General features: G+C 56.7%; 94 protein-coding genes, 7 tRNA genes, 6 rRNA genes and 1 riboswitch (2 of these 108 running past the window's edge). Of the genes, 62 read left to right on the top strand and 45 right to left on the bottom strand.

The genetic code is table 11. The features are described from left to right. Together rarD and yigI are read right to left on the bottom strand one after the other, a co-directional pair. Window positions 1-234: the beginning of an EamA family transporter RarD gene (rarD, locus tag AC1M2H_RS26470; protein ID WP_480149674.1), read on the bottom strand. 660 nt of this gene lie to the left of the window's left edge; the window shows 234 of its 894 coding nt (coding positions 1-234); it begins with the start codon at window positions 232-234; the stop codon falls past the left edge of the window. A 49-nt stretch (window positions 235-283) separates the two neighbouring features. After that, a complete protein-coding gene (gene yigI / locus AC1M2H_RS26465) occupies window positions 284-748 on the bottom strand; it encodes an acyl-CoA thioesterase YigI (protein WP_095105177.1) in 465 nt (154 codons plus the stop codon). A 156-nt stretch (window positions 749-904) separates the two neighbouring features. On the opposite strand from yigI, the gene pldA reads away from it, so the two are divergent. The 3 genes from pldA to rhtC all read left to right on the top strand — a co-directional run bounded on the left by pldA (window position 905) and on the right by rhtC (window position 4,453). After that, window positions 905-1,777 (top strand): phospholipase A, encoded by an 873-nt coding sequence (pldA, locus tag AC1M2H_RS26460; protein WP_480149673.1) that lies wholly within the window; start codon window positions 905-907, stop codon window positions 1,775-1,777. A gap of 68 nt (window positions 1,778-1,845) precedes the next feature. Continuing rightward, entirely contained in the window at window positions 1,846-3,672 is a 1,827-nt protein-coding gene (recQ, locus tag AC1M2H_RS26455; protein WP_480149672.1) for an ATP-dependent DNA helicase RecQ, read from the top strand. Between the two features lie 160 nt (window positions 3,673-3,832). Then, window positions 3,833-4,453: a threonine export protein RhtC gene (rhtC, locus tag AC1M2H_RS26450; protein WP_045853598.1), complete on the top strand. Its 621-nt coding sequence runs from the start codon at window positions 3,833-3,835 to the stop codon at window positions 4,451-4,453. Between the two features lie 20 nt (window positions 4,454-4,473). Here the strand turns inward: rhtC and rhtB are convergent, their stop codons facing one another. Beyond that, entirely contained in the window at window positions 4,474-5,094 is a 621-nt protein-coding gene (rhtB, locus tag AC1M2H_RS26445; RefSeq protein ID WP_480149671.1) for a homoserine/homoserine lactone efflux protein, read from the bottom strand. Window positions 5,095-5,203: 109 nt separating this feature from the next. Between rhtB and pldB the strand changes: the two genes are divergently transcribed. The 3 genes from pldB to AC1M2H_RS26430 all read left to right on the top strand — a co-directional run bounded on the left by pldB (window position 5,204) and on the right by AC1M2H_RS26430 (window position 8,052). Continuing rightward, on the top strand, window positions 5,204-6,196 hold the full coding sequence (pldB, locus tag AC1M2H_RS26440) for a lysophospholipase L2 (protein ID WP_480149670.1): 993 nt from the start codon (window positions 5,204-5,206) through the stop codon (window positions 6,194-6,196). A gap of 67 nt (window positions 6,197-6,263) precedes the next feature. Beyond that, on the top strand, window positions 6,264-7,064 hold the full coding sequence (gene yigL, locus AC1M2H_RS26435) for a sugar/pyridoxal phosphate phosphatase YigL (RefSeq protein WP_480149669.1): 801 nt from the start codon (window positions 6,264-6,266) through the stop codon (window positions 7,062-7,064). Window positions 7,065-7,152: 88 nt separating this feature from the next. After that, the gene (locus AC1M2H_RS26430) at window positions 7,153-8,052 is read left to right on the top strand and encodes a carboxylate/amino acid/amine transporter (RefSeq protein WP_426813538.1); all 900 of its coding nucleotides are present in this window, start codon (window positions 7,153-7,155) and stop codon (window positions 8,050-8,052) included. Here the strand turns inward: AC1M2H_RS26430 and metR are convergent. Continuing rightward, window positions 7,940-8,893: an HTH-type transcriptional regulator MetR gene (metR, locus tag AC1M2H_RS26425; protein ID WP_480149668.1), complete on the bottom strand. Its 954-nt coding sequence runs from the start codon at window positions 8,891-8,893 to the stop codon at window positions 7,940-7,942. The genes AC1M2H_RS26430 and metR overlap by 113 nt on opposite strands. Before the next feature lie 232 nt (window positions 8,894-9,125). On the opposite strand from metR, the gene metE reads away from it, so the two are divergent. Further along, window positions 9,126-11,390 carry a 5-methyltetrahydropteroyltriglutamate--homocysteine S-methyltransferase gene (gene metE, locus AC1M2H_RS26420; protein ID WP_480149667.1) on the top strand — a complete coding sequence of 755 codons (2,265 nt, stop codon included), beginning with the start codon at window positions 9,126-9,128 and terminating at the stop codon, window positions 11,388-11,390. 74 nt (window positions 11,391-11,464) lie between these two features. Here the strand turns inward: metE and AC1M2H_RS26415 are convergent, their stop codons facing one another. Next, entirely contained in the window at window positions 11,465-12,280 is an 816-nt protein-coding gene (locus tag AC1M2H_RS26415) for a dienelactone hydrolase family protein (RefSeq protein WP_480149666.1), read from the bottom strand. A gap of 267 nt (window positions 12,281-12,547) precedes the next feature. Here AC1M2H_RS26415 and udp point away from each other — a divergent pair, with 267 nt between their 5' ends. The 9 genes from udp (at window position 12,548) to tatD (ending at window position 20,501) form a co-directional block, all read left to right on the top strand. Next, window positions 12,548-13,309 (top strand): uridine phosphorylase, encoded by a 762-nt coding sequence (udp, locus tag AC1M2H_RS26410; RefSeq protein ID WP_041143515.1) that lies wholly within the window; start codon window positions 12,548-12,550, stop codon window positions 13,307-13,309. 141 nt (window positions 13,310-13,450) lie between these two features. Then, entirely contained in the window at window positions 13,451-14,899 is a 1,449-nt protein-coding gene (rmuC, locus tag AC1M2H_RS26405; RefSeq protein WP_480149665.1) for a DNA recombination protein RmuC, read from the top strand. Between the two features lie 70 nt (window positions 14,900-14,969). Next, window positions 14,970-15,725: a bifunctional demethylmenaquinone methyltransferase/2-methoxy-6-polyprenyl-1,4-benzoquinol methylase UbiE gene (ubiE, locus tag AC1M2H_RS26400; RefSeq protein ID WP_480149664.1), complete on the top strand. Its 756-nt coding sequence runs from the start codon at window positions 14,970-14,972 to the stop codon at window positions 15,723-15,725. A gap of 12 nt (window positions 15,726-15,737) precedes the next feature. Next, window positions 15,738-16,343: a ubiquinone biosynthesis protein UbiJ gene (ubiJ, locus tag AC1M2H_RS26395; RefSeq protein ID WP_480149663.1), complete on the top strand. Its 606-nt coding sequence runs from the start codon at window positions 15,738-15,740 to the stop codon at window positions 16,341-16,343. Beyond that, window positions 16,340-17,980: a ubiquinone biosynthesis regulatory protein kinase UbiB gene (gene ubiB, locus AC1M2H_RS26390; RefSeq protein ID WP_480149662.1), complete on the top strand. Its 1,641-nt coding sequence runs from the start codon at window positions 16,340-16,342 to the stop codon at window positions 17,978-17,980. Before ubiJ ends, ubiB begins: the two co-directional genes overlap by 4 nt. Before the next feature lie 131 nt (window positions 17,981-18,111). Continuing rightward, window positions 18,112-18,363, top strand: a complete 252-nt coding sequence (gene tatA, locus AC1M2H_RS26385) for a Sec-independent protein translocase subunit TatA (RefSeq protein ID WP_480149661.1) — start codon at window positions 18,112-18,114, stop codon at window positions 18,361-18,363. A 3-nt stretch (window positions 18,364-18,366) separates the two neighbouring features. Beyond that, the gene (gene tatB, locus AC1M2H_RS26380; protein WP_480149660.1) at window positions 18,367-18,903 is read left to right on the top strand and encodes a Sec-independent protein translocase protein TatB; all 537 of its coding nucleotides are present in this window, start codon (window positions 18,367-18,369) and stop codon (window positions 18,901-18,903) included. Between the two features lie 2 nt (window positions 18,904-18,905). Next, window positions 18,906-19,679: a Sec-independent protein translocase subunit TatC gene (tatC, locus tag AC1M2H_RS26375; protein ID WP_464415006.1), complete on the top strand. Its 774-nt coding sequence runs from the start codon at window positions 18,906-18,908 to the stop codon at window positions 19,677-19,679. Window positions 19,680-19,706: 27 nt separating this feature from the next. Next, complete coding sequence (tatD, locus tag AC1M2H_RS26370; protein ID WP_480149659.1) at window positions 19,707-20,501, top strand: 3'-5' ssDNA/RNA exonuclease TatD; 795 nt, start codon at window positions 19,707-19,709, stop codon at window positions 20,499-20,501. An 8-nt stretch (window positions 20,502-20,509) separates the two neighbouring features. Here tatD and rfaH read toward each other — a convergent pair whose 3' ends face one another. After that, window positions 20,510-20,998 (bottom strand): transcription/translation regulatory transformer protein RfaH, encoded by a 489-nt coding sequence (gene rfaH / locus AC1M2H_RS26365; protein WP_426813530.1) that lies wholly within the window; start codon window positions 20,996-20,998, stop codon window positions 20,510-20,512. A 177-nt stretch (window positions 20,999-21,175) separates the two neighbouring features. Here rfaH and ubiD point away from each other — a divergent pair, with 177 nt between their 5' ends. Continuing rightward, window positions 21,176-22,645, top strand: coding sequence for a 4-hydroxy-3-polyprenylbenzoate decarboxylase (gene ubiD, locus AC1M2H_RS26360; RefSeq protein ID WP_426813529.1), 1,470 nt, complete (start codon window positions 21,176-21,178; stop codon window positions 22,643-22,645). Window positions 22,646-22,700: 55 nt separating this feature from the next. Further along, window positions 22,701-23,402 carry an NAD(P)H-flavin reductase gene (gene fre, locus AC1M2H_RS26355; protein WP_095105211.1) on the top strand — a complete coding sequence of 234 codons (702 nt, stop codon included), beginning with the start codon at window positions 22,701-22,703 and terminating at the stop codon, window positions 23,400-23,402. A gap of 257 nt (window positions 23,403-23,659) precedes the next feature. On the opposite strand, the gene fadA is transcribed toward fre, so the two are convergent. Both fadA and fadB read right to left on the bottom strand, forming a co-directional pair. Next, window positions 23,660-24,823 carry an acetyl-CoA C-acyltransferase FadA gene (gene fadA / locus AC1M2H_RS26350; protein ID WP_480149658.1) on the bottom strand — a complete coding sequence of 388 codons (1,164 nt, stop codon included), beginning with the start codon at window positions 24,821-24,823 and terminating at the stop codon, window positions 23,660-23,662. 9 nt (window positions 24,824-24,832) lie between these two features. Next, complete coding sequence (fadB, locus tag AC1M2H_RS26345) at window positions 24,833-27,022, bottom strand: fatty acid oxidation complex subunit alpha FadB (protein WP_480149657.1); 2,190 nt, start codon at window positions 27,020-27,022, stop codon at window positions 24,833-24,835. Between the two features lie 192 nt (window positions 27,023-27,214). Between fadB and pepQ the strand changes: the two genes are divergently transcribed. The 11 genes from pepQ to birA all read left to right on the top strand — a co-directional run bounded on the left by pepQ (window position 27,215) and on the right by birA (window position 39,173). Next, window positions 27,215-28,546, top strand: a complete 1,332-nt coding sequence (gene pepQ / locus AC1M2H_RS26340) for a Xaa-Pro dipeptidase (protein WP_480149656.1) — start codon at window positions 27,215-27,217, stop codon at window positions 28,544-28,546. Next, window positions 28,546-29,160, top strand: coding sequence for an IMPACT family protein (locus AC1M2H_RS26335; protein ID WP_480149655.1), 615 nt, complete (start codon window positions 28,546-28,548; stop codon window positions 29,158-29,160). The genes pepQ and AC1M2H_RS26335 overlap by 1 nt, the downstream gene beginning before the upstream one ends. 40 nt (window positions 29,161-29,200) lie before the next feature. Continuing rightward, entirely contained in the window at window positions 29,201-30,652 is a 1,452-nt protein-coding gene (gene trkH, locus AC1M2H_RS26330; RefSeq protein ID WP_480149654.1) for a Trk system potassium transporter TrkH, read from the top strand. Between the two features lie 11 nt (window positions 30,653-30,663). Continuing rightward, complete coding sequence (gene hemG / locus AC1M2H_RS26325; protein ID WP_480149653.1) at window positions 30,664-31,197, top strand: menaquinone-dependent protoporphyrinogen IX dehydrogenase; 534 nt, start codon at window positions 30,664-30,666, stop codon at window positions 31,195-31,197. A 403-nt stretch (window positions 31,198-31,600) separates the two neighbouring features. After that, window positions 31,601-33,140: ribosomal RNA gene (locus AC1M2H_RS26320) — 16S ribosomal RNA — on the top strand. A gap of 71 nt (window positions 33,141-33,211) precedes the next feature. Next, window positions 33,212-33,288 (top strand) — tRNA-Ile (locus AC1M2H_RS26315). Between the two features lie 111 nt (window positions 33,289-33,399). Continuing rightward, window positions 33,400-33,475, top strand: a tRNA-Ala gene (locus AC1M2H_RS26310). 175 nt (window positions 33,476-33,650) lie between these two features. Beyond that, window positions 33,651-36,556, top strand: a 23S ribosomal RNA gene (locus AC1M2H_RS26305). A 196-nt stretch (window positions 36,557-36,752) separates the two neighbouring features. Then, window positions 36,753-36,868: ribosomal RNA gene (gene rrf, locus AC1M2H_RS26300) — 5S ribosomal RNA — on the top strand. The 16S, 23S and 5S rRNA genes sit together here with 2 tRNA genes alongside, the layout of an rRNA operon. Before the next feature lie 317 nt (window positions 36,869-37,185). Continuing rightward, window positions 37,186-38,214 carry a UDP-N-acetylmuramate dehydrogenase gene (gene murB / locus AC1M2H_RS26295; protein WP_480149652.1) on the top strand — a complete coding sequence of 343 codons (1,029 nt, stop codon included), beginning with the start codon at window positions 37,186-37,188 and terminating at the stop codon, window positions 38,212-38,214. After that, window positions 38,211-39,173: a bifunctional biotin--[acetyl-CoA-carboxylase] ligase/biotin operon repressor BirA gene (birA, locus tag AC1M2H_RS26290; protein ID WP_480149651.1), complete on the top strand. Its 963-nt coding sequence runs from the start codon at window positions 38,211-38,213 to the stop codon at window positions 39,171-39,173. Before murB ends, birA begins: the two co-directional genes overlap by 4 nt. 26 nt (window positions 39,174-39,199) lie before the next feature. Here the strand turns inward: birA and coaA are convergent, their stop codons facing one another. Beyond that, window positions 39,200-40,150, bottom strand: a complete 951-nt coding sequence (gene coaA, locus AC1M2H_RS26285) for a type I pantothenate kinase (RefSeq protein WP_426813520.1) — start codon at window positions 40,148-40,150, stop codon at window positions 39,200-39,202. A gap of 518 nt (window positions 40,151-40,668) precedes the next feature. Here coaA and AC1M2H_RS26280 point away from each other — a divergent pair. From AC1M2H_RS26280 to dcuB, 14 genes are all read left to right on the top strand, one after another. After that, window positions 40,669-40,744: transfer RNA gene (locus AC1M2H_RS26280), tRNA-Thr, on the top strand. A gap of 10 nt (window positions 40,745-40,754) precedes the next feature. Then, a tRNA-Tyr gene (locus AC1M2H_RS26275) sits at window positions 40,755-40,839 on the top strand. Between the two features lie 119 nt (window positions 40,840-40,958). After that, window positions 40,959-41,033, top strand: a tRNA-Gly gene (locus AC1M2H_RS26270). Window positions 41,034-41,038: 5 nt separating this feature from the next. Beyond that, window positions 41,039-41,114 (top strand) — tRNA-Thr (locus AC1M2H_RS26265). 115 nt (window positions 41,115-41,229) lie between these two features. Beyond that, window positions 41,230-42,414: an elongation factor Tu gene (gene tuf, locus AC1M2H_RS26260; protein ID WP_047663733.1), complete on the top strand. Its 1,185-nt coding sequence runs from the start codon at window positions 41,230-41,232 to the stop codon at window positions 42,412-42,414. Between the two features lie 229 nt (window positions 42,415-42,643). After that, window positions 42,644-43,027, top strand: a complete 384-nt coding sequence (secE, locus tag AC1M2H_RS26255) for a preprotein translocase subunit SecE (protein ID WP_041143536.1) — start codon at window positions 42,644-42,646, stop codon at window positions 43,025-43,027. A 1-nt stretch (window position 43,028) separates the two neighbouring features. After that, window positions 43,029-43,574, top strand: a complete 546-nt coding sequence (nusG, locus tag AC1M2H_RS26250; RefSeq protein WP_002438628.1) for a transcription termination/antitermination protein NusG — start codon at window positions 43,029-43,031, stop codon at window positions 43,572-43,574. Between the two features lie 156 nt (window positions 43,575-43,730). After that, window positions 43,731-44,159 (top strand): 50S ribosomal protein L11, encoded by a 429-nt coding sequence (gene rplK, locus AC1M2H_RS26245; RefSeq protein WP_041143538.1) that lies wholly within the window; start codon window positions 43,731-43,733, stop codon window positions 44,157-44,159. Between the two features lie 3 nt (window positions 44,160-44,162). Beyond that, the gene (gene rplA / locus AC1M2H_RS26240) at window positions 44,163-44,867 is read left to right on the top strand and encodes a 50S ribosomal protein L1 (protein ID WP_426813519.1); all 705 of its coding nucleotides are present in this window, start codon (window positions 44,163-44,165) and stop codon (window positions 44,865-44,867) included. Between the two features lie 419 nt (window positions 44,868-45,286). Then, window positions 45,287-45,784 carry a 50S ribosomal protein L10 gene (rplJ, locus tag AC1M2H_RS26235; protein ID WP_001207203.1) on the top strand — a complete coding sequence of 166 codons (498 nt, stop codon included), beginning with the start codon at window positions 45,287-45,289 and terminating at the stop codon, window positions 45,782-45,784. 66 nt (window positions 45,785-45,850) lie between these two features. Continuing rightward, window positions 45,851-46,216: a 50S ribosomal protein L7/L12 gene (gene rplL, locus AC1M2H_RS26230; protein WP_004118416.1), complete on the top strand. Its 366-nt coding sequence runs from the start codon at window positions 45,851-45,853 to the stop codon at window positions 46,214-46,216. Window positions 46,217-46,536: 320 nt separating this feature from the next. Continuing rightward, window positions 46,537-50,565 (top strand): DNA-directed RNA polymerase subunit beta, encoded by a 4,029-nt coding sequence (gene rpoB / locus AC1M2H_RS26225; RefSeq protein WP_480149650.1) that lies wholly within the window; start codon window positions 46,537-46,539, stop codon window positions 50,563-50,565. A gap of 76 nt (window positions 50,566-50,641) precedes the next feature. Continuing rightward, window positions 50,642-54,865 carry a DNA-directed RNA polymerase subunit beta' gene (rpoC, locus tag AC1M2H_RS26220; protein WP_426813518.1) on the top strand — a complete coding sequence of 1,408 codons (4,224 nt, stop codon included), beginning with the start codon at window positions 50,642-50,644 and terminating at the stop codon, window positions 54,863-54,865. A gap of 408 nt (window positions 54,866-55,273) precedes the next feature. After that, window positions 55,274-56,614: an anaerobic C4-dicarboxylate transporter DcuB gene (dcuB, locus tag AC1M2H_RS26215; protein WP_480149649.1), complete on the top strand. Its 1,341-nt coding sequence runs from the start codon at window positions 55,274-55,276 to the stop codon at window positions 56,612-56,614. Window positions 56,615-56,663: 49 nt separating this feature from the next. Here dcuB and AC1M2H_RS26210 read toward each other — a convergent pair whose 3' ends face one another. The 10 genes from AC1M2H_RS26210 to rsd all read right to left on the bottom strand — a co-directional run bounded on the left by AC1M2H_RS26210 (window position 56,664) and on the right by rsd (window position 63,982). Continuing rightward, window positions 56,664-56,975, bottom strand: coding sequence for a PTS lactose/cellobiose transporter subunit IIA (locus AC1M2H_RS26210; RefSeq protein ID WP_480149648.1), 312 nt, complete (start codon window positions 56,973-56,975; stop codon window positions 56,664-56,666). A gap of 3 nt (window positions 56,976-56,978) precedes the next feature. After that, window positions 56,979-57,239, bottom strand: coding sequence for a PTS sugar transporter subunit IIB (locus AC1M2H_RS26205; RefSeq protein ID WP_235891583.1), 261 nt, complete (start codon window positions 57,237-57,239; stop codon window positions 56,979-56,981). 134 nt (window positions 57,240-57,373) lie between these two features. After that, window positions 57,374-57,547 (bottom strand): hypothetical protein, encoded by a 174-nt coding sequence (locus AC1M2H_RS26200; protein WP_480149647.1) that lies wholly within the window; start codon window positions 57,545-57,547, stop codon window positions 57,374-57,376. Window positions 57,548-57,755: 208 nt separating this feature from the next. Further along, on the bottom strand, window positions 57,756-58,889 hold the full coding sequence (gene thiH, locus AC1M2H_RS26195; RefSeq protein WP_480149646.1) for a 2-iminoacetate synthase ThiH: 1,134 nt from the start codon (window positions 58,887-58,889) through the stop codon (window positions 57,756-57,758). Then, window positions 58,886-59,656: a thiazole synthase gene (gene thiG / locus AC1M2H_RS26190; protein WP_480149645.1), complete on the bottom strand. Its 771-nt coding sequence runs from the start codon at window positions 59,654-59,656 to the stop codon at window positions 58,886-58,888. The genes thiH and thiG overlap by 4 nt, the downstream gene beginning before the upstream one ends. Before the next feature lies 1 nt (window position 59,657). After that, window positions 59,658-59,858, bottom strand: coding sequence for a sulfur carrier protein ThiS (gene thiS / locus AC1M2H_RS26185; RefSeq protein WP_480149644.1), 201 nt, complete (start codon window positions 59,856-59,858; stop codon window positions 59,658-59,660). Beyond that, window positions 59,842-60,597, bottom strand: coding sequence for a HesA/MoeB/ThiF family protein (locus AC1M2H_RS26180; protein WP_480149643.1), 756 nt, complete (start codon window positions 60,595-60,597; stop codon window positions 59,842-59,844). The genes thiS and AC1M2H_RS26180 overlap by 17 nt, the downstream gene beginning before the upstream one ends. After that, the gene (thiE, locus tag AC1M2H_RS26175) at window positions 60,587-61,225 is read right to left on the bottom strand and encodes a thiamine phosphate synthase (protein WP_480149642.1); all 639 of its coding nucleotides are present in this window, start codon (window positions 61,223-61,225) and stop codon (window positions 60,587-60,589) included. The genes AC1M2H_RS26180 and thiE overlap by 11 nt, the downstream gene beginning before the upstream one ends. Further along, window positions 61,225-63,120, bottom strand: a complete 1,896-nt coding sequence (thiC, locus tag AC1M2H_RS26170) for a phosphomethylpyrimidine synthase ThiC (RefSeq protein ID WP_480149641.1) — start codon at window positions 63,118-63,120, stop codon at window positions 61,225-61,227. The genes thiE and thiC overlap by 1 nt, the downstream gene beginning before the upstream one ends. Before the next feature lie 364 nt (window positions 63,121-63,484). Beyond that, window positions 63,485-63,982, bottom strand: a complete 498-nt coding sequence (gene rsd / locus AC1M2H_RS26165) for a sigma D regulator (RefSeq protein ID WP_480149640.1) — start codon at window positions 63,980-63,982, stop codon at window positions 63,485-63,487. 94 nt (window positions 63,983-64,076) lie between these two features. On the opposite strand from rsd, the gene nudC reads away from it, so the two are divergent. The 6 genes from nudC (at window position 64,077) to AC1M2H_RS26135 (ending at window position 68,432) form a co-directional block, all read left to right on the top strand. Then, a complete protein-coding gene (gene nudC / locus AC1M2H_RS26160; protein ID WP_480149639.1) occupies window positions 64,077-64,850 on the top strand; it encodes an NAD(+) diphosphatase in 774 nt (257 codons plus the stop codon). Window positions 64,851-64,890: 40 nt separating this feature from the next. Continuing rightward, entirely contained in the window at window positions 64,891-65,955 is a 1,065-nt protein-coding gene (hemE, locus tag AC1M2H_RS26155) for a uroporphyrinogen decarboxylase (RefSeq protein WP_480149638.1), read from the top strand. Between the two features lie 9 nt (window positions 65,956-65,964). Then, window positions 65,965-66,636: a deoxyribonuclease V gene (nfi, locus tag AC1M2H_RS26150; protein ID WP_480149637.1), complete on the top strand. Its 672-nt coding sequence runs from the start codon at window positions 65,965-65,967 to the stop codon at window positions 66,634-66,636. A 42-nt stretch (window positions 66,637-66,678) separates the two neighbouring features. Then, a complete protein-coding gene (locus tag AC1M2H_RS26145) occupies window positions 66,679-67,269 on the top strand; it encodes a YjaG family protein (protein ID WP_480149636.1) in 591 nt (196 codons plus the stop codon). 185 nt (window positions 67,270-67,454) lie between these two features. Next, the gene (hupA, locus tag AC1M2H_RS26140) at window positions 67,455-67,727 is read left to right on the top strand and encodes a nucleoid-associated protein HU-alpha (protein WP_004097675.1); all 273 of its coding nucleotides are present in this window, start codon (window positions 67,455-67,457) and stop codon (window positions 67,725-67,727) included. A gap of 12 nt (window positions 67,728-67,739) precedes the next feature. Next, window positions 67,740-68,432, top strand: a complete 693-nt coding sequence (locus AC1M2H_RS26135; RefSeq protein WP_480152039.1) for a DUF1481 domain-containing protein — start codon at window positions 67,740-67,742, stop codon at window positions 68,430-68,432. A gap of 148 nt (window positions 68,433-68,580) precedes the next feature. Here the strand turns inward: AC1M2H_RS26135 and purD are convergent, their stop codons facing one another. Together purD and purH are read right to left on the bottom strand one after the other, a co-directional pair. Continuing rightward, the gene (purD, locus tag AC1M2H_RS26130) at window positions 68,581-69,870 is read right to left on the bottom strand and encodes a phosphoribosylamine--glycine ligase (protein ID WP_480149635.1); all 1,290 of its coding nucleotides are present in this window, start codon (window positions 69,868-69,870) and stop codon (window positions 68,581-68,583) included. A gap of 15 nt (window positions 69,871-69,885) precedes the next feature. Continuing rightward, the gene (gene purH, locus AC1M2H_RS26125) at window positions 69,886-71,475 is read right to left on the bottom strand and encodes a bifunctional phosphoribosylaminoimidazolecarboxamide formyltransferase/IMP cyclohydrolase (RefSeq protein WP_480149634.1); all 1,590 of its coding nucleotides are present in this window, start codon (window positions 71,473-71,475) and stop codon (window positions 69,886-69,888) included. Between the two features lie 627 nt (window positions 71,476-72,102). Here purH and AC1M2H_RS26120 point away from each other — a divergent pair. The 4 genes from AC1M2H_RS26120 (at window position 72,103) to rrf (AC1M2H_RS26105) (ending at window position 77,253) form a co-directional block, all read left to right on the top strand. Beyond that, window positions 72,103-73,642, top strand: a 16S ribosomal RNA gene (locus tag AC1M2H_RS26120). 87 nt (window positions 73,643-73,729) lie between these two features. Then, window positions 73,730-73,804: transfer RNA gene (locus tag AC1M2H_RS26115), tRNA-Glu, on the top strand. 230 nt (window positions 73,805-74,034) lie between these two features. Next, window positions 74,035-76,941: ribosomal RNA gene (locus AC1M2H_RS26110) — 23S ribosomal RNA — on the top strand. Between the two features lie 196 nt (window positions 76,942-77,137). Then, window positions 77,138-77,253 (top strand): 5S ribosomal RNA (gene rrf / locus AC1M2H_RS26105). A gap of 219 nt (window positions 77,254-77,472) precedes the next feature. Here the strand turns inward: rrf (AC1M2H_RS26105) and AC1M2H_RS26100 are convergent. Genes AC1M2H_RS26100 through AC1M2H_RS26090 form a run of 3 tightly spaced genes read right to left on the bottom strand, consistent with a single transcriptional unit; the run spans window position 77,473 to window position 80,813 of the window. Continuing rightward, window positions 77,473-78,219, bottom strand: a complete 747-nt coding sequence (locus tag AC1M2H_RS26100; RefSeq protein ID WP_480149633.1) for a Crp/Fnr family transcriptional regulator — start codon at window positions 78,217-78,219, stop codon at window positions 77,473-77,475. A gap of 52 nt (window positions 78,220-78,271) precedes the next feature. Next, window positions 78,272-79,642, bottom strand: a complete 1,371-nt coding sequence (locus AC1M2H_RS26095; protein WP_480149632.1) for an MFS transporter — start codon at window positions 79,640-79,642, stop codon at window positions 78,272-78,274. 58 nt (window positions 79,643-79,700) lie between these two features. After that, window positions 79,701-80,813, bottom strand: a complete 1,113-nt coding sequence (locus AC1M2H_RS26090; RefSeq protein ID WP_480149631.1) for a mandelate racemase/muconate lactonizing enzyme family protein — start codon at window positions 80,811-80,813, stop codon at window positions 79,701-79,703. Window positions 80,814-81,175: 362 nt separating this feature from the next. On the opposite strand from AC1M2H_RS26090, the gene metA reads away from it, so the two are divergent. The 4 genes from metA to aceK all read left to right on the top strand — a co-directional run bounded on the left by metA (window position 81,176) and on the right by aceK (window position 87,100). Then, window positions 81,176-82,105: a homoserine O-succinyltransferase MetA gene (gene metA, locus AC1M2H_RS26085; RefSeq protein WP_480149630.1), complete on the top strand. Its 930-nt coding sequence runs from the start codon at window positions 81,176-81,178 to the stop codon at window positions 82,103-82,105. A gap of 260 nt (window positions 82,106-82,365) precedes the next feature. After that, window positions 82,366-83,967, top strand: coding sequence for a malate synthase A (gene aceB / locus AC1M2H_RS26080; protein ID WP_480149629.1), 1,602 nt, complete (start codon window positions 82,366-82,368; stop codon window positions 83,965-83,967). Window positions 83,968-84,001: 34 nt separating this feature from the next. Next, window positions 84,002-85,306 carry an isocitrate lyase gene (gene aceA, locus AC1M2H_RS26075; RefSeq protein ID WP_480149628.1) on the top strand — a complete coding sequence of 435 codons (1,305 nt, stop codon included), beginning with the start codon at window positions 84,002-84,004 and terminating at the stop codon, window positions 85,304-85,306. 51 nt (window positions 85,307-85,357) lie between these two features. Continuing rightward, window positions 85,358-87,100, top strand: coding sequence for a bifunctional isocitrate dehydrogenase kinase/phosphatase (gene aceK / locus AC1M2H_RS26070; protein WP_480149627.1), 1,743 nt, complete (start codon window positions 85,358-85,360; stop codon window positions 87,098-87,100). 1 nt (window position 87,101) lies between these two features. Here the strand turns inward: aceK and AC1M2H_RS26065 are convergent, their stop codons facing one another. The 5 genes from AC1M2H_RS26065 to iclR form a co-directional block, all read right to left on the bottom strand. Further along, window positions 87,102-88,034 carry a phosphatidate cytidylyltransferase gene (locus tag AC1M2H_RS26065; protein ID WP_480149626.1) on the bottom strand — a complete coding sequence of 311 codons (933 nt, stop codon included), beginning with the start codon at window positions 88,032-88,034 and terminating at the stop codon, window positions 87,102-87,104. Next, window positions 88,027-88,668 carry a lysophospholipid acyltransferase family protein gene (locus AC1M2H_RS26060; RefSeq protein WP_480149625.1) on the bottom strand — a complete coding sequence of 214 codons (642 nt, stop codon included), beginning with the start codon at window positions 88,666-88,668 and terminating at the stop codon, window positions 88,027-88,029. The genes AC1M2H_RS26065 and AC1M2H_RS26060 overlap by 8 nt, the downstream gene beginning before the upstream one ends. After that, complete coding sequence (locus AC1M2H_RS26055; RefSeq protein WP_480149624.1) at window positions 88,665-89,327, bottom strand: CDP-alcohol phosphatidyltransferase family protein; 663 nt, start codon at window positions 89,325-89,327, stop codon at window positions 88,665-88,667. Before AC1M2H_RS26055 ends, AC1M2H_RS26060 begins: the two co-directional genes overlap by 4 nt. Window positions 89,328-89,425: 98 nt before the next feature. Beyond that, the gene (locus AC1M2H_RS26050; protein ID WP_480149623.1) at window positions 89,426-89,854 is read right to left on the bottom strand and encodes an ASCH domain-containing protein; all 429 of its coding nucleotides are present in this window, start codon (window positions 89,852-89,854) and stop codon (window positions 89,426-89,428) included. Between the two features lies 1 nt (window position 89,855). Beyond that, on the bottom strand, window positions 89,856-90,683 hold the full coding sequence (gene iclR, locus AC1M2H_RS26045; RefSeq protein ID WP_480149622.1) for a glyoxylate bypass operon transcriptional repressor IclR: 828 nt from the start codon (window positions 90,681-90,683) through the stop codon (window positions 89,856-89,858). 194 nt (window positions 90,684-90,877) lie between these two features. Here iclR and metH point away from each other — a divergent pair, with 194 nt between their 5' ends. Continuing rightward, entirely contained in the window at window positions 90,878-94,561 is a 3,684-nt protein-coding gene (metH, locus tag AC1M2H_RS26040; protein WP_480149621.1) for a methionine synthase, read from the top strand. Window positions 94,562-94,771: 210 nt separating this feature from the next. Beyond that, window positions 94,772-96,403, top strand: coding sequence for a Na/Pi cotransporter family protein (locus tag AC1M2H_RS26035; protein WP_480149620.1), 1,632 nt, complete (start codon window positions 94,772-94,774; stop codon window positions 96,401-96,403). Window positions 96,404-96,479: 76 nt separating this feature from the next. Here the strand turns inward: AC1M2H_RS26035 and pepE are convergent, their stop codons facing one another. From pepE to AC1M2H_RS25995, 8 genes are all read right to left on the bottom strand, one after another. After that, window positions 96,480-97,169, bottom strand: a complete 690-nt coding sequence (gene pepE / locus AC1M2H_RS26030; protein WP_480149619.1) for a dipeptidase PepE — start codon at window positions 97,167-97,169, stop codon at window positions 96,480-96,482. 206 nt (window positions 97,170-97,375) lie between these two features. Beyond that, window positions 97,376-98,605, bottom strand: a complete 1,230-nt coding sequence (gene sorE, locus AC1M2H_RS26025; protein ID WP_480149618.1) for an L-sorbose 1-phosphate reductase — start codon at window positions 98,603-98,605, stop codon at window positions 97,376-97,378. Between the two features lie 74 nt (window positions 98,606-98,679). Further along, window positions 98,680-99,504, bottom strand: a complete 825-nt coding sequence (locus AC1M2H_RS26020; protein ID WP_480149617.1) for a PTS system mannose/fructose/sorbose family transporter subunit IID — start codon at window positions 99,502-99,504, stop codon at window positions 98,680-98,682. 11 nt (window positions 99,505-99,515) lie between these two features. Then, the gene (locus AC1M2H_RS26015) at window positions 99,516-100,313 is read right to left on the bottom strand and encodes a PTS mannose/fructose/sorbose transporter subunit IIC (protein WP_480149616.1); all 798 of its coding nucleotides are present in this window, start codon (window positions 100,311-100,313) and stop codon (window positions 99,516-99,518) included. 92 nt (window positions 100,314-100,405) lie between these two features. Next, on the bottom strand, window positions 100,406-100,900 hold the full coding sequence (locus AC1M2H_RS26010; protein WP_480149615.1) for a PTS sugar transporter subunit IIB: 495 nt from the start codon (window positions 100,898-100,900) through the stop codon (window positions 100,406-100,408). Continuing rightward, on the bottom strand, window positions 100,900-101,307 hold the full coding sequence (locus AC1M2H_RS26005) for a mannose/fructose/sorbose PTS transporter subunit IIA (protein WP_480149614.1): 408 nt from the start codon (window positions 101,305-101,307) through the stop codon (window positions 100,900-100,902). Before AC1M2H_RS26005 ends, AC1M2H_RS26010 begins: the two co-directional genes overlap by 1 nt. A gap of 9 nt (window positions 101,308-101,316) precedes the next feature. After that, window positions 101,317-102,120 (bottom strand): SDR family oxidoreductase, encoded by an 804-nt coding sequence (locus tag AC1M2H_RS26000; protein ID WP_480149613.1) that lies wholly within the window; start codon window positions 102,118-102,120, stop codon window positions 101,317-101,319. 69 nt (window positions 102,121-102,189) lie between these two features. Continuing rightward, window positions 102,190-103,143: a sugar-binding transcriptional regulator gene (locus AC1M2H_RS25995; RefSeq protein WP_426813489.1), complete on the bottom strand. Its 954-nt coding sequence runs from the start codon at window positions 103,141-103,143 to the stop codon at window positions 102,190-102,192. 458 nt (window positions 103,144-103,601) lie between these two features. Between AC1M2H_RS25995 and rluF the strand changes: the two genes are divergently transcribed. Then, entirely contained in the window at window positions 103,602-104,471 is an 870-nt protein-coding gene (rluF, locus tag AC1M2H_RS25990) for a 23S rRNA pseudouridine(2604) synthase RluF (protein WP_480149612.1), read from the top strand. Here the strand turns inward: rluF and AC1M2H_RS25985 are convergent. The 3 genes from AC1M2H_RS25985 to lysC all read right to left on the bottom strand — a co-directional run bounded on the left by AC1M2H_RS25985 (window position 104,468) and on the right by lysC (window position 107,302). Continuing rightward, entirely contained in the window at window positions 104,468-104,740 is a 273-nt protein-coding gene (locus AC1M2H_RS25985) for a YjbD family protein (protein ID WP_123757723.1), read from the bottom strand. The two genes, rluF and AC1M2H_RS25985, sit on opposite strands and share 4 nt — an antisense overlap. 144 nt (window positions 104,741-104,884) lie before the next feature. Further along, complete coding sequence (gene panS / locus AC1M2H_RS25980) at window positions 104,885-105,808, bottom strand: ketopantoate/pantoate/pantothenate transporter PanS (protein ID WP_480149611.1); 924 nt, start codon at window positions 105,806-105,808, stop codon at window positions 104,885-104,887. 144 nt (window positions 105,809-105,952) lie between these two features. After that, window positions 105,953-107,302 (bottom strand): lysine-sensitive aspartokinase 3, encoded by a 1,350-nt coding sequence (gene lysC, locus AC1M2H_RS25975; RefSeq protein ID WP_480149610.1) that lies wholly within the window; start codon window positions 107,300-107,302, stop codon window positions 105,953-105,955. Between the two features lie 173 nt (window positions 107,303-107,475). Beyond that, a riboswitch (Lysine riboswitch) is annotated at window positions 107,476-107,709 on the bottom strand. A 464-nt stretch (window positions 107,710-108,173) separates the two neighbouring features. Here lysC and pgi point away from each other — a divergent pair. Beyond that, window positions 108,174-109,823, top strand: coding sequence for a glucose-6-phosphate isomerase (pgi, locus tag AC1M2H_RS25970; RefSeq protein WP_480149609.1), 1,650 nt, complete (start codon window positions 108,174-108,176; stop codon window positions 109,821-109,823). Between the two features lie 44 nt (window positions 109,824-109,867). Here pgi and AC1M2H_RS25965 read toward each other — a convergent pair whose 3' ends face one another. Together AC1M2H_RS25965 and AC1M2H_RS25960 are read right to left on the bottom strand one after the other, a co-directional pair. Next, the gene (locus tag AC1M2H_RS25965) at window positions 109,868-110,326 is read right to left on the bottom strand and encodes an acyltransferase (RefSeq protein WP_480152038.1); all 459 of its coding nucleotides are present in this window, start codon (window positions 110,324-110,326) and stop codon (window positions 109,868-109,870) included. Further along, a complete protein-coding gene (locus tag AC1M2H_RS25960) occupies window positions 110,326-110,844 on the bottom strand; it encodes an N-acetyltransferase family protein (protein ID WP_480149608.1) in 519 nt (172 codons plus the stop codon). The genes AC1M2H_RS25965 and AC1M2H_RS25960 overlap by 1 nt, the downstream gene beginning before the upstream one ends. 146 nt (window positions 110,845-110,990) lie before the next feature. Between AC1M2H_RS25960 and psiE the strand changes: the two genes are divergently transcribed. Then, entirely contained in the window at window positions 110,991-111,401 is a 411-nt protein-coding gene (gene psiE / locus AC1M2H_RS25955; RefSeq protein WP_426815571.1) for a phosphate-starvation-inducible protein PsiE, read from the top strand. A 193-nt stretch (window positions 111,402-111,594) separates the two neighbouring features. Here psiE and malG read toward each other — a convergent pair whose 3' ends face one another. The 3 genes from malG to malE form a co-directional block, all read right to left on the bottom strand. Next, window positions 111,595-112,485 carry a maltose ABC transporter permease MalG gene (gene malG, locus AC1M2H_RS25950; protein WP_045853513.1) on the bottom strand — a complete coding sequence of 297 codons (891 nt, stop codon included), beginning with the start codon at window positions 112,483-112,485 and terminating at the stop codon, window positions 111,595-111,597. 14 nt (window positions 112,486-112,499) lie between these two features. Beyond that, window positions 112,500-114,044 (bottom strand): maltose ABC transporter permease MalF, encoded by a 1,545-nt coding sequence (gene malF, locus AC1M2H_RS25945; protein WP_480149607.1) that lies wholly within the window; start codon window positions 114,042-114,044, stop codon window positions 112,500-112,502. A gap of 120 nt (window positions 114,045-114,164) precedes the next feature. Then, on the bottom strand, window positions 114,165-115,343 hold the 3' portion of the coding sequence (malE, locus tag AC1M2H_RS25940) for a maltose/maltodextrin ABC transporter substrate-binding protein MalE (protein ID WP_480149606.1). 12 nt of this gene lie beyond the right edge of the window; only the last 1,179 of its 1,191 coding nucleotides appear in the window; its start codon lies beyond the right edge, outside the window — the gene reads right to left on this strand; its stop codon occupies window positions 114,165-114,167.

Here is a 115,343-nt window from a genome sequence, read left to right as displayed (position 1 = left end):
CAGCGCCAGCAGGAACACCTTTTTCGGCGTCTGCAGCAGCTTTTTCACCTGCGGCCACTGGCGGCTAAAGCTAATCAGCGCCAGCATAAAGAAGAAGGACCAGATCACGCGGTGAGTCAGAATTTCGTCAGCGGGAACGTAGTAGATAAGCTTGAAATATGCGGGTGCAATACCCCAGATAAAATAGGCGGCAAGCGCCAGAATAATCCCCAGCCGCGTTTGTTTTGCATCCATCGGTAAAATCCGTTACGCCAAAACAGCGATGTTACTCGATTTACACCGATCAACCCACCATATACGTCGCCGTGGCGCTGGCGATATAAACCTGATCTTCGTTATGTAACTCTACCCGGGCGACCGCCACTTTATTGCCGGCGCGCAGCAGGCTGCTGGTGGCGGTGAAGTGCTCTCCGCGGCCCGGCCGCAGATAGTCGACGCGCAGATCGATGGTGCCCATCCGCGACAGGCGCTGGCGCAGCTCTTCTTCGTTGATAGTGCCGTGGCGGGTCAGCGTACTGCCCACGCACACCAGGCCGGCGGCTACGTCCAGCGCCGAGGCGATCACCCCGCCGTGCAGAATGCTTTGCGCCCAGTTGCCGACCATCATCGGCTGGTTTTTAAAGCTCAGCTGGGCGAACTCCTTTTCGTAGCGTTCCAGCTTCAGGCCCAGGGCGCGGTTAAACGGCATATGGTTGACAAAAATTTCTCCCACCAGCTTAAGGGCGGCTTCGGAAGTGAGTTCAGACATGGCAGGCGTATCCATTCGTTAATGAGATGTTGATTTTATGCTTCTAAAGTATTGATTTCCACTTTCGGAACGGATAACCGGGCAGGGATGTGATAAACAGGTAAAATGAGGTCCGGGTAAAATAGAAATAAAAATCACTCTTTCAGGAGAACAGCAATGCGTATCTCTTTAGCCTGGCTGCTGGCGCTGGCTGCGCTTCCGGCCGGCGTTTTGGCGCAGGACGCGCCGGTTGCTCATCAGGTTCACGATACGCCGGCGGTGCGCGGCAGCATTATCGCTAACCTGCTGCAGGATCATGATAATCCTTTCCTGCTCTATCCCTATGAGAGCAACTACCTGCTCTATACGTGGAGCAGCGATATCAACAAGGAAGCTATCTCCAGCTATGACTGGGCCGAAAATGCCCGTAAGGATGAGGTGAAATTCCAGCTCAGCCTGGCCTTCCCGCTGTGGCGGGGGATCCTCGGCGATAATTCGCTGCTCGGCGCCTCCTACACGCAGAAATCCTGGTGGCAGCTGTCAAACAGCAAGGAGTCCGCGCCGTTTCGAGAAACGAACTATGAGCCGCAGCTGTTCCTCGGCTTTGCGACGGATTATCGGCTTGCCGGCTGGACGCTGCGCGATATCGAGGTAGGCTATAACCACGACTCCAACGGCCGCTCCGATCCCACCTCCCGCAGCTGGAATCGCCTCTATACCCGCCTGATGGCGCAGAACGGCAGCTGGCTGGTGGAGGTGAAGCCCTGGTACGTGATCGGCAGCACCGATGATAATCCGGATATCACCAAATATATGGGCTACTACCGGCTGAAAGTTGGCTATAAGCTGGGCGATGCCATACTCAGTGCGCAGGGGCAATATAACTGGAATACCGGCTACGGCGGCGCAGAGGTTGGCGTCAGCTACCCGATTACCCGCCACGTGCGTTTTTATACTCAAGTCTACAGCGGCTACGGCGAGTCGCTTATCGACTATAACTTTAACCAGACGCGCGTCGGTGTCGGCGTGACGCTCAACGATCTGTTTTAATCGTTGCACTCTGGCTCACGGGCGCTGAAAATAGCGCCTGTTTTTCTTTTCAGGCAGACGGGGTCAACGTGGCACAGGCGGAAGTATTGAATCAAACATTGCTGGCAAAGCAGGTTTTACAGGAAACCTTCGGCTACCAGCAGTTCCGCCCGGGTCAGGAAACCATTATCGACACCGCGCTGCAGGGGCGCGATTGCCTGGTGGTGATGCCAACCGGCGGCGGCAAATCGCTGTGCTATCAGGTCCCGGCGCTGGTGCTGAGTGGCCTGACGGTGGTGGTGTCGCCGCTGATCTCGCTGATGAAAGATCAGGTCGATCAGCTGCTGGCGAACGGTGTGTCGGCGGGCTGTCTGAACTCAACCCAGAGCCGCGAGCAGCAGCAGGAGGTGATGGCCGGCTGCCGCAGCGGACAGATTCGCCTGCTCTATATCGCCCCCGAACGCCTGATGCTGGATAATTTCCTCGAGCATCTCAGCCACTGGAATTTGTCGATGCTGGCGGTGGACGAGGCGCACTGTATTTCCCAGTGGGGGCATGATTTCCGTCCGGAATACGCCGCGCTGGGGCAACTGCGCCAGCGGATGCCGCAAATCCCGTTTATGGCGCTGACCGCCACCGCCGATGACACCACCCGTCGCGATATCGTGCGCCTGCTGGGGCTGAACGACCCGCTGATTCAGGTCAGCAGCTTCGACCGCCCCAACATCCGCTATATGCTGATGGAAAAGTTTAAGCCCCTGGACCAGCTAATGCGCTATGTGCAGGATCAGCGGGGCAAGTCGGGCATTATTTACTGCAACAGCCGCTCGAAAGTCGAGGATACCGCCGCTCGTCTGCAAAGCCGCGGCATCAGCGCGGCGGCATACCATGCCGGGCTGGAGCATGAGGTCCGCGCCGACGTGCAGGAAAAATTCCAGCGCGACGATCTGCAAATCGTGGTGGCGACGGTGGCCTTCGGCATGGGCATCAATAAGCCGAACGTTCGCTTCGTGGTGCACTTCGATATTCCGCGCAATATTGAATCCTACTATCAGGAAACCGGCCGCGCCGGCCGCGATGGCCTGCCCGCGGAGGCGATGCTGTTTTACGATCCGGCCGATATGGCGTGGCTGCGCCGCTGCCTCGAGGAGAAGCCTGCCGGGCCGCTACAGGACATTGAACGCCATAAGCTGAACGCCATGGGCGCGTTTGCCGAGGCACAGACCTGCCGCCGCCTGGTGCTGCTCAACTATTTTGGCGAAGGGCGTCAGGAGCCGTGCGGCAACTGCGATATCTGCCTTGATCCGCCAAAGCAGTACGATGCCTTAATGGACGCGCGTAAGGCGCTGTCGACGATTTATCGCGTCAACCAGCGGTTCGGGATGGGCTACGTGGTGGAGGTGCTGCGCGGTGCCAACAATCAGCGTATTCGCGAGATGGCGCACGATAAGCTGCCGGTGTACGGCATCGGTCGCGATCGGAGCCACGAGCATTGGGTGAGCGTGATTCGCCAGCTGATTCACCTCGGCCTGGTGACGCAGAATATCGCCCAGCATTCGGCGCTACAGCTCACCGAAGCGGCGCGTCCGGTACTGCGCGGCGAGGTCCCGCTGCAGCTGGCGGTACCGCGCATCGTGGCGCTCAAGCCGAAAGCGATGCAAAAATCCTTCGGCGGCAACTACGATCGCAAGCTGTTTGCCAAGCTGCGCAAATTGCGTAAAGCGATTGCCGACGAAGAGAATATCCCGCCCTACGTCGTGTTTAACGATGCGACGCTGATCGAGATGGCCGAGCAATCGCCGCTCACCGCCGGCGAGATGCTCAGCGTCAACGGCGTCGGTACGCGCAAGCTGGAGCGCTTCGGCAAAGAGTTTATGGCGCTGATCCGCGCGCATATTGATGGCGAAGAGGAGTAGTCAGGCGGGCGAAAAGGTGTCAGGATATCCTCTTCATCCTTCAAGCTGCTCTGCGTTGACTGCGCTCACTCACCCTCGTCGTCGGCTGTTTTTCGCGCCTGGGAATGTCCTCATTTGTCACCCTGGCGCATCTTGATCACTTAATTCCAGTGGGTTAACTATGCTGATGCTTTTCCTTACCGTCGCGCTGGTGCACATTATCGCGCTGATGAGTCCGGGCCCGGACTTCTTCTTCGTTTCGCAAACCGCCGTCAGCCGCTCGCGCAAAGAGGCGATGATGGGCGTACTCGGGATTACCTGTGGGGTGATGGTCTGGGCGGGGGTGGCGCTGCTCGGCCTGCATCTGATCATTGAAAAAATGGCCTGGCTGCACACCATTATTATGGTCGGCGGTGGGCTCTATCTCTGCTGGATGGGCTATCAGATGCTGCGCGGCGCCCTGAAGAAGAGCGAGGCGCCCGCCGCGGAGCCGCAGGTTGAGCTGGCCCGCAGCGGCCGCAGCTTCCTCAAAGGGCTGCTCACCAACCTGGCTAACCCGAAGGCGATTATCTACTTCGGCTCGGTTTTCTCGCTGTTCGTTGGCGATAACGTCGGCGCAGGCGAGCGCTGGGGTATTTTCCTGCTGATCGTCCTCGAAACGCTGGCGTGGTTTGCGGTGGTGGCCAGCCTGTTTGCCCTGCCGGCCATGCGCCGCGGCTACCAGCGGATGGCGAAGTGGATTGACGGCGTCGCCGGCGCGCTGTTCACCGGATTCGGCATTCATCTGATTATTTCACGTTAAGCCCGGTCAGGCTGTTCGCCTCAGGCGTGGCGCGCTGAAGCCAGCAGCGCGCCAACCAGCATAAACAGCGATCCAAAGACCTTGTTCAGCGCCGTCATCTGCTTCGGCCCCTTAATCCATACCGCAATGCGCTGCGCCAGCGTGGCGTAGCCAATCATCACGATGATATCGACCACGATGGTGGTGACGCCCAGAACCAGATACTGCATCACCTGGGGCTGATGCGGCACGATAAACTGCGGGAACAGGGCGGCCAGAAACACGATGCTCTTCGGGTTGGTTAAATTAACGAAAACCGCCCGCTGGTATAATTTCCCCTGGGTCTGCACCCTGGCCAGAGTCGTCAGGTTGATAGCTCCCGCTGCCCGCCACTGCTGAATGCCCAGCCAGATAAGATAGGCCGCGCCCGCCCATTTCAGCACTTCAAAGGCCAGTACCGAACGCGAAAACAGCGTTCCCAGACCAATACCTACCAGCACGATGTGAATCGCCAGGCCGGTCTGCAGGCCGGCAATCGAGGCCGTCGCCCCGCGGTAGCCGTGGTTGATTGAGGTGGTCATGGTATTAATCGCCCCTGAGCCCGGAGACAGGCTGAGAATAATCGATGTCAGCAGATAGGCGAACCACCACTCGAACGTCATGAGAAACTCCCTGATTGTCTGTTTTTATGCCACAATACGCTATTGTGTAAGCCTTGTGTGATACACGATAAAAAAACGATTTCTGGCGGTTAACAGGGGTGTAAACCCGATGTTTGGGCAGCAAAAGGACTGGGACACACGAGAAAACGAGTTTGCGGCTTTTACTATGGGGCCGCTGACCGATTTCTGGCAACAGCGGGAAGAAGCGGAATTTACGGGCGTGGACAGCATCCCGGTCCGCTTCGTGCGCTTCTGCGCTAAAAAACACGACCGGGTGGTGGTCATCTGCCCGGGGCGTATCGAAAGCTACGTGAAGTACGCCGAGCTGGCCTACGATCTGTTCCACAGCGGCTTTGACGTGATGATTATCGATCATCGCGGACAGGGGCGATCGGGGCGCTTATTAACCGACAGCCACCGCGGCCACGTCGTCAACTTCAGCGATTATGTTGACGATCTCGCCGCGCTTTGGCAGCAGGAAGTGGCGCCCGGCCACTGGCGAAAACGCTTTATACTGGCCCACTCAATGGGCGGGGCCATCGCGACGCTATTTTTGCAACGCCACCAGCAGCACTGTGACGCCATCGCGCTATGCGCGCCGATGTTCGGGATCGTTATGCGCCTCCCGGACTGGATGGTGCGCCATATTCTCGACTGGGCTGAGGGCTATCAGCGCATTCGTGAAGAGTACGCCATCGGCACCGGCCGCTGGCGGGCGCTGCCCTTCTCGGTTAACGTCCTGACGCATAGCCGCCAGCGCTACCGGCGTAACCTGCGTTTTTATGCGGACGAACCCCAGCTGAGGGTCGGCGGGCCGACGTACCACTGGGTGCGCGAGGGGATCCTCGCGGGCGAAGAGGCGCTGGCTGGCGTAGAAAAAGATATTACCCCCACGCTGCTGCTGCAGGCTGAAGAAGAACGCGTGGTCGACAACCGCATGCACGAACGCTACTGCGAGCTTCGCGCTGCGGCGGGCCACCCCTGCGAAGGTAATAAGCCGCTTGTCATAGAAGGGGCATACCATGAGATCCTTTTTGAAAAGGACGCCATGCGCTCAGTCGCGCTCAATGCCATTGTCGATTTTTTCACTCGACACAATTAGAGCCTGATGGGATAGGCTCTTAAACCGACGAAAACGCTCGTCGCCCTGCTTAGAGGTTAACATTTTTATGTACCAGGTTGTTGCGTCTGACTTAGATGGCACGCTGCTTTCCCCCGATCACTACTTAACCCCCTACGCGAAAGAGACGCTGCAGCTGCTGACCGCTCGCGGCATCAATTTTGTGTTTGCTACCGGCCGTCATTACATCGATGTCGGGCAGATTCGCGATAATCTCGGCATTAAGTCCTACATGATCACCTCTAACGGCGCGCGCGTGCACGATAGCGAGGGGAATCAGATATTTGCCCATAACCTCGATCGCGATATTGCCGTCGATCTGTTTGAGATGATGCGCAGCGATCCGCGGGTCGTTACCAACGTCTATCGCGACGACGAATGGTACATGAACCGCCACCGCCCGGAAGAGATGCGTTTCTTCAAAGAGGCGGTGTTTAACTACAAGCTGTACGAAGCCGGCGAGCTTGATCCTCAGGGGATCAGCAAGGTGTTTTTCACCTGCGAGGATCATCAGCATCTGCTGCCGCTGGAGCAGGCGATCAACGCCCGCTGGGGCGATCGCGTAAACGTCAGCTTTTCAACCCTGACCTGTCTGGAAGTGATGGCGGGCGGCGTATCGAAAGGTCATGCCCTCGAAGCGGTGGCCAAAATGCTGGGCTACGGCCTGAAGGACTGTATCGCCTTTGGCGACGGCATGAATGATGCGGAGATGCTGTCGATGGCGGGCAAAGGCTGCATTATGCTGAACGCGCACCAGCGCCTGAAAGATCTTCACCCCGAGCTGGAGGTGATTGGTAGCAACGCTGACGACGCAGTGCCGCACTATCTACGCAGGCTCTATCTCTCCTGATAAAGATTGACGACTGGCGATTTATTGTCCAGTTGTCAACCTGACTCTTCGCTACAATGAGTGCACTTCCTCCTGAGAGACATTCATTGTGGCGCTACTGATTATTACCACCATCCTGTGGGCCTTCTCCTTTAGCCTGATCGGCGAATACCTGGCGGGCAGCGTTGACAGCTACTTTTCGGCGCTGATGCGCGTTGGGCTGGCGGCGCTGGTGTTCCTGCCGTTTTTGCGCACCCGCGGGCAGTCGCCGCGGACTATCGTGCTGTATATGCTGGTAGGGGCCATGCAGCTTGGCATTATGTATCTGCTATCGTTCCGCGCCTACCTCTACCTGACGGTCTCTGAATTTCTGCTGTTCACGGTATTTACGCCGCTCTATATCACCCTGATTTATGACCTGATCAGCGGGCGTAAGCTGCGCTGGGGCTATCTGCTTAGCGCCGGGCTGGCGGTGCTGGGAGCGGCCATTATCCGCTACGATAAGGTGAGCGATCATTTCTGGACCGGGCTGCTGCTGGTGCAGCTGGCGAATATCTGTTTTGCCATCGGCATGGTAGGCTACAAACGCCTAATGGAGCTGCGGCCGATGCCCCAGCACAACGCTTTTGCGTGGTTCTATATGGGGGCGCTGCTGGTGGCGGCTGCGGCCTGGCTGATGCTGGGCAACCCGCAGCGGCTGCCGACGACCACCCTCCAGTGGGGTATTCTGGTATGGCTCGGCGTGGCGGCGTCAGGCCTGGGCTACTTTATGTGGAACTACGGGGCGACGCAGGTGGATGCCGGAACGCTGGGCATCATGAACAACGTCCATGTTCCAGCCGGGCTGCTGGTTAATCTTGCCATCTGGCAGGAGCAGCCCCACTGGCCGAGCTTTATTATCGGGGCTCTGGTGATCCTGGCCTCGCTGTGGGTCCATCGCCGCTGGGTCGCTCCGCACTCCGGACGAACGGCAGATGATCGCAGGCGTGGTTCCGCGCTGAGCGAATAAACGCTTCGGTAACCGGCTGGCGCTGCTCGCCGTCGCGCACCGCGGCGTACAGCCGGCTCCACAGGCCCTCGCCCAGGGTTTTGGTCACCACCAGACCCTGGCGTTCAAAATTCTCCACTACCCAGTGCGGCAGCGCCGCGATGCCCATGCGCGCGGCAACCATCTGAATTAGCAGCAGCGTGTTATCGACGCTCTTCAGCTGAGGGCTGATGCCCGCCGGCTGCAGGAAGTGGCGCCAGATATCCAGGCGGCTGCGTTGCACCGGGTAAATCAACAGCAGCTCCGCGGCCAGGTCCTCCGGCGCAATCCGCGTTTTCACAGCCAGCGGATGATCCGGCGCCAGCACCAGACGCACTTCAAAATCAAACATCGGCGAATAGTGCAGCCCGCTGCGCGGCAGAATATCGGACGTCATCACCAGATCCAGCTCGCCCTGCTGGAGAGCGGGCTGCGGGTCAAAGGTGACCCCGGACTGGAAATCAACCTCAACGTGCGGCCAGCTGGCGCGGAAGCTCTCCAGCGCCGGCGTCAGCCACTGGATGCAGCTGTGGCACTCAATGGCGATACGCAGCCGGGTTTGCTGCGGCTCGTTACAGTCCTGCAGGGCGCGGGTGATTTGCGGCAGCACCTGGTTTGCTAACTGCAGCAAAATCTCCCCCTGGGCGGTGAAGCGCAAGGGCTGACTTTTACGCACAAACAGGCGGAAGCCAAGGCGCTGTTCCAGATCGCTGAACTGGTGGGACAGGGCGGATTGGGTCTGGTGCAGGGCCGCCGCAGCGCCCGCCAGTGAACCGCTATTCCGCAACGCCTGCAGCGTTTTCAGGTGTTTAATTTCGATCATGAAAGTCCTTCACTTCGGCATGAATAATTTGCGCTTGAGGAATATACAGTAACCGCCAATTATGGATGTGTAAACATCTGGACGTCTAAATCCTGTATCTTTCGAATTTATGGTGCGTTGGCCGCACTTCCTCACCTGGTCACTTACTTCAGTAAGCTCCCGGGGATGAGCAAGTTTGCCGCCTTCTCTGAATTTAAAATCCTTAGGATTTGCAAATCATGAGGCTCAAAAAATGACAATTATTAATCACACCCTCGGTTTCCCCCGCGTTGGCCTACGCCGCGAGCTGAAAAAAGCGCAAGAGAGCTATTGGGCGGGTAATACGACCCGTGAAGAGCTGCTGGCGGTGGGGCGCGAACTGCGTGCCCGCCATTGGGAGCAGCAAAAGCAGGCGGGTATCGATCTGCTGCCGGTGGGCGATTTTGCCTGGTACGACCATGTTCTGACCACCAGCCTGCTTCTGGGCAACGTGCCGGCTCGTCATCAGAACAAAGACGGCTCCGTCGATATCGATACGCTGTTCCGCATTGGCCGCGGCCGCGCGCCGACCGGAGAGCCAGCGGCAGCGGCGGAAATGACCAAATGGTTTAACACCAACTATCACTACATGGTGCCGGAGTTTGTCAAAGGTCAGACGTTCAAGCTGACCTGGACCCAGCTGCTGGACGAAGTGGACGAAGCTCTGGCGCTGGGCCATAAGGTGAAGCCCGTGCTGCTGGGCCCGGTCACTTATCTGTGGTTGGGTAAAGTGAAGGGCGAGCAGTTCGATCGCCTGGAGCTGCTGAACGACATTCTACCGGTCTATCGGCAGGTGCTGGCGGAGCTGGCAAAACGCGGCGTTGAGTGGGTGCAAATTGATGAACCGGCGCTGGTGCTGGAGCTGCCGCAGGCGTGGCTGGACGCCTTCAGGCCGGCATACGACGCGCTCCAGGGCGAGGTTAAGCTGTTGCTGACCACCTATTTCGAAGGGGTCAGCGCTAACCTCAATACCATCACCGCGCTGCCGGTGCAGGGTCTGCACGTTGACCTGGTTCACGGTAAAGATGATGTTGCCGAGCTCAACAAGCGCCTGCCGTCAGGCTGGCTGCTCTCCGCCGGCCTGGTCAACGGGCGTAACGTCTGGCGCGCCGATCTCACGGAGAAATATAGCCAAATTAAAGCGATCGTCGGCAAACGTCCGCTGTGGGTGGCCTCCTCCTGCTCCCTGCTGCACAGCCCGATCGATCTGAGCGTGGAAACCCGCCTGGATGCGGAAGTGAAAAGCTGGTTTGCCTTCGCCCTGCAAAAATGCGCCGAGCTGGCGCTGCTGCGCGATGCGCTGAACAGCGGCGATACCGCCGCGCTTGCGGAGTGGAGCGCGCCGATTCAGGCCCGTCGCCACTCGACCCGCGTACACAACGCCGCGGTGGAAAAACGTCTGGCGGCCATTACCGCCCGGGACAGCCAGCGCCACAGCCCGTACGCAGAGCGTGCCCGGGCGCAGCGCGCCCGCTTTAACCTGCCGGCGTGGCCGACCACGACCATCGGCTCTTTCCCGCAGACCACCGAGATTCGCGGCCTGCGCCTGGACTTCAAGAAGGGCAATCTCGACGCCAGCAGCTACCGTACCGGCATTGCGGAACATATTAAGCAGGCGATCGTTGAGCAGGAGCGTTTAGGCCTCGACGTGCTGGTCCACGGTGAAGCCGAGCGTAACGACATGGTGGAGTATTTCGGCGAGCATCTCGACGGCTTTATCTTTACGCAAAACGGCTGGGTGCAGAGCTACGGTTCGCGCTGCGTGAAGCCGCCGGTGGTTATCGGCGACGTCAGCCGCCCGGAGGCCATCACCGTTGAGTGGGCGAAATATGCGCAGTCTCTCACCGACAAACCGGTGAAAGGCATGCTGACCGGCCCGGTGACGATTCTGTGCTGGTCCTTCCCGCGGGAAGACGTCAGCCGCGAAACCATCGCTAAGCAGATTGCGCTGGCGCTGCGTGACGAAGTGGCGGATCTGGAAGCGGCCGGTATCGGTATTATCCAGATTGATGAACCGGCGCTGCGCGAAGGTCTGCCCCTCAAGCGTAGCGACTGGGATGCATACCTGCGGTGGGGCGTGGAAGCCTTCCGCATCAACGCCGCCGTGGCGCAGGATGACACCCAGATCCACACCCATATGTGCTACTGCGAGTTCAACGACATCATGGATTCTATCGCGGCGCTGGACGCGGACGTGATTACCATTGAGACCTCGCGTTCCGACATGGAGCTGCTGGAGTCGTTTGAGGAGTTCGAATACCCGAACGAAATCGGCCCGGGCGTATATGATATCCACTCGCCTAACGTCCCGAGCGTGGAGTGGATTGAAGCCCTGCTGGAGAAAGCCGCCCAGCGCATCCCGGCGGAGCGGTTGTGGGTGAACCCGGACTGCGGCCTGAAGACTCGCGGCTGGCCGGAAACCCGCGCCGCGCTGGCTAACATGGTGAAAGCCGCGCAGAACCTGCGCGAATCCGCCTGAAGCGCCGCTGCGCTAATAAGGCAATAAAAGAGGAGGCTAAGGCCTCCTCTTTTTTATGCACCGAAAGCGTAAGCTTAAGCCTTCTTGCTGCCGCCGTACTGGGCAAACCACGCCAGCATGCGCTGCCAGCCGTCCTGCGCCGACTCCTCATGGTAGCTGGCGCGATAGTCGGCATTAAACGCGTGGCCGGCCTGTGGATAGACCACGATCTCCGCCGTCGCGTTGGCGGCGCGCAGCGCCTGGCGCATGGTCTCTACCGTATCCTGCGGGATGCTGTCATCTTTCGCGCCATAGAGTCCCAGCACCGGCGCGTTAAGATCGACGGCAACATCCACCGGATGCTTCGCGGAGTTCAGCGTTTTCTGCCCGACCAGCTTGCCGTACCAGGCGACGGCGGCCTTCAGCTGCGGATTATGCGCGGCGTAGAGCCAGGTAATACGCCCGCCCCAGCAGAAGCCGGTGATCAGCAGACGATGGGCATCGCCCCCATGACGCGCCGCCCAGCTGGCGACGTGGTCAAGGTCTGCCAGCACCTGCGAGTCCGGGACTTTGCTGACCAGCTCCTGGAACAGCGTTGGGATATCGGTGTACTCGTTCGGATCGCCCTGGCGGAAGTACAGCTCTGGGGCGATCGCCAGATAGCCTTCCAGCGCCAGGCGGCGGCAAACGTCGCGGATATGCTCATGGACGCCGAAAATTTCCTGTACCACGATAACCACCGGCAGCGGTCCATCGCTATTTTTCGGCCGGGCATGGTACGCCGGCATATTCTCTCCCTGGGAAGGGATCGAGGTTTCTCCGGCGGTAATGCTCTCTTCCGGCGTATGAACGGCGGTAGATGCATGCGGGATGGCTGCAGGTGCAAAGCCGGGTTGCTTGGTTGTGGTCATGGTATTCTCCGTACCCTTAATTTATTAGCGCATCGATAACTATAGACTCTTAAGACCAGTCGTTAACAAATCACAGTGCCCGAAACAGGCTATCTTTTGTTCAGGCGCAGCGAATATAACTTGTTAATGTGACGAATCTCACTATTTAGTGGAATAGAGTTGCAATGATTTTCATTCATGGTGATTGTCGTCACAAAATTAAGCGGGTGGCTTCTATAAAGTACCGTTTTGCTTCTGCTGATAATTCGACCCACAGAGGAGTTTTTTATGTCTAAGTCTGATGTTTTTCATCTCGGCCTCACCAAAAACGATTTACAAGGGGCTACGCTGGCTATCGTCCCTGGCGATCCGGAGCGTGTGGAAAAGATCGCCGCGCTGATGGATAAGCCGGTCAAGCTGGCATCCCACCGCGAATTTACCTCCTGGCGCGCCGAGCTTGACGGCAAGCCGGTGATCGTATGCTCTACCGGTATCGGCGGCCCATCAACGTCGATTGCCGTGGAAGAGCTGGCCCAGCTGGGAATCAATACCTTCCTGCGTATCGGCACCACCGGCGCCATCCAGCCGAATATCAACGTTGGCGACGTTCTGGTGACCACCGCATCCGTGCGTCTCGACGGCGCGAGCCTGCACTTCGCGCCAATGGAGTATCCGGCCGTCGCTGACTTTGCCTGCACCACCGCGCTGGTGGAAGCGGCCAAATCTATCGGCGCAACGACCCATATCGGCGTGACCGCCTCTTCCGACACCTTCTATCCGGGCCAGGAGCGCTATGACACCGTCTCCGGCCGCGTGGTGAGCCGCTTTAAAGGCTCGATGGCAGAGTGGCAGGCGATGGGCGTGATGAACTACGAAATGGAATCGGCCACGCTGCTGACCATGTGCTCCAGCCAGGGCCTGCGCGCCGGGATGGTTGCCGGGGTGATCGTCAACCGCACCCAGCAGGAAATCCCTAACGCTGAAACCATGAAGCAAACTGAAAGCCATGCGGTGAAAATTGTCGTTGAAGCGGCTCGCCGTCTGCTGTAGTTCCTCCCCTTGTTGCAAAGGCCGGCTCGTCCGGCCTCTCTTTTTTGCGCTGCGCCTCGCAGGAAATTCCTTTTAAACTGGACGTTTGTACAGCACAATCCTATTTTTGTGCCGTAAGCGGCTGCAGTAGCAGGGGGCGTTGTGGATATCTCAATGATTATAAGTGCCATCGCGGCGCTGGTCGCAGGGCTGGTCGTCGGCTGGCTGGCGACGAAGGCCGCCGCCGATCGGACGCGTGCCGACCTTATCGAAGAGCGGCGCGAGCTGGATATTGAGCTGAGCTCGGCCCGCCAGCAACTGGTGCAGGCGGCCCACTGGCGCGATGAGTGCGAGCTGCTGAATAATGAGCTGCGCAGCCTGCGCGAGATCAACAGCTCGCTGGAGGCCGATCTCCGCGAAGTCACCACCCGCCTTGACTCCACCCGGCTACATGCGGAAGAGAAAATTCGCCAGATGGTCAACAGCGAGCAGCGCCTTAGCGAGCAGTTTGAAAATCTGGCTAACCGTATTTTCGAGCACAGCAACCGACGGGTTGACGAGCAGAACCGGCAAAGCCTGCATGGCCTGCTGACGCCGCTGCGTGAGCAGCTGGACGGCTTTCGTCGTCAGGTGCAGGAGAGCTTCGGCCAGGAGGCGCGGGAGCGCCACACGCTGGCCCATGAAATTCGCAATCTGCAGCAGCTCAATACCCGGATGGCCCAGGAGGCCCTCAACCTGACCCGCGCCCTTAAGGGCGATAACAAAACCCAGGGTAACTGGGGGGAAGTGGTTCTAACCCGCGTGCTGGAGGCTTCCGGGCTGCGGGAAGGCCACGAATATCAGACCCAGGTCAGCATTGAAACGGAAAACCGCTCGCGAATGCAGCCGGACGTGATCGTCCGTTTGCCGCAGGGAAAAGACGTGGTCATCGATGCCAAAATGACGCTGGTGGCCTATGAGCGCTACTTCAACGCCGAAGATGATGACGCCCGCGAGGCGGCGCTGCAGGAGCACATTGCGTCGGTGCGCGGCCATATCCGCCTGCTTGGCAGGAAAGATTATCAACAGCTGCCGGGGCTGCGATCCCTCGACTACGTCCTGATGTTTATCCCCGTTGAGCCCGCATTTCTGCTGGCGATAGACCGCCAGCCCGAACTGATCAGCGAAGCGCTGCAGCACAATATTATGCTGGTCAGCCCCACCACGCTGCTGGTGGCGTTGCGTACTATTGCCAATCTCTGGCGCTATGAGCACCAGAGCCGCAATGCGCAGAAAATTGCCGAACGTGCGGGCCGCCTGTACGACAAGATGCGGCTGTTCGTCGATGATATGTCCGCAATAGGCCAGAGCCTCGACAAAGCGCAGGATAATTACCGCCAGGCGATGAAAAAGCTGGCCTCCGGCCGCGGTAACCTGCTGATGCAGGCTGAAGCTTTTCGCGGCCTCGGGGTGGAGGTTAAGCGCGGGATTAATCCTGACTTAGTCGAACAGGCAACCGCCCGGGACGATGAATACCGGCCGGATGATGAAGATAACTCATCGGAAAATAACGATTTTTCGTCAGAATCTTTCGCTGCATCGCTGTCGGGTGAGGGTTCTCAGCCGCGTTGAACCGTATGGGAAATGCGCTAAATCTGTTACACTCGACGAACATTTTCTTGATAAGCAAGCAGGCATTGAGATGGTTGAGGATTCACAAGAAACGACGCACTTTGGCTTTCAGACGGTTGCCAAAGAGCAGAAGGCGGACATGGTGGCGCATGTATTCCATTCTGTGGCCGCAAAATATGATGTGATGAATGATTTGATGTCGTTCGGTATTCATCGTTTGTGGAAGCGTTTCACCATCGATTGCAGCGGCGTGCGTCGCGGGCAAACCGTGCTGGATCTGGCCGGCGGCACCGGCGACCTGACGGCAAAATTCTCCCGCCTGGTCGGCGAGACTGGCCGCGTCATGCTGGCAGATATTAACGATTCAATGCTGAAAATGGGCCGCGAAAAGCTGCGCAACGTCGGCATTATCGGCAACGTTGAATACGTTCAGGCCAATGCGGAAGCGCTGCCGTTCGCCGATAACACCTTTGACTGCATCACTATTTCATTCGGCCTGCGTAACGTCACCGATAAAGAAAAAGCGCTGCGCTCCATGTACCGGGTGCTGAAGCCGGGCGGACGTCTGCTGGTGCTGGAGTTTTCAAAACCGATTATTGAGCCGCTGAGCAAAGCGTACGACGCCTACTCCTTCCATATCCTGCCGCGCGTGGGAGAGCTGGTGGCCAACGATGGCGAAAGCTATCGCTACCTTGCGGAATCTATTCGCATGCACCCCGATCAGAAAACCCTGAAGGGTATGATGCAGGATGCGGGCTTTGAAAGCGTCGACTACTACAACCTGACGGCAGGTATCGTGGCGTTACACCGCGGTTATAAGTTCTGACAGGGGGACGCTATGCCTTTCAAACCACTGGTCACCGCCGGTATTGAGACGGTCCTGAATACCTTTCTCTGGCGTGATAAAGCCTTAAAACCGGCGCGTCAGCGTTTGTCAGGGAAAGTGCTGCGCGTGGAGCTGCAGGAGCTGGCGACGCCGGTGGTTCTGGCCTTTAGCGACCGCCAGGTCGATGTACTCGGCGCGTGGGAAGGCGTAGCGGATTGTACCGTCATCACCCGCCTGAGCGTCCTGTCGCAGCTGCGCAATCGTCAGCAGCTTACCGCGCTTATCCGCAGCGGCGACCTGCAGGTGCAGGGCGATTTGCAGGTGGTGCAGAATATGGTGACGCTGTGCGATCTGGCGGAGTTCGATCCCGCAGAGCTGCTGGCCCCGTATACCGGCGATATCGTCGCCGAGGGCGTCAGCAAAGTATTCCGCACCGGCGCCCGCTTCCTGCTGCACGGCGCGCAGCGCCAGCAGCGGTATATCGCTGAGGCGCTCACCGAAGAGTGGCGTCTGACGCCGGGGCCGCTGGAAATGGCCTGGTTTGGCGAAGAGACCGCCGCTGCGGAACGCGCCCTGGCTGCGCTTGAAAAACGGCTGGACATGCTGGAGGGCAAATGACGCCAGGAGAATTACGGCGCCTGTATCTTATTATCCGCACCTTTTTGAGTTACGGGCTTGATGAGCTGATCCCCAAAATGCGCATCACGCTGCCGCTGCGTATCTGGCGACGGATGCTGTTCTGGATGCCGAATCGCCATAAAGACAAACAGCTCGGCGAGCGCTTACGCCTTGCGTTACAGGAGCTGGGGCCGGTCTGGATCAAATTTGGCCAGATGCTGTCAACCCGCCGCGATCTCTTTCCTCCGCAAATTGCCGATCAGCTTGCGCTCCTGCAGGATCGCGTGGCGCCGTTTGATGGCCAACTGGCCAAAAAACAGATCGAGCAGGCGATGGGCGGCCTTCCGGTTGAGGCATGGTTTGATGATTTCTCGATTGAGCCGCTGGCTTCCGCTTCGATTGCCCAGGTGCATACCGCGCGTCTGAAAGAGAACGGCAAAGAGGTCGTGATTAAGGTTATCCGCCCGGATATCGTGCCGGTTATTAAGGCGGATATGAAGCTTATCTATCGCCTGGCGCGCTGGGTACCTCGCCTGTTGCCCGACGGCCGCCGCCTGCGCCCGCAGGAAGTGGTGCGCGAATATGAAAAAACGCTGCTCGATGAGCTTAACCTGCTGCGCGAATCGGCAAACGCTATCCAGCTGCGGCGGAATTTTGAAGATAGCCCGATGCTCTACGTGCCGGAGGTTTACTCCGATTACTGCAGCGAAGGCATGATGGTGATGGAGCGGATTTACGGCATCCCGGTTTCCGATGTCGAGGCGCTGGAGGCTCAGGGCACCAATATGAAGCTGCTCGCCGAGCGGGGTGTGCAGGTCTTTTTCACCCAGGTATTCCGCGACAGCTTCTTCCACGCCGACATGCACCCGGGGAATATTTTTGTCAGCTATGAGCATCCGGAGAACCCGAAATATATCGGTATTGACTGCGGTATTGTGGGTTCGCTGAATAAAGAGGATAAGCGCTATCTGGCGGAAAACTTTATTGCCTTCTTCAACCGCGATTACCGCAAAGTTGCCGAGCTGCACGTTGATTCCGGCTGGGTGCCGGCGGATACAAACGTTGAAGAGTTCGAATTTGCCATCCGCACCGTCTGCGAACCCATCTTCGAAAAGCCGCTGGCTGAAATCTCCTTTGGCCATGTGCTGCTGAACCTGTTCAACACCGCCCGGCGCTTTAATATGGAAGTTCAGCCGCAGCTGGTATTGTTACAGAAGACATTACTTTACGTAGAAGGGGTAGGCCGCCAGCTCTATCCTCAGTTAGACTTGTGGAAAACGGCGAAGCCTTTCCTTGAGTCGTGGATTAAAGATCAGGTCGGCATTCCGGCGCTGGTACGCGCGTTCAAGGAAAAAGCGCCGTTCTGGATCGAAAGAATGCCGGAGATACCGGAGCTGGTGTACCAAAGCCTGCAGCAAAGCAAACAGCTGCAGAACAGCGTTGATACGATTGTCCGCGATATCCAGGTGCGGCACGTTCGTCAGGGACAGTCCCGTTATCTGTTTGGTATAGGCGCCGTTTTATTACTTAGCGGTACCCTGTTGTTCATCCACCGGCCGGAGTGGGGCCTGATGCCCGGCTGGCTAATGGCCGGTGGCGTTGTGACCTGGCTGATTGGCTGGCGCAAAACGGGCTAAGCGATATTGCCTTCATCACGGCGCATTGGCTGTTGCGCGAAGTCATGCGTGCGTCCTGACGAAGAGGCGGCCCGCGAGATGACGTGTATAATGCGTCCCATTAATTCATCATCTGTCATAGGGGAATGTGTATGGGTGGTATCAGTATCTGGCAGTTATTAATTGTTGTCGTCATCGTCGTTCTGCTTTTTGGGACAAAAAAGCTGAGCTCGCTGGGGTCGGATTTAGGCGCATCAATCAAGGGCTTTAAAAAGGCCATGAATGATGATGAAAAGCCTGAAAATGGGGCTCCGGACGCGGATTTCGCGGCGAAATCCATCGCTGATAAGCAGGATGATGCGAAAAAAGACGAGACAAAACGCCACGACAAAGAGCAGGTGTAATTCGTGTTCGATATCGGTTTTAGTGAACTACTGTTGGTGTTTGTGATTGGCCTCATCGTGCTGGGGCCGCAGCGGCTGCCCGTAGCGGTAAAAACGGTGGCGAGCTGGATCCGTACGCTGCGCTCGCTGGCGGCCACCGTACAAAATGAGATTACTCAGGAACTAAAACTGCAGGAGTTTCAGGAAAGCCTGAAGAAGGTCGAAAAGGCGAGCCTGGACAACCTGACGCCTGAGCTGAAGGCCTCCATGGACGAACTGCGTGAAGCGGCCGAATCCATGAAGCGATCTTATTCCGCTCACGATCCTGAGAAAGCCAGTGACGAAGCGAACACTATCCATAACCCGGTTGTGAAGGGCAGCGAAGAACAGCGCCAGGACATCACGCCGGCGACGGCCGAGCATCAGGCCAGCGCGCCGGTTCATGCGCCAGCCAGCGCTGTCGATGAGCCGCTGTCGCCGTCGGCCGAGCTTCCTGAAGCCAAAGAAAACGCCGCCGTAAAAGCGACCGATTCCTCCCCCGCATCGAGTGATAAACCGTAAAAATGGGCGTAGACGATACTCAACCGCTAATTTCGCATCTGATTGAGCTGCGTAAGCGTCTGATCAACAGCATTCTCGCGATTCTGGTGATTTTTCTGGCGCTGGTTTACTTTGCCAACGACATCTATCAGCTGGTTTCGGCTCCGCTTATCCGACAGATGCCGGTTGGCGCGACGATGATCGCCACGGACGTAGCCTCTCCTTTCTTTACGCCGATCAAGCTGACGTTTATGGTCTCGATCATATTGTCGGTGCCGGTCATTCTTTATCAGGTCTGGGCGTTTGTGGCGCCGGCGCTGTATAAGCATGAACGCCGGCTGGTGATGCCGCTGCTGGTCTCCAGCACGCTGCTGTTCTACACCGGTATGGCCTTCGCCTACTTTGTGGTATTCCCGCTAGCGTTTGGCTTCCTGACGCACGCGGCGCCGGAAGGCGTGCAGGTCTCCACCGATATCCGCAGCTATCTCGACTTCGTTATGGCGCTATTTATCGCTTTCGGCGTCTCGTTTGAAGTGCCGGTGGCCATCGTGCTGCTGTGCTGGATGGGCGTTACCACGCCGGACGATCTGCGTAAGAAGCGGCCCTATGTGCTGGTCGGCGCCTTCGTTGTGGGTATGCTGCTGACGCCGCCGGACGTATTCTCGCAAACGCTGCTGGCGATTCCGATGTACTGCCTGTTTGAAGTTGGCGTCTTCTTCGCCCGCTTCTACACCGGAAAACGACTGACGCGTGATGAAGATGCCGCCGCCGAAGAGGCGGGCAGTAAAGAAGAGTAACTAACCGCCCGTCAGGGCGGTTGTCATATGGGAGTGGCGATGTTTGATATTGGCGTAAATCTGACCAGTTCACAGTTTTCCCGCGATCGCGATGAGGTCGTTATCCGCGCTCAGGCCGCCGGAGTGACCGGTATGCTGCTGACCGGCACCAATCTCCATGAAAGCGAACAGGCGCAGCAGATGGCGCGACGCTATTCCCGCTGCTGGTCAACCGCAGGGGTACACCCGCATGACGGCAGCAGCTGGACGGAGTCGGTCGCGGCGGCGATCGGCGAGCTGGCGCGCAGGCCGGAAGTGGTCGCTATTGGTGAATGCGGCCTCGATTTCAACCGCAACTTTTCGACGCCGGCGGAGCAGGAAGCGGCGTTTAGCGCGCAGCTGGCGCTGGCGGCCGAGCTTTCGCTGCCGGTCTTTTTGCACTGCCGCGACGCCCACGAGCGCTTTCTGACGCTGCTCGCGCCGTGGCTGGATAAGCTGCCCGGCGCGGTGCTGCACTGCTTCACCGGCAGTCGTGATGAGGTGCGCGAGTGTCTGGAAAGAGGTTTGTATATCGGGATCACCGGCTGGGTATGCGACGAGCGCCGCGGCCTTGAGCTGCGCAATCTGCTGACGGAGATCCCGGCCGATCGCCTGCTGATTGAGACCGATGCGCCCTATTTACTGCCGCGGGACCTGAGCCCTAAACCCAACTCCCGGCGTAATGAGCCCATGCATCTGCCGCATATTCTGGCGCGCGTTGCCGGCTGGCGCGGCGAGGAGGCTCAGAGGCTGGAAGAGGTTACGGACGCGAACGCCAGAACGCTGTTTGGCGTTCGCTTTTAACCGTGCCGTCAGATTTTATGGAAGTCGGTATTTTTGACGCTTTGCAGCACCTGCTTGTTAAGCAGGTTTAGCAGCAGAATCGAGCGGGTTTCGCCATCCGGCTCGCTGAAGATCGCCTGCAGGCCTTCGAACGCGCCGTCGGTAATCAGCACGCTATCGCCCCCGTGCGGCGTTTCCGGGTCCGTAATGCCTTCCGGTTTATAGATCGAGAGCTGATGAATAACCGCCGAGGGTACGGTCGCCGGCTGGGCGCCAAAACGCACGAAGCTGTTCACGCCGCGCGTAGCGCTAATGGTTGTGGTATGGATAACTTCCGGATCGAATTCGATAAACAGATAGTTAGGGAACAGGGGTTCGCTGACCGTAGTGCGTTTACCGCGGACAATTTTTTCCAGTGCGATCGTCGGCATCAGGCAATTGACCGCCTGCCGTTCGAGATGTTCCTGGGCGCGCTGAAGCTGCCCACGCTTGCAATACAGTAAATACCAGGCTTGCATAATAACTCTTTCCACTCGATTAGTAGCAAGCATAACAAAAGCCTGGAGCGATCGCGAAAGCCATTATAAGTGAAAACTAAAATTCTATATTCTTTCACGCTAATTTAACAAAAGTACAGCATGGCGCCGGCGAACACCGTATAATCAGCCGCCTGTATAGAGGTCAATAACAACTCCATGAAATACCACGATCTACGCGACTTTCTGACATTACTGGAGCAGCAGGGGGAGCTGAAAAGGATATCCCTGCCGGTCGATCCGCATCTGGAAATCACCGAAATTGCCGATCGCACTTTACGTGCCGGCGGCCCGGCTCTGCTATTCGAAAATCCTAAAGGTTACACCATGCCGGTGCTCTGTAATCTGTTTGGCACGCCGAAGCGCGTGGCGATGGGCATGGGGCAGGAAGACGTTAGCGCGCTGCGGGAAGTGGGCAAGCTGTTAGCTTTCCTCAAAGAGCCCGAGCCGCCAAAAGGCTTTCGCGATCTCTTCGATAAGCTGCCGCAGTTCAAGCAGGTACTGAACATGCCGACTAAGCGCCTGCGCGGCGCTCCCTGCCAGCAGAAAATTATCGAAGGCGAGAGCGTTGACCTGACGCAGATCCCGATTATGACCTGCTGGCCGGATGATGCCGCGCCGCTGATTACCTGGGGGCTGACGGTAACCCGCGGCCCGCATAAGGAGCGGCAGAACCTGGGCATCTATCGCCAGCAGCTGATTGGCAAAAATAAGCTGATTATGCGCTGGCTGTCCCATCGCGGCGGCGCGCTGGATTTCCAGGAGTGGTGCGCGGCGCATCCGGGGGAGCGTTTCCCGGTCTCCGTGGCGCTCGGCGCCGACCCGGCGACAATTCTTGCGGCAGTGACGCCGGTTCCCGATACTCTTTCAGAGTACGCTTTTGCCGGCCTGCTGCGCGGAACGAAAACGGAAGTCGTGAAGTGTATTTCTAACGATCTGGAAGTGCCCGCCAGCGCTGAAATCGTGCTGGAAGGGTATATTGAGCCGGGAGAAATGGCGCCGGAAGGGCCGTACGGCGATCACACCGGCTATTACAACGAAGTGGATAGCTTCCCGGTATTTACGGTGACCCATATCACCCGGCGCGAAGATGCCATTTACCATTCGACCTACACCGGCAGGCCGCCCGATGAGCCCGCCGTATTAGGCGTGGCGCTAAACGAAGTCTTCGTGCCGATTCTGCAAAAGCAGTTCCCGGAAATTGTCGATTTCTATCTGCCGCCGGAAGGGTGCTCTTACCGCCTGGCGGTGGTCACCATGAAGAAACAGTACGCCGGACATGCCAAGCGCGTGATGATGGGCGTATGGTCGTTCCTGCGCCAGTTTATGTACACCAAGTTCGTTATTGTCTGCGATGATGACGTTAACGCGCGCGACTGGAACGATGTGATCTGGGCGATTACTACCCGGATGGACCCGGCTCGTGATACGGTACTGGTAGAAAATACGCCAATTGATTATCTGGATTTTGCCTCGCCGGTTTCCGGCCTGGGTTCAAAAATGGGGCTGGATGCCACCAACAAATGGCCAGGCGAAACCCAGCGAGAATGGGGCCGCCCAATTAAAAAAGATCCTGAGGTGACGGCGCGCGTCGACGCCATCTGGGACGAGCTGGCTATCTTTAAATAACAGTAAGCGGGGCTAACGCCGCTGTTTTGCTCTATTGACCCGACAGAGGGGACGCATGACAACCTTAAGCTGTAAAGTGACCTCGGTGGAGGCGATTACCGATACCGTGTATCGCGTTCGATTAGTGCCTGAAGCGGCGTTCTCTTTCCGCGCTGGCCAGTATCTGATGGTGGTAATGGACGAGCGCGACAAGCGTCCGTTCTCTATGGCCTCTACCCCCGCAGAGCAGGAGTTTATTGAACTGCATATCGGCGCTTCTGAACTAAATCTGTATGCGATGGCGGTAATGGATCGCATCCTGAAAGAGCGTGAGATTGAGGTTGATATCCCGCATGGCGAAGCCTGGCTGCGTGAAGATGAGGATCGTCCGCTTATTCTCATTGCCGGGGGAACCGGTTTTTCATACGTGCGTTCCATTTTGTTAACGGCTTTGGCCCGCAATCCGAATCGCGATATTGCCATCTACTGGGGAGGTCGCGAGGCGAAGCACCTCTACGATCTGTCTGAGCTGGAAGCGCTGAGCATCGAGCATCCTGGCCTGCGCATCGAGCCGGTTGTTGAACAGCCGGAAGAAGACTGGCGCGGACGTTCCGGGACCGTGCTGACCGCGGTGCTGCAGGATTACGGCACCCTGGCGGAGCATGATATCTACATCGCCGGTCGCTTCGAGATGGCTAAAATTGCCCGCGATCTGTTCTGCAACGAGCGTCATGCCCGTGAAGATCGCCTGTTCGGCGACGCCTTCGCGTTTATCTGACTCCCGGCGCCCCGTTCTTGCGGGACGGGGCGGCTGATAGCAGATTGCGGAAATAAAAAACCCGCCCCTGACAGGCGGGAAGAACGGCAACTAAACCTTCTCTCTTCGACATTGCCACCATCACTGCGTTGGCTACGCTCATTCACCCGCATTACTCACTTGCGTCAGCTCAGCGGGATGAATAAGGGACTTCTGTGTCCCTCACCGAATGCGGCCTTCGGCTGTTCTGGCGTCAGTGGCGTTGAGAACCCCCTCAATTAAACCCGCTCAAATACCGTCGCGATCCCCTGACCTAAACCGATGCACATGGTGGCCAGCCCAAACTGCGCGTCTTTGCGTTCCATCTGATTAATTAACGTAGTGCTGATGCGCGCGCCGGAGCAGCCCAGCGGGTGGCCCAGGGCGATCGCCCCGCCGTTAAGGTTGATCTTTTCATCAATCTGCTCCATCAGGCCCAGATCTTTGATGCACGGCAGGATCTGCGCGGCAAACGCCTCGTTCATTTCAAAAACGTCGATATCGCTGGCGCTCAGTCCGGCCTTTTTCAGCGCCAGCTTTGATGCCGGAACCGGTCCGTAGCCCATGATGGACGGATCGCAGCCAACTACGGCCATTGAGCGTACGCGGGCGCGGGGCTTCAGCCCCAGCTCCCGGGCGCGGCTCTCGCTCATTAGCAGCATGGCGGCAGCGCCGTCGGAGAGGGCGGAAGAGGTTCCCGCCGTGACGGTGCCGGTGACCGGGTCAAAGGCGGGCCGCAGCGCGGCCAGCGCTTCGACGGTGGTTCCCGGGCGAATGACTTCGTCATAGTTAAATGATTTCAGTACCCCGTCGGCATCGTGACCGCCCGTGGCGACAATCTCATTTTTAAAGGCCCCGGACTGCGTGGCTGCCCATGCCCGCGCGTGGGAGCGTGCGGCAAACTGGTCCTGCATTTCGCGGCTGATGCCGTGAAGACGCGCCAGCATTTCGGCGGTCAGGCCCATCATGCCGGCGGCTTTAGCGACGTTACGGCTAAGGCCCGGGTGGAAATCGATGCCGTGGCTCATCGGGACGTGGCCCATATGCTCCACGCCGCCGATCAGGCAGACGCTGGCGTCGCCGGTCATGATCATGCGCGCCGCATCGTGCAGCGCCTGCATCGATGAACCGCACAGGCGGTTAACCGTCGTCGCGGGCACCGAGTGCGGGATCTCCGCCAGCAGCGCGGCGTTACGGGCGATGTTAAAACCCTGCTCCAGCGTTTGCTGTACGCAGCCCCAGTAGATATCGTCGATCGCGGTCGCATCGAGCGCCGGATTACGCGATAGCAGGCTACGCATCAGGTGCGCGGAGAGGTCTTCCGCCCGCACGTGGCGAAACGCGCCGCCTTTTGAACGGCCCATCGGGGTACGAATTGCATCGACAATGACAACTTGTTCCATTGTGACTCCTTAAGCCGTTTTCAGCTCGCCTACCGGGCGGGCAGGCTCAACCGGGGGGTAATAGGGTTCGTTATGGCGCGCTTTGTTGCGCAGACCTTCCGGCACCTCATATAGCGGGCCGAGGTGCTGGTACTGCTGCGCCATATCGAGATATTTTGCGCTACCCAGGGTGTCCAGCCAGCGGAAGGCGCCGCCGTGGAACGGAGGGAAGCCGAGGCCATAAACCAGCGCCATATCCGCTTCCGCCGGGCTGGCGATAATGCTCTCTTCCAGGCAACGCACCACTTCGTTGACCATCGGGATCATCATGCGGGCGATAATTTCTTCATCGCTGAAGTCGCGCGTCGGCTGGCTGACGTCGGCCAGCAGGCCGTCAACAGCCGGGTCCTCTTCTTTCTTCGGTTTGCCTTTGCTGTCCTGGGTATAGCGCCAGAAGCCAAGGCCGTTTTTCTGGCCGAAGCGGCCAGCGTCGAACAGGGCGTCAATCGCATCGCGATAATCTTTCTGCATGCGCTGCGGGAAGCCGGCGGCCATCACCGCCTGGGCGTGGTGGGCGGTATCGATACCGACCACGTCGAGCAGGTACGCCGGGCCCATCGGCCAGCCGAACAGCTTCTCCATGACCTTATCGACCTTGCGGAAGTCCGCACCGTCGCGCAGCAGCTGGCTGAAGCCGGCGAAGTAGGGGAACAGCACGCGGTTGACGAAGAAGCCGGGGCAGTCGTTAACCACGATCGGCGTTTTGCCCATCTTGCTGGCCCAGGCCACCACTTTGGCAATCGTCTCGTCCGAGGTTTTTTCACCGCGAATCACTTCAACTAGCGGCATACGGTGTACCGGGTTAAAGAAGTGCATGCCGCAGAAGTTCTCCGGACGCTGCAGCACGCTTGCCAGTTCGCCGATCGGGATCGTTGAGGTATTAGAGGCCAGCACCGTGTCCGGGCGCACTTTACCTTCGGTCTCCGCCAGCACCGCTTTCTTCACTTTCGGGTTTTCGACAACGGCTTCCACGACCACGTCAACGCGCTCAAAGCCGGAGTAGTCCAGGGTTGGGTGAATGGTGCCGATGACGCCTGCCAGCTTCAGACCGTCGATCTTACCGCGTTCCAGCTGCTTGTTGAGCAGCTTGGCGGCTTCGTTGATGCCGAGCGTCAGCGATTTGTCGTTAATATCTTTCATAATCACCGGCACGCCTTTCCAGGCAGACTGATAGGCGATGCCGCCGCCCATAATCCCGGCGCCCAGCACAGCGGCCTGTTTCGGCGTTTCAACGTTTTTGGTCAGCTTCTTCGCTTTACCTTTGACGTACTGATCGTTGAGGAAGATGCCGACCAGCGCGCGGGCTTCTTTGGTGTGCGCCAGCGGGACGAAACTTTGGTTTTCCAGCTTCAGCGCCTCATCGCGGCCGAGTCGCGCGGCGGCTTCAATGGTTTTGACGGCGGTCATCGGCGCCGGATAGTGTTTCCCGGCGGTCTGGGCGACCATGCCTTTCGCAATGGTGAAGCTCATGGCCGATTCGATTTTGCTGAGCTTCAGCGGCTCCAGCTTCGGTTGACGCTTCGCCTGCCAGTCGAGATCGCCGCTAATGGCCTGGCGTAAAATGCTGAGGGCGCCGTCGCGCAGCTTCTCCGGCCTGACGATGCCGTCGACGAGGCCGATTTTCAGCGCCTGATCCGCGCCGACGTCTTTGCCGGCGGCGATAATTTCCAGCGCGCTATCGGCGCCGAGCAGGCGCGGCATGCGAACTGAACCGCCGAAGCCCGGCATAATGCCCAGCTTAGTTTCCGGCAGACCGATGCGCAGATCCGGCGTGGCCAGACGATAATCCGTTGCCAGTACGCACTCGCAGCCGCCGCCCAGCGCATAGCCGTTGATAGCTGAAACGGTGGGGACCGGTAAATCTTCGAGGCGGTTGAAAACGTTATTGGCGAAATGCAGCCATTGGCTTAGCTGCTCCTGCGGCACCAGGAACAGGGAGAGAAATTCGGTAATGTCGGCGCCGACGATAAAGGCCGCTTTGTCAGAGCGCAGCAGCAGCCCTTTAAGATCTTTTTGCTTTTCGAGCACGTCCAGCGCATCGCCGAGGCTGGCTACGGTTGCGGTATCGAGCTTGTTAACCGAGCCGGGAGCATCGAACACCAGTTCGGCAATGCCATCTTCCAGCCAGTCGAGGTACAGGTTGTCGCCTTTGTAGAGCATGTCAGTCTCCTGAATCCAGCAATATGATCTGGTCGTACCAGATGAAGCGGAGTGTGGTATTTATGTTAAAGAATTGCAAACGAGTCTTTAAATAAATGCTGGTCGGATCACATCCGCTGGAAATCGCCCTGCCGGAAGCCGATGTGCTAAGATGCGGAGAGTCACGATCTAATAAAATCAAAGGATAAAAAGATGGAATCACTAGCTGCGCTCTATAAAAACCACATTGCTACCCTACAAGAACGTACCCGTGATGTTTTATCTCGTTTCAAGCTCGATGCCTTATTGATCCACTCCGGCGAGCTGGTTAACGTCTTCCTTGACGATCATCCGTACCCGTTCAAGGTCAATCCGCAGTTTAAAGCGTGGGTGCCCGTCACGCAGGTTCCGAACTGCTGGCTGCTGGTGGATGGCGTCAATAAGCCCAAGCTGTGGTTCTACCTGCCGGTTGATTACTGGCATAACGTTGAGCCGCTGCCGACTTCCTTCTGGACCGAAGAGGTGGAGGTGATTGCTCTGCCGAAGGCGGACGCTATCGGCAGCCAGCTCCCGGCGGCTCGCGGCAACATTGGCTATATCGGACCGGTCCCCGAGCGCGCGCTGGGGTTAGAGATCGCCGCGGATAAAATCAACCCGCAAGGGGTTATCGACTATCTGCATTTCTACCGCTCCTATAAAACGGATTACGAGCTGGCCTGCATGCGCGAAGCGCAGAAATCAGCGATCAACGGCCATCGGGCGGCGTATGAGTCCTTCCTTTCCGGGATGAGCGAGTTCGATATCAACCAGGCCTATCTAACCGCGACCGGCCACCGCGATACCGATGTACCGTACAGCAACATCGTTGCCATCAATGAGCACGCCTCGGTGCTGCACTACACCAAACTGGATCACCGTGCGCCGGCGGAAGCGCGCAGCTTCCTGCTCGATGCCGGGGCGGAATATAACGGCTATGCGGCGGATCTCACGCGTACCTGGGCCGCGCACGGCGATAACGACTTTGCCCAGTTGATTAAGGACGTTAATGACGAGCAGCTGGCGCTGATTAGCACGCTACAAGTCGGAATCAGCTACGTGGATTATCATATCCAGTTCCATCAGCGCATTGCTAAGCTGCTGCGCAAACATCAGATCGTCACCAACATGAGCGAAGAGGAGATGGTCGAAAACGACCTCACCGGGCCGTTTATGCCTCACGGCATTGGCCACCCGCTGGGTCTGCAGGTGCATGATGTTGCCGGCTTTATGCAGGATGATTCCGGTACCCATCTGGCGGCGCCATCTAAATATCCGTACCTGCGCTGCACGCGTGTGATTCAGCCGCGGATGGTGCTGACCATTGAGCCGGGTATCTACTTTATTGAATCTCTGCTGGCTCCGTGGCGTGAAGGGCAGTTCAGCAAGCACTTCAACTGGCAGAAAATTGAAGCGCTGAAGCCGTTTGGCGGCATTCGTATTGAAGATAACGTCGTTATCCATGAGAACAGTGTCGAAAATATGACGCGTGACCTGAAACTGGCCTGATGGACAGCTGGTTGATCCCGGCCTCGCCGGTGAGCTTTGTCGAAGAGGTTAAAAAGAGCCGTTTTATTACGCTACTGGCGCATACCGATGGCGTAATGGCGGCAAAGGCGTTTGTTGAATCAGTGAGAGCGGATCACCCGGACGCTCGCCACCACTGCGTGGCGTGGGTGGCCGGGCCGCCGAATGATTCACAGCAGCTGGGTTTCTCCGACGATGGCGAACCGGCGGGAACGGCGGGTAAACCGATGCTGGCGCAGCTTATGGGCAGCTGCGTCGGTGAGATAACCGCCGTCGTAGTGCGCTACTACGGCGGTATTCTGCTGGGCACCGGTGGCCTGGTGAAGGCCTACGGCGGTGGGGTACACCAGGCGCTTGCCCACCTAACAACGCAGCGCAAGACGCCGCTGACCGCATATACTTTGCAGTGTGAATACGGGCAATTAGCCGGTGTTGAAGCGCTGTTGACCCAGTTCGCAGGGCACATTGTCGAAAGCGAATATCAGGCGTTCGTCCAGCTGCGTGTTGCGCTTCCTCAAGCTGAAGTAGCGTCATTTTCAGCAAAACTGGCTGATTTTAGCCGTGGCTCGTTGCAATTACTGAAGATTGACGAATAATCCCCACCTGATTTTTTGCATATCAAAGGAAGCGCCAGAGATGCATTTTCGCGCGATTACCCGAATCGTTGGACTGCTGGTCATTTTATTTTCGGGGACCATGATCCTTCCGGGATTAGTGGCCCTGATATACCGTGATGGTGCCGGGCGGGCGTTTACCCAGACCTTTTTTGTCGCGCTAGCGATTGGCTCTCTATTATGGTGGCCGAATCGCCGGGAAAAGGGTGAGCTGAAATCCCGTGAGGGCTTCCTGATCGTTGTCCTCTTTTGGACCGTGCTGGGCAGCGTCGGTGCGCTGCCGTTTATCTTCGCCGAACAGCCAAACCTGACGGTCACCGATGCGTTTTTTGAATCCTTCTCTGGCCTTACCACCACGGGCGCGACCACGCTGGTCGGCCTCGACTCGTTGCCTCACGCCATTCTCTTCTATCGTCAGATGCTGCAGTGGTTTGGCGGTATGGGGATCATCGTCCTGGCGGTCGCGATACTGCCGATACTTGGCGTCGGTGGGATGCAACTGTACCGGGCTGAGATGCCCGGGCCGCTGAAGGATAACAAAATGCGCCCGCGAATCGCCGAAACGGCAAAAACGCTGTGGCTCATCTATGTCCTGCTGACCGTCGCCTGCGCGCTGGCGCTGTGGTTCGCCGGGATGCCGGCCTTTGACGCCATCGGCCATAGCTTTTCGACCATCGCCATTGGCGGCTTCTCCACCCATGATGCCAGCGTCGGCTACTTTAACAGTCCGACGATTAACTCGATTATTGCGGTGTTCCTGCTGATCTCCGGCTGTAACTATGGTCTGCACTTTTCATTACTCAGCGGCCGAAGCCTGAAGGTGTACTGGCGTGACCCGGAATTCCGCATGTTTATTGGCGTCCAGCTGACGCTGGTGGTGATTTGCACGCTGGTGCTGTGGCTGCATGATGTTTATAGCTCAGCGTTAACCACGTTGAACCAGGCATTCTTCCAGGTTGTCTCAATGGCCACGACGGCGGGCTTCACCACCGATAGCATTGCGCGCTGGCCGCTATTCCTCCCGGTGCTGCTGCTGTGCTCGGCATTTATCGGCGGTTGTGCCGGCTCGACGGGCGGCGGGCTGAAGGTTATTCGTATCCTGCTACTCTTTAAGCAGGGGAACCGCGAGCTCAAGCGACTGGTACATCCGAATGCGGTATACAGCATTAAGCTGGGCAGTCGCGCTCTGCCGGAACGTATCCTTGAAGCAGTATGGGGATTCTTCTCCGCCTATGCGCTGGTATTTATCATTAGTATGCTGGCGATTATTGCTACCGGCGTCGATGACTTCTCCGCATTTGCTTCGGTCGTCGCAACCTTAAACAACCTGGGACCGGGGCTTGGCGTAGTAGCGGATAACTTTGCGACGATGAATCCGATCGCAAAATGGATCCTGATTGCTAATATGCTGTTTGGTCGTCTGGAAGTATTCACCCTGTTGGTGCTGTTTACCCCCACTTTCTGGCGTGAATAGCTGGAGTATTTGTGAAAACGTTGATTCTATTTTCCACCCGTGACGGGCAGACGCGTGAAATTGCCTCCTTTCTGGCATCCGAGCTGAAAGAGCTGGGCGTTGATGCGGACACCCTCAACCTTAACCGCGCCGATGCGGTTGCATGGCATGACTACGATCGCGTGGTGATTGGGGCGTCCATTCGCTACGGCCATTTCCATCCTGCGGTTGACCGCTTTGTGAAGAAGCACCTGCAATCGCTGAACGCGCTGCCCGGGGCGTTTTTTTCGGTTAACCTCGTCGCGCGTAAACCTGAGAAGCGTACTCCGCAAACCAATAGCTATACGCGCAAGTTCCTGCTCAGCTCGCCGTGGCAGCCGCAGCGCTGCGCGGTGTTCGCCGGCGCGCTGCGCTATCCGCGCTACAGCTGGTACGATCGGGTGATGATCCGCCTGATTATGAAGATGACCGGCGGTGAAACGGATACCAGTAAAGAAGTGGTCTATACCGACTGGCAGCAGGTCGCTAATTTTGCGCGAGAGATCGCACAAATGAGCAGCAAATAGCGGATAAAATCGCCGTGGTGATGGTAAATCGAGCGGTTGAAAAGTTTTTTGCAAACAGGGCTTGTCAACGCCGGAGAACTCCCTATAATGCGCCTCCACTGACACGGAACAACGGCCAGCACGCCGCCGGGTCAGCAGGCTTCAGCGCTGAATATCAGCCGCGAAAGCCGACGGAGAAAAGCAAAATAAACGCTTGACTCTGAATGAGGAAAACGTAATATACGGGACCTCGCGACAGAGCGCTAAAGCGCGTCGCACCTGCTCTTTGACAATTTATCAGACAATCTGTGTGGGCACTCAAAGTGACATGGATTCTTAACGTCTTCGGACGAAAAATGAATACCAAGTCTCTGAGTGAACATACGTAATTCATTACGAAGTTTAATTCAAGAGCATCAAACTTAAATTGAAGAGTTTGATCATGGCTCAGATTGAACGCTGGCGGCAGGCCTAACACATGCAAGTCGGGCGGTAGCACAGAGAGCTTGCTCTCGGGTGACGAGCGGCGGACGGGTGAGTAATGTCTGGGAAACTGCCTGATGGAGGGGGATAACTACTGGAAACGGTAGCTAATACCGCATAACGTCGCAAGACCAAAGTGGGGGACCTTCGGGCCTCATGCCATCAGATGTGCCCAGATGGGATTAGCTTGTAGGTGAGGTAACGGCTCACCTAGGCGACGATCCCTAGCTGGTCTGAGAGGATGACCAGCCACACTGGAACTGAGACACGGTCCAGACTCCTACGGGAGGCAGCAGTGGGGAATATTGCACAATGGGCGCAAGCCTGATGCAGCCATGCCGCGTGTATGAAGAAGGCCTTCGGGTTGTAAAGTACTTTCAGCGAGGAGGAAGGTGTTGAGGTTAATAACCTCAGCAATTGACGTTACTCGCAGAAGAAGCACCGGCTAACTCCGTGCCAGCAGCCGCGGTAATACGGAGGGTGCAAGCGTTAATCGGAATTACTGGGCGTAAAGCGCACGCAGGCGGTCTGTTAAGTCAGATGTGAAATCCCCGGGCTCAACCTGGGAACTGCATTTGAAACTGGCAGGCTTGAGTCTTGTAGAGGGGGGTAGAATTCCAGGTGTAGCGGTGAAATGCGTAGAGATCTGGAGGAATACCGGTGGCGAAGGCGGCCCCCTGGACAAAGACTGACGCTCAGGTGCGAAAGCGTGGGGAGCAAACAGGATTAGATACCCTGGTAGTCCACGCTGTAAACGATGTCGACTTGGAGGTTGTTCCCTTGAGGAGTGGCTTCCGGAGCTAACGCGTTAAGTCGACCGCCTGGGGAGTACGGCCGCAAGGTTAAAACTCAAATGAATTGACGGGGGCCCGCACAAGCGGTGGAGCATGTGGTTTAATTCGATGCAACGCGAAGAACCTTACCTGGTCTTGACATCCACGGAATTCAGCAGAGATGCTTTAGTGCCTTCGGGAACCGTGAGACAGGTGCTGCATGGCTGTCGTCAGCTCGTGTTGTGAAATGTTGGGTTAAGTCCCGCAACGAGCGCAACCCTTATCCTTTGTTGCCAGCGGTTAGGCCGGGAACTCAAAGGAGACTGCCAGTGATAAACTGGAGGAAGGTGGGGATGACGTCAAGTCATCATGGCCCTTACGACCAGGGCTACACACGTGCTACAATGGCATATACAAAGAGAAGCGACCTCGCGAGAGCAAGCGGACCTCATAAAGTATGTCGTAGTCCGGATCGGAGTCTGCAACTCGACTCCGTGAAGTCGGAATCGCTAGTAATCGTGGATCAGAATGCCACGGTGAATACGTTCCCGGGCCTTGTACACACCGCCCGTCACACCATGGGAGTGGGTTGCAAAAGAAGTAGGTAGCTTAACCTTCGGGAGGGCGCTTACCACTTTGTGATTCATGACTGGGGTGAAGTCGTAACAAGGTAACCGTAGGGGAACCTGCGGTTGGATCACCTCCTTACCTGAAAGAACCTGCCTTTGTAGTGTCCACACAGATTGTCTGATGAAAAATAAGCAGTAAAAAATCTCTGCAGGCTTGTAGCTCAGGTGGTTAGAGCGCACCCCTGATAAGGGTGAGGTCGGTGGTTCAAGTCCACTCAGGCCTACCAAATTCATCCTGAATACTGCGTTGTGAAACGACTCGCATACCTCAGTATGCTTCGTCCTTCCACGCCTTGTCTCAGTCTGAATTACCGGTACAAGAGATTAGCAATTACGATGGGGTTATAGCTCAGCTGGGAGAGCGCCTGCCTTGCACGCAGGAGGTCTGCGGTTCGATCCCGCATAGCTCCACCATCCTTTACTGCCCGAAACAAGAAAACTTCCGAGTGTTCCTGAAAAGGTGCACTGCGAAGTTTTGCTCTTTAAAAATCTGGATCAAGCTGAAAATTGAAACGACACACGTTGAGTGTGTTCGAGTCTCTCAAATTTTCGCAACGCGACTGTTTTACGAAACAGCTTCGGGTTGTGAGGTTAAGCGACTAAGCGTACACGGTGGATGCCCTGGCAGTCAGAGGCGATGAAGGACGTGCTAATCTGCGATAAGCGTCGGTAAGGTGATATGAACCGTTATAGCCGGCGATTTCCGAATGGGGAAACCCAGTGCAATTCGTTGCACTATCGTTAAGTGAATACATAGCTTAACGAAGCGAACCGGGGGAACTGAAACATCTAAGTACCCCGAGGAAAAGAAATCAACCGAGATTCCCCCAGTAGCGGCGAGCGAACGGGGAGCAGCCCGGAACCTGAATCAGTTTGTGTGTTAGTGGAAGCGTCTGGAAAGTCGCAGGGTACAGGGTGATACTCCCGTACACTAAAATGCACATTCTGTGAGTTCGAAGAGTAGGGCGGGACACGTGGTATCCTGTCTGAATATGGGGGGACCATCCTCCAAGGCTAAATACTCCTGACTGACCGATAGTGAACCAGTACCGTGAGGGAAAGGCGAAAAGAACCCCGGCGAGGGGAGTGAAAAAGAACCTGAAACCGTGTACGTACAAGCAGTGGGAGCCTCTTTTATGGGGTGACTGCGTACCTTTTGTATAATGGGTCAGCGACTTATATTCTGTAGCAAGGTTAACCGTATAGGGGAGCCGCAGGGAAACCGAGTCTTAACTGGGCGTTAAGTTGCAGGGTATAGACCCGAAACCCGGTGATCTAGCCATGGGCAGGTTGAAGGTTGGGTAACACTAACTGGAGGACCGAACCGACTAATGTTGAAAAATTAGCGGATGACTTGTGGCTGGGGGTGAAAGGCCAATCAAACCGGGAGATAGCTGGTTCTCCCCGAAAGCTATTTAGGTAGCGCCTCGTGAATTCATCTTCGGGGGTAGAGCACTGTTTCGGCTAGGGGGTCATCCCGACTTACCAACCCGATGCAAACTGCGAATACCGAAGAATGTTATCACGGGAGACACACGGCGGGTGCTAACGTCCGTCGTGAAGAGGGAAACAACCCAGACCGCCAGCTAAGGTCCCAAAGTCATGGTTAAGTGGGAAACGATGTGGGAAGGCCCAGACAGCCAGGATGTTGGCTTAGAAGCAGCCATCATTTAAAGAAAGCGTAATAGCTCACTGGTCGAGTCGGCCTGCGCGGAAGATGTAACGGGGCTAAACCATGCACCGAAGCTGCGGCAGCGACACTATGTGTTGTTGGGTAGGGGAGCGTTCTGTAAGCCGTTGAAGGTGGCCTGTGAGGGTTGCTGGAGGTATCAGAAGTGCGAATGCTGACATAAGTAACGATAAAGCGGGTGAAAAGCCCGCTCGCCGGAAGACCAAGGGTTCCTGTCCAACGTTAATCGGGGCAGGGTGAGTCGACCCCTAAGGCGAGGCCGAAAGGCGTAGTCGATGGGAAACAGGTTAATATTCCTGTACTCGGTGTTACTGCGAAGGGGGGACGGAGAAGGCTATGTTAGCCGGGCGACGGTTGTCCCGGTTTAAGCATGTAGGCGGAGGTTCCAGGTAAATCCGGAACCTTTTAACGCTGAGGTGTGACGACGAGGCACTACGGTGCTGAAGTAACAAATGCCCTGCTTCCAGGAAAAGCCTCTAAGCATCAGGTAACATCAAATCGTACCCCAAACCGACACAGGTGGTCAGGTAGAGAATACCAAGGCGCTTGAGAGAACTCGGGTGAAGGAACTAGGCAAAATGGTGCCGTAACTTCGGGAGAAGGCACGCTGATGGTAAGTGAAGCGACTCGCTCGTGGAGCTGAACTCAGTCGAAGATACCAGCTGGCTGCAACTGTTTATTAAAAACACAGCACTGTGCAAACACGAAAGTGGACGTATACGGTGTGACGCCTGCCCGGTGCCGGAAGGTTAATTGATGGGGTTATCCGTAAGGAGAAGCTCTTGATCGAAGCCCCGGTAAACGGCGGCCGTAACTATAACGGTCCTAAGGTAGCGAAATTCCTTGTCGGGTAAGTTCCGACCTGCACGAATGGCGTAATGATGGCCAGGCTGTCTCCACCCGAGACTCAGTGAAATTGAACTCGCTGTGAAGATGCAGTGTACCCGCGGCAAGACGGAAAGACCCCGTGAACCTTTACTATAGCTTGACACTGAACACTGGTCCTTGATGTGTAGGATAGGTGGGAGGCTTTGAAGCGTGGACGCCAGTCTGCGTGGAGCCATCCTTGAAATACCACCCTTTAATGGCTGGTGTTCTAACGTGGGCCCGTAATCCGGGTTGCGGACAGTGTCTGGTGGGTAGTTTGACTGGGGCGGTCTCCTCCCAAAGAGTAACGGAGGAGCACGAAGGTTAGCTAATCCTGGTCGGACATCAGGAGGTTAGTGCAATGGCATAAGCTAGCTTGACTGCGAGCGTGACGGCGCGAGCAGGTGCGAAAGCAGGTCATAGTGATCCGGTGGTTCTGAATGGAAGGGCCATCGCTCAACGGATAAAAGGTACTCCGGGGATAACAGGCTGATACCGCCCAAGAGTTCATATCGACGGCGGTGTTTGGCACCTCGATGTCGGCTCATCACATCCTGGGGCTGAAGTAGGTCCCAAGGGTACGGCTGTTCGCCGTTTAAAGTGGTACGCGAGCTGGGTTTAGAACGTCGTGAGACAGTTCGGTCCCTATCTGCCGTGGGCGCTGGAGAATTGAGGGGGGCTGCTCCTAGTACGAGAGGACCGGAGTGGACGCATCACTGGTGTTCGGGTTGTCATGCCAATGGCATTGCCCGGTAGCTAAATGCGGAAAAGATAAGTGCTGAAAGCATCTAAGCACGAAACTTGCCCCGAGATGAGTTCTCCCTGACTCCTTGAGAGTCCTGAAGGAACGTTGAAGACGACGACGTTGATAGGTCGGGTGTGTAAGCGTAGCGATACGTTGAGCTAACCGATACTAATGAACCGTGAGGCTTAACCTTACAACGCCGAAGCTGTTTTGGCGGATTTGAGAAGATTTTCAGCACTGATTCAGAGTTGAGTACGCAATAATTTGCGCAGCAGCAAGGCGACAAGCGGAGGAAAGGAAGGAGCATACTGAAGTATGTGACTGAGTTTACGAGCGCAGGCAACGCAGCTGATGCGATAAAGAATGGCGTACTGAGCACAAAGAATTTGCCTGGCGGCAACAGCGCGGTGGTCCCACCTGATCCCATGCCGAACTCAGAAGTGAAACGCCGTAGCGCCGATGGTAGTGTGGGGTCTCCCCATGTGAGAGTAGGGAACTGCCAGGCATCAAATAAAACGAAAGGCTCAGTCGAAAGACTGGGCCTTTTGTTTTGTCTGACGTTTGTCGGTGAGCGCTCTCCGGAGGAGGACAAATCCGCCGGGAGCGGATTTGAACGTTGCGGAGCAACGGCCCGGAGGGTGGCGGGCAGGACGCCCGCCATAAACTGCCAGGCATCAAATAAACAGAAAAACCTCATGCGAAAGCATGGGGTTTTTTTGTTGTCCGCGGTTCAGGAAAAGCGATGTATCAGCAATCAAACCAAACAAGCCTTCCCCTGACATATACGGTAAACTAGTGCAGATTTTGCATCAGGAAGCCACTATGAATCTCTCCCTTAAACCCTGGAATACCTTTGGCATCGATCGTACCGCCAAAGCAATTGTGCGCGCCGAAAATGAACAGCAGCTACTGTCTGCCTGGCAGAATGCCACCGCAGAAGAACAGCCGGTCTTAATCCTCGGGGAAGGAAGCAATGTGCTCTTTCTAAAGGACTATTCTGGTACGGTCATTATCAACCGCATCCTGGGGATTGAGGTCACAGAAACGGCTGATGCCTGGCATCTACACGTTGGGGCAGGGGAGAACTGGCACCATCTGGTGCAGTTTACGCTAGATAATGAAATGCCGGGCCTGGAAAACCTTGCCTTAATTCCCGGCTGCGCCGGCTCTTCGCCCATTCAAAATATCGGTGCTTATGGCGTCGAGCTGCAGCGCGTCTGCCTGTATGTCGACTGTATTGAGCTGGCAACCGGACACAAGCAGCGGCTTTCCGCCAACGAATGTCGTTTTGGCTACCGGGATAGTATCTTCAAACATGAGTATCAGGATCGCTATGCCATCGTCGCCGTTGGCCTGAGATTACCTAAAGTCTGGCAGCCGGTGCTGACTTACGGCGATTTAGTCCGTCTTGACCCAAATACCGTGACGCCTCGACAGGTATTTAATGCCGTTTGCCATATGCGGATGAGCAAGCTTCCCGATCCAAAGGTTAATGGCAACGCCGGCAGCTTTTTCAAAAACCCGGTAATTAGCGCGGAGAAAGGGCAGCAGCTGCTGGCCGCTTTCCCAAATGCGCCGCACTACCCGCAGGCGGACGGCAGTATCAAGCTGGCTGCGGGCTGGCTTATCGATCAATGCCAGCTCAAGGGGAAAACCATCGGCGGCGCGGCGGTACATCGCCAGCAGGCGCTGGTATTAATCAACGATCACCATGCATCCAGCGACGATGTGATCGAGCTTGCTCACTACGTCCGCCAGCGGGTTGGCGAGATGTTCAACGTCTGGCTGCAGCCCGAGGTCCGCTTTATTGGCGCAACCGGTGAAGTTAACGCTGAGGAGGCGATTGCATGAGGGACAATACCATTCCCCTGACTCTGATATCTATTCTGGCGGACGGCGAGTTTCATTCCGGAGAGCAGCTCGGTGAGCATCTGGGAATGAGCCGGGCGGCAATCAATAAGCATATTCAGACGCTGCGCGACTGGGGAGTTGATGTCTTTACCGTTCCAGGTAAAGGCTACAGCCTTCCGGAACCGGTTCAACTGCTCAATGAAGAGCTGATTGTCGGGCAGAGCGAGCAGGGTCGTGTCACCGTGCTGTCGGTTATTGATTCCACAAACCAGTATTTATTGGACAGGCTTAACGAGCTGCAGTCTGGCGATGCATGCGTTGCGGAGTATCAGCAGGCTGGGCGCGGTCGCCGCGGGCGCAAGTGGTTCTCGCCATTCGGTGCGAATCTCTATCTTTCCATGTACTGGCGACTGGAGCAGGGACCTGCCGCAGCGGTAGGCTTGAGCCTGGTGATTGGCATTGTCATCGCTGAGGTACTGCAGAGCCTCGGCGCCGATAAGGTTCGCGTGAAGTGGCCAAACGATCTGTACCTTGAGGACCGCAAGCTGTCCGGCATCCTGGTGGAAATGACGGGAAAAACGGGAGATGCAGCGCAGATAGTGAGCGGCGCAGGGATCAATCTGGCGATGCGGCGCGTGGAGTCTGATGTTGTCAATCAGGGCTGGATTAGCCTGCAGGAAGCCGGGATCTCAATCGATCGTAATGCGCTGGCCGCGCGCCTGATTAAAGAACTCCGGGCGGGCCTGCAGCTCTTTGAACAGGAAGGGCTGGCTCCTTATTTGTCGCGCTGGGAGAAATTAGATAATTTCCTCAATCGTCCGGTTAAGCTTATTATCGGAGACAAAGAAATCTTCGGGATCTCTCGCGGCATCGATACCCAGGGAGCCTTATTACTTGAGCAAGATGGGGTGATTAAGCCCTGGGTGGGCGGTGAAATATCTCTGCGTAGCGCCGAATAAATAACAGGGAGCCGAGGCTCCCTTTTTTATTTCCGCAAACGGACCTGGTTGACCGAATGGTTTGCACTCTTGGTCATTATCAGGCTTGCTCTTTCCCGGGTTGGTAGTATATTTTCTTTAAGATTCATTAAGTTAATCTCATTCCATAACGATGTGGCTATATTGATAGCCTCATCTTTAGAGAGCCTGGCATAATTATGGAAATATGAATCGGGATCGGTAAACGCGCCTTCGCGGAATTTTAGAAAACGATTGATATACCAGTTTCGCAGCATTTCTTCCGGCGCATCAACGTATATCGAAAAATCAACAAAATCAGAAACAAACACATGATGGGGATCGTGTGGATAATCCATCCCGCTTTGTAAAACATTCAATCCTTCAAGAATCAAAATGTCCGGCTGGGAAACCGTCTTATCACCATCGGGAATAACATCATAAATCAGGTGTGAATAGACCGGGGCCTTAGCGTTGGCGATGCCTGATTTCAGATCGGAGACGAACTTGACCAGCCGATGCATATCATAAGACTGCGGGAAGCCCTTTTTCTTCATCAGGCCGCGTTCTTTCAGCACGGCATTAGGATGCAGGAAGCCATCGGTGGTGATCAATTCAACATGCCGATGCTCTGGCCAGCGGCTAAGGAGCGCCTGCAGCACGCGGGCGGTTGTACTTTTCCCTACCGCGACGCTTCCGGCGATACTGATGATATAAGGAATACGCTGACCGTTGGTACCAAGAAACTGTTCCAGCACGGCCTGACGGCGCAGGTTGGAACTGATATAGAAGTTAAGCAAACGCGACAGCGGCAAATAAATTTCCGCGACTTCTTCCAGCGAAAGATCTTCGTTGATGCCTTTTAACCGCGTGATCTCTTCCTCTGTTAGCGTCATCGGAACGGAATCACGAAGTGCAGCCCATTGGTTGCGGTTAAATTGTAGATACGGTGTCATTAACGTTTGCTCTTTTTTGCTCATAAGCATTTTCTTACCATCGCCAAATTAAAGACCGGCGGAGATGCTTCACATAAGTTAATCAGGACAATGGGCAGGAGGGTAACACCAGATTGCAGGGAATAATAAGAAAAAAACGCATTGAATGATGCTTTCTCACGCCAACATCACAAGAGTGAAATTTGTCAATAAATGGTCGTCAAAGCTGATACAGGCACAAACGGCAGGGGCAGTAAACGCATGCTGAGCAGTCAACGAACCGGTCAGGCCAATCGGCTACCTATATGTAGCAGAGCACAAAGCAACTTTATCATGCCGGGGGTGCGGCGAAGGTCATGCCGTCGTACCAAAATGCGGCCCTGGCCATCCGCAGCGGGCTTTGAATGGAAATATTGCGAGAGGAATGGCGTTTTTTTGCGCTTCGTCGATTGAAATTACACCGCTTTTTGGTGTTTGAGAGCAAAATATGAGCGATAGAACGATTTATGCAATTTTTTAGTTGCATGAATCCGCAGGTCTCCCTAAAATGCGCGCTACTTGATGCCGACTTAGCTCAGTAGGTAGAGCAACTGACTTGTAATCAGTAGGTCACCAGTTCGATTCCGGTAGTCGGCACCATCAAGTGCCTGGTGGGGTTCCCGAGCGGCCAAAGGGAGCAGACTGTAAATCTGCCGTCATCGACTTCGAAGGTTCGAATCCTTCCCCCACCACCATCTTTCGGCAACGCTTTGCGAAGCCAGAGTTGATTGGTTAAGCTAATCAGCTCAAACAAAAAAAGAGATAACTCTCTTTTTTTTGTTATAGAAAGAACTGGGTAGCCGAGTTTCAGGATGCGGGCATCGTATAATGGCTATTACCTCAGCCTTCCAAGCTGATGATGCGGGTTCGATTCCCGCTGCCCGCTCCAGACGTGCTGATATGGCTCAGTTGGTAGAGCGCACCCTTGGTAAGGGTGAGGTCCCCAGTTCGACTCTGGGTATCAGCACCACTTCTTTATCTCTCCTTCCCTGTTTCTCTCTATTTATTGCATTCAACAAGTCGGGCATGTTGCCTGGTTGATGTGGTGATATCACCGATTTATCCGTGTCTTAGAGGGACAATCGATGTCTAAAGAAAAGTTTGAACGTACAAAACCGCACGTTAACGTCGGTACTATCGGCCACGTTGACCATGGTAAAACAACGCTGACTGCTGCAATCACTACCGTTCTGGCTAAAACCTACGGTGGTTCTGCTCGTGCATTCGACCAGATTGATAACGCGCCGGAAGAAAAAGCTCGTGGTATCACCATCAACACCTCCCACGTTGAATATGACACCCCGACTCGCCACTACGCACACGTAGACTGCCCGGGCCACGCCGACTATGTTAAAAACATGATCACCGGTGCTGCGCAGATGGACGGCGCGATCCTGGTTGTTGCTGCGACTGACGGCCCGATGCCGCAGACTCGTGAGCACATCCTGCTGGGTCGTCAGGTAGGCGTTCCGTACATCATCGTGTTCCTGAACAAATGCGACATGGTTGATGACGAAGAGCTGCTGGAACTGGTTGAGATGGAAGTGCGTGAGCTGCTGTCTCAGTACGACTTCCCGGGCGACGACACCCCGATCGTTCGTGGTTCCGCGCTGAAAGCGCTGGAAGGCGAAGCCGACTGGGAAGCGAAAATCATCGAACTGGCAGGCTACCTGGATTCTTACATCCCGGAACCAGAACGTGCTATCGACAAGCCGTTCCTGCTGCCGATCGAAGACGTATTCTCCATCTCCGGTCGTGGTACCGTTGTTACCGGTCGTGTAGAGCGCGGTATCATCAAAGTGGGCGAAGAAGTTGAAATCGTTGGTATCAAAGACACCGCGAAATCTACCTGTACCGGCGTTGAAATGTTCCGCAAACTGCTGGACGAAGGCCGTGCGGGTGAGAACGTTGGCGTTCTGCTGCGTGGTATCAAACGTGAAGAAATCGAACGTGGTCAGGTACTGGCTAAGCCGGGTTCTATCAAGCCGCACACCAAATTCGAATCTGAAGTGTACATTCTGTCCAAAGACGAAGGCGGCCGTCATACTCCGTTCTTCAAAGGCTACCGTCCGCAGTTCTACTTCCGTACAACTGACGTGACTGGCACCATCGAACTGCCGGAAGGCGTAGAGATGGTAATGCCGGGCGACAACATCAAAATGGTTGTTACCCTGATCCACCCGATCGCGATGGACGACGGTCTGCGTTTCGCGATCCGTGAAGGCGGCCGTACTGTAGGCGCGGGCGTTGTTGCTAAAGTTCTCAGCTAATCGCTGATAACATTTGACGCAATGCGCAATAAAAGGGCATCATTTGATGCCCTTTTTGCACGCTTTCGAACCAGAACCTGGCTCATCAGTGATTTTTTTTGTCATAATCATTGCTGAGACAGGCTCTGTAGAGGGCGTTAAATCCGAAACGCAGCAGAGCATTTCGGTTTGGTTGCCTCGCTCCTGCGGGGCAAAATTATTTGTCTGAATTCTTGTGACAGGTTGGTTTATGAGTGCGAATACCGAAGCTCAAGGGAGCGGGCGCGGCCTGGAAGCGATGAAGTGGACGATCGTTGCCGTGCTGCTGATTGTGGCCATCGTAGGCAACTTCCTTTATCGTGACATTATGCTGGCGGTGCGTGCGCTGGCCGTGGTGATTCTGATCGCCGCTGCCGGTGGCGTCGCGCTGTTAACCACAAAAGGTAAGGCGACCGTAGCTTTCGCCCGTGAAGCGAGAACCGAAGTCCGCAAGGTAATCTGGCCAACTCGCCAGGAAACGTTGCACACCACGCTGATCGTTGCCGCGGTAACTGCGGTAATGTCACTGATCCTGTGGGGACTGGATGGTATTCTGGTTCGCCTGGTATCCTTTATCACTGGCCTGAGGTTCTGAGATGTCTGAAGCTCCTAAAAAACGTTGGTACGTCGTTCAGGCGTTTTCCGGTTTTGAAGGTCGCGTAGCTACCTCGTTGCGTGAACATATCAAATTGCACAATATGGAAGAGCTGTTTGGCGAAGTCATGGTGCCGACCGAAGAAGTGGTCGAGATCCGTGGCGGCCAGCGCCGCAAGAGCGAGCGCAAATTCTTCCCGGGTTACGTTCTGGTCCAGATGGTGATGAACGACGCAAGCTGGCACCTGGTGCGCAGCGTACCGCGCGTGATGGGCTTTATCGGCGGTACATCCGACCGTCCTGCGCCGATCAGCGACAAAGAAGTTGACGCGATCATGAACCGTCTTCAGCAGGTTGGCGATAAGCCGCGTCCTAAAACGCTGTTCGAACCGGGCGAAATGGTCCGCGTCAGCGATGGTCCGTTTGCTGACTTCAACGGTGTTGTTGAAGAAGTTGACTACGAGAAGTCCCGCCTGAAGGTTTCTGTTTCGATCTTTGGCCGTGCGACTCCGGTCGAGCTGGACTTTGCTCAGGTAGAAAAAGCCTAAGCGACGATCAAAAAAGCAGCGATTTAATCGTTGCATGAGGCGCGGAATTGACATACAATTTCGCGCCTTTTGTTTTTATGGGCCCAGCGTCCGTAAAGCGATATTGATAACGGGGAGCCTTTTTTAAAGGCGTTATACCCAAACGAGGAAATTTAAATGGCTAAGAAAGTACAAGCCTACGTCAAGCTGCAGGTTGCAGCTGGTATGGCAAACCCGAGCCCGCCGGTTGGTCCAGCTCTGGGTCAGCAGGGTGTGAACATCATGGAATTCTGTAAAGCGTTCAACGCCAAAACAGAATCCCTGGAAAAAGGTCTGCCGACTCCGGTTGTTATTACCGTTTACGCTGACCGTTCCTTTACCTTTGTTACCAAGACCCCACCGGCTGCTGTTCTGCTGAAGAAAGCTGCAGGCATCAAGTCTGGTTCCGGTAAGCCGAACAAAGATAAAGTAGGTAAAATTTCCCGCGCTCAGCTGCAGGAAATCGCGCAGACCAAAGCTGCCGACATGACTGGTTCTGACATTGAAGCGATGACTCGCTCCATTGAAGGTACTGCACGTTCCATGGGCCTGGTAGTAGAGGATTAAGAAATGGCTAAACTGACCAAGCGTATGCGCGTGATCCGTGACAAAGTTGATGCGACTAAACAGTACGACATCAATGAAGCTATTGCTCTGCTGAAAGAGCTGGCCACCGCTAAATTTACCGAAAGTGTAGACGTTGCCGTTAACCTCGGCATCGACGCTCGTAAATCTGACCAGAACGTCCGTGGCGCAACAGTACTGCCGCACGGCACTGGCCGTTCCGTTCGCGTAGCCGTATTTACCCAGGGCCCGAACGCTGAAGCTGCTAAAGCTGCAGGCGCCGAGCTGGTAGGTATGGAAGATCTGGCAGACCTGATCAAAAAAGGCGAAATGAACTTCGACGTTGTTATTGCTTCCCCGGATGCAATGCGCGTTGTTGGTCAGCTGGGCCAGGTTCTGGGTCCGCGTGGCCTGATGCCAAACCCGAAAGTGGGTACCGTTACTCCGAACGTTGCTGAAGCTGTTAAGAACGCTAAAGCAGGTCAGGTTCGCTATCGTAACGACAAAAACGGCATCATCCACACCACCATCGGTAAAGTGGACTTTGACGCTGACAAACTGAAAGAAAACCTGGAAGCCCTGCTGGTTGCGCTGAAAAAAGCAAAACCGACTCAGGCGAAAGGCGTTTTCATCAAGAAAGTTAGCCTCTCCACCACCATGGGTGCTGGCGTTGCCGTTGATCAAGCTGGTCTGAGCGCTTCTGCGAACTAAGATTAGCTTTACGTGGGCGGTGGATTTGTCTACAATTCTACCCCCACGATTCTGTTGAAATAAACAGAGACTATGCGAGTTATTCGAATTGCAGCAAGGCGGCAATTGAGTGAATCGCCGGGAGCGTAGTTAACTACGTGACCGGTGTGAGCGAAAGCAGCTAACGCAGCTGTGGTTCGAAGAACGAAGACATAGAAAGAATTTGTTCGTTGGAGCCTGGCCTATCCAGGCCTCCGTCGAAGACCGCAGGTGTTTCGCAAGAAACTTAATGCCCTGCGTAGACGGTGACAGAACGCTAAGATTATTTTTTGGATACTCTGGCTTGTTTCTGCTCACCGTATTAAGACGCTCTATTCGTTGAGTAGGGTGAAGTGAGTTCCCAGAGCATGAGCTCTGGCAAACATCCAGGAGCAAAGCTAATGGCTTTAAATCTTCAAGACAAACAAGCGATTGTTGCTGAAGTCAGCGAAGTAGCCAAAGGCGCGCTGTCTGCAGTAGTTGCGGATTCCCGTGGCGTTACTGTAGATAAAATGACTGAACTGCGTAAAGCAGGTCGTGAAGCTGGCGTTTACATGCGTGTTGTCCGCAACACCCTGCTGCGCCGCGTCGTTGAAGGTACTCAGTTCGAGTGCCTGAAAGACACGTTTGTTGGTCCGACCCTGATTGCATACTCTATGGAACACCCGGGCGCTGCCGCTCGTCTGTTCAAAGAGTTCGCGAAAGCGAATGCAAAATTTGAGGTTAAAGCCGCAGCCTTTGAAGGCGAGCTGATCCCGGCGTCGCAAATCGACCGCCTGGCAACTCTGCCGACCTACGAAGAAGCAATTGCACGCCTGATGGCAACCATGAAAGAAGCTTCGGCTGGCAAACTGGTTCGCACTCTGGCTGCTGTACGCGATGCGAAAGAAGCTGCTTAATCGCAGTTGTCTTTATAAAGCACTCGCTTACGTATAAACTTATTCTGATATTCAGGAACAATTTAAATGTCTATCACTAAAGATCAAATCATTGAAGCAGTATCCGCTATGTCCGTAATGGACGTTGTTGAACTGATCTCTGCAATGGAAGAAAAATTCGGTGTTTCCGCTGCTGCTGCTGTAGCTGTAGCTGCTGGCCCGGCTGAAGCTGCTGAAGAAAAAACTGAATTCGACGTAATTCTGAAAGCTGCTGGCGCTAACAAAGTTGCTGTAATCAAAGCAGTACGTAGCGCAACTGGCCTGGGTCTGAAAGAAGCTAAAGACCTGGTAGAATCTGCACCTGCTGCCCTGAAAGAAGGCATCAGCAAAGATGACGCAGAAGCACTGAAAAAATCTCTGGAAGAAGCTGGCGCTGAAGTTGAAGTTAAATAAGCCAACCTTTCCGGTTGCAGCCTGAGTAATCAGGCTGATGGCTGGTGACTATTTAGTCACCAGCCTTTTTGCGCTGTAAGGCGCCAGTAGCATTTCACACTGTTTGACTGCTGGTTGTCCTGACAATGCATGTTTCTATCGACGACTTAATATACTGCGACAGGGTGCTCGCTCTGTGTAAATCGCGACGAAATGGTTTAAGCGTGATAGCAACAGGTATTGCGGAAAGTGTTCCATTTTCCGGTCCACAAAATAGTGTTGCATAAAAAACTGCCTTTCTGAGGCAGACGGGTCGACTTGTCAGCGAGCTGAGGAACCCTATGGTTTACTCCTATACCGAGAAAAAACGTATTCGTAAGGATTTTGGTAAACGTCCGCAGGTTCTGGACATACCTTATCTCCTTTCTATCCAGCTTGATTCGTTTCAGAAGTTTATCGAGCAAGATCCTGAAGGGCAATATGGTCTGGAAGCTGCCTTCCGTTCCGTGTTCCCGATTAAAAGCTACAGCGGTAACTCCGAGCTGCAGTACGTCAGCTACCGTCTGGGCGAACCTGTATTTGATGTTAAAGAGTGCCAGATCCGCGGCGTGACCTACTCGGCACCGCTGCGCGTAAAACTGCGCCTGGTGATCTACGAGCGTGAAGCGCCGGAAGGCACCGTTAAGGACATCAAAGAACAAGAAGTCTACATGGGCGAAATCCCGCTCATGACCGACAACGGTACCTTTGTTATCAACGGTACTGAGCGTGTTATCGTTTCTCAGCTGCACCGTAGCCCGGGCGTCTTCTTTGACAGCGACAAAGGTAAGACCCACTCTTCCGGTAAGGTTCTGTATAACGCACGCATCATCCCTTACCGCGGTTCCTGGCTGGACTTCGAATTCGATCCGAAAGACAACCTGTTTGTCCGTATCGACCGTCGTCGTAAGCTGCCGGCAACCATCATCCTGCGCGCGCTGAATTACACCACTGAGCAGATCCTTGACCTGTTCTTCGAAAAAGTGGTCTTTGAGATTCGCGACAACAAGCTGCAGATGGAGCTGGTGCCGGAGCGTCTGCGTGGTGAAACCGCGTCCTTCGACATCGAAGCTAACGGTAAGATCTACGTCGAGAAAGCGCGCCGTATTACCGCTCGCCATATCCGCCAGCTGGAAAAAGACGATATTAAGCTTATCGAAGTTCCGGTTGAATACATCGCGGGTAAAGTTGCGGCTAAAGACTATGTCGATACCGCGACCGGCGAACTGATCTGCCCGGCGAACATGGAGCTGAGCCTCGATCTGCTGGCCAAACTGAGCCAGTCCGGTCATAAGCGCATTGAAACTCTGTTCACCAACGATCTGGACCACGGTGCGTACATCTCTGAAACCGTACGCGTCGACCCGACCAACGATCGCCTGAGCGCGCTGGTAGAAATCTACCGCATGATGCGTCCGGGTGAGCCGCCGACTCGTGAAGCGGCTGAAAACCTGTTTGAGAACCTGTTCTTCTCCGAAGACCGCTACGATCTGTCCGCGGTTGGTCGTATGAAGTTCAACCGTTCTCTGCTGCGTGACGAAATCGAAGGTTCCGGTATCCTGAGCAAAGACGACATCATTGAAGTGATGAAGAAGCTCATCGGTATCCGTAACGGTATTGGCGAAGTCGATGATATCGACCACCTCGGCAACCGTCGTATCCGTTCCGTTGGCGAAATGGCGGAAAACCAGTTCCGCGTTGGCCTGGTTCGCGTAGAGCGTGCGGTTAAAGAGCGTCTGTCCCTGGGCGATCTGGATACCCTGATGCCTCAGGATATGATCAACGCCAAGCCGATTTCTGCAGCAGTGAAAGAGTTCTTCGGTTCCAGCCAGCTGTCTCAGTTTATGGACCAGAACAACCCGCTGTCCGAGATTACGCACAAACGTCGTATCTCTGCCCTCGGCCCAGGCGGTCTGACCCGCGAGCGCGCAGGCTTTGAAGTTCGAGACGTACACCCGACCCACTACGGTCGCGTATGTCCAATCGAAACGCCTGAAGGCCCGAACATCGGTCTGATCAACTCCCTGTCCGTGTATGCACAGACTAACGAATACGGCTTCCTCGAAACTCCGTATCGTAAAGTGACCAACGGCGTTGTCACCGACGAAATTCATTACCTCTCTGCTATCGAAGAAGGTAACTACGTCATCGCTCAGGCGAACTCCAACCTGGATGACGAAGGCCACTTTGAAGAAGACCTGGTAACCTGCCGTAGCAAAGGCGAATCCAGCTTGTTCAGCCGCGACCAGGTTGACTACATGGACGTATCCACCCAGCAGGTGGTTTCCGTCGGTGCGTCCCTGATCCCGTTCCTGGAACACGATGACGCCAACCGTGCATTGATGGGTGCGAACATGCAACGTCAGGCGGTTCCGACTCTGCGCGCTGATAAGCCGCTGGTTGGTACCGGTATGGAACGTGCTGTTGCCGTTGACTCCGGTGTTACTGCGGTTGCTAAACGTGGCGGTACCGTTCAGTACGTGGACGCATCCCGTATCGTTATCAAAGTTAACGATGATGAGATGTACCCGGGCGAAGCCGGCATCGACATCTATAACCTGACCAAGTACACCCGTTCTAACCAGAACACCTGCATCAACCAGATGCCTTGCGTGTCCCTGGGTGAGCCAATTGAGCGCGGCGACGTGCTGGCAGACGGTCCGTCCACCGATCTTGGTGAACTGGCTCTCGGTCAGAACATGCGCGTAGCGTTCATGCCGTGGAACGGCTACAACTTCGAAGACTCCATCCTCGTCTCCGAGCGTGTGGTTCAGGAAGATCGTTTCACCACGATTCACATCCAGGAACTGGCGTGTGTGTCCCGTGATACCAAGCTGGGGCCGGAAGAGATCACCGCTGATATCCCGAACGTGGGTGAAGCTGCGCTCTCCAAACTGGACGAATCCGGTATCGTTTACATCGGTGCAGAAGTGACCGGCGGCGACATTCTGGTTGGTAAGGTTACGCCGAAAGGTGAAACTCAGCTGACGCCAGAAGAGAAACTGCTGCGTGCAATCTTCGGTGAGAAAGCGTCTGACGTTAAAGACTCTTCTCTGCGCGTACCGAACGGCGTATCGGGTACCGTTATCGACGTTCAGGTCTTTACCCGCGATGGCGTTGAGAAAGACAAACGCGCGCTGGAAATCGAAGAGATGCAGCTGAAGCAGGCGAAAAAAGACCTGTCTGAAGAACTGCAGATCTTCGAAGCTGGCCTGTTTGGTCGTATCTACGCGGTGCTGGTTTCCGGCGGTGTTGAAGCTGAGAAGCTCGACAAGCTGCCGCGCGACCGCTGGCTGGAACTGGGCCTGGCCGACGAAGAGAAACAAAATCAGCTGGAGCAGCTGGCTGAGCAGTACGACGAACTGAAACACGAGTTCGAGAAAAAACTCGAAGCGAAACGCCGTAAAATTACCCAGGGCGACGATCTGGCACCGGGCGTGCTGAAGATTGTTAAAGTGTATCTGGCCGTTAAACGTCAGATTCAGCCTGGTGATAAAATGGCGGGCCGTCACGGTAACAAGGGTGTTATCTCTAAGATCAACCCGATCGAAGATATGCCTTACGATGAAAACGGCACGCCGGTAGACATCGTACTGAACCCGCTGGGCGTACCGTCTCGTATGAACATCGGTCAGATTCTGGAAACCCACCTGGGTATGGCTGCGAAAGGCATCGGCGAGAAAATCAACGCCATGCTGAAACAGCAGCAGGAAGTCGCCAAACTGCGCGAATTCATCCAGAAAGCGTACGATCTGGGTACAGACGTTCGTCAGAAGGTCGATCTGAATACCTTCACCGATGATGAAGTTCTGCGTCTTGCTGAAAACCTGAAAAAAGGTATGCCGATCGCAACGCCGGTATTCGACGGTGCGAAAGAGTCTGAAATCAAGGAACTGTTACAGCTGGGTGGCCTGCCGACTTCCGGTCAGATTACCCTGTTTGACGGTCGTACCGGCGAGCAGTTCGAGCGCCAGGTTACCGTCGGCTATATGTACATGCTGAAACTGAACCACCTGGTTGATGACAAGATGCATGCGCGTTCTACCGGTTCTTACAGCCTGGTTACTCAGCAGCCGCTGGGTGGTAAGGCTCAGTTCGGTGGCCAGCGCTTCGGTGAGATGGAAGTGTGGGCGCTGGAAGCATACGGCGCAGCATACACCCTGCAGGAAATGCTCACCGTTAAATCTGATGACGTTAACGGTCGTACGAAGATGTATAAAAACATCGTCGACGGCAACCATCAGATGGAACCGGGCATGCCGGAATCCTTCAACGTACTGTTGAAAGAGATTCGCTCGCTGGGCATCAACATCGAACTGGAAGACGAGTAACTCTCGCTCAAACAGGTCACTGGTGCCGGGGTCATACCCGGCGCCAGATTGTGCTAACTCCGACGGGAGCAAATCCGTGAAAGATTTATTAAAGTTTCTGAAAGCGCAGACTAAAACCGAAGAGTTTGATGCGATCAAAATTGCTCTGGCCTCGCCAGACATGATCCGTTCATGGTCTTTCGGTGAAGTTAAAAAGCCGGAAACCATCAACTACCGTACGTTCAAACCAGAACGTGACGGCCTTTTCTGTGCGCGTATTTTCGGGCCAGTAAAAGATTACGAGTGCCTGTGCGGTAAGTACAAGCGCCTGAAACACCGTGGTGTGATCTGTGAGAAGTGCGGCGTTGAAGTGACCCAGACTAAAGTGCGTCGTGAGCGCATGGGCCACATCGAGCTGGCGTCTCCGACTGCCCACATCTGGTTCCTGAAATCGCTGCCGTCCCGTATCGGTCTTCTGCTCGATATGCCGCTGCGCGATATCGAACGCGTTCTGTACTTCGAATCTTATGTTGTTATCGAAGGCGGGATGACCAACCTCGAACGCAACCAGATCCTGACCGAAGAGCAGTATCTGGACGCGCTGGAAGAGTTTGGCGACGAGTTCGACGCGAAGATGGGGGCGGAAGCTATCCAGGCCCTGCTGAAGAGCATGGATCTGGAGCAGGAGTGCGAACAGCTGCGTGAAGAGCTGAACGAAACCAACTCCGAAACCAAACGTAAAAAGCTGACCAAGCGTATCAAGCTGCTGGAAGCGTTCGTGCAGTCTGGCAACAAGCCGGAGTGGATGATCCTGACCGTTCTGCCGGTTCTGCCGCCAGATCTGCGTCCGCTGGTACCGCTGGATGGCGGTCGTTTCGCGACTTCTGACCTGAACGATCTGTATCGTCGCGTCATTAACCGTAACAACCGTCTGAAACGTCTGCTGGATCTGGCTGCGCCGGATATCATCGTACGCAACGAAAAACGTATGCTGCAGGAAGCGGTTGACGCCCTGCTGGATAACGGCCGTCGCGGTCGTGCGATCACCGGTTCTAACAAACGTCCTCTGAAATCTTTGGCCGACATGATCAAAGGTAAGCAGGGTCGTTTCCGTCAGAACCTGCTCGGTAAGCGTGTTGACTACTCCGGTCGTTCTGTTATCACCGTAGGTCCATACCTGCGTCTGCATCAGTGCGGTCTGCCGAAGAAAATGGCGCTGGAGCTGTTCAAACCGTTCATCTACGGCAAGCTGGAGCTGCGTGGCCTGGCCACCACCATCAAAGCCGCGAAGAAAATGGTTGAGCGCGAAGAAGCCGTCGTTTGGGATATCCTGGACGAAGTTATCCGCGAACACCCGGTACTGCTGAACCGTGCGCCAACCCTGCACCGTTTAGGTATCCAGGCGTTTGAACCGGTTCTGATCGAAGGTAAAGCTATCCAGCTGCACCCGCTGGTTTGTGCGGCCTATAACGCCGACTTCGATGGTGACCAGATGGCTGTTCACGTACCGCTGACGCTGGAAGCCCAGCTGGAAGCGCGTGCGCTGATGATGTCTACCAACAACATCCTGTCCCCGGCGAACGGCGAGCCAATCATCGTTCCTTCTCAGGACGTTGTACTGGGCCTGTACTACATGACCCGTGACTGTGTTAACGCCAAAGGCGAAGGCATGGTGCTGACTGGCCCGAAAGAAGCCGAGCGTATTTATCGCGCTGGCCTGGCCTCTCTGCATGCGCGCGTTAAGGTGCGTATCACCGAATACGAAAAAGATGAAAACGGACAGTTCGTCGCGAAAACCAGCCTGAAAGACACGACCATTGGCCGTGCGATTCTGTGGATGATCGTGCCTAAAGGTCTGCCGTTCACTATCGTGAACCAGGCGCTGGGCAAGAAAGCGATCTCTAAGATGCTGAACACCTGCTACCGTATTCTGGGCCTGAAACCGACCGTTATTTTTGCGGACCAGACGATGTACACCGGCTTTGCTTATGCAGCGCGTTCAGGTGCATCCGTTGGTATTGATGACATGGTCATCCCGGAGAAAAAATACGAGATCATCAGCGAAGCGGAAGCTGAAGTTGCTGAAATCCAGGAACAGTTCCAGTCCGGTCTGGTGACCGCGGGCGAACGCTACAACAAAGTTATCGATATCTGGGCTGCGGCGAACGATCGTGTATCCAAAGCGATGATGGATAACCTGCAAACCGAAACCGTGATTAACCGTGACGGCGTCGAAGAGCAGCAGGTTTCCTTCAACAGCATCTACATGATGGCCGACTCCGGTGCGCGTGGTTCTGCGGCACAGATTCGTCAGCTGGCGGGTATGCGTGGTCTGATGGCGAAGCCGGATGGCTCCATCATCGAAACGCCGATCACCGCGAACTTCCGTGAAGGTCTGAACGTACTCCAGTACTTCATCTCCACGCACGGTGCGCGTAAAGGTCTGGCGGATACCGCACTGAAAACAGCGAACTCCGGTTACCTGACTCGTCGTCTGGTTGACGTTGCACAGGACCTGGTCGTTACTGAAGACGACTGTGGCACCCTGGAAGGCATCACCATGACCCCGGTTATCGAGGGTGGCGATGTTAAAGAGCCGCTACGCGATCGCGTTCTGGGTCGTGTGACCGCTGAAGACGTTCTGAAGCCGGGTACTGCGGATATTCTGGTTCCACGCAACACGCTGCTGCACGAGCACTGGTGTGACCTGCTGGAAGAGAACTCCGTTGACTCCGTCAAAGTGCGTTCTGTCGTATCCTGTGACACCGACTTTGGTGTATGTGCGCACTGCTACGGTCGTGACCTGGCGCGTGGCCACATCATCAACAAAGGTGAGGCTATCGGCGTTATCGCGGCACAGTCCATCGGTGAGCCGGGTACACAGCTGACGATGCGTACGTTCCACATCGGTGGTGCGGCATCTCGTGCGGCTGCTGAATCCAGCATCCAGGTGAAAAACAAAGGTAGCATCCGTCTTAGCAACGCTAAATCGGTTGTGAACTCTGCCGGTAAGCTGGTAGTGACCTCGCGTAACACCGAACTGAAGCTGATCGACGAATTCGGTCGTACCAAAGAGAGCTATAAAGTTCCTTACGGTGCGGTGATGGCGAAAGGCGACGGTGAGCAGGTTGCCGGCGGGGAAACCGTGGCAAACTGGGATCCGCACACCATGCCGGTTATCACTGAAGTTAGCGGTTTCATCCGCTTTACTGACATGATTGACGGCCAGACCATTACTCGTCAGACCGACGAGCTGACCGGTCTGTCTTCGCTGGTGGTTCTGGATTCTGCAGAACGTACCGCGGGTGGTAAAGACCTGCGTCCGGCCCTGAAAATCGTTGATGCCAACGGTAACGACGTGCTGATCCCTGGCACCGATATGGCGGCACAGTACTTCCTGCCGGGTAAAGCGATTGTCCAGCTGGAAGATGGTATCCAGATTAGTGCGGGTGACGCACTGGCGCGTATTCCTCAGGAATCCAGCGGTACCAAGGATATTACCGGTGGTCTGCCGCGCGTTGCCGACCTGTTCGAAGCGCGTCGTCCGAAAGAGCCGGCAATCCTGGCCGAAATCAGCGGTATCATCTCCTTCGGTAAAGAAACCAAAGGTAAACGTCGTCTGGTCATCACTCCGTTAGACGGTAGCGATCCATACGAAGAGATGATTCCGAAATGGCGTCAGCTGAACGTGTTTGAAGGTGAACGTGTAGAACGTGGTGACGTGGTTTCCGACGGTCCGGAAGCGCCGCACGACATTCTGCGTCTTCGTGGCGTACACGCGGTAACGCGTTATATCACCAACGAAGTACAGGACGTTTACCGTCTGCAAGGCGTTAAGATTAACGATAAGCACATTGAAGTTATCGTTCGTCAGATGCTGCGTAAAGCGACCATCGACAGCGCCGGTAGCTCCGACTTCCTCGAAGGCGAGCAGGTTGAATACTCCCGCATCAAGATTGCTAACCGCGATCTGGAAGCGAACGGCAAAGTTGCGGCAACTTTCTCCCGCGACCTTCTGGGTATCACCAAAGCGTCTCTGGCAACCGAATCGTTCATCTCTGCAGCATCGTTCCAGGAGACTACTCGTGTCCTGACCGAAGCAGCCGTTGCGGGCAAACGCGACGAACTGCGTGGCCTGAAAGAGAACGTTATCGTGGGTCGTCTGATCCCGGCTGGTACCGGCTACGCGTACCACCAGGATCGTATGCGCCGCAGGGCCGCTGGCGAGCAGCCTGCTGCACCGCAGGTCACCGTTGAAGAAGCGTCTGCCAACCTGGCAGAGCTGCTGAACGCGGGCCTTGGCGGTTCAGACAACGATTAATCGTTGACGCTATGCTAAAAAAGCCAGTCAGGTTTCCTGACTGGCTTTTTTTATTCTTACGCCGCCGCATCGGCGCGTTATTTTATTTAATCTATATTTGATTACATTCCATTAATATACGGGCAGCAATTAAGTCTTATTTTATTAATATAAATCCCGCCGGCCGAATCTCTTTTATTCCTCAGTAAATATATGGGTAAAAGTTCTACGCGTATCAAAAAAATAAAAATCAAAAAAGGTATAGTCAAAAAATCCGGATAATCAGGCGATTGCGCCTTTCCTTATCGTCAGTTTTTACAAGCTGAGGCGCCGCTTCATCTATTTAAAATGCCATTGAGGAGGCCGGTAAATAAGAATGCGACGACGCGATAGATGATTTCGACCTAATAGAGTGGTTCTGGGGGAAGTATGGAATTTGCTATACAACTTATCATTATCTTAATCTGTCTGTTTTATGGTGCCAGAAAAGGCGGTATCGCGCTCGGTCTTCTGGGCGGTATCGGGCTGGTTATTTTAGTCTTTGTTTTTCATCTTCAGCCGGGCAAGCCGCCGGTTGACGTTATGCTGGTGATTATTGCGGTCGTGGCCGCATCGGCAACGCTACAGGCTTCCGGAGGTTTAGACGTAATGCTGCAGATTGCTGAAAAGCTCCTGCGGCGCAATCCAAAGTATGTTTCAATCGTCGCGCCGTTTGTGACCTGCACGCTGACTATCCTTTGCGGCACCGGCCACGTGGTCTATACCATCCTGCCCATTATTTATGACGTCGCGATTAAGAACAATATTCGTCCCGAGCGTCCTATGGCGGCAAGTTCCATTGGCGCACAGATGGGTATTATCGCCAGCCCGGTCTCCGTTGCGGTCGTTTCGCTGGTGGCAATGCTCGGTAACTTTACCTTTAACGGTAAGCACCTGGAGTTTCTCGATCTGCTGGCAATCACCATTCCTTCAACCCTGCTGGGTATTCTGGCGATCGGTATTTTTAGCTGGTTTCGCGGCAAGGACCTGGATAAAGACGAAGAGTTCCAGGCATTTATCGCGACGCCGGAAAACCGCCACTACGTATACGGCGATACTGCCACGCTGCTGGACCGCAAGCTGCCGACCAGCAACTGGGTAGCGATGTGGATCTTCCTTGCCTCTATTGCGGTGGTCGCCCTGCTGGGCGCGTTCTCCGGACTGCGGCCCGCTTTTGACGGCAAGCCGCTGTCGATGGTGCTGGTTATCCAGATGTTTATGCTGTTTTCCGGGGCACTGATCATCATCATCACCAAAACCAATCCGGCCTCTATTTCTAAAAATGAGGTATTCCGCTCGGGAATGATCGCCATTGTGGCGGTATACGGTATTGCGTGGATGGCGGAGACCATGTTTGGCGCGCACATGTCTGAGATTAAGGGCGTGCTGGGCGAGATGGTAAAAGAGTATCCGTGGGCCTACGCCATTGTTCTGCTGATTGTCTCCAAATTCGTCAACTCCCAGGCGGCGGCGCTGGCGGCTATTGTCCCCGTTGCGCTGGCGATTGGCGTCGACCCGGCCTATATCGTGGCGTCCGCGCCGGCGTGCTACGGTTATTATATTCTGCCAACCTATCCCAGCGACCTGGCCGCTATTCAGTTCGACCGCTCGGGGACGACCCGAATCGGCCGCTTTGTCATTAACCACAGCTTTATTTTGCCGGGGCTCATTGGCGTCAGCGTCTCGTGCGTATTTGGCTGGATATTTGCTGCGCTATACGGATTTTTGTAATAAAAAAAGCAGGTGCCGAACGGGCACCTGCTGCATAAAGCGGTGTAATTTACTGCGGAATACGGCGATACAGTTCGATCATATCGGTCGCCAGATCCTGGATTACCATCGCGTTCATCAGATGATCCTGAGAGTGAACGGTAATCAGGTTGACCGGAAGCTTGCCGGACCCTTCATCCAGGCCGATAAGCTGGGTCTGGATTTTATGCGCGTGCTTCACAAACTCATGAGATTCTGCCATCGCCTGCTCGGCGGCGGAAAAATCGCCCTTGCGCGCCAGCTGCAGCGCGGTTAAGGCAGAACTACGCGCCGAACCGGCGTTAACCAGCAGCTCCATAATGATCGTTTCTAAATCTTCCATCTCTTACTCCATCAACTTCAGGGCTTTATCCAGAACGGCATCGCCTTTCATCATGCCGTAATCCATCATATCGATAACGGCAACTTTTTTACCGAACGGATCGGCCAGCGCCTGCAGTTTGGCCTGCTCATACTTCACCTGCGGGCCCAGCAGGATAATATCGGCAGCCGCCAGATTGTCCTTAAACTCGGCAACCGGCACGGCTTTAATCGAGACTTCCACCCCTTTCTGCTGCGCGGCAGCTTGCATACGTTGAACCAGCATGCTGGTGGACATACCTGCGGCACAGCATAAAACGATATTCTTCATAGTTCGTCGCCTTTATGTTCCTTGATGTATCATCTTTAACGCGGGCAGGGTGGCGGAACAACCGCTATGCAGCGATTGTGTGTAAGGCATCACAAAATAATGAAACCGGTTTCGGTTTGCGTGTTTAAATGATAAAACAGTCCACCGACTCGGGCTTTGCGGGGAGGCAGGCTTGACGTTCTGACGAGACGATTCTTGCCCTGCGGCTTCGCTTTACGGCGCGCTTCGTCCACGCTGACCGCCCGTTTATCCGGTGACTCCATACTCCATACTCCATCGCCGAGGCCCGCGCCGGGGCTTTCGTCCGTTGCCCATAAAGGAGGCAGGGCGAAAATGAGGAAGAGAAATTATCGCCCTGGTCAGCGTCCGCTGCTGACCGGGGCAGAATAGGAAAACGGCAGAGGGTAAGCAATCTGCCGTTTTTGTTGTCGCGTTCAGGCTCGCAAAATGATCACGTTGTTACGCTCCTCTTCAGGAGGATTGCGTCGCGCGTCCCAGCCAGCTATCCCAGTCTTTCCACACCGGCTGCAGCCCGCGAGCGACCAGGGCGCTGGCGACCTCTTCCGGGCGGCGGCCATCGTGAGGCGCAAACTGCTCCAGCTCGGGATGATTATCGGCGTAGCCGCCGGGCTGCGTTTTTGAAAATGCGCTGACGTTGTTGATGGCCAGCGGGATCACCCGATCGCGAAAATCGGGGGCTTCGCGGGTGGAGAGCGACAGTTCAACCTCCGGCGCCAGCAGGCGGAAGGCGCAGATGGTCTGTACCAGCTGGCGCTCATCCATCAGCGATGCCGGTTCGATCCCGCCGGCGCACGGCCGCAGCCGGGGAAAGGAGACCGAGTAGCGGGTGCGCCAGTAATGCTGCTGGAGCCACAGCAGGTGCTCGGCGACCATGTAGCAATCCACGCGCCAGCTATCGGAGAGGCCAATGAGCGCCCCCAGGCCGATCTTATCGATCCCCGCTTCGCCAAGGCGATCCGGCGTATCCAGGCGCCAGAAGAAGTCCTGCTTCTTCCCCTTCAGATGATGCTGGGCGTACATGCTTTCATGGTAGGTTTCCTGATAGACCATCACGCCGTCCAGGCCGAGCGTTTTCAGCTCGGCGTACTCTTCGGTGCTCAGCGGCTGCACCTCCATCTGGAGGGAGGAGAAGCGGCTGCGGATCGCCGGCAAATGCTGGCGAAAATAGTCCATCCCCACTTTGCCCTGATGTTCGCCGGTGACCAGCAGCAGATGCTCAAAGCCCATCTGGCGGATGGCGGCGCACTCGCGGGTAATTTCATCGCTATCCAGCGTCTTGCGCTTGATGCGGTTGCTCATCGAAAAGCCGCAGTAGGTGCAGTCGTTAGCGCACAGGTTAGAGAGATAGAGGGGAACGTAGAAACTGACGGTGTTGCCAAAGCGCTGGCGGGTCAGGCGCTGCGCGCGCTGCGCCAGCGGCTCCAGATAGCCGGCGGCGGCGGGGGAGAGCAGGGCCATCATATCGTCGCGAGTCAGCTGTTTTGCCGCTATCGCCCGCTCGACGTCGGCAGGCGTTTTGCTGTTGATGCGCAGGCGGATGTCATCCCACTCCAGCTGCTTCCAGCGGTCGGTGAAGGTGCTCATGCCAGCGCCTCCAGAAAACCGGTCAGCGGGCTGGTGGCCTGCGCCTGCGAGCTGCGCGCGCCGGGCCCGGCCTGACGGGCCAGCAGGCCCGCTTCTACCGCCAGACGAAACGCGCGCGCCATCGCTACCGGATCGTCGGCAACGGCGATTGCGGTATTCACCAGCACCGCGTCGGCGCCCATCTCCAGCGCCTGCGCCGCATGGCTGGGCACGCCAATACCGGCGTCAACGACCACCGGTACCGTGGCCTGGGCGATAATGATTTCCAGCATAGCGCGGGTTTCCAGGCCCTGATTGGAGCCGATGGGCGCACCGAGCGGCATCACCGCCGCGCAGCCCGCCTCCTCCAGCCGTTTACACAGCACCGGGTCGGCGCCGCAGTAGGGGAGAACCACGAAACCTTCCTGTACCAGGATCTCCGCCGCCTTTAGGGTTTCGATGGGGTCCGGCAGCAGCCAGCGCGCGTCCGGATGAATCTCCAGCTTTAACCAGTGAGTGCCAAGGGCTTCCCGCGCCAGGCGGGCGGCGAACACGGCTTCTTCCGCCGTTTTCGCTCCCGAGGTATTCGGCAGCAGGCTGACGCCGGCGGCCAGTAAAGGCGCGAGGATCGCATCATTGTGCTGACGTAAATCGACGCGCTTCATCGCCAGCGTCACCAGCTGGCTTCCCGAGGCGCGGATCGCCTCGACCATCAGCTCCGGTGCGGAAAATTTCCCGGTACCAGTAAAAATGTGTGAGTCGAACGTTTTGTCTGCGATACGTAGCATGTCAGCCTCCGGCGATAACCTGAAAAAGCAGGACCCGATCGCCTTCCTGCAGAAGATGGTGATCCCACCGCTCGCGCGGCAGAACCTGTTGATTGAGCGCCAGCGCGATGCCCGCCTGCTGCTGTTCCAGCTGAACGAGCAGGGCGGCAACGGTGATCGCGTCGGCGCAGCGGAGCGGCTCGTCGTTAAACCAAATCTGCATGTTGTCCTCCGCATACCGGACAGCTCTGCGCCCGCTGCAGCGTCAGGCTGCGCCAGGCGCTGCAGCGGGCGTCAAACAGCCGCAGCGTATTACGCGGCGCGGTCATGCCGGAGAGCAGCTTGATAGCCTCCAGCGCCTGCAGCGTCCCCATTATGCCGACCACCGGCCCGATAACGCCCGCGGTGCGGCAGCTGCGCTCGGGTTCGGCCGTATCCGGCCACAGGCAGCGATAGCAGCCCTGCTCCCACGGCGGGGTCAGGACCATCAGCTGCCCGCCAAGGCCGACGGCGCTGGCGGTAATTAGCGGCGTTTTCTGGCCCACGCAGGCGGCGTTGATAGCCTGACGGCTCTCCATGTTGTCGGTGCAGTCCAGCACCAGATCGGCCTGCGCCACCTCGGCCAGCAGCGCTTCGCCGGCCAATCGCTGTCGCAGGGGGATAACATCGATTTGCGGATTGAGCCGCACCAGCCGCTGGCGGGCCGCTGTCGCTTTCGGCCGGGCAATGTCGTCGCTGGTGAACAAAATCTGCCGCTGCAGGTTGCTGACGTGGACATCGTCGTCGTCGGCGAGGACCAGCGTACCGACGCCGGCGCCCGCCAGATAGAGCGCCGCGGGGGAGCCGAGCCCGCCGAGGCCAACGATCAGCACCCGACTGGCCAGCAGCTTCTGCTGGCCTTCGATGGCGATATCTTCCAGCATCAGCTGGCGGCTGTAGCGCATAAAATCGCTATCGTTCATCGCCTGCTCCCGCCATGTCCAGCAGCTGCGCGGTGGCCAGCTGCCAGTCCGCCGCCTGGGTAATCGCGCTGACCACGGCGATGCTGCCAACGCCGGTGCCGAGAACCGCCGGCGCGCGTTCGAGGCTGATGCCGCCAATGGCCACCGTCGGGTAGTCCTGCAGGCGGCCGATATGCCGGGCCAGCTGCTCCAGCCCCTGCGGAGCGGAAGGCATCCGCTTGGTTTGCGTCGGGAAAACGTGGCCCAATGCGATATACGAGGGGCGGGCGGCCAGCGCGACGTCAATCTCCATATCGTCATGCGTCGAGACGCCGAGGCGCAGCCCGGCGTTGCGGATCGCGTTCAGGTCCGTCGTTTCCAGGTCCTCCTGGCCCAGGTGCACGCCGTAGGCCTGGTGCTTAATGGCCAGCTGCCAGTAGTCGTTGATAAACAGCCGGGCGTGATATTGACGGCCAAGCGCGATAGCGGCGATAACGTCCTCCTCAACGTCGGCCTCGCGCTTATCCTTAATTCGCAGCTGGATGGTGCGCACGCCCGCTTTCAGCAGGCGTTCAATCCACGCCACGCTATCGACGACCGGGTAGAGTCCTAAACGAAACGGGACCGGGGGAAAATCGGGTTGATACATCAGGCTTGCTCCTTACGTAAATAGATTTCGCCGCCGCGGGCGCGGAAGTCCTGCGACATATCGGCCATTCCGCTTTCGATATCCTGGCGGGCGGCGTAGTCGCGCACTTCCTGGCTGATTTTCATTGAACAGAATTTGGGTCCGCACATGGAGCAGAAGTGGGCGACTTTTCCCGACTCCTGCGGCAGGGTTTCATCGTGATAGGCGCGGGCGGTGAACGGGTCGAGGGCGAGGTTGAACTGGTCCTCCCAGCGGAACTCAAAACGCGCTTTTGACATGGCGTTATCGCGGATCTGCGCCCCGGGATGGCCTTTGGCGAGGTCGGCGGCGTGGGCGGCGATTTTGTAGGTAATCAGCCCCTGCTTCACGTCCTCTTTGTTCGGCAGACCGAGGTGCTCTTTCGGCGTCACGTAGCAGAGCATCGCGCAGCCAAACCAGCCGATCATCGCGGCGCCAATGCCGGAGGTGAAGTGATCGTAGCCGGGAGCGATATCGGTGGCTAACGGCCCGAGGGTATAGAACGGCGCTTCGTGACAGTGCTCCAGCTCTTCGGTCATGTTGCGGCGGATCATCTGCATCGGCACGTGACCAGGACCTTCAATCATCACCTGCACGTCGTACTCCCAGGCGATTTTCGTCAGCTCACCTAAGGTTCGCAGCTCGGCAAACTGCGCTTCATCGTTGGCGTCCTGGATCGAGCCCGGGCGCAGGCCGTCGCCGAGCGAAAGCGAAACGTCGTAGGCGGCGCAGATTTCACAAATTTCGCGGAAGTGCTGATAGAGGAAGTTTTCCTGATGGTGCGACAGGCACCATTTCGCCATGATCGAACCGCCGCGGGAGACAATGCCGGTGAGGCGTTTCGCCGTCAGAGGCACGTAGCGCAGCAGGACGCCGGCGTGGATGGTGAAGTAGTCAACGCCTTGCTCCGCCTGCTCCAGCAGGGTATCGCGAAACGCTTCCCAGCTCAGGTCCTCGGCAATACCGTTCACTTTTTCCAGCGCCTGATAGATCGGCACCGTACCGATAGGCACCGGGCTGTTGCGCAGGATCCATTCGCGGGCTTCATGGATATAGCGGCCGGTGGAGAGATCCATCACCGTATCCGCTCCCCAGCGGGTTGACCACACCAGCTTTTCCACCTCCTCCTCAATGGACGAGGTGACGGCAGAGTTGCCGATATTGGCGTTAACTTTGACCAGAAAATTACGGCCGATGATCATCGGCTCCGACTCGGGATGGTTAATATTGGCGGGAATAATGGCGCGCCCGGCGGCCACTTCGTCACGGACAAACTCCGGCGTGATGTTATCCGGTAGATGGGCGCCAAACCCTTCCCCCGGGTGCTGGTGGCGCAGTACTGCGCTACGAATGCGCTCGCGGCCCATATTTTCGCGGATGGCGATAAACTCCATCTCCGGCGTAACGATCCCCCGGCGGGCGTAGTGGAGCTGAGTCACGCGGCGGCCTGCGCGGGCCCGCTTTGGCGTCAGCAGGCGGCTGAAGCGCAGCTCATCGAGGCCGTCGTCGGCCAGGCGCTGCTGGGTGTAAGCGGAGCTGCGATTGTTCAGCGGTTCGCTATCGTTACGTGCGTCAATCCACGGCTGGCGCAGCTTTGCCAGACCCTGGTGGACATCGATCGTGGTATCGGGGTCGCCGTAGGGACCGGAGGTGTCGTACACCGGGAGCGCTGCGTTATCTTCATAGCGCGGATTTTCTTTGCCGCCGCCGATAAGAGTGGGGCTAAGCTGGATTTCCCGCATCGGGACGCGAATAGCCTCCTGCGAACCCTGAATGTAGATACGCTGCGAGTTGGGGAAGGCCGAGCCTTCAAGCGTGTCGATAAAACGCTGGGCGCGTTCGCGCTGCTGTCGGCGGGTCAGTTTTTCTGTAGACATAGCTCATTCCAGATGAAAAGGAGATGGCTTGTTAGACGACGGATGGAGTAACAGATGCGTTTAGTCCCTGAGGGACGGCCGCTCTTTGCAGTTTACTCTTGTTCCCTTCGCAGGTATTAGCCTGATCAGGTTCCGCGGATCCCGAATTAACGGTCTCAGCCTTTTCCACTTTATCCTTCGCGCTGCCTCTTCGTTGGCTTCGTCCGCTCACTCCAGTCACTTACTGATATAAGTTCCTGGAGGTTCACTGACTTGCCATCTTGAGGCATCACGAATGCTGTTGTGGAAAATAGGCACTCCGACAAGATAACGCTCCCTCCGCAGAGGGAGAATGTATGTAAACTACTCGTTAACGGCTCACAACTCAAGCAGTCGGCGCGATATTGTCGCTGATGCTGTCTTTCAGGTTATAGGTCACGGCCAGCGCGATCAGCTTATCTTCAAGCGCAAAACGCGCTTCCAGCGCTTCACCGATATCTGAGAGCGCCTGCTGAAACTCGAGATAGTTATCGTGATCGATCGCGTTTTCGAGGCAGGAGTCGTAATAATCCATCATCTGCTGGGTGTTGGCTTCCAGCTGTGGATAGAGCCTGGTAGCGGCTAAAAGTGGCGTATCGCCTTCCATTTCTCCGATAATGCGTTCATAAATACTAAAATGGCCGGATGAGAGGTAATCCACCAGGCTTTGGCAAAAGTTATCCAGCGCCTTTTCATTAAGCCGCATAAATGACTCTTTGCCAGGTTTCAGGCCAACCAGCTTGTAGTAAGCCACGAGCAAATGCTTACGTACATGCAGCCAGCGATCGACCAGTTCATTACTGCCTCCAACACGTTCCGTTAGGTTTTCCAGCTGGTTTAACATGGTTGACTCCGCAAGATTAAGAAAAATAACGTTGCTCACCAAAATGTAAATATAATGTTAAAAGTGCCAGTAAAATTAAGGTAGTGCAATAGATATGGATCGTATTATTGAAAAATTAGATCGCGGCTGGTGGATCGTCAGTCACGAACAAAAATTATGGTTACCCGACGGGGAATTACCACACGGCGAAGCGGTAAATTTTAATCTTGTCGGCCAGCAGGCGCTGCGGATTGGCGAATGGCAAGGCGACGCGGTATGGCTGATACGCCAGGATCGTCGACAGGATATGGGATCGCTGCGGCAGCTGCTGGATCAGGATCCCGGCCTGTTTCAGCTGGCGGGCCGCGGCATTCAGCTGGCCGAGTTTTATCGCTCGCATAAGTTCTGCGGCTACTGCGGGCATCCGATGCACCCGAGCAAAACCGAATGGGCGATGCTGTGTAGCCACTGCCGCGAGCGCTACTATCCGCAAATCGCGCCGTGCATGATTGTCGCCATTCGCCGGGATGACACCATTCTGCTGGCGCAGCATACCCGCCACCGCAACGGCGTACATACGGTGCTGGCCGGCTTTGTCGAAGTCGGGGAGACCCTCGAGCAGACGGTGGCGCGCGAGGTGATGGAAGAGTGCGGCATTAAGGTGAAGAATCTGCGCTACGTGACCTCCCAGCCGTGGCCGTTTCCGCAGTCGCTGATGACCGCATTTATGGCGGAATACGACAGCGGGGAGATTGTCATCGATCGCAAAGAGCTGCTGGAGGCGGGCTGGTATCGCTACGACGACTTGCCGCTTCTGCCGCCGCCGGGAACCGTGGCGCGCCGGCTGATTGAAGATACGGTGGCAATGTGTCGGGCCGACTATGAATGACGTGATACAATGACGGCCTGACGCATTAAGGAACTGCAAAATGACCGAACTGAAGAACGATCGTTATCTGCGTGCGCTGCTGCGCCAGCCCGTTGACGTGACCCCGGTGTGGATGATGCGCCAGGCGGGCCGCTATTTACCGGAGTACAAAGCCACTCGCGCCGAAGCGGGCGATTTTATGTCGCTGTGTAAAAATGCCGAGCTGGCTTGCGAAGTGACGCTGCAGCCGCTGCGCCGCTATGCGCTGGACGCGGCGATCCTCTTTTCAGACATTCTGACCATTCCGGACGCGATGGGCCTGGGGCTCTACTTTGAAGCCGGCGAAGGCCCGCGCTTTACCTCGCCAGTTACCTGCAAAGCCGACGTCGACAAACTGCCGATCCCCGATCCGGAAGATGAGCTCGGCTATGTAATGAACGCGGTGCGTACCATCCGCCGTGAGCTAAAAGGCGAGGTTCCGCTGATTGGCTTCTCCGGCAGCCCGTGGACGCTGGCGACCTATATGGTTGAAGGCGGCAGCAGCAAAGCCTTTACCGTGATCAAGAAGATGATGTACGCCGAGCCGAAGACGCTGCACGCCTTGCTCGATAAGCTGGCCAAAAGCGTCACGCTGTACCTGAACGCGCAAATTAAAGCCGGCGCGCAGTCGGTGATGATTTTCGATACCTGGGGCGGAGCGCTGACCGGCCGCGATTATCAGCAGTTCTCGCTCTACTACATGCATAAAATCGTCGATGGCCTGCTGCGCGAAAATGAAGGCCGCCGCGTGCCGGTGACCCTGTTTACCAAAGGCGGCGGACAGTGGCTGGAAGCGATTGCGGAGACCGGCTGCGATGCGCTGGGCCTCGACTGGACTACCGATATCGCCGATGCGCGCCGTCGCGTTGGCCACAAGGTCGCGCTGCAGGGCAATATGGATCCCTCCATGCTTTATGCACCCGCGGCCCGCATTGAAGAAGAGGTGGCGACCATCCTGGCCGGCTTTGGGCAGGGAGAAGGCCACGTCTTTAACCTCGGTCACGGCATTCATCAGGACGTGGATCCTGCGCATGCCGGCGTGTTTGTGGAGGCGGTACACCGGCTGTCGGCGCAGTATCATCGCTAAGGAGCGACTATGGATTTGGCTTCTCTCCGGACCCTGCAGCGGGATTTAGCAGAATCGGTCATTCGTGAAGATCGGCTGGATCGCGATCCGCCGCGGCTGATCGGCGGCGCGGATGTGGGGTTTGAGCAGGAGGGAGAAGTCACCCGCGCGGCGATGGTGCTGCTGGCCTGGCCTTCGCTGGAGCTGGTTGAGTATCAGGTGGCGCGCGTTGCCACCACCATGCCCTATATTCCCGGCTTCCTCTCCTTTCGTGAAACTCCCGCGCTGCTGGCGGCGTGGGAGCTGCTTTCGCAGAAACCGGATCTGCTGTTCGTTGACGGCCACGGCATTTCCCATCCCCGCCGTCTTGGCGTAGCCAGCCATTTCGGGCTGTTGGTGGATGTGCCCACCATCGGCGTGGCGAAAAAGCGCCTGTGCGGCAAATGCGACTCTCCGGGCGATGAACCGGGGGCACTGTCGCCGCTGATGGATAAAAACGAACAGCTGGCGTGGGTGCTGCGCAGCAAGGTGCGCTGTAACCCGCTCTTTGTCAGCACCGGCCACCGGGTTGGCCTGGATAGCGCCCTAATGTGGGTGGAGCGCTGTATGAGAGGCTATCGCCTGCCGGAGCCGACGCGCTGGGCGGATGCGGTGGCATCGGAGCGCCCGGCGTTTATCCGTTGGCAAGCAAATCACGGCTGATTCAGGTAAACTGCGGCTAATTTCTGACTTCGAGAATTCATCATGTTACAAAACCCGATTCATCTGCGCCTGGAGAAGCTGGAAAGCTGGCAGCACGTCACTTTTATGGCCTGCTTGTGTGAGCGCATGTACCCCAATTACGCCATGTTTTGCCAGCAAACCGAATTTGCCGATGGCCAGCTGTATCGCCGTATCCTCGATCTGATCTGGGAAACCTTAACGGTTAAAGACGCAAAGGTGAATTTCGATAGCCAGCTGGAGAAACTGGAAGAGGCGATTCCGGTGGCTGACGACTATGATCTGTACGGCGTCTATCCGGCGATCGATGCCTGTGTTGCTCTGAGTGAACTGATTCATTCGCGCCTGAGCGGCGAAACCCTCGAGCACGCCATTGAGGTGAGCAAGAGTTCCATTACCACCGTCGCGATGCTGGAAATGACCCAGGCAGGTCGTGAAATGACCGACGAAGAGCTCAAAGAGAACCCGGCGGTTGAACAAGAATGGGACATTCAGTGGGAAATTTTCCGCCTGCTGGCCGAGTGCGAAGAGCGCGATATTGAACTGATAAAAGGACTGCGTGCCGACCTTCGTGAAGCCGGCGAGAGCAATATTGGTATAAATTTTAAGCAATGAGACCAGAAAACGTGATTTACCGCCTGAATTGTAGCGTCTGAAGGCTTCCATTCCGCCCCCCGTCTGGTCTACATTTGGAGGGCGAAAAAAAGTGGCTATCGGTGCGTGTATGCAGGAGAGTGTTTTTCAGCATTTCCGTCGCACTCGGTGCTTAGCAAGCGATAAACACATTGTAAGGATAACTTATGAACAAGACTCAACTGATTGATGTAATTGCGGACAAAGCTGACCTGTCCAAAGCGCAGGCAAAAGCTGCCCTGGAATCTACCCTGGCTGCAATTACTGAGTCTCTGAAAGAAGGTGATGCTGTCCAACTGGTTGGCTTCGGTACCTTCAAAGTGAACCACCGCGCTGAGCGTACTGGCCGCAACCCGCAGACCGGTAATGAAATCAAAATTGCCGCTGCTAACGTGCCGGCGTTTGTTTCAGGCAAAGCACTGAAAGACGCAGTTAAGTAAGACCGCGTGGCAGTGAACTGTTTTACCGAAGGGGCCTCGAAGCCCCTTTTGTCTGTTTGGCGTCGCGCGCTGACGCTGGCAGGCGTACTGCTGCTCACTGCCTGCAGCCATGATTCCTCGCTCCCGCCTTTTACCGCCAGCGGCTATGCTGACAATCAGGGAGCGATGCGGATCTGGCGCCAGGATTCCCATGGCGAGGTGCATCTTCTCGCCGCTTTTAGCCCGTGGCGTCACGGCAATACCTCAACCAGCGAGTACCGCTGGCAGGACGATCGGCTGACGCTGATTGAGCTCAACGTTTACGGCAAGACCACGGAACATATTCGCGCCCGCTTTGATGACCAGGGCGAGCTGAGCTTTATGCAGCGTGAAATCGACGGGCAAAAGCAGCAGCTCTCCAGCGACCAGGTCGCGCTCTACCGCTACCGGGCGACGCAGATTCGCCAGACCAGCGACGCATTGCGTCAGGGCCGCGTTGTGCTGCGTCAGGGACGCTGGCACGCCGATCGGACCGTCACCACCTGTGAAGGGCAGACCGTTAAGCCCGACCTCGATGCCCGGTCGTTAGCCCATATCGCCCGCCGTCAGGATCACTCGTCCGTAGAGGTCAGCGTCGCGTGGCTGGAAGCCTCTGAAGGTTCGCAGCTGCTGCTGGTGGCAAACGAAGACTTCTGTACCTGGCAACCGCAGGAAAAAACCTTCTAACGCTTTATCCGCGCTTCATCTCCTCTTGCTTCGCCGCTCCTTGCAGAGCCGTACTCCGCGCATGACAAATAAAACGGGCGGCCACAAATTAATGAGGCCGCCCGTTAATACAGAAGGGAGCGTAAACCCGACGGATGAAATGACGCCGTTAGTTTTGCTCGCGAGCGATGGCGCGCCAGCCGATATCGCCGCGGCTAAAGCTGCCGGTCCAACGGATGTCGGTAAGCAGTTCATAGGCGCGCTGCTGCGCCTGAGCCACGCTATCGCCCAGCGCCGTTACGCACAGTACGCGTCCGCCGTTGGTGAGCACGCGCTGGTCGGCAGAAAGCCGGGTGCCCGCATGGAACACTTTGCCATCCGCCGCGTCTTCCTGCGGCAGGCCGAAGATCTCATCGCCGGTAGCGTAGCTGCCCGGATAGCCGCCCGCGGCCACAACCACGCCGAGAGAGGCGCGGCTGTCCCACTCTGACGTTTTCTCATCCAGCTTGCCGTCGCAGGCAGCGAGGCACAGCTCCACCATGTCCGACTTCATGCGCAGCATGATGGGCTGCGTTTCCGGATCGCCGAAGCGGCAGTTGAACTCGATAACTTTCGGGTTGCCCTGCTTATCGATCATCAGACCGGCGTAGAGAAAGCCTGTATAGGTATTGCCTTCCGCCGCCATCCCTTTGACCGTTGGCCAAATGATACGCTCCATGGTGCGCTGATGAACCTCATCGGTGACCACCGGGGCCGGAGAGTACGCGCCCATGCCGCCGGTGTTAGGACCCGTATCGCCATTACCGACGCGTTTGTGGTCCTGGCTGGTGGCCATCGGCAGAACGTGCTCGCCATCGACCATCACGATAAAGCTGGCCTCTTCGCCGTCGAGGAACTCTTCAATAACGATGCGATGGCCGGCGTCGCCGAAGGCATTGCCTGCCAGCATATCGTGAACGGCGGCTTCCGCCTCTTCGAGCGTCATCGCGACAATCACGCCTTTCCCGGCCGCCAGGCCGTCGGCTTTGATAACGATCGGCGCGCCTTTCTCCCGCAGGTACGCGAGGGCAGGCTCAATCTCGGTAAAGTTTTGGTACTCGGCGGTGGGGATCTTATGGCGCGCGAGGAAATCTTTAGTGAAGGCCTTAGAGCCCTCGAGCTGAGCGGCACCTTCCGTTGGGCCGAAGATTTTCAGTCCGGCGGCGCGGAAGGCATCCACGATACCGATTACCAGCGGCGCTTCAGGGCCGACGATGGTCAGATCGATATTTTCACGCTGTGCGAAGCTCAGCAGCGCCGGAATGTCGGTCACGCCGATCGCCACGTTCTGCAGCGCGGGTTCCAGGGCGGTGCCGGCATTACCCGGAGCCACATAAACGGTATCAACCAGCGGCGATTGCGCTGCTTTCCAGCCTAACGCGTGCTCGCGCCCGCCGTTACCAATCACTAATACTTTCATCTGTTACTCCGTGAATTAATGGCGGAAATGGCGCATGTCGGTGAAGATCATCGCGATGCCGTGCTCGTCGGCGGCGGCAATGACTTCATCGTCGCGAATAGAGCCGCCCGGCTGGATCACGCAGCTCACGCCCACGGCCGCGGCCGCATCAATGCCGTCACGGAACGGGAAGAATGCGTCGGATGCCATGGCTGAGCCTTTCACTTCCAGGCCTTCGTCGCCGGCTTTAATCCCGGCAATTTTGGCGGAGTAAACGCGGCTCATCTGGCCTGCGCCTATGCCGATGGTCATATTCTCTTTGGCATAAACGATAGCGTTGGATTTGACGAACTTGGCCACTTTCCAGCAGAACAGCGCATCGCGCAGCTCCTGCTCGCTTGGCTGGCGCTTGCTGACCACGCGCAGTTCACCGCTGGTGACCATACCCAGATCGCGATCCTGCACCAGCAGCCCGCCGTTAACGCGTTTGAAATCAAGGCCTGGTACGCGTGAGGTCCACTCGCCGCAGGTCAGCACGCGGACGTTCTGTTTCGCCGCGGTGATTTTCAGCGCCTCTTCGCTAGCGGAGGGGGCGATGATCACTTCGACAAACTGGCGGGAGATAATGGCCTGCGCGGTTTCGGCATCCAGCTCGCGGTTGAAGGCGATAATGCCGCCGAACGCTGAGGTCGGATCGGTTTTATAGGCGCGGTCGTAGGCATCCAGCAGGGAATCGCTTACCGCAACGCCGCACGGATTGGCGTGCTTGACGATAACGCACGCCGGCTCGCTGAACTCTTTCACGCACTCCAGCGCCGCATCGGTATCGGCAATGTTGTTGTAGGAAAGCGCTTTGCCCTGCAGCTGCTGGGCGGTGGCAACGGATGCTTCCTTAATTTCTTCTTCTATATAGAAGGCGGCCTGCTGATGGCTGTTCTCGCCGTAGCGCATATCCTGCTTCTTAATGAAGTTCAGGTTCAGGGTACGCGGGAAGCGGCCTGAAGCTTCCTGAGTTTCACCGTGATAGGCCGGAACCATGCTGCCGAAGTAGTTGGCAATCATGCTGTCATAGGCGGCGGTGTGCTCAAAAGCTTTAATGGCGAGGTCAAAACGGGTTTCGAGAGTCAGGGAGCCTTCGTTGGCGTCCATCTCTTTAATAATGGCGGCGTAGTCGCTGCTCTTAACAACGATCGCGACATCTTTATGGTTCTTGGCTGCGGAGCGCACCATGGTCGGGCCGCCGATATCGATGTTCTCAACCGCATCTTCCAGCGAGCAGCCTTCACGGGCGACGGTCTGGGCAAACGGGTAAAGGTTAACGACGACCATATCAATAGGAGAGATAGCGTGCTGCGCCATGATCTCATCATCCTGACCGCGACGACCCAGAATACCGCCGTGTACTTTCGGATGCAGGGTCTTCACGCGTCCATCCATCATTTCCGGGAAACCGGTGTAGTCAGAGACTTCGGTTACCGGCAGGCCTTTCTCTGCCAGCAGGCGTGCGGTACCGCCCGTAGAGAGTAGCTCAACACCACGAGCGGAAAGAGCCTGCGCGAATTCGACGATACCGGCCTTATCAGAAACACTGAGCAGGGCGCGGCGGACTGGACGACGTTGTTGCATGGTATTAAATCCCCAGGATTTGAACATTACAGAGAGCGTTAGGTGAGTTTTTGCCTAAAAACTCACCTAACGCACCCAACCGGGCGTCCGTGTCATAGCGCGGCATTGTAACGAAAACGTTTGCGCAACGCTCGCGAATTTTTATCTTTCTCTTAGCAGGGCGAAATCTTTCCTTATCTCTCCTTAATAGAAGAGCGTAACGACGGCCTTTATAGAGAAGGAACGCCGACGGTCTGTGGATAATTCTGTGCGTAACAGGGTATAAACCGGGGTTTTGCTGGGGAATGCAGCAGTCAGTCATTTTTCTGCAATTTAACTATTGCGGGCGCTCGAGAACTCCCTATAATGCGCCTCCATCGACACGGAACAACGGCAAACAAGCCGCCGGGTTGACAGAGAAACATCTGAAATTCAGGGTTGACTCTGCAAGAGGAAAGCGTATTATACGCCACCTCGCAACGGTGAGCGAAAGCCGCGTTGCACTGCTCTTTAACAATTTATCAGACAATCTGTGTGGGCACTCAAAGTGACATGGATTCTTAACGTCCTCGGACGAAAAATGAATACCAAGTCTCTGAGTGAACATACGTAATTCATTACGAAGTTTAATTCAAGAGCATCAAACTTAAATTGAAGAGTTTGATCATGGCTCAGATTGAACGCTGGCGGCAGGCCTAACACATGCAAGTCGGGCGGTAGCACAGAGAGCTTGCTCTCGGGTGACGAGCGGCGGACGGGTGAGTAATGTCTGGGAAACTGCCTGATGGAGGGGGATAACTACTGGAAACGGTAGCTAATACCGCATAACGTCGCAAGACCAAAGTGGGGGACCTTCGGGCCTCATGCCATCAGATGTGCCCAGATGGGATTAGCTTGTAGGTGAGGTAATGGCTCACCTAGGCGACGATCCCTAGCTGGTCTGAGAGGATGACCAGCCACACTGGAACTGAGACACGGTCCAGACTCCTACGGGAGGCAGCAGTGGGGAATATTGCACAATGGGCGCAAGCCTGATGCAGCCATGCCGCGTGTATGAAGAAGGCCTTCGGGTTGTAAAGTACTTTCAGCGAGGAGGAAGGTGTTGAGGTTAATAACCTCAGCAATTGACGTTACTCGCAGAAGAAGCACCGGCTAACTCCGTGCCAGCAGCCGCGGTAATACGGAGGGTGCAAGCGTTAATCGGAATTACTGGGCGTAAAGCGCACGCAGGCGGTCTGTTAAGTCAGATGTGAAATCCCCGGGCTCAACCTGGGAACTGCATTTGAAACTGGCAGGCTTGAGTCTTGTAGAGGGGGGTAGAATTCCAGGTGTAGCGGTGAAATGCGTAGAGATCTGGAGGAATACCGGTGGCGAAGGCGGCCCCCTGGACAAAGACTGACGCTCAGGTGCGAAAGCGTGGGGAGCAAACAGGATTAGATACCCTGGTAGTCCACGCTGTAAACGATGTCGACTTGGAGGTTGTTCCCTTGAGGAGTGGCTTCCGGAGCTAACGCGTTAAGTCGACCGCCTGGGGAGTACGGCCGCAAGGTTAAAACTCAAATGAATTGACGGGGGCCCGCACAAGCGGTGGAGCATGTGGTTTAATTCGATGCAACGCGAAGAACCTTACCTGGTCTTGACATCCACGGAATTCAGCAGAGATGCTTTAGTGCCTTCGGGAACCGTGAGACAGGTGCTGCATGGCTGTCGTCAGCTCGTGTTGTGAAATGTTGGGTTAAGTCCCGCAACGAGCGCAACCCTTATCCTTTGTTGCCAGCGGTTAGGCCGGGAACTCAAAGGAGACTGCCAGTGATAAACTGGAGGAAGGTGGGGATGACGTCAAGTCATCATGGCCCTTACGACCAGGGCTACACACGTGCTACAATGGCATATACAAAGAGAAGCGACCTCGCGAGAGCAAGCGGACCTCATAAAGTATGTCGTAGTCCGGATCGGAGTCTGCAACTCGACTCCGTGAAGTCGGAATCGCTAGTAATCGTGGATCAGAATGCCACGGTGAATACGTTCCCGGGCCTTGTACACACCGCCCGTCACACCATGGGAGTGGGTTGCAAAAGAAGTAGGTAGCTTAACCTTCGGGAGGGCGCTTACCACTTTGTGATTCATGACTGGGGTGAAGTCGTAACAAGGTAACCGTAGGGGAACCTGCGGTTGGATCACCTCCTTACCTGAAAGAACCTGCCTTTGTAGTGCTCACACAGATTGTCTGATAGATGTAGAGAAGCAAGACGGCTGCGAAGTCGAGACACTTTGTGTCCCCTTCGTCTAGCGGTTAGGACTCCGCCCTTTCACGGCGGCAACAGGGGTTCGAATCCCCTAGGGGACGCCACTTGCTGGTTCGTGAGTGAAAGGCACAACCCATCAGTATCTCAAAACTGATTACGCTATGAAAATAGCAAGTCACGTTTGAGATATTTGCTCTTTAAAAATCTGGATCAAGCTGAAAATTGAAACGACACATCGTTTCCTTCCTCCGTAATTAAGAAAGGAAAAGCGGTGTGTTCGAGTCTCTCAAATTTTCGCAACGCGACTGTTTTACGAAACAGCTTCGGGTTGTGAGGTTAAGCGACTAAGCGTACACGGTGGATGCCCTGGCAGTCAGAGGCGATGAAGGACGTGCTAATCTGCGATAAGCGTCGGTAAGGTGATATGAACCGTTATAACCGGCGATTTCCGAATGGGGAAACCCAGTGCAATTCGTTGCACTATCGTTAAGTGAATACATAGCTTAACGAAGCGAACCGGGGGAACTGAAACATCTAAGTACCCCGAGGAAAAGAAATCAACCGAGATTCCCCCAGTAGCGGCGAGCGAACGGGGAGCAGCCCGGAACCTGAATCAGTTTGTGTGTTAGTGGAAGCGTCTGGAAAGTCGCAGGGTACAGGGTGATACTCCCGTACACTAAAATGCACATTCTGTGAGTTCGAAGAGTAGGGCGGGACACGTGGTATCCTGTCTGAATATGGGGGGACCATCCTCCAAGGCTAAATACTCCTGACTGACCGATAGTGAACCAGTACCGTGAGGGAAAGGCGAAAAGAACCCCGGCGAGGGGAGTGAAAAAGAACCTGAAACCGTGTACGTACAAGCAGTGGGAGCCTCTTTTATGGGGTGACTGCGTACCTTTTGTATAATGGGTCAGCGACTTATATTCTGTAGCAAGGTTAACCGTATAGGGGAGCCGCAGGGAAACCGAGTCTTAACTGGGCGTTAAGTTGCAGGGTATAGACCCGAAACCCGGTGATCTAGCCATGGGCAGGTTGAAGGTTGGGTAACACTAACTGGAGGACCGAACCGACTAATGTTGAAAAATTAGCGGATGACTTGTGGCTGGGGGTGAAAGGCCAATCAAACCGGGAGATAGCTGGTTCTCCCCGAAAGCTATTTAGGTAGCGCCTCGTGAACTCATCTTCGGGGGTAGAGCACTGTTTCGGCTAGGGGGTCATCCCGACTTACCAACCCGATGCAAACTACGAATACCGAAGAATGTTATCACGGGAGACACACGGCGGGTGCTAACGTCCGTCGTGAAGAGGGAAACAACCCAGACCGCCAGCTAAGGTCCCAAAGTCATGGTTAAGTGGGAAACGATGTGGGAAGGCCCAGACAGCCAGGATGTTGGCTTAGAAGCAGCCATCATTTAAAGAAAGCGTAATAGCTCACTGGTCGAGTCGGCCTGCGCGGAAGATGTAACGGGGCTAAACCATGCACCGAAGCTGCGGCAGCGACGCGTATGCGTTGTTGGGTAGGGGAGCGTTCTGTAAGCCGTTGAAGGTGGCCTGTGAGGGTTGCTGGAGGTATCAGAAGTGCGAATGCTGACATAAGTAACGATAAAGCGGGTGAAAAGCCCGCTCGCCGGAAGACCAAGGGTTCCTGTCCAACGTTAATCGGGGCAGGGTGAGTCGACCCCTAAGGCGAGGCCGAAAGGCGTAGTCGATGGGAAACAGGTTAATATTCCTGTACTCGGTGTTACTGCGAAGGGGGGACGGAGAAGGCTATGTTAGCCGGGCGACGGTTGTCCCGGTTTAAGCATGTAGGCGGAGGTTCCAGGTAAATCCGGAACCTTTTAACGCTGAGGTGTGACGACGAGGCACTACGGTGCTGAAGTAACAAATGCCCTGCTTCCAGGAAAAGCCTCTAAGCATCAGGTAACATCAAATCGTACCCCAAACCGACACAGGTGGTCAGGTAGAGAATACCAAGGCGCTTGAGAGAACTCGGGTGAAGGAACTAGGCAAAATGGTGCCGTAACTTCGGGAGAAGGCACGCTGATGGTAAGTGAAGCGACTCGCTCGTGGAGCTGAACTCAGTCGAAGATACCAGCTGGCTGCAACTGTTTATTAAAAACACAGCACTGTGCAAACACGAAAGTGGACGTATACGGTGTGACGCCTGCCCGGTGCCGGAAGGTTAATTGATGGGGTTATCCGTAAGGAGAAGCTCTTGATCGAAGCCCCGGTAAACGGCGGCCGTAACTATAACGGTCCTAAGGTAGCGAAATTCCTTGTCGGGTAAGTTCCGACCTGCACGAATGGCGTAATGATGGCCAGGCTGTCTCCACCCGAGACTCAGTGAAATTGAACTCGCTGTGAAGATGCAGTGTACCCGCGGCAAGACGGAAAGACCCCGTGAACCTTTACTATAGCTTGACACTGAACACTGGTCCTTGATGTGTAGGATAGGTGGGAGGCTTTGAAGCGTGGACGCCAGTCTGCGTGGAGCCATCCTTGAAATACCACCCTTTAATGGCTGGTGTTCTAACGTGGGCCCGTAATCCGGGTTGCGGACAGTGTCTGGTGGGTAGTTTGACTGGGGCGGTCTCCTCCCAAAGAGTAACGGAGGAGCACGAAGGTTAGCTAATCCTGGTCGGACATCAGGAGGTTAGTGCAATGGCATAAGCTAGCTTGACTGCGAGCGTGACGGCGCGAGCAGGTGCGAAAGCAGGTCATAGTGATCCGGTGGTTCTGAATGGAAGGGCCATCGCTCAACGGATAAAAGGTACTCCGGGGATAACAGGCTGATACCGCCCAAGAGTTCATATCGACGGCGGTGTTTGGCACCTCGATGTCGGCTCATCACATCCTGGGGCTGAAGTAGGTCCCAAGGGTACGGCTGTTCGCCGTTTAAAGTGGTACGCGAGCTGGGTTTAGAACGTCGTGAGACAGTTCGGTCCCTATCTGCCGTGGGCGCTGGAGAATTGAGGGGGGCTGCTCCTAGTACGAGAGGACCGGAGTGGACGCATCACTGGTGTTCGGGTTGTCATGCCAATGGCATTGCCCGGTAGCTAAATGCGGAAAAGATAAGTGCTGAAAGCATCTAAGCACGAAACTTGCCCCGAGATGAGTTCTCCCTGACTCCTTGAGAGTCCTGAAGGAACGTTGAAGACGACGACGTTGATAGGTCGGGTGTGTAAGCGTAGCGATACGTTGAGCTAACCGATACTAATGAACCGTGAGGCTTAACCTTACAACGCCGAAGCTGTTTTGGCGGATTTGAGAAGATTTTCAGCACTGATTCAGAGTTGAGTACGCAATAATTTGCGCAGCAGCAAGGCGGCAAGCGAAGGAAAGGAAGGAGCATACTGGAGTATGTGACTGAGTTTACGAGCGCAGGCAACGCAGCTGATGCGATAAAGAATGGCGTACTGAGCACAAAGAATTTGCCTGGCGGCAACAGCGCGGTGGTCCCACCTGATCCCATGCCGAACTCAGAAGTGAAACGCCGTAGCGCCGATGGTAGTGTGGGGTCTCCCCATGTGAGAGTAGGGAACTGCCAGGCATCAAATAAAACGAAAGGCTCAGTCGAAAGACTGGGCCTTTTGTTTTGTCTGACGTTTGTCGGTGAGCGCTCTCCGGAGGAGGACAAATCCGCCGGGAGCGGATTTGAACGTTGCGGAGCAACGGCCCGGAGGGTGGCGGGCAGGACGCCCGCCATAAACTGCCAGGCATCAAATCAGTAAAAAGCCCATCCTCGCGGATGGGCTTTTTGCGTTTTGGACTATTCATCTTCATCAATATAGAGTTGCCTGAGTGCGCTCATATTCACGATTAAAATCTTGCCGTATTTTGCCTCAATCCATCCCAACTTTTCCCATGCAACCAGACGCTTATTAATAGTCTGACGGGTGGTATTGATAATGGTTGCCAGGTCGTCCTGGGTTAAGTAAAGGTTGATTAATACGCCTTTCTCATGCCATTCGCCATAGCCTTCCGACAAGCTCACCAGACGTTTCGCCAGACGGGCTGAGACGGATAAAAGCGCGCTGTCATGGAGCATCGTGAAGGCGTTGCGCACCACTTTACACAGCAGTAGTGCCAGAAAATGGTGGAGGATGGGATAGTGCTGCAAAAGCGACTCCACGTCGCGTGGTTTCAGCGTCAGCAGTATTGTTTTGCCAAGAGCTCTGGCATCGTGGGTACGGGCTGATTTGTCGATCATACCGATTTCACCAAACCAGTTACCGGGTGAAAGATAGCGGAAAATGCACTCTTTGCCATCGGCTGAGACGGAGCTGACTTTGACGGATCCGGTAATGACCGCATACAGCGCCTGTGATTCATCTCCCCGATAGTGGATCACTTCACCGTTTTCATACTGATAAAAGCTGGCACGGGACAACATCTGCCCACTAAGATAATCAGGTAGCGCCCGGAACCAGCTACTGGTCAGCAGGATAGCCTGGATCTCATCCTGCTGAAGATTCCATTCATGTGACTCCTGTGCTACAGCCAATATCTTAACCATCGTTGTTGCTGTCCTGATGTTGATTATTGTCGCAGCACTGTATCATTTCCGATTAATCAGAGTGACTGAGATACGTCGTCTCACTGGATTTCATGGCGTGTGCCGGGGAGGCTACCATCCGCGCTTTATCAATCCCAAACCGTCGCAATGCCAGAATCATCAGGCTACCTGATGCCGTGACTAGTGCGAGGAAATAGAGCCCTGCCTGCGGTGAGTTGAAGGAATGCTCTGCCCAGACGCGTAAATTCGGGGCGACGAACCCTCCTAAATTGCCCATTGAATTAATGAGAGCGATCCCCGAAGCCGCGGCTGCTCCGCCCAGGTACGATGAGGGAAATGTCCAGTAAAGCGGCTGCATGGCAAGGTGTCCCGCAGCCGCAACGCATAGGGCGACAATCGCGATGAGCGGTATACTCTCAGCGAAGCCCGATAACGCGATCCCCACGGCTCCGCACATGAAAGTGACAGCTGCAACGTAGCGGCGTTCCTGCAGTTTTTCGGAGATCCGTGGCACGTAATACACCGCAATGGCGGCACACAACGGTGGGATAGCGGTGACAAAGCCAACCAGCAGACCGACTTTCGTGCCCATCAGAGTGGCGATCTGGGTTGGCAGGAAGAAATAGATCCCGTAACCGCAAACCTGGACGGTGAACCAAATCAGGCATAGGTAGAGCACGCGTACATCCAGTAGCGCTTGCCACACGCCTTTCGGACCATGGGCCAGTTTCATCTGCTCTTCATGATTAAGCGTCTGGCTTAGCGCCACTTTTTCTTGCTGCGTTAACCACCTGGCGTCGTCAGGACGATCGTCCAGATAGAAAAAGACCCAAATCCCGACGGCTGAGGCCAACAAACCTTCGACGACGAACATCAACTGCCAGCCATGTAGGCCGAATGCCAGCGTCGTACCTTCCAGAGAAAGCAGCGAGCCGGAAAGCGGGCCGCCGATGATAAAGGCCAGCGGTGCACCAAACAGAAAATAGCCGGTAACTCGTGCGCGGATATGTTGCGGGAACCAGAAAGTCAGATAGAGAATGACGCCGGGAAAGAACCCTGCTTCACTCACCCCCAGCAGAAAACGTAAGAAGATAAACATCGTTTCTGTATGTGCAAACATCATTGCCGCAGAGACCAGACCCCAGGTGATCATGATCCTCGCCAGCCAGACTCGGGCGCCAATGCGGTAAAGCAGAATATTACTTGGGACTTCAAAAAGGGCATAACCAATAAAAAAGATACCGGCGCCAAAAGCGTAGGCTGCATCGCTTAGCCCCGTGTCCAGCTGGAATTCTTGTTTTGCAAAGCCGATATTTGAACGATCCAGATAGGCCAGAATAAACATCAGCGTGACCATCGGGATGATCCGTCGTATGGATTTACGTATTGCCTGTGATAAATCAAGATCGGTAGGGGCGGGCATAGTTCACCTCTTGGTATTTGTCATTATTTTTGTCGTCCAGACGATGTACCTGTAAGAGTTATCTGACGCTGAAACGCTCAAGGGCTTCCCGCCGCAGCGTGGTGCCTGCGCCTGGCGCCGTGGGGAGAGAATAGAATCCCTCTTTCACTTCTACCGGGTCGACGAAACACTCCAGCGTCCAGGGGATGAATTCCAGCAGCGAGCAGGCCGGGTGCGCCATGACCAGATGCAACTGAGCCTGCATCATGTCGCCGTGATGTGGTGTTACCGGTAGGTTAAATGCCAGTCCGAGGTCGGCAATTTCCCAGACTGCCGTCAGTCCACCGCAGCGCGTGGCGTCTGGTTGTAGGTAATCGACCGCCCCAGCGAGTACAAACTCTTTAAAAGAATCAAAATGATATAGTAGTTCTCCTAGGGCTAGAGGTGTGCTGATATGCCTGGCCAGCGCGCGGTGACTGGATACATCGTCGTGCCACATCGGCTCTTCAAACCAGGTAATGTTAAAATCAGCCAGCCGTGAACCATACTGTTTGGCAGTGCTGATATTCCATTTGGCGTTCGCATCCACCATCAGATTGACGTCATCGCCGATCGCTTTTCTGACGGCTTCAATCCGCCTGAGGTCTTCTCGCGGGTCTGGCTTGCCGATTTTCATTTTGATGGCATTAAAGCCCTCTTCAAAAATCATCTTCTTACAGTCATCGACCAACTCGGCGGTCTCCCTGACTAACCAGCCACAATCGGTGTTATAGGCGGTAATGCGAGTGTGCTGTGAGCCGCCAAAAATTTTCCACAGCGGCTGTTCGACCATCTTGGCTTTCAGATCCCACAGCGCAATATCAATGGCAGAGAGCGCCATCTGCATCAATCCTCCGCGTCCTACCCAGATATTGGTTGAACTGTGGGATAATTTACGGTGCAGGTAACGAACTTCATTGGCATCTTCTCCGAGTAGCATCGGACCGAAAACATCGCTGATAATGGTGGTGAGCAATCTGTCGGTAGCGATATCAGCATGGGTACCCGTATAACCGTAACCGACCAGACCATTGTCCGTCTCAATCATGACACCGGGCATGCCCCAGTGTGTAATGCTGTGTGTAGAATCGCCGATGATATTTTTTGTTACCGGCACGTGCATAATAAATGTCGTCAATTTGGTGATTTTCATGCTTGCTTCCTGTGGAGACCTGATGGATTGCCGCAATGTAGCAATGGTCTTTCGGGAAGGCTGTCAAACGGTTTACACATCACCAGCGGTTGGCGAGATTAATTAAAATATTTGATACGGATCGCGAATTGCTCCCATCTTCCTGGCGGGGATGGCCTTTTTATCTTTTTTATTCTTTGATAAGCAGTAACGGATAGACACGGCTCGGGCCGTCAATCTCACAACGTCTCGCTACGTTAAACCGAATGGGGTTGAAACTTTCTCACCTTCCGCTTGCAGACTCGACATTTTATTTATTCCTGGTTATTGTTAGCTGTCTGGATGTCTAAACGTTTATACGTATGCTATGAGGTAATAAAGTTATGCCTATTCGGGTGCAGGACGAGCTACCGGCCGTCAATTTCTTGCGCAGTGAGAACGTTTTTGTGATGACGACAACGCGCGCAACGACTCAGGAAATTCGCCCGCTGAAGGTGCTTATCCTTAACCTGATGCCGAAGAAAATCGAGACCGAAAACCAGTTCCTGCGGCTGCTATCGAACTCTCCGCTCCAGCTTGATATCCAGCTGCTGCGTATCGACGCGCGTGAATCCCGCAACACGCCAACCGAGCATCTGAACAACTTCTACTGTAACTTTGAAGACATCTGTGACCAGAACTTTGATGGCCTGATCGTCACCGGCGCGCCGCTGGGGCTGGTCGAATTTAACGACGTCGCCTACTGGCCGCAGATTAAGCAGGTGCTGGAGTGGGCAAAGGATCACGTGACCTCAACGCTGTTTGCCTGTTGGGCCGTACAGGCCGCGCTCAATATCCTTTATGGCATCCCCAAGCAAACCCGCACTGAAAAAATCTCCGGCGTCTTTGAGCACCATATTTTGCACCCGCACGCGCTGCTGACCCGCGGTTTCGACGATACCTTCCTCGCGCCACACTCGCGCTACGCCGATTTTCCGGCCGCATTGATCCGCGACTATACCGATTTAGAGATCCTGGCAGAAACCGAAGAGGGTGATGCCTATCTGTTCGCCAGCAAAGATAAGCGCATTGCCTTCGTCACCGGCCACCCGGAATACGATGCTAATACCCTGGCGGGCGAGTTTTTCCGCGATGTGGAAGCGGGCCTCAGCCCGGAAGTTCCGGCCAATTATTTCCCGCACGATGACCCGCAAAACACACCGCGGGCCAGCTGGAGAAGTCACGGAAACCTGCTGTTTGCCAACTGGCTGAACTACTATGTCTACCAAATCACGCCATACGATCTGCGGCATATGAATCCGACTCTGGATTAATCCTCCAGCCAACGCGATCCTAAAGCGTTTCAGCATTTTGCCTCTGGCACCTTCGGGTGCCTTTTTTATTTCCGAAATTCAATTCATACATGAAATAAACTTTAATTTTAATGTTATCAATATGTTGAATTGATATTAAAATTAAAATGGAAATTGTTTTTGATTTTGGAAAAATAATGCGTAGTCTTAATTGTGTTGAGCGAAAAGCAGACAACGATCTTTCACTCGCGCCAACTGGATCAACCAAGAGGAGCAGCACAATGACGCAACAGGCGACAATCACTGACGAACTGGCCTTCGGCCAGCCTTATGGCGAGCAGGAAAAGCAGATCTTAACGCCTGAGGCGGTGGAGTTCCTGGCGGAACTGGTGAGCCGCTTTACGCCTGAGCGCAATAAGCTGCTGGCGGCACGTATCCAGCAGCAGCAGGACATTGACGACGGAAGGCTGCCGGATTTTATTTCGGAAACGGCTTCCATTCGTAACGGTGACTGGACGATTCGCGGTATTCCGGCCAATTTACAGGATCGTCGGGTGGAGATTACCGGCCCGGTTGAACGTAAGATGGTGATTAATGCCCTGAATGCTAACGTAAAAGTATTTATGGCTGACTTTGAGGATTCGCTGGCGCCTGACTGGAACAAAGTCATCGATGGTCAGATAAACCTGCGCGATGCGGTCAACGGCACCATCAGCTATACCAACGAAGCGGGGAAAATCTACCAGCTGAAGCCAGACCCTGCGGTGCTGGTTTGCCGGGTACGCGGTCTGCACCTGCCGGAAAAACACGTCACCTGGCGCGGGGAGTCGATTCCCGGCAGCCTGTTTGATTTCGCGCTCTACTTCTTCCATAACCACCAGGCGCTGCTGGCGAAAGGAAGCGGCCCCTATTTCTATCTGCCGAAGACCCAGGCCTGGCAGGAAGCGGCCTGGTGGAGCGACGTTTTCAGCTACACCGAAGATCGCTTTGAACTGCCGCGCGGCACCATCAAGGCGACGCTGCTGATTGAAACGCTGCCGGCGGTGTTCCAGATGGATGAAATTCTCCACGCGCTGCGGGACCACATCGTTGGCCTGAACTGCGGACGTTGGGACTACATTTTCAGCTACATCAAAACGTTAAAAAACCATGCTGACCGTGTCTTACCTGACCGCCAGGTGGTGACGATGGACAAATCGTTCCTCAACGCCTATTCACGCCTGCTGATAAAAACCTGCCACAAGCGCGGCGCGTTTGCGATGGGCGGCATGGCGGCCTTTATCCCCAGCAAAGATGCCGAACGCAACCGTCAGGTGCTCGGCAAAGTCACCGCCGATAAAGAGCTGGAGGCCAAAAACGGCCATGACGGCACCTGGATTGCCCACCCGGGCCTCGCGGATACGGCGATGGAGGTTTTCAATCGCGTGCTGGGCGAACGGACTAACCAGCTGGATGTCAGCCGGGAACAGGATGAGCCGATTACCGCCGAACAGCTGCTGGAGCCCTGCGACGGCGAGCGCACCGAAGCCGGGATGCGCGCCAACATTCGCGTGGCGGTGCAGTACATCGAAGCCTGGATCTCCGGCAACGGCTGCGTACCGATTTATGGCCTGATGGAAGATGCGGCCACCGCCGAAATCTCGCGCACCTCTATCTGGCAATGGATCCATCATCAGAAGACGCTGAGCGACGGGACGCCGGTAACCAAAGCGCTGTTCCGCCAATGGCTGAGCGAGGAGCTGATGGTTATTCAGGACGAGCTGGGCGAACACCGCTACAGCAGCGGCCGCTTTGACGATGCCGCGCGGCTGATGGAACAAATCACTACCTCAGATGAACTGATCGATTTCTTAACGTTGCCTGGCTACCGCCTGCTGGCGTAATTCACCCACTCGTGACCCTATGGAGCATCTGCACATGAAAACTCGTACTCAGCAAATCGAAGAATTAAACCAGGAGTGGACACAGCCGCGCTGGGAAGGCATTACCCGCCCGTACAGCGCGGAAGAAGTGGTGAAATTACGCGGTTCGGTCAACCCGGAATGTACCCTGGCGCAGCTCGGTGCGGCCAAAATGTGGCGACTGCTGCACGGCGGTTCGAAAAAGGGCTATATCAACAGCCTGGGCGCACTGACCGGCGGGCAGGCGCTGCAGCAGGCGAAGGCGGGGATCGAGGCGATTTATCTCTCCGGCTGGCAGGTGGCGGCGGATGCCAACCTCGCTTCCAGCATGTATCCGGATCAATCGCTGTACCCGGCGAACTCGGTGCCGGCGGTGGTCGATCGGATCAATAATACCTTCCGTCGCGCCGATCAGATCCAGTGGTCTGCCGGTATTGAAGCAGACGATCCGCGCTATACCGACTATTTCCTGCCGATCGTGGCGGATGCTGAAGCCGGCTTCGGCGGCGTGCTGAATGCGTTTGAGCTGATGAAATCGATGATTGAGGCCGGTGCAGCGGCGGTTCACTTTGAAGATCAGCTGGCGTCGGTGAAAAAATGCGGCCATATGGGCGGAAAAGTGCTGGTTCCGACGCAGGAAGCGATCCAGAAACTGGTGGCCGCTCGCCTGGCGGCCGACGTCATGGGCGTACCGACGCTGGTCATCGCCCGCACCGACGCCGACGCGGCGGATCTGATCACCTCCGACTGCGATCCGTACGATCGTGAATTTATTACCGGCGATCGCACCAGTGAAGGTTTCTTCCGCACCCATGCCGGCATTGAGCAGGCGATCAGCCGCGGCCTGGCCTACGCGCCTTACGCCGACCTCGTATGGTGCGAAACGTCGAAGCCCGATCTTGAGCAGGCTAAGCGCTTTGCCGAAGCTATTCACGCCCGCTTTCCGGGCAAGCTGCTGGCCTACAACTGCTCGCCGTCGTTTAACTGGAAGAAAAACCTCGATGACGCCACCATCGCTCGCTTCCAGCAGTCGCTGTCCGATATGGGCTACAAATATCAGTTCATTACTCTGGCTGGCATCCACAGCATGTGGTTCAACATGTTCGACCTCGCCCGCTCCTACGCGCAGGGCGAGGGGATGAAGCACTACGTTGAGAAGGTTCAGCAGCCGGAGTTCGCCGCCGCAGCGGAAGGATACACCTTCGTTTCCCACCAGCAGGAGGTGGGCACCGGCTATTTCGACAAGGTGACGACGATTATCCAGGGAGGCGCCTCTTCGGTAACGGCGTTAACCGGTTCAACGGAAGAAGAGCAGTTCTGATAGGTTTCCCCCTCTCCCTTGCCGGAAGGGGGCTGGGGTGAGGGGGACGATATGACGCGTGGCCTGGAATTATTGATCGCACAGACGATTTTGCAGGGATTTGACGCCCAGTACGGGCGTTTTCTTGAGGTCACCTCGGGCGCGCAGCAGCGCTTTGAGCACGCCGACTGGCACGCCGTTCAGCAGGCGATGAAGCAGCGCATCCATCTCTACGATCACCACGTCGGCCTGGTGGTTGAACAGCTGCGCTGTATTACCGAAGGCAAAAGTACCGACGTCGATTTTTTACTGCGGGTGAAAGAGCACTATACCCACCTGCTGCCGGATTACCCTCGCTTCGAAATTGCGGAGAGCTTTTTCAACTCCGTCTATTGCCGGTTGTTTGACCACCGCTCGCTGACTCCCGAGCGGCTCTTTATTTTCAGCTCGCAGCCGGAACGCAGCTTCCGCTCCATTCCCCGCCCGCTGGCGAAAACGTTTTTCCCCGATCGCGGCTGGGAAACGCTATTAAGCAAGGTGTTATCCGATCTCCCCCTGCGGCTGGCGTGGCAAAATAAGGCGCGGGATATTGGCTATATTACCGCCTGCCTGGAGGAAGCTCTCGGCAGCGAGATGCTCTCCCGCTCCCATCTGCAAATAGCCAACGAACTCTTTTATCGCAATAAGGCGGCCTGGCTGGTCGGCAAACTGGTGACGCCGGTGGCGACGCTGCCCTTTTTGCTGCCTGTCCATCGCAGCGATGAAGGCGAGCTGTTTATTGATGCCTGCCTGACCACTCACGCGGAGGCGAGCATCGTCTTTGGCTTTGCGCGCTCCTATTTTATGGTTTACGCCCCGCTGCCCGGGGCGCTGGTTGAGTGGCTGCGCGAGATCCTGCCGGGGAAAACCACCGCTGAACTGTACATGGCGATTGGCTGCCAGAAACACGCGAAAACGGAAAGCTACCGCGAATATCTGCACTACATCGCCCGCAGCGACGAACAGTTTATCGAGGCGCCGGGCATCCGCGGGATGGTAATGCTGGTCTTTACCCTGCCGGGCTTCGACCGGGTATTTAAGATCATCAAGGACCGCTTTGCGCCGCAAAAGGAGATGACCGCCGCCCACGTCCGCGCCTGCTATCAGCTGGTTAAAGAGCACGATCGCGTCGGGCGCATGGCCGATACCCAGGAGTTTGAAAACTTCGTGCTGGATAAGCGGCAAATCGCGCCGCAGCTGATGGCGCTGCTGCAATCGGAAGCCGGGGCTAAAATTACCGACCTTGGCGATCGGATTGCCATCAGCCATCTCTATATCGAGCGGCGCATGGTGCCGCTGAACATCTGGCTGGAGCAGGTTGACGGCCAGGCGCTGCGCGATGCGGTCGAAGAGTACGGCAACGCCATTCGCCAGCTGGCCGCTGCCAATATCTTCCCCGGAGACATGCTATTTAAGAACTTCGGCGTGACCCGCCACGGCCGGGTGGTGTTCTACGATTACGATGAGATTTGCTACATGACGGAGGTTAATTTCCGCGAGATCCCGCCGCCGCGCTATCCGGAAGATGAGCTGGCGAGCGAGCCGTGGTACAGCGTGTCGCCGGGGGACGTTTTCCCGGAAGAGTTCCGCCACTGGCTCTGCGCGGACCCGCGTATCGGGCCGCTGTTTGAGGAGATGCACGCCGATCTGCTGCGGGCCGACTACTGGCGCGAGCTGCAGACGCGCATTCGCAGCGGCCACGTGGAGGATGTCTACGCCTACCGCCGCCGCCAGCGCTTTTGCGTGCGCTACGGCGCGATGCGGCAGGCGGGCTAGGTCAGGTGTAAAAGTAGCGCACCACGTGGAAGAACACCGGCGCGGCAAAGCAGAGGGAATCAATCCTGTCCATCATGCCGCAGTGCCCTTCCAGCATGGCGCCAAAATCCTTCACTCCCCGATCGCGCTTGATTGCCGACATGCACAGGCCGCCCGCGAACCCCAGCAGGGTGATCAGCAGAGAGATAAAAAAGGCCTGAATCATGCTGAACGGCGTAACCCAGAACAGGGCCGCGCCCACCAGGCTGGCGCTCAGAATCCCGCCCACGAAGCCTTCCACCGTTTTGTTCGGGCTCAGCTTCGGCACGATAGGACGCTTGCCCCACAGCTTGCCGAACACGTACTGCAGCACGTCGGAAATCTGCACGACGATCATCATGAACAGCACCAGCTTGATGTTCTCGCCGGCAAAACCCGGAATATCGATCATCAGCAGCGCCGGCGCATGGCTGACGCAGTACACCGCAATCATCAGGCTCCACTGAATCTTGGCGCAGCGCTCCAGGAAGTGGGTGGTATCGCTGGCCAGCGCGATGCGGGCAGGAATAAACAGGAACGCATAAACCGGAATAAATATCACGAACAGGCTGTACCACTCGATCCCCACCAGCAGGTACTGCAGCGGCAGGATCACGAAAAAGCACCAAAACAGCGCCTCGTGGTCGCCCCGGCGGGTGGGGGTCAGGGTGACGCATTCGCGCAGCGCATAGAAGGACATCAGCGCGAATAAAATCACCGAGCCGATGGGGCCGATGAGCATGGCGAAGACCGAAATGATGCACATGACCCACCAGGCGCGAATTCTGGCGTTGAGATTGGCGATGGTTTCGTTCTGCTTTCTGAGCGACAGCAGATAGCCAATCAGGCTCGCAATAACCAGCAGGGAAAACAGTCCCGCCAGCAGCAGCAGGAGCTGATGATCGATATTATGCATGGGATAGCGCCTCCAGCGCTGATTTCGCGCGGGCTAAAAACGCCGCTTTTGTTTCGCCTTCCGCCGGGCCATCCAGCGGTTCGCCGAAGGTGGCGCTGCAGATAATCGGTACCACCAGCCTGGAGCCTTTCGGGAGCACCCGGTTCAGGTTTTCCAGCCAGACGGGCACCAGCCGGACGTCGGGGTGGCGCTGCATCAGGTGGTACAGGCCGCTTTTAAACTCGCCCAGCTCGTCGCCGCTGCCGCGGGTGCCCTCGGGAAAGAAAATGAGCGACTCGCTGTTTTCCAGCACGGCGACCAGCGGCGCGAGGGGATCTTCGCCTGAGGACGGCGACGCCGCCCGGCCTTTACGCTCAATCAGCACCGCCCCGAAGATGCGGGAGGCCAGGTAGCGGCGCAGTCGGCTCTTTTTCCAGTAATCCGCGGCGGCGACGGGATGGACGTTTTCGCGCATCGCGGTAGGCAGGCTGGCCCAGATCACCAGCCCGTCGAGATGGCTGCTGTGGTTGGCGAAGTAGAGCGTGGCCTGCCCGGGCTGCGGAGTGGATCTCCAGCGCGATTTAATGCCCGTCAGCAGCCGGCATATGCTGACCAGCAGCGCCCGTACCAGCGCTTTGTCCGGCGAAAAGCTCATGGTGATTCTCCTGCGTTAAGATCCTGGATAATGAGTCGCGCCCGGCTGATGCAGGTGACGAGAGCGCCCAGCAGAATCAGCCACAGAACCGCTAAAAAGCCCTGCTGGCTCCACTGCGGAAACGCGGCCGCCAGCAGCGAGACCGCGGTCAGCAGCGCCATGCGATGCTGTTTGGCCATTGGGCCGCTGAAGCGCTGGGGCAGTCCGCAGGTGCCCCCAAGCAGGCGGATATAGGCGGTGGCGATCGCCAGCAGCGCGCAGCCCCAGCCGAGCGCTTCCGCCGATGGGTAAAGCGTGATGCCGTAGCCCACGCCGAGCAGCAGCAGCGTGTCGGATACGCGATCGGGAAGCTCGTTATAAACGGCGCCTGCCGGGCTGCGCAGACCGCCCTCGACGGCGACCATCCCGTCAAGAAGGTTGCAGATTAATCGTCCCTGAATGCCGACGGCGGCGGCGATAAAGAGGATCCGCTGCCCGATTTCACCTTCAACCCTCCATGCGGCCAGATAGCACAGCGCGGAGAGCGCGGCAAAGGCGATTCTGAAGAGAGAGATACCGTTCGGCGTACAGCCTTTACGGCGTAGATACCGCGCGGCGGCGGTGGCCCAGCGAGTCTCGCGTGCCCGGATGGGGCGGCGATCCTGGATTTCCTTTTCCATAGTTGCGTGCTCATTTTTGTTTTAAGAGCACATATTATATACAGCTTTCGCGGAAATTAACGCATACCGCTGCAGGCCAGGATCGTCTCGCTCGCGGTTCAGGGCAACGGCGCATCGGCGGCCTCGATCAGCGCGAACTCTTCATAAACCAGCTCCATCTCCGGCGACCAGCTCCCTTCGCGCTCGAAGAACGCCCGGTGAGCCTGCTGCCAGTAGCGCAGGCTCAAATCGCCTTCGCCTTCCAGCGCGGCGAGCTCCGCGGTCATCTCATTAAAGCGAATAATTCTGAGCGCCAGGGTACGGATAACGCAAACCGGCTCGCTCGCGCCGTTGAGCACGATGTGCCAGGCGCCGGGAGTGACCGGCGGATTTTCCTGCCGATAGCTAGCAAGCGAACCGCAGGTGCCGCGCTTTTTGCCGGCGATAACCAGCGCCGCCAGCTCGTCGGCCAGCTCGGGGGAGTCGCCAAATGACCAGCAGAAGGCGCCGGGATAGCGCTGCTGCCAAAGGGCCTGCAGATCGTTCATCTCAGCGAACCCCGCCGTAGGCCAGGGTTACCTCTTTGGCGGCTTTAATCGCCAGCGCGCCCAGCTCGGTGACGCGATCGTCGGTCATCCGCGAGATGGGCCCGGAGATGGAGATAGCGGCAAACGGCTCGCGATGTTCGTCATAGATGCAGGAAGCGACGCAGCGCAGGCCCAGAGCGTGCTCTTCATCATCGAAGGAGTAGCCGCGCTTGCGGGTCTGGGCCAGGTCCTCTTTCAGATGCACCGGCGATACCAGCGTGGCGTGGGTGTAGGCGTGCAGGCCCTTGCGGTGCAGGAGGCCGGTGACCTGCTCTTCGCTCAGCTGTGACAGGAAGGCTTTACCCGCGCCGGAGGCGTGCATCGGCAGCTTGCCGCCAATCGGCGCCGACATGCGCATCAGCTGGGTGCACTGCACCTGGTCGATGATAATCGCCTGATGGTCGCCCTGATCCAGCACCGCCAGGTTGACCGTTTCGCCGGAATCTTCCATCAGCTGGCGCAGAATAGGGTGGACGATGGCCAGCAGGTTGCGGCTTTGCAGAAAGCTGCTGCCGACCACAAAGGCGTGGGCGCCTACCGACCAGTGCCCGAGCTCGCCCACCTGGCGCACGAAGCCCAGCTGCTGCATGGTCGTCAGCAGGCGGTGGGTTGTCGAATTCGGCAGGCCGGCCTGCTGCGCCAGCTCGGTTAAGGCGACGCTGCCGTGCGATTCAGAAATCCATTCGAGTAATTTTAGCCCACGGGTAAGCGACTGAACCTGTCCGCCAGCCTGAGGGGCGGCGGGCGTCACGGGTTTTCTGCCGCGCTTTGCGGGAACGGGAGTGGCCATCGCAGATTCCTTTTTCTGTATCGTGGAAATAGTTTTCGTTTTATTTGCCCATTTTGCAATCACAACCGGACTGATCGGAGGAGTGAAACTGAACATGTCTCATATTGTCCGCCGTTCCCTTTCCCGCCCCTGTGGTTTATGCCAGTATGGTTTGTTGAGTTTTTCGGTCTGGTTGAGCGTTGTCGGGAGCGAGTGTGAGCAGCAAAGTTGAGCAACTGCATCAGCAGTTAAAAAAACGTATTTTGGTTCTGGATGGCGGCATGGGCACCATGATCCAGGGCTATCGTCTGAGTGAAGAGGAGTTCCGCGGCGCGCGCTTTGCCGACTGGCCCTGCGATCTGAAAGGCAATAACGACCTGCTGGTGCTCAGCAAGCCGGACGTGATCCGCGCCATTCACGACGCCTACTTCGAGGCCGGGGCGGATATCATTGAAACCAACACCTTTAACTCGACGACGATCGCGATGGCGGATTACCAGATGGAATCCCTGTCGGCGGAAATCAACTTTGCCGCGGCGCAGCTGGCGCGCGCCAGCGCCGACGCGTGGACCGCCCGCACGCCGGACAAGCCGCGCTACGTCGCGGGCGTTCTCGGCCCGACCAACCGCACCGCCTCCATCTCTCCTGACGTTAACGACCCGGCCTACCGCAACATCACCTTCGACGGGCTGGTGGAAGCCTACCGCGAGTCAACGAAGGCGCTGGTGGAAGGGGGCGTCGACCTGATTATGATCGAGACGGTGTTCGACACCCTCAACGCCAAAGCGGCGATCTTTGCCGTGAAAGAGGAGTTTGAGGCGCTGGGCGTGGAGCTGCCGATCATGATCTCCGGCACCATCACCGATGCCTCCGGACGCACGCTCTCCGGGCAAACCACCGAAGCCTTTTATAACTCGCTGCGCCACGCCGATGCGTTCACCTTCGGCCTCAACTGCGCCCTCGGCCCGGACGAGCTGCGCCAGTACGTGCAGGAGCTCTCGCGCATCGCCGAATGCTACGTCACCGCGCACCCCAACGCGGGCCTGCCGAACGCCTTTGGCGAATACGATCTGGACGCTGATACCATGGCCGCGCAGATTCGCGAATGGGCTGAATCCGGGTTCCTGAATATCGTCGGCGGCTGCTGCGGCACCACCCCGGAGCATATCGCGGCCATGTCGCGCGCCGTGGCCGGCCTTGCGCCGCGCGCGCTGCCGGAAATCCCGGAGGCCTGCCGCCTCTCCGGCCTTGAGCCGCTGAATATCGGCGACGACAGCCTGTTTGTTAACGTCGGCGAACGGACCAACGTGACCGGCTCCGCGAAGTTTAAGCGCCTGATCAAAGAAGAAAAATATAACGAAGCGCTGGACGTAGCCCGCCAGCAGGTCGAGAGCGGCGCGCAGATTATCGATATCAACATGGATGAGGGGATGCTCGACGCGGAAGCGGCGATGGTGCGTTTCCTCAACCTGATTGCCGGCGAGCCCGATATTGCCCGGGTGCCGATTATGATCGACTCCTCGAAGTGGGAGGTCATCGAAAAGGGCCTGAAGTGCATTCAGGGCAAAGGCATCGTCAACTCTATCTCAATGAAAGAGGGGATCGAGCCGTTTATCGATCATGCTAAAAAAGTGCGCCGCTACGGCGCCGCCGTGGTGGTGATGGCCTTCGACGAGCAGGGCCAGGCCGATACCCGCGCGCGCAAAATCGAGATTTGCCGCCGGGCATACAAAATTCTGACCGAAGAGGTGGGCTTCCCGCCGGAAGATATTATCTTCGACCCCAATATCTTCGCGGTGGCGACCGGTATTGAAGAGCACAACAACTACGCGCAGGACTTTATCGGCGCCTGTGAAGATATTAAACGCGAGCTGCCGCACGCGCTGATTTCCGGCGGCGTCTCCAACGTCTCGTTCTCCTTCCGCGGCAACGATCCGGTCCGCGAGGCGATTCACGCCGTCTTCCTCTACTACGCCATTCGCAACGGCATGGACATGGGGATTGTTAACGCCGGGCAGCTGGCGATTTATGACGACCTGCCCGCCGAACTGCGCGATGCCGTCGAAGACGTGATCCTCAATCGCCATGACGAGGGCACCGATCGCCTGCTGGAACTGGCGGAAAAGTATCGCGGCAGCAAAACGGACGACTCTGCCAACGCCCAGCAGGCGGAATGGCGCAGCTGGGACGTTAAAAAGCGCCTTGAATACTCGCTGGTGAAAGGGATCACCGAATTTATCGAGCTCGACACCGAAGAGGCGCGTCAGCAGTCGGCCCGCCCCATTGAGGTGATTGAAGGCCCGCTGATGGACGGCATGAACGTGGTGGGCGATCTGTTCGGCGAGGGTAAAATGTTCCTCCCGCAGGTGGTGAAATCGGCCCGCGTGATGAAGCAGGCGGTGGCCTACCTCGAACCGTACATTGAAGCCAGCAAAGAAAAAGGTTCCAGCAACGGCAAGATGGTGATCGCCACCGTCAAAGGCGACGTGCACGACATCGGTAAAAACATCGTCGGCGTGGTGCTGCAGTGTAATAACTACGAAATCATCGATCTGGGGGTGATGGTCCCGGCGGACAAAATCCTCAAAACCGCCCGTGAAGTGAATGCCGACCTGATTGGCCTCTCCGGGCTGATTACCCCGTCGCTGGATGAAATGGTCAACGTGGCGAAAGAGATGGAGCGCCAGGGCTTTACCCTGCCGCTGCTGATTGGCGGCGCCACCACCTCCAAAGCGCATACGGCGGTCAAAATCGAGCAGAACTACAGCGGCCCGACGGTCTACGTGCAGAACGCCTCGCGTACCGTGGGCGTGGTCTCAGCCCTGCTCTCGGCTACCCAGCGCGATGATTTTGTCGCCCGTACGCGTAAAGAGTATGAAGCCGTGCGTATCCAGCACGGACGCAAGAAGCCGCGCACTCCGCCGGTTACCCTGGCGGCCGCTCGCGAAAACGATCTGGCCTTTGACTGGGAGAACTATACGCCGCCGGTGGCCCATCGCCTCGGCGTGCAGGAAGTTGAGGCCAGCATCGAAACGCTGCGTAACTATATCGACTGGACGCCGTTCTTTATGACCTGGTCGCTGGCCGGGAAATACCCGCGCATCCTCGAAGATGACGTGGTGGGCGAAGAGGCGCAGCGGCTGTTTAAAGATGCCAACGATCTGCTGGACAAGCTGAGCGCGGAGAAGTCGCTGAACCCGCGCGGGGTGGTGGGATTATTCCCGGCTAACCGCGTCGGCGACGACATCGAAATTTACCGCGACGAGACGCGCACCCACGTTCTGACCGTCAGCCATCACCTGCGCCAGCAGACCGAGAAAGTCGGGTTTGCCAACTACTGCCTCGCTGATTTTGTTGCGCCGAAGCTGAGCGGTAAGGCCGACTATCTTGGCGCGTTCGCGGTTACCGGCGGGCTGGAGGAAGATGCGCTGGCCGAGGCCTTTGACGCTCAGCACGATGATTACAACAAAATCATGGTCAAGGCGATTGCCGACCGTCTGGCCGAGGCGTTTGCGGAGTATCTGCACGAACGGGTGCGCAAGGTTTACTGGGGCTATGCCGCCAACGAGAACCTCAGCAACGAGGAGCTGATCCGCGAGAACTATCAGGGGATCCGCCCGGCGCCGGGCTATCCGGCCTGTCCGGAGCATACCGAAAAAGCCGTTATCTGGGAGCTGCTGGACGTGGAGGCGCATACCGGCATGAAGCTGACCGAATCGTTCGCCATGTGGCCGGGCGCTTCTGTCTCCGGCTGGTACTTCAGCCATCCTGACAGCAAGTACTACGCCGTGGCGCAGATCCAGCGCGATCAGGTTGAAGACTACGCTCTGCGTAAAGGGATGACCCCTGGCGAAGTTGAGCGCTGGCTGGCGCCAAACCTGGGCTATGACGCGGACTAGCCGCAGCCTGTCACAAATTTGTCATCTTATCTTACAACTTACAGGGCGCTCAGAGGGCGCCCTGTCTCTTTATTGCTGCTAAACCCTTATACTGGGGTATTGCTTCAGAACGCCCGGACGATGTAGCCCGGCTACGCACAGCGCCGCCGGGGGAATTCCGTATCGGGTTATCTGCATTTATCCGTCGGATAATAAGGAGAACAACAATCCGTGTTAACTCTGCTACACCTGCTGTCTGCCGTCGCCCTGCTGGTTTGGGGCACCCATATTGTTCGTACCGGCGTGATGCGCGTCTATGGCGCGCGCCTGCGTTCCGTTCTCAGCAGTAGCGTCGAGAAAAAGCCGCTCGCCTTCTGCGCCGGTATTGGCGTCACCGCTCTGGTCCAGAGCAGCAACGCCACCACCATGCTGGTCACCTCGTTTGTCGCCCAGGACCTGGTCGCGCTGGCGCCGGCGTTGGTGATCGTGCTGGGCGCCGACGTCGGGACCGCGCTGATGGCGAGGGTGCTGACTTTCGACCTCTCGTGGCTCTCGCCGCTGCTGATTTTTATCGGCGTGATTTTCTTCCTTGGCCGCAAGCAAACCCGCGCCGGACAGCTGGGGCGGGTCGGTATCGGGCTGGGGCTGATTTTATTAGCGCTGGAGCTGATCGTGCAGGCGGTGCACCCCATCACCCAGGCCAACGGCGTGCAGGTGATATTCGCCTCGCTGACCGGCGATATCATGCTGGATGCGCTGATTGGCGCCATGTTCGCCATCGTGAGCTACTCCAGCCTCGCGGCGGTGCTGTTAACCGCCACGCTCACCTCCACCGGCGTGATTTCGTTCCCGGTTGCGCTGTGCCTGGTGATCGGCGCCAACCTCGGCTCCGGGATCCTGGCGATGATTAACAACAGCGCCGCCAACGCCGCCGCGCGCCGCGTCGCGCTTGGCAGCCTGCTGTTTAAGCTGGTGGGCAGCCTGATTATCCTGCCGTTTGTCCACCTGCTGGCGAATACGATGCACAGGCTGCCGCTACCGGAGGCGGAGCTGGTGATTTACTTCCACGTCTTCTACAACCTAATCCGCTGCGTGGCGATGGTGCCGTTCGCCGAGCCGATGGCCCGGCTCTGCAGGCGCCTGATTCAGGAAGAGCCGGATCAGGATCTGCACCTGAAGCCGAAGCATCTCGACCCCTCGGCGCTGGATACGCCGGCCCTGGCGTTGGCCAACGCCGCGCGCGAGACGTTGCGCATTGGCGACGCCATGGAGCAGATGCTGGACGGCCTGCGCAAGGTGATGCACGGCGAGCCGCGGGAAGAGAAGGCGCTGCGTCGGCTAGCGGACGATATCAACGTGCTCTATACCGCCATCAAGCTCTATCTGGCGCGGATGCCGAAAGATGAGCTGGCCGAAGAGGAGTCTCGCCGCTGGGCGGAGATTATCGAAATGGCGCTCAACCTCGAGCAGGCGTCCGATATCGTTGAGAGAATGGGCAGCGAAATTGCCGATAAATCGCTGGCCGCGCGGCGGGCGTTCTCCGTTGAAGGATTGAAGGAGCTGGACGGCCTGTACGATCAGCTGCTGAGCAACCTCCAGCTGGCGATGTCGGTCTTCTTCTCCAGCGACGTCCCGAGCGCCCGGCGCCTGCGCCGCAACAAGCATCGTTTCCGCATTATGAACCGCCGCTACTCGCACGCGCACGTCGATCGCCTCCATCAGCAGAACGTGCAGAGCATTGAAACCAGCTCGCTGCATCTCGGGCTGCTGGGCGATATGAAGCGTCTCAACTCGCTGTTCTGTTCGGTTGCCTACAGCGTGATGGAGCAGCCGGACGAAGATGACGAGCGGGACGACTATTAAGCGCTAAGGCCGCCGGCCGGACGCAGTGCCCGAGGAAATCCTCCCAGGCGCTGCGGCTCCCCGGCGGGGAAAGCGGTTAAAAGCGGTGGCCGGCTTCGACAGGGACCGCGTCTTTTCCGGCGGTAAACACCAGCGTCGGGTTCGGGCCGCCGAGGGTGGCGTGACCGTCAGCAACCTGAATCCAGTTTCCTTCCGGCAGGCCGATAACCACCAGCTCCGGCGCCACCACCAGCAGCTCACGGATCCGCTGTTCGCGGGTTTCGCCTTTATGCCCTTCCGGCAGGGCGTTGGTGAAGTGCGGGTTAATCTGCAGCGGGAATAGCCCCAGGGCGTCAAACCCCTGAGGGTCAACGATCGGCATATCGTTGGTGGTGCGGATGGTTGGGCAGGCGAGATTGGCGCCGGCGCTCCAGCCGATATAGAGCGCGCCGCGCCTGACCACGTCCTCCACCGGCGCCAGCAGGCCGCGCGTACGGCACTCTTTGAGCACCTGGAAGGTATTGCCGCCGCCGACGATGACCACGTCGGCGGTCTCAATTGCCGCGATAGGGTCCGCGACGCTGTGGATCCCGGTGACGGTTACGCCGAGAGGGGCAAAGACCGCAGCGGTTTTAGCGGTGTAATCATCCCAGCTCTGCGTGACGCCGGCAAAAGGGATAAACACCGCCGAACGACGGCCGTTTAGCTGCCCGGAAATGACCGGCAGCGCGTGTTCCAGCCATGCCTTGCCGGGCAGGGTTGAGTTACTCAGTAGCAGTAGTTCCATCTTTTCTCCGTGATAACCGCCGTCGTTCAGGCCGTTTGCGCCTGGCGGAGCCGCGAAGCGCGTCGCTGCGCCTGAACGCTTTTGGTCTGGCCATAATGACAAAGTCGGCTGGCGATCCTACCACCGCTTGCCCTCGCGCTCGCTGATGTGGCTCACGATGTTGTCAGGTTGCGACACACCGCGTCGCCGCAGCCTGCGATTCGCGATTAATCATGGCTAATATCCTCCGCATGGGCCAGCAGATACTGCTCGGCTTCGCCGGACCAGATCCCGTGGTGGCGTTCCATAATTGCCGCCAGCGCCGGATCGGCAATGCTGCCCAGCGGAGTCAGCGGAAGCGATTTCCCGGTATAAACCAGCTTCTTGCCGCCGCCGACGGCCGGTAAATCGAGGGTGGTTTCCCCGGCGGCGTTGAGCCCAAGAATATGGGTCACCACCTTCGCCGCCTGCACCTTTTTCGCCTGCATCAGCGCAACCGCGGCGCGCATATCGTCGGTGTTGCCGCCGGAGGTACCGACATAGTGGGTAAAGGCGTAGTGAACGTCGTAAAAGTTAACCGGCGCGCTAAACTGTTTATCCTGCGGGCCGGCGAAGAAGTTCAGGCAGCCGTCGGCGGCCAGCAGCGAGGAGGCCAGGGTAATCAGCTCCTCTTTCGGCACGAAAACGAAAATATCATCAAACCCGTAGCCGCCGGTCAGCGCCATCAGCGTCTCCCGGCTGGCGTCACGGCCGTCGAGGTAGTGGATCAGCGTCTGCGGTTCTGAAGGATAGTGCCGACGGGCGTAGCTCAGCTTGGGCTGATTGGTGTCGGTGACCACCAGCAGAGAGGGGTTGATCGGGCCGTGCAGGGCATAGTCGATCGCCAGCAGGCCCATCGGGCCGGTGCCGCCGAGGATCAGGGTGCGCCCCCGCGGGCGGATGCCCATCGTATGATTATAGGTGCCTTCTTGCAGGTGATAGTTGGCGTTGAAGGCGCCGATGACGCAGGAGAGCGGCTCAACCAGCGAGCCTTCAAACCAGGTATCGCCCTCCCAGGGGAGCAGGCAGTCCTGGGTCATCACCTCGTCGGGGATCACCACGTGGGTGGCTTCGCCGCCGATCCACGGGAAGGAGTAGCCGGGGCAATCCGGGCGATCCGGCAGCTGCAGGTTGGCCTGAATCACGTAGCGCTGGCCGGCGTGGAACTTATGCTGCCACTTTTTGCCGACCGCGAGGATTTCGCCGCAAAACTCATGGCCGATGATAATCGGGTTGAGCGCAACATCGTCCGGGACCTTTTTATGGTCCTCGCCCTGATTGGCCTCTTTCCAGGAGGAGAGACACAGGCTGTCGGTCACCACCCGGGCGAGAATTTCATCCTCCCCCATCGCCGGGAGTTCGAAGGTTTCCAGGCGCAGATCGCGTTTGCCATAAAGACGTAGAGCCGTCGTTTTCATATTTACCACCTCATCCCCTTTACTGCGGGGTTAGTTTATTGAAACCGCCCCGACGGCAGCGCCGGGGCGAAAGATCAGGACAGGAAGCCCAGCGCGTTACCGATAATCCCGAGGCCAAACAGGGCGAAGATCAGCCACACCGGGTTCACCTTCTTATTGAGCAGGCGCACCATCAGCAGGGTCAGCGTCAGCGCCAGCAGGCCCGGGCAAAGCTGGTCGAGGATGTTCTGTACGGTCATGGTGACGGTGGCGCCGTCAGCGCCCGGGGTTTGGGAGACCACCAGCGGCACGTTGATGGTGGTCCACTTCGTCACCAGCACGCCCATGACGAACAGGCCGAGGATTGAGGCGCCCTCGGTGAGCTTTTGCAGCAGGTTGCCGCCCATATCCCTGACGATGTTGACCCCTTTACGGAAGCCAAGCTGCAGGCCGTACCACTTCATAGCCAGACGTATCGCGTTGAAAATAAAGAAGAACAGCAGCGGACCAAGAATATTGCCGGAGAGCGCCAGCGAGGCGCCGAGCGCGGCGGTAATCGGGCGCAGGGTTCCCCAGACCAGCGGATCGCCGACCCCGGCCAGCGGACCCATCAGTCCGACCTTGATGCCGTTAATCGCGCCGTCGTCAATCGCCGCGCCGTTGGCGCGCGCCTCTTCCATCGCGGCGGTGACGCCCAGCACCGGGCCGCAAACCGCGGGCGTGGTATTGAAGAACACCAGGTGACGCCTGAGGGCCGCAACCTGATCCTCCTTCAGCGGGTAGAGGCGTTTGATCGCCGGGATCATGTCATAGCAAAATCCCAGGCCATGAATACGTTCGAAGTTAAAAGAGGCCTGCTGCAGGTTGGAGCGCAGAAACATGCTAACCAGGTCGCCTTGCGTGAGTTTTTTCTGTTCCATGGTCGGCTCCATCAGTCGTCAAGTTGGTCAATGGCGTTGGAAGAGGCGGCGTTAGCCTGGGGTTCAGGCCTGCGCCACTGCGGATTGAGCTGGATATAAATCAGCGCGATGATGACCCCCACGCAGCCGAAGGCCAGCAGGCTAAAGTTGAGGTAACCGCCGGCGAGAAAACCAAGGAAAAAGAAGGGCATCAGATATTTCACGCCCATCATGCGCAGGACCATGGCATAGCCAACGACGACGATAAAACCGCCGGCAATTTGCAGGCCGCGGGTCACGAATTCCGGAATGGCATTCAGCATGCTGCTGACCATATCGGCGCTGACGAACATCGACACCACCAGCGCCGGAATGGCGACGCGTAGTGCCTGAACGCCGAGCGCCGAGACGTGCAGCAGATCGATGGTGTGAAAGCGGGCCTCTTCGGCGGCTTTATCCGCCGCGTGCTGGAAGACCACCGTAATGGTGCGGGCAAAGACGGTCAGTACCTGTCCGGCCGCGGCAACCGGCAGGGCGATGGCGATACCGGTCGTGATGCTTTGTTGGCCGACGATGACTAAAATGGCTGCAATGATGCTGGCGAGGGCTGAATCCGGAGACTGCGCCGCGCCGACGTTCATCCAGCCGAGGGCGATCAGCTCCAGGGTTCCGCCGAGCATAATTCCGGTTTTTAAATCACCGAGAATCAGACCGATCGCCGTACAGGCGATTAACGGGCGGTGGGTCTGGAACTCATCCAGCACGCTGCCCATTCCGGCAATACAGGAAAATATAAATATGGCGATTATTTGTAGGGTACTTATTTCCATAATATGTCACCTTGAGGGTATACGAATCCCTGCCCGTTACGGCATTAATATGGGGTCGTTGAGGCGCGCAGATTAATACAGGCGCTGTTTTGTTATTCTGTAATGGACTGCTCAGCTATTTTATCGAGAATATTTACCGACGGATCCGATGCGACGACGCGTAAATCCAGCCTGACGCCTGATTTATCCAGTTCGCGAAACGCATGAATATCCGCCTCATCTAATGAGACCGCCTTGGTTAATTGTTTTTTACCCGGTCGCCAGGCCATCCCGCCAATATTTAAGGTGGTAATATTCACGCCCTGGCGGACCATCGTTAAGACATCCTGGGGATTGGTGAATAAATAAAAAACGGATTCGTTTTGATATTGCGGGTTATGATAAACGGCAACCGCTTTTTCGAGATTAACGACGTTAACCTTCATTCCCGGCGGCGCGGCCTGGCGGAGCAGGGTTCGGCGTACCTCATCGTTATACACATCGTCGTTGCAGATAATAATGCGCCGGGCATTGGCCACTTTGCACCAGACGGTGGTTACCTGGCCGTGGATCAGCCGGTCATCGATACGGGCGAGCGTTACGTTCATCAGAAATCCTCCTCAACGGTTTGCGGGAGCCGCCAGACCACGCAGCACTGGCTGGCGATTGCGCTCAAATGGTCGCACAGGGCATCAACGGTCATGGAGTGCTGGTTATCCACCAGCTCCAGCGCCAGCGGCAGAGAGAGGCCGCTGATCACCCGTAGCTGCGGGTTGTTCATCGCCAGTCCGGCGGCGGCATTCCACGGGCTACCGCACTGTAAATCGACGGCAATCAGCCACTCATTGGTGTTGTGGGTGCTTACTAACTTTTCCAGCTTCGTGGCGATATCGCCGGTATTTTCGCCGGGGACAAACGCCACGGCGCTGACGCTGACGTCGCCGTAGACCATGCGGACAGAGTCCAGCATGGCGCAGGCCAGCTGGCCGTGGGCGCAGAAAATAGCGTTGACCATACGATCTCCTTAACCGCGGGTTTTACCGCCGGCAATGTTAGTGGTTACTCCGGTTATATAGCTCGCACGCTCTGAAAGCAGGTAGCAAACGTAGTCCGCCACCTCGCTCAGACGCCCGGCGCGGCCGATGGGAATCGCGTTTTTGCTATAGCCCTCGCGCAGCTGTTCAACGCTGATGCCGCGGGTCCAGGCCAGCGCTTCTTCATACTCCGGCGTGCGCAGCCCGGTTTTTTCCAGAATGCCCGGCGCGACGCCCACCACGCGGATACCGTGTTTGCCCAGCTCCTTCGACCATGAACGGGTGAAGCTATTCAGCGCCGCCTTGGTGGCCGCATAGCAGCTCTGGCCCTCGGAGCCTTCCAGCCCGCTTTCTGACGAGACGTTAACAATCACCCCCGCGCGCTGCTTCACCATCTGCCGGGCGACCGCCTGCGACATTAAAAAGACGCCTTTTTGGTTAATGTTGACCATTTTCTCAAAGGCCGCTTCATTTAGCTCATAGCGGCCGGCGGGGGCCTTTTCATCAACTAACAGCCGGGGGAAGTTAACCCCGGCGTTATTCACCAGGCCATCGATGCGTCCGCCGCGCTGAATAATTTGCTCGATGCTGTGCTTCACTTCGCCGGCGTGGGAAATATCTGTCGGCCAGAACGTATAGTTTTCATTATCATGATATTTGTCGCCACCGTGAATATCGGCCATGTGCACCCTGGCGCCTTGTTTAATTAATTCATCGACAATGGCCAGGCCGATTCCGGAGGCGCCGCCGGTGACAATAACTATTTTATCTTTGAGGTTTAGCCATGTTTTCATCGTCGTGTTCTCGTTATTTAGATAAAGGGAGTCCGCGCCGCGCCGGCGGCGTGAATAGAGCTTCTTATTTTATTTCAGCAATAGCTCAGCGGTTTCTCTGTTCGTGACCAGACAATTAATGTAGCCGCCGTTCAGAGCGCCGACGATCCCGCTATATTTCTCCGCGCCGATGGCGATACCCACGGAATAGCGCGCGTGCTTCAACCGGGCGATATCAATAGAGAGGGTTTTTTCGTTCATATTGGTTTCAACGACGCCGCCGTTGATATCGTAAAAGCGCGAGCAAATATCGCCGGCGACCTGGCGGGCGTTGAGATCGTCGCTCTCTTCGCTGCCGTAAAACGCGTGCCAGTTCGCGCCGTCGCGGATCGCCGGGGAGCCGATCCCCACCAGCGCAATATCCAGATTGTCCCAGTAGGATGAGATAGTCTGAAAGTGACTGGACTGCATGATGCCGTTACGGATCAGGGTATTTTCCAGCAGCGCCGGGAAGTCGGCGAGATGCGACTCGGCCTTCAGCTTCGCCGCTGCGCTATAGGTCAAGGTGTTGACGTGGTAGCGGCTCTCCAGCTTACCGGAGGGGCCGCCGATAATCGGTACGCAGATCGCCTGCCGCGACTGGCTGGCCTGCGGCAGCGTTTCGACCAGCGCCCGCACCGCGCGTCCCCAGGAAAAGCCGATGATATCGCCGGGCTCCAGCAGCCGATCGACCAGCTGAGCGCCGTGCTGCCCGATGGTATTGAGCTGGTCCTCTTCCTGTGCCGAGCTGCAGGAAGCCACCACCGCCTCTTTAAGGGCAAATTTTTGCTTCAGCTGCTGCTCCAGCCACAGGTTTTCGTTGTAGTCATAGTTGATGGCGATGGTGACGATGCCCTGCTCGCGGCCGCGTTTTAGCAGGCGGCTAATCGTGGTGCGGTAAATACCCAGCTCGCGGGCAATCTGCGCCTGGGTCATGTCCTGCTCATAATAGAGCTGGGCAATTTTCACGATTAAGCGGATATCGTCGCTATTTTCGGCGGTCATCTGCGGGCTCCTGCACGTTTGTGCAAATCACGTTGTCGCTACCTTGATCTGATATAACCCCATCAACGACCGACCACAAAGCAATTTTCACCCGTTTCATTAGGCTATGGCGGGCGTTTGTATTGCACATTTGCTTATCCGCTCGCCGGCGGCTGGCACCTTTGTGCCGGATTGCCTAATCGCTTGATTCTGCTTATTTTCACCGGGCAAAATTGCAGGAGGTTCCGCGGGACACTTTTGTGTAGAAAGACGCGGCAGATCACATTTAGCGCCAGGGCGCCGGCGCGTGATTATTTTCGATTGCCCGCCGGCTGAGGTATATTTCTCGCTTTACATATAAAAGCGTTCAAGTTTTATCGAGGCGGCAGGAGAACGAACTCCCGGCAGCATAGAAATCTATGTGGTCGGCGTAGCCAACGCGGAGACAACTTGAAGGATGAAGTGTTTCAGGAGACGTCATGCTGTCCGACTCATCAACCCGACTCAATAAATACATCAGTGAAAGCGGAATTTGCTCGCGTCGCGAGGCGGATCGCTACATTGAACAAGGCAACGTGTTCCTCAACGGCAAGCGCGCCACCATTGGCGATCGGGTCGCTCCGGGCGATGTCGTGAAGGTCAACGGCCAGCTCATCGAGCCGCGTGAAGCGGAGGATCTGGTGTTTATCGCGCTGAATAAACCGGTGGGGATCGTCAGCACTACCGAGGACAGCGAACGCGACAACATCGTCGATTTTGTGAACCACAGCAAGCGCGTTTTTCCTATCGGCCGGCTGGATAAGGACTCCCAGGGGCTGATCTTCCTGACCAATCATGGCGATCTGGTGAATAAGATCCTGCGCGCCGGTAACGATCACGAAAAGGAGTACCTGGTGACCGTCGATAAGCCGGTGACCGACGAGTTCGTGCGCGGGCTGGGGGCGGGCGTACCGATCCTCGGCACGGTAACGAAGAAGTGCAAAGTGAAAAAAGAGGCGCCGTTCGTCTTCCGCATTACCCTGGTTCAGGGGCTTAACCGGCAGATTCGCCGGATGTGCGAACACTTTGGCTATGAGGTGACGAAACTTGAGCGCACGCGAATTATGAATATCGGCCTGTCGGGATTACCCCTCGGCGAGTGGCGCGATCTGACGGATGATGAGCTGGTTGCGCTATTTAAGCTGATCGAGAATTCGTCCTCTGAGGCCAAACCGAAGGCGAAAGCGAAGCCGAAAACGGCGGGCATCAAACGTCCGGCGGTGAACGTGGAAAAGAGCAGCGAGAAAGGCCGCCCGGCGGCAAACGGCAAACGTTTTAACCAGCCGGGGCGGAAAAAGAAAGGGCGCTAGCGCCTGCCGCGCGTCGGCGTGTTCGCCGACCAGGAGAACGACGCGTCGCTGTCGGGTTTATAGGCCTGCTTTTTCTTGAGCTGGCGGGCCTTTTTGGCTTCAGCTTCGCGCAGCACCATCAGCTTATCGATGTACTCTTTTTTGACGGCGTTGGTTTCTGCGTTGGTCAGCAGGCGGCCGTGCGCGATTCTCGCCCGGTCCAGCAGCGTTTTTAGCTCGCGCTGCTCGCGCTCGGTCATATCTTGTTGCGTAATGCGGGGAAGTGCCATAGTAGAACCCTCAGTCAGCCGATAATTCAGTGTACGGCAATACCGGGTCGACTGACAGTCTGGTTACGCGCCGGGCGCTGAGAGGGCGGGAAAACGCCCGGACAGGCGCCGTAAGCGGCCTGTCCGGGCGATGAAGGCATGGCGTTACTTCTTTTTCTTCTCGGTGGGCTTAGCGGACCAGTAGCCGGCCAGCAGCGATCCGGAAAGGTTGTGCCAGACCGAGAATAGCGCGCCGGGCAGGGCGGCAAGCGGGCCGAAGTAGATTTTCCCCAGCGCCGCTGCCAGCCCTGAGTTTTGCATCCCCACCTCAATGGCCAGCGTGCGGCAGGTCGACTCATCGAAGCCAAACAGACGCCCGCCCCAGTAGCCGCCGAGCAGCCCGATGGCGTTATGCAGGATCACCGCGACTATCACCACCAGGCCCACGGAGGCAATGTGCGAAGCGGAGCCGGCCACCACGGCGCTGATGATCGCCAGAATGCAGAGCATGGAAAACGCGGGCAGGAAAGGCTCGACCGCCTTGACCACCTTCGGCAGCAGGTGGTGAACGATAAGCCCCAGCGCAATCGGGATAACCACGATTTGCAGGATGCTGAGCAGCATGCCCGCGACGTCGACCTGAATATGCGCATCGACGTACAGGCGCGTCAGCAGCGGCGTCGCCACCACGCCAACCAGCGTGGAGACGGAAGAGATGGTGACCGAGAGCGCCACATCGCCTTTCGCCAGGTAGATCATTACGTTAGATGACGTACCGCTGGCAACGCTGCCCACCAGCACCATCCCGGCCGACAGCTCCGGCGGCATGTGGAACAGCAGCGCCAGCGCCCAGGCGGCGAGCGGCATCACCAGGTAGTGCAGAAAAATCCCCGCCGCCACCGGCGCCGGGCGCGACAGCACGCGCTTAAAGTCGTCCAGCTTCAGGTGTACGCCCATCCCGAACATGATGAGCATCAGCAGGGTGGTAACCCAGGGGCCGATAGGGGTAAAGGTGGCCGGCGTGTAATAGGCCAGAACGGAGAGCAGCAGCGCCCAGAGCGGGAACAGCCGTGTCAGCATAGCGAGCATGTTGTTTTCCTTGCCATTGGCTCGTCATCTTCCAGACCGGGGGTGCCCGCTGCCCGAACGATTGCGAGTAGGTTGTGTTGATATAGTTATAAAAAAGCCGGGTTCGAGCCCGGCTATAGGTAATATTTATCGCGTGAAGAAATATTATTCAAACAAATTATGATGCAGCTTCTGCACAACCTTCTCCGCGTCGGCGCCCGGCACCAGGAAACAGAGGTTATGGCTGGATGCGCCGTAGCAGATCATGCGAATGTTGAACGGCTCCAGTACGCCGAAGACCTCTTTGCCGACGCCGCAGGCTTTTGAGAGCTCGTTGCCGATCAGCGCGACCAGCGCCAGATCCTGCTCCACTTCTACGCGGCACAGGGAGGAGAGCTCGGTGAGCAGCGCCTGGGTGAGCAGGGTATCGGTGGCGGAGGTTGAACCGGTAGTGTCCATGGTCAGGGCAATGCTGACTTCCGACGTGGTGATCAGATCCACGGAGATATTGTGGCGCGCCAGAATGCCGAACACTTCGGCCAGGAAGCCGCGAGAGTGCAGCATATTCAGGCTGTGGAGGGTCAGCAGCGTCTGGCGACGGCGCAGCGCCAGCGCGCGGAACAGCGGCGGGTGTTCGGTTTTATTGCACACCAGCGTGCCGCCGGCTTTCGGCTCTTTGCTGGAGCCGACGAAGACCGGGATATCGCTACGCACCGCGGGAAGCAGCGTGGCCGGATGCAGCACCTTGGCGCCGAAGGTGGCCATTTCGGCGGCTTCGGCAAAGGCGATAACGTCGATGCGTTTTGCCGCCGGGGCAACGCGCGGGTCGGTGGTGTAGATCCCCGGGACGTCGGTCCAGATATCGACGCGGCTGGCGTTGAGGGCCTCGCCCAGCAGGGCGGCGGTATAGTCGCTGCCGCCGCGGCCGAGGGTGGTGGTGCGGCCTTTCGCTTCGCTGCCGATAAAGCCCTGGGTGACCACCAGTCCTTCGGCAAGGCGCGGCGTCAGCTGCAGCTGGGTGAGCTCCGCCAGGGCGGCGATATCGGGCTCGGCGCGGCCGAAGCGATCGTTGGTGCGCATCACTTTACGCACGTCAAACCACTGGGCGGCGATGCCGCGCTCGCGCAGAATTTCGACAAACAGCAGGGTGGACATCAGTTCGCCGTGGCTGACCAGCTCATCGGTCAGCGCCGTCGAGCTTGCCAGCGCCGCGGCTTCCGCCAGGGTGGTGATGTTCTCCAGCAGGCGCTCGATCTCTTCGCGAATCACGTTGGGATAGCGCAGGCGTTCGAGAATATTGAACTGAATCTGGCGCAGCGCTTCAAGCTTATCGAAACGCTCGGTGGGTTCCAGCCCGTCGGCTAAGGCAACCAGAAGATTGGTGACCCCCGCAGAGGCGGACAGCACCACCACGCGAGTGTTTTCATCAATCAGCGCAACGTCAACGCTGCGATTCATGGCATCGAAATCGGCAACGCTGGTGCCGCCGAATTTGGCTACAACTAAATCTGTCATAACAACCTCGTGTCAGGGGGGCCTGACTTATTAAAACGATTCCTGATTGGCTTTGGGCTGGAAACAACCTAACAGTCATAAAATGTCTTAATAAGCCAGGCCAAATTATTCAGCCATGGCACAAGGGAAGAGCGAAAAACAGGGTGGGCGCAGAGAGATAAACAGCTACGATGTCACCCAGAAGTGCTCCACCTTGTAGACCCGTTCCCCGACCTTTTGCGTCAGTTCCTGAGTATGAAACGCCCGACTGCGAACGTTTCTGGTGACAACCCAGGGGATTCAGCCCCTGTGGCCGGTGATGAACGTACCAGGACGCTCTTTCACCTCGGCGTTGCTCCCCCTCACGTATTTTCCCCGGACTGGTTCCTCCAATACGGTTACCTGGGCAACGCACCTCTTCTGGCAATTACCGACGTCTTTCACTTTGCCTGGGGGCGCTGGTCATGATAGCCCCTGCCATACCCTTTCGCTGTAGCGTGAAATGCGCGAGCAATACATACCTGGTAATACGCAGGCAGTGCAGCTATATAAAGGCTTCGGAGGGGGTATGTCAACGCTGCGGTTATGCGGATTTTTCATACGCAGGCCATTAACAGCAAAAAGCCTTATGATGAGGCCGGCCGCTCTCCGGCGGGCCGCCGCCCGGTGGCCGGGAGTCTGCCGCTCTGCCCGACGTCCGCGGACGATCCCCCGCGCACTGCCTCGGGGCGCTTTGCCCGAGTTTATGTCTATACTGGTAGTGGTTTTTTACCCTGATCTGACCCTGTTCCTGACGCGCGTCAACGGCATAACACAAAAATCATCACAATTTTTTGCCTCCGGCGCTACAATCGACCGCAGTCACAATTCTCAAATCAGAAGAGTATTGCTCATGAAAAACATCAACCCAACGCAGACATCTGCCTGGCAGGCGCTACAGAAACACTTTGATGAAATGAAAGACGTCACTATCAGCGAGCTTTTCGCTAAAGATAGCGATCGTTTTACTAAGTTTTCCGCAACCTTCGACGATCTGATGCTGGTGGATTTCTCCAAAAACCGCATTACCGAAGAGACGCTGGCGAAACTGCAGGATCTGGCCAAAGAGACCGAGCTGGCCGACGCCATCAAATCGATGTTCTCCGGCGAGAAAATCAACCGTACCGAAGATCGTGCCGTGCTGCACGTCGCGCTGCGCAACCGGAGCAATACCCCGATCATCGTTGACGGCAAAGATGTGATGCCGGAAGTCAACGCGGTGCTGGAGAAGATGAAAGCCTTCTCTGAAGCGATCATCTCCGGCAGCTGGAAAGGCTATACCGGCAAGGCGATTACCGACGTGGTTAACATCGGTATCGGCGGCTCCGACCTCGGTCCGTTTATGGTGACCGAAGCGCTGCGCCCGTACAAAAACCACCTCAATATGCACTTTGTTTCCAACGTCGACGGCACCCACATTGCGGAAGTGCTGAAAGGCGTGAATCCGGAAACGACGCTGTTCCTGGTGGCATCAAAAACCTTCACCACCCAGGAAACGATGACCAACGCCCACAGCGCGCGCGACTGGTTCCTGGCGACGGCCGGCGATGACAAACACGTGGCGAAACACTTCGCGGCGCTCTCCACCAACGGTAAAGCGGTGGGCGAGTTTGGTATCGACACCGCCAACATGTTTGAATTCTGGGACTGGGTTGGCGGCCGCTACTCCCTGTGGTCGGCGATCGGCCTGTCGATCATCCTCTCCGTGGGCTTTGACAACTTCGTTGGGCTGCTGTCCGGCGCGCACGCGATGGATAAACACTTCTCCACCACGCCGGCCGAGCAAAACCTGCCGGTGCTGCTGGCGCTGATCGGTATCTGGTACAACAACTTCTTCGGCGCAGAAACCGAAGCGATTCTGCCGTACGACCAGTATATGCACCGCTTTGCTGCCTACTTCCAGCAGGGCAACATGGAATCTAACGGCAAATACGTTGACCGCAGCGGCAACGCCGTGGACTACCAGACCGGCCCGATTATCTGGGGTGAGCCGGGTACCAACGGCCAGCATGCGTTCTACCAGCTGATCCACCAGGGAACCAAAATGGTGCCGTGCGATTTCATCGCGCCGGCGGTCACGCACAACCCGCTCTCTGACCACCATCCGAAGCTGCTGTCCAACTTCTTCGCGCAGACCGAAGCGCTGGCGTTCGGCAAATCTCGCGACGTGGTTGAGCAGGAGTATCGCGATCAGGGTAAAGATCCGGCAACCCTGGATCACGTGGTGCCGTTCAAAGTCTTCGAAGGCAACCGCCCGACTAACTCGATCCTGCTGCGTGAAATCACCCCGTTCAGCCTCGGCGCGCTGATCGCGCTGTATGAGCATAAGATCTTCACCCAGGGCGCGATCCTCAACATCTTCACTTTCGACCAGTGGGGCGTTGAGCTGGGTAAACAGCTGGCTAACCGTATTCTGCCGGAGCTGAAAGATGGCGCTGACGTCAGCAGCCACGATAGCTCGACCAACGGCCTGATTAACCGCTATAAATCCTGGCGCGCGTAATCAGCGTTAATCAGCTTCAATGCCGGCCTCAGGGCCGGCATTTTTTATGGCAGACGGCGCAATAATTTCGCCGGATTCCCCGCCCACACGCCTTTCTCGCTAATTGAGCGGGTGACCACGCTGCCCGCGCCAATTACCGCGCCGTCGCAGATGCTGACCGCCAGAATGGTTGCTCCGCTGCCGATAGAGACGTCGTTGCCAATCACAATTCGTCCCCAGCTCTCGCGGTCGGCGTTGGGCTTACCGTCGCGGAACATGTCGTTGGCAAACATCACGCCGTGGCCGATAAAACAGCGCTCGCCGAGGGTGACGTACTCGCAGATAAAGGTATGCGACTGGATTTTGGTATCCGCGCCGACCGACGTATTGCCCTGAATCTCGACGAACGGCCCGACGAAGACGTTATCGCCGAGGCGGCAGTTATACAGGTTAGCGGGCTGGTAGATCACCACATTTTCGCCGCTTTCGACGTTGCGAACGCCGGTATCACGCAGAGTGTGCATCATTCCTCTCCGATCCGTTTAGCCAGAATATGCAGGGTGCTTTGCTGGGTGGCGGAGCGGAAAACGGTGTCTTTAATATGCCGCATGCCCTGGCGCTCATAGAAGCGCCGGGCGCCGCTATTCGCGGCCAGCACTTCCAGCCACAGCCAGCGTTCGCCCTCATCTTTGGCCCGCGCTTCGACGGCGCTAAAAAGCCGTTCGCCGTAGCGATGCCCCGTTTCGCCGGGCAGCAGGTAGAGCTTATGCAGCAGCGTACCCTGCGGGCCGTCGGGCTCAATCCGCTGACGATATGTGTATTTGGCGAATCCTACCGGGCGCTGCGCTTCGGCAATCAGCCAGCGGCAGTTTGTCCCGGCGAGGCTGCGCTGTAGGGCTTCGGTGGCGTACTCCTGCTGGAGAAAGAGCTCCAGCTCGCTGGCGCTGCGCCAGAGGTGGGTGAAGTGGTGGCGATAGCTGGCGTTACCCATTTCGCCGAGCAGGGCCGCGTCCTCCCGCTGCGCTGTACGTATTGTCAGCATGGCTGTCTCCTTTTTAACCCGCCAGTATGGCAAGTGATTGTTACATTTGGCGCAACGGACGCAAAAAGTTAACGAATAATATCGATCTGGATCACGTTTTTGCGTTATACAGATCGGCAGGAATAATGAATATAAGAGGTGTGAGTATGCCGTCGGTCTATCGTCCGCTGGTGAATTTTATTGCGACGGCCATGCAGGCCGTTCTGAACCTGGCGCTGCTGTGCCTGGGCGTGATTCTGGTGGTCTTTCTCGGCAAGGAGACCTTCCATCTGGCGCACGTGCTGTTTACTCCGGAGCCGGTCAGCAAGTACAAGCTGGTGGAAGGGCTGGTGGTATATTTTCTCTATTTCGAGTTTATCGCGCTGATTGTGAAGTACTTTGAGTCGGGCTTTCATTTCCCGCTGCGCTATTTCGTCTACATCGGTATTACCGCGATTGTGCGCCTGATTATCGTCGACCATGACTCGCCGATGGCGGTGCTGATCTACTCCGCGGCGATCCTGCTGCTGGTGATTACGCTGTGGCTGTGTAACTCCAATCGCCTGAAGCGCGAATAAAAAAAAGCGGCCTCCAGGACCGCTGACCAACAGTCACAAATTTAATTTATGTAGGGTCCAGTTGAGGATAGCAGTGGCATTTGCCCTACTTTTTCAGCTGAGGGAGGCGGCTGCCGTACCCGGTTGGGGTTCGTGTACAGCAACTGAGCCACCATCCCTCCTCTGAAATTTGGGGCGGGTATAACAATGAAACTTAACCTTTCACTCCCCCCGCCGTCAGGCCGTTCACCAGCCAGCGCTGCGCCAGCAGGAAGACCACGGTAATCGGGATGGCGGAGAGCACCGCCGCCGCGGCAAAGTCGCCCCACAGGTAGTTCTGCGGGTTGAGGTACTGCTGCATGCCAACCGCCAGGGTATAGCTGTTCACATCGCGCAGCAGCAGGGACGCAACCGGGACTTCGGTAATCGCGGCGATAAACGACAGAATAAAGACCACCGCCAGAATCGGCACCGACAGCGGCAGCAGCACCAGACGGAAGGCCTGCCACGGCGTCGCGCCGTCCAGCGCCGCCGCTTCTTCCAGCGAACCGTCGATGGTTTCGAAGTAGCCTTTAATGGTCCAGACGTGCAGCGCGATGCCGCCCATATAGGCGAAGATAACGCCGCCGTGGGTGTTCAGGCCGACAAACGGCAGATACTGGCCGAGGCGGTCAAACAGGGCGTACAGGGCAACCAGCGACAGCACCGCCGGGAACATCTGGAAAATCAGCATCCCTTTCAGCAGGGTGGCCTTGCCCGGGAAGCGCATGCGGGCGAAGGCGTAGGCGCAGGTGGTGGAGAGCGCCACGATGCCGATGGCGGTGATCCCGGCGACCTTCACCGAGTTCCACAGCCACAGCAGCACCGGGAACGGCGGCGGGGTGACGCGGCCGTCAGCGTGTTCGACGCTGAAGCCCAGCGCCAGCCGCCAGTGCTCCCAGGAGATCTGGTCCGGGATCAGGCTGCCGGTGGCGAAGTTACCTTCGCGCAGAGAGATGGCGATAACCATCAGCAGCGGGAACATAATCGCCGCGATAAAAATGAGCAGCAGGAGGTGCGTGGTGAGCAGACGCAGCTTCTGAGATTTGGGTTGTACCATAGCCATGTTCAGAGCCCTCCTTAATCAAATTTCATTCGTGTAGCTTTCAGGTTAATAATCGCCAGCACGCCTACCAGCAGGAAGATCAGGGTGGCAATCGCGGCCGCCAGACCGAAGTCCTGGCCGCCGCCGCCTTCGAAGGCGATACGGTAGGTGTAGCTCACCAGCAGGTCGGTATAGCCCGCCGGCGTGGTGGTGCCGAGACGGTCCGGACCGCCGTTGGTTAACAGCTGAATCAGCACGAAGTTGTTAAAGTTAAAGGCGAAGCTGGCGATCATCAGCGGCGTAAGCGGCTTGATCAGCAGCGGCAGCGTAATTTTAAAGAAGTTCTGGAAGGGACCGGCGCCGTCCATTGCCGAGGCCTCGTACAGGTCGTCAGGGATCGCTTTCAGCAGGCCCATGCACAGAATCATCATGTACGGGTAGCCCAGCCAGGTGTTGACGATCACAATCATCGAACGCGAGGTGGTCGGGTCGCTAAACCAGGCCGGCTTAATGCCGAACAGCGCGCTGAGCATCATGTTGATCTCACCGAAGCTCTGATTGAACAGCCCTTTGAAAATCAGAATCGAGATAAACGACGGTACGGCGTAGGGCAGAATCAGCAGGACGCGGTAAATTGCTTTCCCTTTCAGGGACTCCCACTGTACGAGGCAGGCGAGGACCATACCGACCGCCACGGTCAGGATCACGGTCAGGATCGAGAAGACCACCGTCCAGACGAAGATGGCGAAGAACGGTTTCTGGATACCTTCATCGGTAAAGACGCGGGTGAAGTTATCCCAGCCGATGCTGACGGTGTAGCCCGGGCTGAGCTTCTCGCCGCTCCAGCTGCCGTCGGCATTGATTGATTGATAGAAGCCGGCTTTATTATTTGGCCGGTATTTGACGCCGCTCTGGTTGTTGGTTAGCTCGCCGTCTCCCGCCAGGGTATACAGCGGCTGGGTGCCGGAGAACTGACGCAGTGAACTCATGATGACCTTGCTGTCGTCAGGCAGGACGGCGGTCAGCTGGTTCAGCGCGGTACGGTTTTGGGTAATCACGCGCAGGTTGGCACGCTCGCCTTCCGGCTGAGCATCGGCGTCTTTCAGGGCCAGCTTCTGCACGCCGCCGAGCTTAAACGCGTCGGAAACGTAATTTTTGCCGCTGTCGCCGTCGGTCAGCGCCAGCTTCCACTCATCTCCCGCCGGATACAGCGAGAAGTTATAGGCTTTGCCGGCCTGGAAGGAGCGGTCCATCAGAACCTGCTGCGCACGCTCGAAGGTCAGCTGGTTGGTGCTGCTGTAGTTGGTAAAGGCGATAGCGATGGTGCAGATCAGCGGGAACAGGACGAACAGCCCCATCCCGGCAAGACCCGGATAGACATAGCGCCAGGCATAGGCCTTGCGGTTAGAAAAGATATACAGGCCAGCCGAGCTTAAAATCAGCGTCAGGATGGCAAACAGGTACTCTCCCTGGGCGTACATCAAAACAACAAGGTAACCCACCAGCAGGCACAGCAAGCCAATCACAGACCATGTCAGCTGCGGGCTTTGCCACCAGTGTTTCTTTTTAACGACATCCATGGGGATCATCCTCTACAACGTATTTTGTTCTCCCTCTCCCCTCAGGACAGCGGGTCGGAACGGGGCCTGGCTGGCCCGGACTCCGACCCGCTCCCGAGAAGGGAGAGGGGACTAGCAGGGTTACTTAGTGATACGAGCCTGTGCGTCTTTCAGCGCGGCGTCGACGGTCTGACGACCGCTAGCTGCGTTGATAACCGCGGTGCGTACGGCATACCAGAAGGCGGACATCTCCGGTACGTTCGGCATGATTTCGCCTTTCTGGGCGTTCGCCATGGTGGCGGCGATACGCGGATCTTTTTCCAGTTTCTCCTGGAAGGATTTCAGCGCAACGGCGCCCAGCGGTTTATCCTTGTTCACTTCGTCCAGACCCTGATCGGTCAGCAGATAGTTTTCGAGGAACTCTTTCGCCAGCTCTTTGTTCGGGCTGGCGGCGTTGATACCGGCGCTCAGTACGCCGACGAACGGTTTCGACGCTTTGCCCTTGAAGGTTGGCAGCAGCGTCACGCCGTAGTTGATTTTGCTCTTATCGATATTCGCCCACGCCCACGGACCATTGATGGTCATCGCGGTATCGCCTTTGTTGAACGCCGCTTCAGCGATGGAGTAATCGGTATCAGCATTCATGTGTTTGTTCTTGATCAGATCGATCAGGAAGGTCAGACCCGCTTTCGCGCCCGCGCTGTCCACGCCGACATCTTTGACATCATATTTGCCGTTTTCGAGCTTGAACGCATAGCCACCGTCGGCGGCGATCAGCGGCCAGGTGAAGTACGGTTCCTGCAGGTTGAACATCAGCGCGCTCTTGCCTTTCGCCTTCAGCGTTTTATCCAGCGCCGGGATCTCTTCCCAGGTTTTCGGCGGATTTGGCACCAGGTCTTTGTTGTAAATCAGCGACAGCGCTTCAACCGCGATCGGGTAAGCGATCAGCTTGCCGTTATAGCGCACCGCGTCCCAGGTGAACGGATAGAGTTTGTCCTGGAAAGCCTTGTCCGGGGAGATTTCGGCCAGCAGGCCGGACTGCGCGTAGCCGCCGAAGCGGTCGTGTGCCCAGAAGATGATATCCGGGCCATCGCCGGTTGCCGCAACCTGCGGGAATTTCTCTTCCAGCTTATCCGGGTGTTCGATGGAGACCTTAATCCCGGTGTCTTTTTCAAATTTTTTGCCCACTTCAGCGAGGCCGTTATAGCCCTTGTCGCCGTTGATCCAAATAACCAGCTTACCTTCTTCAATTTTGGCGAGGGCAGAGGCGGAAAACATCATCGTGGTCAATGCGGACAGCGCGAGGATGCGGGCGCCGGT

It is taken from the genome of Klebsiella sp. F11, assembly GCF_056712265.1.
Note: the sequence above shows the minus strand (reverse complement) of the source record. Positions and strands in the feature narration are given on the sequence as shown.

Bases quoted from the DNA above. Each gene is read 5' to 3' on its own strand.
- yigI (WP_095105177.1), bottom strand. From the start codon at position 748: ATGTCTGAACTCACTTCCGAAGCCGCCCTTAAGCTGGTGGGAGAAATT.
- pldA (WP_480149673.1), top strand. From the start codon at position 905: ATGCGTATCTCTTTAGCCTGGCTGCTGGCGCTGGCTGCGCTTCCGGCC.
- rhtC (WP_045853598.1), top strand. From the start codon at position 3,833: ATGCTGATGCTTTTCCTTACCGTCGCGCTGGTGCACATTATCGCGCTG.
- rhtB (WP_480149671.1), bottom strand. From the start codon at position 5,094: ATGACGTTCGAGTGGTGGTTCGCCTATCTGCTGACATCGATTATTCTC.
- pldB (WP_480149670.1), top strand. From the start codon at position 5,204: ATGTTTGGGCAGCAAAAGGACTGGGACACACGAGAAAACGAGTTTGCG.
- yigL (WP_480149669.1), top strand. From the start codon at position 6,264: ATGTACCAGGTTGTTGCGTCTGACTTAGATGGCACGCTGCTTTCCCCC.
- metR (WP_480149668.1), bottom strand. From the start codon at position 8,893: ATGATCGAAATTAAACACCTGAAAACGCTGCAGGCGTTGCGGAATAGC.
- metE (WP_480149667.1), top strand. From the start codon at position 9,126: ATGACAATTATTAATCACACCCTCGGTTTCCCCCGCGTTGGCCTACGC.
- AC1M2H_RS26415 (WP_480149666.1), bottom strand. From the start codon at position 12,280: ATGACCACAACCAAGCAACCCGGCTTTGCACCTGCAGCCATCCCGCAT.
- udp (WP_041143515.1), top strand. From the start codon at position 12,548: ATGTCTAAGTCTGATGTTTTTCATCTCGGCCTCACCAAAAACGATTTA.
- ubiE (WP_480149664.1), top strand. From the start codon at position 14,970: ATGGTTGAGGATTCACAAGAAACGACGCACTTTGGCTTTCAGACGGTT.
- ubiJ (WP_480149663.1), top strand. From the start codon at position 15,738: ATGCCTTTCAAACCACTGGTCACCGCCGGTATTGAGACGGTCCTGAAT.
- ubiB (WP_480149662.1), top strand. From the start codon at position 16,340: ATGACGCCAGGAGAATTACGGCGCCTGTATCTTATTATCCGCACCTTT.
- tatA (WP_480149661.1), top strand. From the start codon at position 18,112: ATGGGTGGTATCAGTATCTGGCAGTTATTAATTGTTGTCGTCATCGTC.
- tatC (WP_464415006.1), top strand. From the start codon at position 18,906: ATGGGCGTAGACGATACTCAACCGCTAATTTCGCATCTGATTGAGCTG.
- tatD (WP_480149659.1), top strand. From the start codon at position 19,707: ATGGGAGTGGCGATGTTTGATATTGGCGTAAATCTGACCAGTTCACAG.
- rfaH (WP_426813530.1), bottom strand. From the start codon at position 20,998: ATGCAAGCCTGGTATTTACTGTATTGCAAGCGTGGGCAGCTTCAGCGC.
- ubiD (WP_426813529.1), top strand. From the start codon at position 21,176: ATGAAATACCACGATCTACGCGACTTTCTGACATTACTGGAGCAGCAG.
- fre (WP_095105211.1), top strand. From the start codon at position 22,701: ATGACAACCTTAAGCTGTAAAGTGACCTCGGTGGAGGCGATTACCGAT.
- fadA (WP_480149658.1), bottom strand. From the start codon at position 24,823: ATGGAACAAGTTGTCATTGTCGATGCAATTCGTACCCCGATGGGCCGT.
- fadB (WP_480149657.1), bottom strand. From the start codon at position 27,022: ATGCTCTACAAAGGCGACAACCTGTACCTCGACTGGCTGGAAGATGGC.
- pepQ (WP_480149656.1), top strand. From the start codon at position 27,215: ATGGAATCACTAGCTGCGCTCTATAAAAACCACATTGCTACCCTACAA.
- AC1M2H_RS26335 (WP_480149655.1), top strand. From the start codon at position 28,546: ATGGACAGCTGGTTGATCCCGGCCTCGCCGGTGAGCTTTGTCGAAGAG.
- trkH (WP_480149654.1), top strand. From the start codon at position 29,201: ATGCATTTTCGCGCGATTACCCGAATCGTTGGACTGCTGGTCATTTTA.
- murB (WP_480149652.1), top strand. From the start codon at position 37,186: ATGAATCTCTCCCTTAAACCCTGGAATACCTTTGGCATCGATCGTACC.
- birA (WP_480149651.1), top strand. From the start codon at position 38,211: ATGAGGGACAATACCATTCCCCTGACTCTGATATCTATTCTGGCGGAC.
- coaA (WP_426813520.1), bottom strand. From the start codon at position 40,150: ATGAGCAAAAAAGAGCAAACGTTAATGACACCGTATCTACAATTTAAC.
- tuf (WP_047663733.1), top strand. From the start codon at position 41,230: ATGTCTAAAGAAAAGTTTGAACGTACAAAACCGCACGTTAACGTCGGT.
- secE (WP_041143536.1), top strand. From the start codon at position 42,644: ATGAGTGCGAATACCGAAGCTCAAGGGAGCGGGCGCGGCCTGGAAGCG.
- nusG (WP_002438628.1), top strand. From the start codon at position 43,029: ATGTCTGAAGCTCCTAAAAAACGTTGGTACGTCGTTCAGGCGTTTTCC.
- rplK (WP_041143538.1), top strand. From the start codon at position 43,731: ATGGCTAAGAAAGTACAAGCCTACGTCAAGCTGCAGGTTGCAGCTGGT.
- rplA (WP_426813519.1), top strand. From the start codon at position 44,163: ATGGCTAAACTGACCAAGCGTATGCGCGTGATCCGTGACAAAGTTGAT.
- rplJ (WP_001207203.1), top strand. From the start codon at position 45,287: ATGGCTTTAAATCTTCAAGACAAACAAGCGATTGTTGCTGAAGTCAGC.
- rplL (WP_004118416.1), top strand. From the start codon at position 45,851: ATGTCTATCACTAAAGATCAAATCATTGAAGCAGTATCCGCTATGTCC.
- rpoB (WP_480149650.1), top strand. From the start codon at position 46,537: ATGGTTTACTCCTATACCGAGAAAAAACGTATTCGTAAGGATTTTGGT.
- dcuB (WP_480149649.1), top strand. From the start codon at position 55,274: ATGGAATTTGCTATACAACTTATCATTATCTTAATCTGTCTGTTTTAT.
- AC1M2H_RS26210 (WP_480149648.1), bottom strand. From the start codon at position 56,975: ATGGAAGATTTAGAAACGATCATTATGGAGCTGCTGGTTAACGCCGGT.
- AC1M2H_RS26205 (WP_235891583.1), bottom strand. From the start codon at position 57,239: ATGCTGGTTCAACGTATGCAAGCTGCCGCGCAGCAGAAAGGGGTGGAA.
- AC1M2H_RS26200 (WP_480149647.1), bottom strand. From the start codon at position 57,547: ATGGAGTCACCGGATAAACGGGCGGTCAGCGTGGACGAAGCGCGCCGT.
- thiH (WP_480149646.1), bottom strand. From the start codon at position 58,889: ATGAGCACCTTCACCGACCGCTGGAAGCAGCTGGAGTGGGATGACATC.
- thiG (WP_480149645.1), bottom strand. From the start codon at position 59,656: ATGCTACGTATCGCAGACAAAACGTTCGACTCACACATTTTTACTGGT.
- thiS (WP_480149644.1), bottom strand. From the start codon at position 59,858: ATGCAGATTTGGTTTAACGACGAGCCGCTCCGCTGCGCCGACGCGATC.
- AC1M2H_RS26180 (WP_480149643.1), bottom strand. From the start codon at position 60,597: ATGAACGATAGCGATTTTATGCGCTACAGCCGCCAGCTGATGCTGGAA.
- thiE (WP_480149642.1), bottom strand. From the start codon at position 61,225: ATGTATCAACCCGATTTTCCCCCGGTCCCGTTTCGTTTAGGACTCTAC.
- thiC (WP_480149641.1), bottom strand. From the start codon at position 63,120: ATGTCTACAGAAAAACTGACCCGCCGACAGCAGCGCGAACGCGCCCAG.
- rsd (WP_480149640.1), bottom strand. From the start codon at position 63,982: ATGTTAAACCAGCTGGAAAACCTAACGGAACGTGTTGGAGGCAGTAAT.
- nudC (WP_480149639.1), top strand. From the start codon at position 64,077: ATGGATCGTATTATTGAAAAATTAGATCGCGGCTGGTGGATCGTCAGT.
- hemE (WP_480149638.1), top strand. From the start codon at position 64,891: ATGACCGAACTGAAGAACGATCGTTATCTGCGTGCGCTGCTGCGCCAG.
- nfi (WP_480149637.1), top strand. From the start codon at position 65,965: ATGGATTTGGCTTCTCTCCGGACCCTGCAGCGGGATTTAGCAGAATCG.
- AC1M2H_RS26145 (WP_480149636.1), top strand. From the start codon at position 66,679: ATGTTACAAAACCCGATTCATCTGCGCCTGGAGAAGCTGGAAAGCTGG.
- hupA (WP_004097675.1), top strand. From the start codon at position 67,455: ATGAACAAGACTCAACTGATTGATGTAATTGCGGACAAAGCTGACCTG.
- purD (WP_480149635.1), bottom strand. From the start codon at position 69,870: ATGAAAGTATTAGTGATTGGTAACGGCGGGCGCGAGCACGCGTTAGGC.
- purH (WP_480149634.1), bottom strand. From the start codon at position 71,475: ATGCAACAACGTCGTCCAGTCCGCCGCGCCCTGCTCAGTGTTTCTGAT.
- AC1M2H_RS26100 (WP_480149633.1), bottom strand. From the start codon at position 78,219: ATGGTTAAGATATTGGCTGTAGCACAGGAGTCACATGAATGGAATCTT.
- AC1M2H_RS26095 (WP_480149632.1), bottom strand. From the start codon at position 79,642: ATGCCCGCCCCTACCGATCTTGATTTATCACAGGCAATACGTAAATCC.
- AC1M2H_RS26090 (WP_480149631.1), bottom strand. From the start codon at position 80,813: ATGAAAATCACCAAATTGACGACATTTATTATGCACGTGCCGGTAACA.
- metA (WP_480149630.1), top strand. From the start codon at position 81,176: ATGCCTATTCGGGTGCAGGACGAGCTACCGGCCGTCAATTTCTTGCGC.
- aceB (WP_480149629.1), top strand. From the start codon at position 82,366: ATGACGCAACAGGCGACAATCACTGACGAACTGGCCTTCGGCCAGCCT.
- aceA (WP_480149628.1), top strand. From the start codon at position 84,002: ATGAAAACTCGTACTCAGCAAATCGAAGAATTAAACCAGGAGTGGACA.
- aceK (WP_480149627.1), top strand. From the start codon at position 85,358: ATGACGCGTGGCCTGGAATTATTGATCGCACAGACGATTTTGCAGGGA.
- AC1M2H_RS26065 (WP_480149626.1), bottom strand. From the start codon at position 88,034: ATGCATAATATCGATCATCAGCTCCTGCTGCTGCTGGCGGGACTGTTT.
- AC1M2H_RS26060 (WP_480149625.1), bottom strand. From the start codon at position 88,668: ATGAGCTTTTCGCCGGACAAAGCGCTGGTACGGGCGCTGCTGGTCAGC.
- AC1M2H_RS26055 (WP_480149624.1), bottom strand. From the start codon at position 89,327: ATGGAAAAGGAAATCCAGGATCGCCGCCCCATCCGGGCACGCGAGACT.
- AC1M2H_RS26050 (WP_480149623.1), bottom strand. From the start codon at position 89,854: ATGAACGATCTGCAGGCCCTTTGGCAGCAGCGCTATCCCGGCGCCTTC.
- iclR (WP_480149622.1), bottom strand. From the start codon at position 90,683: ATGGCCACTCCCGTTCCCGCAAAGCGCGGCAGAAAACCCGTGACGCCC.
- pepE (WP_480149619.1), bottom strand. From the start codon at position 97,169: ATGGAACTACTGCTACTGAGTAACTCAACCCTGCCCGGCAAGGCATGG.
- sorE (WP_480149618.1), bottom strand. From the start codon at position 98,605: ATGAAAACGACGGCTCTACGTCTTTATGGCAAACGCGATCTGCGCCTG.
- AC1M2H_RS26020 (WP_480149617.1), bottom strand. From the start codon at position 99,504: ATGGAACAGAAAAAACTCACGCAAGGCGACCTGGTTAGCATGTTTCTG.
- AC1M2H_RS26015 (WP_480149616.1), bottom strand. From the start codon at position 100,313: ATGGAAATAAGTACCCTACAAATAATCGCCATATTTATATTTTCCTGT.
- AC1M2H_RS26010 (WP_480149615.1), bottom strand. From the start codon at position 100,900: ATGAACGTAACGCTCGCCCGTATCGATGACCGGCTGATCCACGGCCAG.
- AC1M2H_RS26005 (WP_480149614.1), bottom strand. From the start codon at position 101,307: ATGGTCAACGCTATTTTCTGCGCCCACGGCCAGCTGGCCTGCGCCATG.
- AC1M2H_RS26000 (WP_480149613.1), bottom strand. From the start codon at position 102,120: ATGAAAACATGGCTAAACCTCAAAGATAAAATAGTTATTGTCACCGGC.
- AC1M2H_RS25995 (WP_426813489.1), bottom strand. From the start codon at position 103,143: ATGACCGCCGAAAATAGCGACGATATCCGCTTAATCGTGAAAATTGCC.
- rluF (WP_480149612.1), top strand. From the start codon at position 103,602: ATGCTGTCCGACTCATCAACCCGACTCAATAAATACATCAGTGAAAGC.
- AC1M2H_RS25985 (WP_123757723.1), bottom strand. From the start codon at position 104,740: ATGGCACTTCCCCGCATTACGCAACAAGATATGACCGAGCGCGAGCAG.
- panS (WP_480149611.1), bottom strand. From the start codon at position 105,808: ATGCTCGCTATGCTGACACGGCTGTTCCCGCTCTGGGCGCTGCTGCTC.
- lysC (WP_480149610.1), bottom strand. From the start codon at position 107,302: ATGACAGATTTAGTTGTAGCCAAATTCGGCGGCACCAGCGTTGCCGAT.
- pgi (WP_480149609.1), top strand. From the start codon at position 108,174: ATGAAAAACATCAACCCAACGCAGACATCTGCCTGGCAGGCGCTACAG.
- AC1M2H_RS25965 (WP_480152038.1), bottom strand. From the start codon at position 110,326: ATGCACACTCTGCGTGATACCGGCGTTCGCAACGTCGAAAGCGGCGAA.
- AC1M2H_RS25960 (WP_480149608.1), bottom strand. From the start codon at position 110,844: ATGCTGACAATACGTACAGCGCAGCGGGAGGACGCGGCCCTGCTCGGC.
- psiE (WP_426815571.1), top strand. From the start codon at position 110,991: ATGCCGTCGGTCTATCGTCCGCTGGTGAATTTTATTGCGACGGCCATG.
- malG (WP_045853513.1), bottom strand. From the start codon at position 112,485: ATGGCTATGGTACAACCCAAATCTCAGAAGCTGCGTCTGCTCACCACG.
- malF (WP_480149607.1), bottom strand. From the start codon at position 114,044: ATGGATGTCGTTAAAAAGAAACACTGGTGGCAAAGCCCGCAGCTGACA.